The organism is Plantactinospora sp. DSM 117369 (assembly GCF_053764795.1).
The window spans coordinates 5,378,419-5,491,744 of the sequence record NZ_CM132446.1; the positions used below are offsets into that span (position 1 = coordinate 5,378,419).

Consider the following 113,326-nt stretch of genomic DNA (forward strand, 5'->3'; position numbering starts at 1 on the left):
CGACGGCCAGATAGCCGCGGCGCGCGGCCGTGGGCGGCACGGCGGGCGGGCCGGCGGCCGGAATCACGTCGGCGGTCACCCCGGAAGGGTGCCCTGCCGAGGTGAACGGCGGGCAACCGGCTACACCGGCGACCGCCACTGTCCGATGACGGCACGGGCCCGGCGCCGCCGCCACTCGTCGACCCGGCCGAGCGACACCCGCGAACGCCTTGCCAGCCCCCGGAAGCGCCCGAGCACCATCCGTGAGCGCCTTGCCAGCATCCGTGGACGTCCGGGCGCCAGACGTGAACGCCCCGCCAACTCCCCCGACCGCCCGACCGGCATCCGGGAACGCCCGGCCGGATCGGTCGGCCTCCGCCACGCCCATCGGCTCAGCAGCCAGCCGACCAGGGCCAGGTCGAGCAGCGCGCCGGGGACCTTGGTCTTGGTGACCAGTCCGAGGCTGTCCGGCAGGGTGAGGAAGACCAATCCGGCGGAGCCCGCGTCGAGCAGCGCACTCAGCCGCCCCCGGGGTGCGGCGGCCAGCACGGCGACCCCGGCGAGGGCGTACCAGGCGTAGAAGACCGGGCCGAGCAGCGCGGTGGCGAGCAGTGCCACCCCCGCCGCCGGTACGGCGACCGCGACGCCGCCGCGCAGCGCCCGGCGCCAGGCGAGCAGCAGGACGGCGCCGAGCGCCGCCAGCCCCAGCAACCGGGCGACCTCGACGGCGCCGCCGAACGCCTCGGGCCGGCCCGCCGCGCGTAGCCCGTAGCCGACCGCCATCCCGACCCCGGTCGGGATCGACGACCACTGCACGCTGCCGGCGGTCGCCGGCCAGCTCCGGACGAAGCCGAGGCCGTGCCCGGTCACGCCGGCCAGCAGCAGGACGGTGCCGAGGGTCGCGCCGGTCAGGACGGCACCGGCCGCGAGGCGACGCCGGCCGGTGCGCGCCCAGGGTACGACCGCGAGCGCGAACGGTACCGCCACCAGCGCGGTGGCCTTGACCGAGGCGGCGGCCCCGAACGCGGCGCCGGCAAGGGCCAGCCGGCCGACCGCGGTACGCAGCTCGACCGCGGCCAGCAGTCCGAGTACGACCAGGCCGGCGAGCAGGGCGTCGTTGTGCGCCCCGGAGACGACGTGTACCAGCGGCAGCGGGCCGATCGCGCCGAGCCAGACCACCCGGGCCGGGTGCCCGCCGCAGTGCCGGGCCAGCCGGGCACCGGCGGCGGTGGCCAGCAGGAGGCCGACGATCGCCACCAGCCGCAACACCGTGACGGCCAGCGGCAGGCTGCCGGCCGACACGCTCGCGGCGAACCTCTCGACGAGCAGCCAGAGGGAGCCGTACGGCGCGGGCGTGTCCCGCCAGCTCGGCGCGACCCAGTTCAGCCACTGGCACGGCAGCGCGTCCGGCCCCACGGCGTACGGGTCGAGCCCGGCCCGGACGATCTCGCCCTGGCAGGCGTACGCGTAGACATCGGAGCTGCCCAGTGGCGGTGCCAGCAGCAGTGGCACCGCCCAGAGCGCACCGGTACCCAGCAGCCAGCCCGGCGCGGCGACGGTGCGCAGTCGCCACCAGACGGCGGCCAGTCCACCGGCGCCGACCAGCCACAGCCCGACGCCGGCCGCCCAGCCCGGCCCCCGGTCGGTGGCCGAGCCGGCCAGGTGGGCGCTGGCGGCCATCAGCGCGCTGCCGAGCAGCCCCAGCCAGCGCAGTCGGGCCGGTGAGAGGCTCTCCCGCATCCGCGCAGGGTTACCGGGGCAGGTGAACCTCCGGCCCGCTCCCGGCTACCTGCCGGCGAACATCCGCCGACCGTCCGCCGACCGCGGACAGTCCCGAACACCCGCCGACCGTCCGGCGCGCACCGGCGACGGGAACGGCCGGCGAGTCAGCGGAGTCAGGCGGAGCCGGGCGCGCCGGCGTACTCGGGCTCGCGGTCGAGTGCCGGGTCGGCGGAGCGGGCGCAGATCGAGCCGAGGATCTCGGCGGCCCGGATGGCGGTGTTGGAGAGCAGCGAGGAGGAGATGCCGTGGCTGTGCTCGGTGCCGCCCTGGAGGTAGATGCCGGCCCGGACCTCCGGGCGGGTCCGCAGCCGGTAGTCGCGGTCGACCAGTGCCCGCCCGGCGTCGTCCCGCAGGCACACCTGCGCCGCCTCACCGAGCAGGTCGAACGGGTCGACCGGCCGGTATCCGGTGGCGAAGACCGCCACGTCGGTGTCGAGCACCGTCTTCTCGTTGGTGACCAGGGACTCCACCACCATCCGCACCCCGTCGGGGGTACGGACCGTCTCGACCAGCCGGGACAGGTTGAGGATCCGGAGCCGCTCGACGCCGCGTACCTTCTCCTGGTAGACGCGCCGGTACAGCTCGTCGATGAGTTCCTGGTCGACCACGGAGTAGTTGGTGTTGCCGTGGTAGGCGAGCATCATCTCCTTCACCTCCGTCGGGGCGGTGAAGTATTCCTGCACGGCCGCCGGGTCGAAGATCCGGTTGGCGAAGGAACTGTCGTCGGCCGGGCTGTAGCCGTACCGGGAGAAGACCGCGCAGACCTCGGCGGCGGGGAACTCCCGGTGCAGGTGGTCGACGGCCTCGGCCGCGCTCTGCCCCGCGCCGACCACGACGAACCGGGACGGCTCCGACGGGACCAGGCCGCGCAGGTTGGGCAGCAGGTCGCGGCTGTGCCAGACCCGGGTGTCCAGGGTGATCCCGTCCGGCAGGTACGGCCGCAGTCCCACCCCCAGCACCAGGTTGCGGGCCCGGTAGCTGACCGGGGCGGCGGAGCAGGGGCCGGCCTGGGCCAGTACCTCGTAGTGGTCGAGTTCGCCGTCCCGCCAGACCGGGCGCACGTCGACCACGTCGTGCCCGTACCGGACCATGTCATCGACCTGGGCCGCCGCCCACTCCAGGTAGTCGTGGAACTCGACCCGGGACGGGAAGAGGTTCTTGTGGTTGATGAAGTCGATCAGCCGACCCCGGCTCTGTAGGTAGCAGAGAAAGCTGAACCCGCTGGCCGGGTTGCGCAGCGTCACCAGGTCCTTGAGGAACGACACCTGCATGGTGGCGTCGTCGAGCAGCATCCCGCGGTGCCAGCCGAAGCTGGGCTGGCGCTCCAGGAAGACCGCGCTGTCGATCCGGCCAGGGCCGGCGGCGGCCTCGCGGATGGCGATGGCCAGGGCGAGGTTCGACGGACCGAAGCCGATGCCGAGGAGGTCGTGGACCTGGGGATCGTCGCTGCGATTGGTTCGTGACATACCTGTCCCATCAGTCTGCCGGCCGGTCGGCGGCGTGGTGGAGGACTGGATCCCGTACGGACCCGGTGCGGCTGGCGCGGACGGTCGACCATCCGTGGCATTTAGGTTAGGCTAACCTACACCATGGTCAAGAACAATATGGACCACCTGACCAGTGCGAACCTGCGGAAACAAAACGCCCGACGCGAGCCAGCCGGGCGTGCTACCGGGGCGAGCCGAACCGACCGAAGAGGAGACCGTCGATGCGGGTTGTGATGTTCGGCTACCAGACCTGGGGGCATCGCACCCTACAGGCGCTACTGGACTCCGAGCACGAGGTGACCCTGGTCGTCACGCATCCGCGCAGCGAGCACGCGTACGAGAAGATCTGGGACGACTCGGTGGCCGAACTGGCCGAGAAGCACGAGGTACCGGTGCTGCTGCGCAAGCGACCCGGTGATCCCGAGCTGATGGAGCGGCTCCGGCAGGCGGCACCCGACGTGATCGTGGCGACCAACTGGCGTACCTGGATCCCGCCGGAGATCTTCAACCTGCCGCCGTACGGGACGCTGAACGTGCACGACTCGCTGCTGCCGGCGTACGCCGGGTTCAGCCCGCTGATCTGGGCACTGCTCAACGGCGAGCGCGAGGTCGGGGTCACCGCGCACCTGATGGACGAGACCCTCGACGCCGGCGACATCGTGCTGCAACGCGCGATACCGGTCGGCCCGACCGACACCACCACCGACCTGTTCCACCGCACGCTGGAGCTGTTCGGCCCGATCACCGTGGACGGACTGGCGCTGATCACCTCCGGCCGCACCGACTGGACCCCGCAGGACCGCTCGAAGGCGAGCTTCTTCCACAAGCGCTCGATCGAGGAGAGCCGGATCGACTGGACCTGGCCGGCCGAGGAGATCGAGCGGCTGGTACGGGCGCAGTCCGACCCGTACCCGAACGCCTTCACCCACCACGACGGCGCGCGACTGCGGATCCTGGCGGCCCGGGTCTCCGAGGGCCGCTACGGCGGCACGCCCGGCCGAATCTTCTACCGCGAGGGCGACGGCGTGGTGATCGTGGCCGGCGCCGACGCGCGTCGCGGGCACCGGCCGGGCCTGGCCATCACCCGGGTACGCACCGACGACGGCCAGGAGCACGCCGCCACCGACTACTTCCGGACCATGGGCGGCTACCTGACCCGCTACCCGGACGGCCGACTCTAGGGCGTGCGTCGGAGTCGACGCCAAGGCTTGAGCGCATACATTGACAGTCTTCATTGGACGGCGGAGCATGTTGGAATGCGCCACAGGCATCTACTCAGCGTCGCGCTCGCCTTCGTGCTGGTGACCTCCGGACCGGCGCCGGCACAGGCGAGCGTACCGGTGACCCCGCCCGGCGCCCCGCAGGCCGCCGGCACGCAGTTCCTCTCCGCCACCACCGTCGACCTGGCCTGGATGCCGGCCGCCGCGGGCACCAACCCGATCGCGGTGTACGAGCTCTACGCCCGCCGACTGGGCTGGATCTACCCGGACCAGCTGGTCGCCACCACGACCAGCGCGTGGGTCTTCGTGTCGATCGGCGGGTTGCGCCCGGCCACGACCTACGAGCTGTACGTGCGGGCACGGGACACCAGCGGCCTCCGCGGGCCGGCCTCGGCCCCCGTGACCATCACGACCCTGCCAAGCGAGATTGTGCCCGGCCCGCCGGTGGCGACCGACGTCACCGCCACCACCGCGACGGTCTCCTGGCGACCGCCGGCGGTCGCCATTGAACGGATCGCCGGCTACGACCTGATCGTCCCGCCCGCAACCCCGACCCAGCCGATCCAGATCCGGGCGAGCACGGGCCCGTCGACGACCAGCGTCCAGCTCACCGGGCTCAGGCCAGGCGCGAGCTACACGTTCATTGTCGTCGTCCGCTACACCGACGGCACGCCGCGCTCGGCCCCGTCCGCACGCGGCACCGTCACCACCGTCCCGTCGGTGCCGCCGTCCCCGCCGTCCGACCTGACCGTCACCACGCGCACCCCGACCTCCGCGACGTTGTCGTGGACGGCCTCGACACCGGGCGACTTCCCGATCTCCCGGTACTTCACGTACGTCAACGGCAGCGCCCTCGGCGTCTCGAACCCCGCCGCGGACGTACGGACCGTCACGTTCGCCGTCTCCCCCGGCAACACGTACGAGGTCTACGTACGCGCGGTCGACCAGGCGGGCAGCTACTCCACCCCCTCCGAAACGGTGACCTTCACCACCCCCAGCCAGTAGGTCAGCAGCCCGGCCAGGAATTTGATCCAGGCCCTGGCGGCCGGACTCCCGGACCCGCCGTCGGTGGCGGTCGCCCTCGGACGCTCCCGCACTCCCCGAGGACGACCCCCACCCGGCCGGCGCGGGCCGGCTACCGGACGCCCGCCTCCACGGTCAGCGTCCCGGCCTCGGCGTCGAGGGTGGCCCGGGCCCCGAGCGGGATGGTGAGCTGCCCGTTGCCGTGCCCGAGGCGGAGCCCGCCCAGCACCGGTACGCCGAGGTCGTAGAGGCGGTCCTTGAGCACCGCCGCCGCGTCCCACTCCCCCGGTTCGCCGACGCTGTTGGTGATCTGCCCGATCACCACCCCGGCGACCCGACCCAGCACGCCCACCCGGCGCAGCTCGGTCAACATCATGTCGTAGCTGTACGGCGCCTCGTCCACGTCCTCGAAGAACAGGATCGCCCCGTCGAGGTCCGGGGAGTCCTTCGCGCCCAGCGAGGTGGAGAGCAGGGTCAGGCAACCGCCGAGCAGCCGGCCCGTGGCCCGGCCCGGCACCACGACCGAGGCAGCGGTCTCGGCCGGATCGCGGGTAATGGTGACCGGGTCGGTGCTCATCACCGCCCGGCGCAACGCCTCGGCGGACTCCGGGCCGGTGCGACCGTCCGACCAGTTGACCATCGGACCGTAGAAGCTGACCAGACCGGCCTCCCGCCACAGCCGGCCGTGGATGCTGGTGATGTCGCTGAACCCGACCACCACCTTCGGGTCGCTACGCAGGCCGGAGAGGTCCATCCGGTCCACGATCCGCTGAGTACCGTAGCCGCCCCGGGCGGCGAAGACGGCCCGCACCCCGGGGTCGGTCAGCGCGTCGTTCAGGTCGGCGAGCCGCTGCGCGTCGGTGCCGGCGAGATAGCCGTACCGGGTGTAGACGTGCTGGCCGAGCTCCACCTCCAGGCCCCAGCCGCGCAGGATCTCGATCCCCCGGGCCATCAGGGTGGGGTCCGGGGTGCTGCCCGGCGACACCACCCGGACCCGGTCACCGGCGACCAGCGCCCGGGCCCGGACCGGCGTCCGGCTTCCGCGTGGTGCCGCCTGGGCCGGCTGGGCAGCGGTACCGGCCAGCACCGCGCCACCGGCCGCGACCGCTCCGGCGCGAAGCATGTTCCGGCGGGACAGCGCCGCACCGCCGGGCCTTGGAATCCTCGTGTCGACGAACTCGGAATCTCGCATCGGTGTCCTCTCCGTCGTGACGGGACCGGCGTTTCGCCGCCGGTACCCGTCGGATGGCACCGATGCTATTGATCGTCCACAAGCGATTCCTCCGGTCGCGGCGGCGGCCGGAGCGGTACGCCGGTCAGCCGTGCGCCGTGCCGGTCAACATCGCCACCCCAATCTCCGGGTCGACCCGCTTGGCCAGCCCCGCCGCGACCTCGGTGACCACCACCTCCAGGGTGGGCCACACCTCGCCGCGCAGCAGGTGGCCGCCGACCGTACCGCCGTCCCGGCGGCCGAGCACCGCGTGCACGTGCAACGCCGGCTCGCCGTGCAGTTCGGCGATGTCGCCGACCAGGGAGAGCACCTCGACCTGCTCCGGTACCGGTATCCGCAGGTAGTCCCGGGCCGGCCGGTCGAAGTAGCCGACCTCGGCGCTGGCGAACCCGCCCACCGCGGTCACCTGCGCCGCGCGGATGCCCCGGCGCCGGGCCACCTCGTTGACGGTGGCCACCGCCTCCTCGCCGGGCTCGACCGCGATCACCACCACCCGACGGCCGTCCCCGGCCAGTTCGACGTCGCGCATTCTCCGCCTCCTTGTCTCCGCTCCCCCTTCGTGCCCGCCGGAAGGGGCCGACATACCTGCCGGTCACCTCGACCGGACCTCCCGCCACCTCGACCAGACCTCCCGCCACCTCGACCAGACCTCCCGCCACCTCGGCCGGGCATGGACGGTGCCGCCGCGAACGAGCTGGCGGTGACCTGGTTCTCCGGGCTGCCGCCGTGGACCGGCGCCCGCGATCACCGGTGCGGCGGGGGGACAGCCGCGCCGAATTCCCCCGTCCGGTACGGGACCAGACAGGCCGAGGGGCTGGTTCCCGCGTTCGGCACCGGTCCCGCCCCGGCGCTGCCTAGGCTGGCGTCGACAGGATGGCCACGCTTCTCGTGCGGGTGAAGGGGGCTGCCGTGACGAATGTTGTCCGGCGTCCCACCCCGGCCGATCCGACCCCGGGGGTGGTGACGAGCCCCAACGCCCCGAGTTCGGTGGCGCGTACCCAGCCGCCGGAGTTGGGCCCGGACGCGGTCGCGGTGGTGGAGGGCCGGTCGTTCATGGTGAGCAACGCCACCGGGGACGTACCGGTCGGCACCATCGGCGGTCTGGTGCACGACGACACCCGGCTGCTCAGTCAGTGGGAGTTGACGCTGGGTGGGGCGCCGCTGCTGATCCTCAGCTCGGGGCTGGTCGATGACGACTCGGCGGCCTTCTTCCTGACCAACTCGGACCTGCCGCACGTGCCGACCAACAGCGTCGGGGTACGCCGCCAGCGGTTCATCAGCGACGCGATGCAGGAGCGGATCGAGCTGGAGTGCTTCGCCAACGAGGTGCAGTCGGTGCAGCTCCGGCTGCGGGTCGGCACCGACTTCGCCGACCTGTTCGAGATCAAGCAGCGGGTCCGGGACCGCTCCGCCAGCATCACCCGGGACCACTCGACCGACGGCTCCCGGCTCTGCTTCACCTACCGCAACGCGGACTTCACCGCGGTCACCGACATCCAGGTGTCGCCGCCGGCGGACCGGGTGGAGGAGAACGACCTGATCTGGGACCTGCATCTGGAACCGGGGCGCAAGTGGGAGGCCGAGCTGGCGGTGGCGCTGCCCCGGCGGCCGACCGAGCTGCCCACGCTGCACCGCCAGTTCGGCGAGGGTTTCGACCTGGTCGGCGAGGACCCCACGCACGACTGGCGGGAGGACTGCCCCAGCCAGGATCTGGACTCCGACCTGCTGAACCGGGTGCTGCACAAGTCCAAGATGGACCTGGTGGCGCTGCGGATCGAGCAGAACATCGGTGACGAGACCATCGTGCTGCCGGCCGCCGGCCTGCCCTGGTTCCTCACCGTCTTCGGCCGCGACTCGCTGGTTACGGCGTACCAGTCGCTGTCGTTCGGGCCGCGGCTGGCCCGGGGCGCCATTCGGTCGCTGGCCAACTACCAGGGCACCAGGCTGGACGACTTCCGGGACGAGGAGCCGGGGAAGATCCTGCACGAGGTACGCAGCGGCGAGCTGACCCGGACCGGCGAGAAGCCGCACAACCCCTACTACGGGACCTCCGACGCCACCCAGCTCTGGCTGATCCTGCTCTCCGAGTACTGGCGCTGGACGCTGGACGACGACTTCGTGCGGCGGTTCCGGGACAACGTGCACGCCGCGCTGCGCTGGATCGACCGCTACGGCGACCTCGACCAGGACGGGTACGTCGAGTACGCCACCCGCTCGCCGCAGGGGCTGGGCAACCACTGCTGGCGGGACTCCCCCGACGGCATCGCCTACGCCGACGGCACCATCCCGGTACTGCCGATCGCGACATGTGAGATCCAGGGCTACACCTACGACGCGAAACTCCGGGTCGCCGAACTCGCCGACGGCCCGCTGGGGGATCCCGAGCTGGCCGAGCGGCTGCGCGCCGACGCGCACCAGCTCCGGGAACAGTTCAACCGGGACTTCTGGATCGACGAGCGGGGCGGTTACTACGCGATCGGCCTGGACGGGGACAAACGTCCGATCGACTCGATGACCTCCAACATGGGGCAACTGCTCTGGAGCGGCATCGTGCCGCCGGAGCGGGCGAAGGTGCTCGCCGGCCAACTCCTCTCCGGGCACATGTTCTCCGGCTGGGGCATCCGGACCACCTCCACCGAGAACCGGTGCTACAACCCGATCGGCTACCACAGCGGCACGGTCTGGCCGCACGACAACTCGCTGATCGCGCACGGCCTGGCCCGGTACGGGTTCCGCGACGAGGCGACCCGGGTCATCGTGGCGATGCTGGAGGCGGCCGACTTCTCCGCGCACCGGCTGCCGGAGGCGTTCGCCGGCTACGACCGCTCGTACGGGCGCAAGCCGGTGCCGTACCCGACCGCCTGTACCCCGCAGGCCTGGGCCAGCGCGGCGCCGCTGTTGTTCATCCGTACCCTGCTCGGGCTGGAGGCCCGGAACGGCCAGTTGCTGGTCGACCCGCACCTGCCGGCGGACTTCGGCCGGATCAGGCTGAGCCGGATCCAGGCCTTCGGCAAGCGTTGGGACCTGGAGGCGACCGGCGACCAGGGTCACATACAGCTGACCCGGTGAGAGTGGCGCCGCCAAAAAGGGCAGATACAGAGCGTACCTGCGGATCACCGTTCGGTGATGAGAGAGTGACCTCATGACCGGAACGAACGCCTCGGGCAGCGGAGCCGGCCTGCTCGGCGACAAGGTCGCGCTCCTGATGGGCGCGAGTCGCGGTATCGGCGCGGCCGCCGCCCGGCTGTTCGCCCGCGAGGGTGCCGCCGTGGTGCTGACCGCCCGGACCGAGTCCGAACTCGCCGACGTGGTCGGGGAGATCCGCGACGCCGGCGGGACCGCCGACTACGTGCTCGCCGACCTGACCGACGGGGCCAGCATCCAGGCGGCGGTGGACAGCGTGATCCGGCTGCACGCCCGGCTGGACATCGCCTTCAACAACGGCGGCATCTCGATCCCGCAGACCCCGATGGTGAACGCGACGGAGCAGAACTTCGACCTGGTCACCTCGGTCAACTATCGGGGACTGTTCCTCTCGATGACCGCGGAGATCCGGGCGATCCGGGCCACCGCCGGGTCGGGGGCGATCGTGAACGTCAGCAGCGTCGGCAGCCTGCGCGGCGCACCGGGCCTGGGCCCGTACGCGGCGACGAAGCGGGCCGTGAACAGCCTCACCGAGACCGCCGCCGCCGAGTACGGCCCGGAGGGTATCCGGGTGAACGCCATCGCCCCGGGCACCACCATGACCGGGGTGATCCGGCAGTGGGCCGATGACGAGCCGGCCGCCGTCGAGCGGCTCAACGCGCTCACCCCGTTGCGCCGGGCCGCCGAGCCGGACGAGATCGCCGCGGCGGCCGCCTGGCTGCTCAGCGACCGCGCCTCCTTCGTCACCGGCGTCTGCCTGCCGGTCGACGGCGGCCTCCGGGCCTGAGCCCGCACCGGTTGCGACGCCTGGCCCGGGCGGCCGCCCGGAACAGCTCAGCCCAGCGGCAGCACCACAGCTCAGCGCAGCGGCAGCACCGAGTCGGTGAGCCGGCCGCGCGGGCGGTAGACCACGCACATCACGGTGCGATCGCCGTCCGCCCAGGTCTGCTCGGTCGGCAGGATCGGATAGAAGTCGAGGGTGCCGCCGTTGCGGTCCGGCCAGCGCCGGTCGAAGTAGCCCCGGCAGCCCTGCCAGGCGAAGTCCGCCAGCCGGGCACGGTCCCACGGCCCGTCATCGGCACGCAGGAAGCCGTACGACTGGTTGTCGGCGCCGGACTCGCAGGGCTCGTACCGGACGACCACCTCGGCGGCCTCCCGCGAGTACGCCGGGTCGGAGAAGCACTCCCCGCCCTCGATGTTCAGCACGCCACCGGTCTGCGCGGTGACGAAGGTGTCCCCCTTGACGATCGGCGGCGAGGGCGTCGGCTCGACCGCGGCGAGCGCCGCCAGGGTGCCGACGGTGGCGACCACCGCCCAGCGGCGGGACGGCAGTTTCATCGTGCTCCGTAGGGTCGGCGGTCGGGATGGTCGGCGGGTCGGGATGGTCGGCGGGGATGCCGGCCGCCGCGCGGTCGAGGGACTCGGGCTGGTGCCGCCGGCATGGTAGGTGGGCCGGGGTGAACGGTCGGTTCCCGGACGATGGACGGGCGGTCTCCGCACGGTGAAGCCCGGCACCGGGCACGACGTGTTGATCATGAATTAACCCGCTGGCCAGGCCCGTTCACCCGGCGGCCAGTCAACGGCCGACCGCCGGTCGTCCACCTCTGGATGAATGCGCTTGGCCACCGGCTGCGGGCCGGCGGCCGTACCCACTTTCACCCGAAAGGTGATCCCTGTAGTGAGTGACGTCAAGAGACCCTGGATTGCCGGCTCCCGGCGGGCCAGACTTGCCGCTATCGGTGCCGCCGCCATGCTCGTCGGCGGTTTCGCCATCAGCCCGGTGGCGTTCGGTGACGCCGCACCGGGCAAGTACCCGGCGGCCGAGATCCACCGGCCGTCCCCGATGCCCGACCGCATCATCCTCACCCCCACCACCACTCCGGCGACCTCGCAGCGGGTGACCTGGCGGGCCGAGGCCACCCCCGAGTGGGCCCAGGCCGAGATCCTGGAGGCGCCCGCCGCGCTCGGCCAGGTGGTGCCCGCCGCCGGCACCGTCTCGGTCGTCAAGGCACTGTCGACCAAGTCGGTCAACACCTCCCTCGGGTACGCCTCGACCTACCACACCGTGGAGTTCGTCGGCCTGAAGCCGGGCACCCGGTACACCTACCGGGTCGGCGACGGCACCAACTGGAGCGCCTGGACCGACTTCACCACCGCCACCCCTGACGCCACGCCGTTCTCGTTCATCTACTACGGCGACGCGCAGAACTACCTCGACTCGGCGCTGCCCCGGGTGTTCCGGCAGGCGTTCGCGGACCGTCCGCAGGCCAAGCTGATCGTCAACGCCGGTGACCTCATCGACTCCGCGAACAGCGAGGAGCAGTGGGGGCAGTGGTACCAGGCCGGCGGCTTCATCGACGGCCAGATCAACAACATCTCGATCCCCGGTAACCACGAGTACAGCGGCAGCACACTGTCGCAGTTCTGGACGCCGCAGTTCCCGTACCCGGACAACGGGCCGGCGGGCTGGCCGGCGGAGCTGGCCAAGACCGCGTACACCGTCGACTACCAGGGTGTCCGGTTCATCGGCCTGAACAGCAACGTGCAGGGCATCCCGGACGTGATGGCCGCGCAGACCGCGTGGCTGGAGGGGCTGCTCAAGAACAACCCGAACAAGTGGACCGTGGTGACCTTCCACCACCCGGTCTACTCGACGGCCGAGGGCCGGAACAACCCGGTGGTCCGGGCACAGTGGGGCCCGCTGTTCGAGAAGTACGGGGTCGACCTGGTGCTCCAGGGCCACGACCACACGTACGGCCGGGGCAGCGTGGCCTCGTCCCGCCAGTCGGTGACCGTGCACGACAGCACCGTCTACGCGGTGTCGGTCTCCGGCGGCAAGATGTACGACGTCGACGGCTCGGTCTGGACCGACAACAACGCCGACATCATGAGCCAGGCCGAGGACAAGCAGCTCTACCAGCTCATCGACGTCACCGGCGACAGCATCCGCTACGAGGCCCGGTACGCCAACGGCCAGCACCACGACGGTGTCGTGATCCGGAAGAACGCGGCCGGTGAGCGCACCGTCAACGAGCTGCGTACCCCGGAGAACACCGTCGGCGAGCAGGTCAAGGTCAACAAGACCATCGTCGAGGCCAGGGGCAAGGTCCGGGTCAACGCCTACGGCTACGACCCGGGCGAGGAGGTCACCGTCTACCTGCGCAGCACGAAGGACGGCGCGGGCCGCAAGGGCGTCTTCATCGCCTACAAGAAGGCCGACGAACTGGGCCGGCTCGTGTACAGCTTCGCGCTGCCGCCGTCGGCGAAGAAGAACACCACCCACGTGGTCTACCTGGACAGCGAGAACCAGCAGATCACCAGTCCGGTCATCACCGTGACGAAGTAGTTCCCGCCGCCCCGGACCACCGCCACCGTGCGGTGGTCCGGGGCTGGTTCGTACGTCAGGAGACCTCTTGATCGCCCGCATCCCATCGCCGGCCGTCGCGCTCGGCTTGGCCGGCCTGGCCGTGCTGTCCGCGCTCGCCCTCCCGGCGACCCCGGCCGCCGCGCACCCGTTCGGCCCGCCCTCCACCGCGCGGATCAGCGTGCACGGCTCCCGGGTCGACCTCGCCTGGCTCGCCGCCGAGGACGACTGGGTGGCGCTCGGCCAGTCGCTCGGCGCCTTCGAGGACCCGCGCCTCGGCGCGGTCGCGACGAATCTGACCGGGGAGCAGAAACTCCAGCGCTCGCCCCGGGTGCACGACTACCTGCTGGAGCGGATCTCGGTGCGGCAGGACGGGAGCCCGTGCCCGGGCCGGCTCGACACTCTGGACCGGCTGCTCGACGAGGGCGCCCGGCTCACCTTCGACTGCCCGGCCGAGGTGGTCGACCTCGACGTCACCGTCGGCGCGCTGACCGACCTCAACGAGGCGTACCGGACGATGCTGACCAGCCAGACCCCGGCCGCGCCGGACCGGGCGCTCTTCACCGCCGCCGAGCAGACCCACCGGGTACGTTTCACGCCCGGCGCGGGCGGCCTGCCGGCCAGCAGCGTACGCACCCTGGCCGGCGTCGGCGCCGCCCTGCTCGTCGGGGTCGTCGCACTGGTCACGGTACGGCTGCGCCGGCGCGCCCGGAGCCAATCGTGACCGGTGTCGAGGGCCGGTTGGTCGCCCTCTTCGACGGCCGGGGCGTCTTCTGGCTCGCCCTGGTGGTGGCGCTCGGGGTCGGCGCCGCGCACGCGGTCGCCCCGGGCCACGGCAAGAGCGTGACGGCGGCGTACCTGGTCGGCACCCGGGGCCGCTACCGGGACGCGGTCCGGCTCGGCGTGATCGTGGCGGCGATGCACACCTTCTCCGTCCTGGTGCTGGCGCTCGCCTGGGTCGGACTCAGCGGCGCCGCGAGCCTCGGCACCAAGACGCTGACAGCCTGGATGCAGGTGGCGGCCGGGCTGCTGGTGATCGGTGTCGGCGCACACCTGAGCTGGCGGCACCTGCGGGGCCGGGCGTCCCACCAGCACGGCCACGGGCACAGCCACGGCCACGGGCACAGCCACGGGCACAGCCACAACCACGAGCACGGCCACAGCCACGTCCTCGTCGGGCGCGGACACGGGGCCGCTCCGGTTGCCGACCATGCCCACGGGCACGAACACGGGTCCCGGCATGAGCACGGAGACACGCACCCGCACCACCACGGCCACGGGGACGCGCACCTCAGCGACCACGACCACGGGGACGCGCACGGGCACGGCGGCACGCACGGGCACCGGCACGACGTACCGGCACCGACCGATCCGTGGTCGCGGCGCGGGCTGACCGTGCTGGCCCTCTCCGGCGGCCTGCTCCCCTCGCCGTCCGCGTTCCTGGTGCTGGTCAGCGGCCTGCTGACCGGTCGAGCCCTGGACGCGCTGGTCCTGGTGCTCGCCTTCGGGATCGGGATGGCCGGCACGCTGACCGGGGTCGGCGTGATCACGATCCGTGGCTTCGCGCTGCTGACCGGGACGGCCCGGCGCTGGCCGGTGGCGGCGACCGCGGCGGCTTGGCTGCCGGCGGTCGCCGGAATCGCGGTGAGTCTCGGCGGCTGCCTCTACCTGGTCGCCGCGATCTCGGTGCTGACCGGCTGAGCTGAGTAGTATTCGGGCCTGGTCCGGTCAGGGCCGCCGCCGGGTCGGGCGGGCCGGGACGACGAGGGTGGGGAGGCCCGGTGGCCGGACTGGCAACCCCGCCGCTGTTCGCCGCACTGGCCGGCGCGCGCAGCGTCCTGGTCGCGGGGGCCGGAGGCGGGTTCGACGTGTACGCCGGACTTCCGCTGGCGATCGCGCTCTGGGACGCCGGTGTCCGGGTGCACCTGGCCAACTACTCCTTCGCCCAACTGGAACTGCTCGACCTAGACTGCTGGCTGGCCGAGAACGTCGCGGCGGTCACCCCGGAGACCAAGGGGCCCGCCGACTACTTCCCAGAGCGGGTACTCGCGGAGTGGCTGGCCGGGCACGGCTTCCCGTCGACGGTGTACGCCTTCCCCCGCACCGGTGTGAAGCCACTGCGCAAGGCGTACCGGCACCTGGTGAAGCGGTTCGAGGTGGACGCGATCGTGCTGGTCGACGGGGGCACCGACATCCTGCTGCGCGGCGACGAGGCCGGGCTCGGCACCCCGGTCGAGGACATGACCAGCCTCGGGGCGGTCGCCGGGCTGCCGGTGCCGGTACGGCTGGTCTGCTGCCTCGGGTTCGGCATCGACGCGTACCACGGGGTCAACCACGTCCAGGTGCTGGAGAACCTCGCCGCGCTGGACCGCGAGGGCGCCTACCTGGGCGCGCTGTCGATCCCCGGGCGGAGCCGGGAGGCGACGCTGTACCGGGAGGCGGTCGCCCGGGCCCAGACCGCCACCCCGCTGCGGCCCAGCATCGTCAACGGGCAGATCGCGGCGGCCACCCGGGGCGAGGTCGGCGACGTCCAGTTCACCCGGAGGACCAGCGGCAGCACCCTCTTCGTCAACCCGTTGATGGCGATCTACTTCACCGTCGAGCTGGCCGCCCTGGCCCGACGGTCGCTCTATCTCGACCGTCTGGAGCACACCGTCGGAGCCCGCCAGGTGGCGTCGCGCATCGAGGAGTTCCGGTACGACGTGTCGAGCCGGAAGCCCTGCGCCTTTCCGCACTAGGTCACCGGGAACCATGTCACCTTCACCAGGAAGCCTGTCACCGGCCAGGCGACCCAGCCCGATTTCGGGCCGGCGGCACCGCCCGCTCACCTACGCTGCCGGGTGGAGGCAGGGCCTACGGGGGGACGTTTCGATGGCGCAGACGCAGCGGGTGGCCGTACTCGGGCTGGGTGGCATGGGTCAGCCGATGGCGGCCAACCTCGTCCGGGCCGGCCTGCCGACCGTCGTCTGGAACCGCCGGCCGGGGCCGGCCCGGCAACTCGGTGAGCAGGGGGCCGAGGTCGCCGACAGCCCGGCCGAGGCGGTACGCCGGGCCGACGTGGTGATCACGATGGTGACGAACGGGGACGCGGTCCGGGCCATCGCGATCGACCAGGGCATGCTGGCCGAGATGGCCGAGGGCGCGATCTGGGCGCAGATGAGCACCATCGGGGTCTCCGACACCGAGCGGATCGCCGGGCTGGTCCGCGAGCAGCGTCCGGACGTGGTCCTGCTGGACGCGCCGGTGGCGGGCAGCCGTGGCCCGGCGGAACGGCGTCAACTGGTGGTGCTCGCCTCCGGCCCGGAGCAGGCCCGGGGGCGGATCGCCCCGGTCTTCGACGCGCTCGGGCAGCGGACCGTCTGGGCCGGTCCGGTCGGTGCCGGTTCCCGGCTCAAGCTGGTCAACAACATGCTGCTCGCCTTCCTGGCCGAGGGGATCGCCGAAGCGATGGCGCTCGGGCACTCCCTCGGCCTGGACCGGGCGGCGGTGCTCGGCGCGTTGCAGGGCAGCCCGCTGGTCTCCCAGTGGGCGGCCGAGAAGCTGGAGCGGATCGGCCGGGACGAGTACTCGGCGCAGTATCCGCTCTCCCTCGGGCTCAAGGACGTCAACCTGGCGCTGTACGAGGTCGACATCGACCGGTTCCCGGTGGCCAACAGTCTGGCCGCGCAGTGGCAGCGGGCCGTCGACCACGGGCTCGGCGACGAGGACGTCACCGTGCTGGCCAGGGCACTCCAGCACTGAGCTGCTGGCCGCGCTGCTCGGCGGGGAATTCCGGCGGCATAGATCCACGTCTTGACGCTCATCAGGGTCGACTCTAGGTTTACCCGGATGTAACAGCCGACTTCCGGAACTGTCGCGATCCATCGTGTTCACGCGTCGCATCCGGCGGGATTGAATGGGGTGGGCCGGCTTGTCGTGGTGGGACCGGGTACGGCGGGACCGCATCCTGCTGCTCGCGGCACTTCCCGGCGTCGCACTCCTGCTGACGTTCCACTATCTACCGTGGCTCGGCAACGTCATCGCGTTCAAGGACTATCAGCCGTACGTCGGAATTCTCGACAGCCCGTGGAGCGGGCTGGCGAACTTCCGGATCATCGTCAGCGGCGACCCGGCTTTCCTGAACGCGCTGACCAACACCCTGATCATCACCCTGCTCCAGGTGCTGGTCGTCTTTCCGGCCCCGATCGCCCTCGCGCTGCTGCTGGACAGCCTGATGTCGCAGCGGCTCAAGCGGACCGTGCAGAGCATCCTCTATCTGCCGCACTTCCTCTCCTGGGTCATCGTGGTCGCCATCTTCATGCAGTTGCTCGGCGACGGCGGGCTGCTCAACAACTTCCTCCGAGACCACGACCTCGGCACGGTCAGCATCGTCAACAATCCTGACGCATTCTTTGCCCTGGTCACCGGCCAGGTGCTCTGGAAGGACGCCGGCTGGGCAACGATCCTCTTCCTGGCCGCGCTCTCCCGGATCGACGGCACGCTCTACGAGGCGTCCGCAGTGGACGGTGCCAGCCGCTGGCGGCAACTGTGGCACATCACGCTGCCCGGGCTGCGCGGTCTGATCGTGCTGCTGCTGATCCTGCGGCTCGGTGACGCGCTGACCGTCGGCTTCGAGCAGATCGTGCTCCAGCAGCCGGCGGTCGGGGCGGACGCCAGCGAAGTGCTCGACACGTACGTCTACAACAACGGCATCCTCGCCGGTGACTGGGGGGTCAGCGCCGCCGTCGGGCTGGTCAAGGGCCTGGTCGGGCTGCTCCTGGTGCTCGGCGCCAACCGGCTCGCGCACCGCTTCGGAGAGCAGGGGGTCTACCAGCGATGAGCAACCGGCCGACCATCGCGGGTGTCACGGCCGCGTCGAGGCCGGTACGCGCGCTGAAGGGCGTGGTCCTGGCAGTCTGCTGCGCGGCGGTGGTCGTACCCTTCCTCGGGATCGTCTCCACCAGCCTCGCCACGCATGAGCAGATCACCCGGGACGGCGGCTTCGTACTCGTCCCCGACGAGGTCAGCTTCGCCGCGTACGCCGCGATCCTCTCCGGCGGCGTGGTGACCCGGGCGACCCTGGTCAGCCTCTTCGTCACCGTCGCCGGTACGGCGTTGAGCATGGCCACCACCATCCTGCTGGCGTACGGGCTGAGCCGCCCGCGGTCGGTGGCGCACCGGCCGCTGCTGATGGTCGTGCTCTTCGCCCTGCTCTTCGCCCCCGGCATCATCCCGAGTTACCTGGTGGTGAAGAGCCTCGGGCTGCTGGACAGCTACTGGGCGTTGATCCTGCCGGTCGCGGTCAACGCGTTCAACGTGATCATCCTGCGGGCGTTCTTCATGGACCTGCCCCGGGAGGTGATCGACAGTGCCCGGATCGACGGTGCCGGTGACCCCGCCATCCTGTTCCGGATCGTCCTGCCGCTGAGCAAGGCCGTACTCGCGGTCATCGGGTTGTTCTACGCGGTGGCGTACTGGAACGCGTTCTTCAGCGCCCTGCTTTATCTGAACGACACCGCGAAGTGGCCGTTGCAGCTCGTGCTGCGGACATACGTGGTCAACCAGACCCAGCTCGGCGTCGACCAGCTCGGCTCGGCCGGCGCGGCACTGCCGCCCCAGGAGGCGATCCAGATGGCCATCCTGGTGCTCTCCATCGTCCCTGTCCTCGTCGTCTATCCCTTCGTGCAGCGGCACTTCACCAAGGGTGTGCTGATCGGCGCGGTCAAGGGCTGAAATACCGCTCCTCCTCCCCCGATTCCCGCAGGCGTTACGCCAAGGAGCAAACGATGACAAGTGAACCGGCGATCGGCCGCCGACAATTCCTGACCGGTGCGCTCGGCACCGCCGCCATGATCGCCAGCCCGGGACTGCTCGCCGGCTGCGGCGACGGCGGCACCACCACCGGCGGCGATCACAACCGGGCCAGCGGCTCGGCCAGGCTGCCGAACTACACGCCGTACACCGGGGTCACCCCGGACCTGAAGGGCAACCGGCAGGGCCTGCTGGACGCCTTCCTGAAATATCCGGAGCCGCCGGTGCAGGCCACCGACGGCCCGCCCGGCGACGGCGGCGAACTCTCCGCCTTCGTCCTGACCAACTCGCCGGTGCCGCCCGCGGTCGGGCAGAACCCGTTCTGGCAGGAGATGAACCGGCGGCTCGGCGTCGACCTGCGGTTGACCATCGTGCCCAACGCCGACATGCCGACCAAGTTCGCCACCCTGGTCGCCGGGGACGACCTGCCGGACGTCATCGTGCCGGCGCTGTACACCCCGAACGGCCTGCCCGCCGGTACGGCGAACCTGCCGGCCTGGCTCGCCGCCAAGTGCCAGGACCTGACCCCGTATCTGAGCGGCGACGCGGTGCGGGAGTACCCGTTCCTGGCGAACCTGCCCACCGACGCCTGGCGGGACTGCCGCTACAACGGCGGCATCTACGGCCTGCCGGTGCCCCGGGGCATCGGCGGCACCCTGATGATGCGCCGGGACGACCTGTTCAAGCAGCTCGGCGCCGACCTCCAGCCGGGCAGCTTCGCCGAGTTCCGGGACGTCTGCCGCAAGATCACCGATGCCCGGGCGAACCGCTGGGCGGTGGCCCAGGCTCCGCTCGACTTCGTCCGGCAGATGCTCGGCAACCCCTGGCGCTGGAAGCTGGAGGGCGGCAAGCTGGTCAGCGCGTACGAGAGCGAGGAGTTCACCCAGGCGCTCGCCGACACCGCCCGGCTGGTCAAGGACGGTGTGGTGCATCCGGACAGCTTCACCAACAACGCGCCGACGAAGAAGTGGTTCAACGCGGGCAGCGCGTTGATGATCGCAGACCGGTACACCGCCTGGCCGCAGTTCTTCGCGGAGAACATCGCCGGGCCCGACTTCGACATCGGCGGCATGCGCCCGCCCCTGCACGGCGGCGGCGGGTTCGCGGCCACCTGGCAGGCCCAGGCGACCAACAACTTCACCGCGTTCAAGAAGGCCGACGAGGGTCGGATCCGGGCACTGTTGAAGGTCTGCAACTGGCTGGCCGCGCCGTTCGGCACCGAGGAGTGGCTGCTGCGCCGGTACGGCGTCGCCGGGGTGCACTACCGGATGGAGGGCGGCGGGCCGGAGCTGACCCAGGCCGGGGTGAGCCAGACGGTACTCGGGATCCGCTACATCGTGGACGCCCCCGACGTGATCTTCGTGCCCGGCGAGGCCGAGGCGACTCGCAAGTCGTACGAGTACCAGAAGTCGATCATCCCGACCGCGATCAAGGATCCGACGCTCGGGCTCTTCTCCGACACCTGGTCGCGGCGGTCCGGGCAGCTCGGCACGATCGTCAACGACGCCCAGATGGACATCCTCAGCGGGCGCAAGCCGGTCTCGGCCTGGGGCGACATCCTCAAGCAGTGGCGTAGCACCGGCGGCGACAAGGTGCGGGGCGAGTTCGAGGAGGCGATCGCGAACAGCAGCGACTAGGAGCCGCGTCGGCGCGGGGTCAGGGGTTGGCCGGGCGGTCGGGCAGGGCCCGCCGGACGAGTACCGGAAGCAGCGACGCGGCGAGCAGGAAGATCGCGGCGACGAACAGCCAGCCGACCGTGCCGTACCTGCCGACGGCGACGGTGAACAGGGCGGGTCCGAAGATCTGCACCGTCGCCGTCGCCGCCTCGGCCAACCCCTGGTACGCGCCCAGCGCCCGCTCCCGGGCCAGTCCCAGCGAATCCGGCCTGGTGGTGCCGAGAAGGCCCGCTGAGCGGCCGGCACCGGTCTGGTGGCGGTCGCCGCGCATCCCCGGGGGAAGCCAGACCAACATCACCCGGGAGGTGCCGCGAGTCCTGGCCGCCGTCAACCAGCTACTCCGACCCTGTGGGAGCTTTCCGAGCGGCTGACCGGCGTCGACTACGCCTTCCCCAGCACCCGACCGGCGGCGTGACCGCCGGGCCTCAGAGACGTCCCGACCGAGGCGTCCCCGGCCGCCCGGATCGGGCCGATCTCGGGCCGCCGAGCCGAGCTGTCTTCGGACATCTGCCGGAACCCTCCGCCTCCGCCCCGGTACGTCCGTAGGGAGTTCCGGGGACGCCCTTGCGACACCACCGCCCGGCGGCAAAAGTGAGGTCCAGTAGGCGAACCGCCGGCCGTACGGCCGCATCGGCGAAAGGGCCAGGAATGTCCGAGCGCGTTCCCGCCACCAGTAGTCACGACCTGCCGGTGCCCCCGGCGCTCGCGGAGTTCATGCTCGGCGGCTGGGCGCCGACGGAGGCGCCGGTCCGGGCGGCTCCCGGGGTGGCTGGCTGGGCGGCGAAACGGCGGGCCCGGCTGACCGGGATGTTCCCCGGCGAGCACCTGGTGATCCCGGCGGGCGGACCGCCGGTACGCAGCAACGACCAGTACTTCCGGTTCCGGCCCGGCTCCGACTACATCTGGCTGACCGGGGACGGGGACCGGGGCGGCGTGCTGGTGCTGGATCCGGCGGGCGAGGCGACGCTCTACACCGACGAGCCGCCCCGGCCCGGCACGGCCGCGTACTGGACCGACCGCAACGCCGGCATCGTCTGGAACGGTCCCCGGGCCGATATGACCACCCTGGCCGAGGCGCTGCAGATCCGCTGCCGCCCGATCGGCGAGCTGGCCACGGCGCTCGGCTCGGCTGGCCGGACCCGGCTGCTGCGTACGGTCGATCCGGCCGTGGACGCCCTGGTGCCGGTGACGGATCCGGTCGGCGACGCCGATCTCGTGGTGGCCCTGGCCGACCTGCGGCTGGTCAAGGACGAGTGGGAGGTCGGGCAGCTCCAGCACGCCGTCGACGTCACCGTGCGCGGCTTCGAAGACGTGGTCCGGGCGATGCCGGAGGCGCTGGCCGGCGGTGGTGAACGGTGGTTGGAGGGCACCTTCGCCCGCCGAGCCCGGTCCGACGGCGAGGAGGTCGGCTACCAGCCGATCGTGGCGGCCGGCTCGCACGCGGCGGTGCTGCACTGGAACCGCAACACCGGCCCGGTACGCCCCGGCCAGTTGCTGCTGATGGACGCCGGGGTCGAGGTCGGCACCCGGTACACCGCGGACATCACCCGGGTGCTTCCGGTCGACGGCCGGTTCAGCCCGCTACAGCGGGACGTCTACGAGCTGGTCCGCCGGGCGAACGACGCGGCGATCGGGCAGCTCCGGCCCGGGGCGATGTTCCGGGACTACCACTGGGCGGCGATGGCGGTCTTCGCCGCCGGTCTGGTCGATCTGGGTCTGCTGCGCTGCTCCGTGGACGAGGCACTGGATCCGCAGCGGCAGCTCTACCGCCGCTGGACGCTCTGCGGATCCGGGCACATGCTCGGGCTGGACGTGCACGATTGCTCCCGGGCCACCACCGCCCGGTACGTCGAGGGCGAGTTGCAGGCCGGCATGGTGCTGACCGTCGAGCCGGGACTGTACTTCCAGCCGAACGACGAGCTGGTGCCGGCCGAGTTGCGCGGGCTGGGCATGCGGATCGAGGAGGATCTGCTGGTCACCGAGGACGGCAGCCAGAACCTGTCGGCCGCGCTGCCGCGTACCGCCGACGACGTCGAGAGCTGGATGTCCCGGCTGGCCCGCTGACCCGATGGCCAGAAATTGCCCGGACGAATCGCAGCCCCGGCCGACCGGACAGCACTGAAACATATCACCGAAATCTTTCGGTACGCCCTCTCGGGGTAACCCACCGCCTATCGGCGACCTCGCTCGGTACGCGCATTCCCCCCGCGTCGGGCGCTCTTGACCGTACATCGATACGTGTTTAGATTTCCTTTCCGGAACACTTCCGAAAAGTTTCGCAGGTACTTGTCCGGTCACGCCCACCCCGTTACGGTCCGGAGCCCGGAATGAGCAGGTCCACCACCCCCGCCGGTCCGCCGGCACCCGTCCCCCGTCGACACACCGGCCCGACGGCCTGGCGAATGCTCTTGTCGCTGACCCTCGCCGTCACGGCCACCCCCGCCCTCGCCTCCTCCGCCACCGCCTCCGGCGGGCACGGCGCCGATGTGCGGCACGATGCCGCCGGCTTCATCTCCACCCGCTCCAAGCCGGGCAGCCTGCCCCTGGTCGAGCGTGGCCGGGCCGCGACGCTGGTGGTCAGCGCCGGCGACCATCCCGGCGTGGTCCGGGCGGTCGGTGACCTGCGGAACGACGTCGAGCGGGTCACCGGGGTACGCCCGGCGGTCGTCACCGACCAGGTGCCGAGGCAGGGCGAGGTCGTGCTCGTCGGCACCATCGGGAAGAGCCCGCTGATCGACCGGCTGATCGCCGCCCGCAAGCTCGACGTGCGCGGCATCGCCGGCAGGTGGGAGACCTCGCTCCAGCAGGTCGTGGCCAACCCGCTGCCCGGGGTCCGCCGGGCCTTCGTGATCGCCGGCAGCGACCAGCGCGGCACCATCTTCGGGACATACGAGGTGTCGAAGCAGATCGGCGTCTCGCCCTGGTACTGGTGGGACGACGTGCCGGCTCGGCGCAGCGACGATTTGCACGTGCTGCCCGGCCGGCACAGCCAGGGCACCCCGGCGGTGCAGTACCGGGGCTTCTTCATCAACGACGAGAACCCGGCGCTGGGCACCTGGGCGCCGAACTTCTTCGGCCCCGGCCTGGCCCCCGGCTACCCCGGCGGCTTCAACCGGCACTTCTACGCCAAGGTCTTCGAGACCATGCTCCGGCTCAAGGCGAACTACCTCTGGCCGGCGGTCTGGGGCCGCGCCTTCGCCGAGGACGACCCGGCCAACCACGCCACCGCCAAGGAGTACGGCGTGGTGATGGGTACTTCGCACGAGGCGCCGATGATGCGCGGCATCGAGGAGTGGAACCGGCACGACGACGGCGGCACCGACCCGTACGGCGGGAACGGCGAGTGGAGTTTCCGGCGCAACTCCGCCGCGCTGAAGGAGTACTGGCGGGACGGCATCGAGCGGATGGCGGAGCAGGACTTCGAGGGTGTGGTCACCCTCGGCATGCGCGGCAACGGCGACGTCAGCCTGCCCGACGGCGACGGCATCGAGCTGATGGAGAGCATCATCGCGGCCCAGCGGCAGATCCTCGCCGAGGAAAGCGACCGCGAACTGCCCGACATCCCGCAGGTCTTCACGCTCTACAAGGAGGTCCAGCGCTACTGGGACCGGGGCATGCGCCCGCCGGACGACGTCACCGTGGTCTTCTGCGACGACAACTGGGGCAACATGCGGAAGCTGCCGGACCAGAGCCTGCCGGCCCGCCCCGGCGGCTACGGCATGTACTACCACTTCGACTACGTCGGCGGCGGCCGCAACTACAAGTGGGTCGACACCATCAATCTGGCCAGCACCTGGGAGCAGCTCCACCTGAGCTACCGCTACGGGGTGGACCGGCTCTGGGTGGTCAACGTCGGCGACATGAAGAACGAGGAGCTGCCGCTGCAACTCTTCCTCGACTACGCCTGGGACCCGGACAGCCTCCCGATCGAGAAGCTCGACGACTGGCAGCGGGAGTACGCGGCGCAGAACTTCCCCGACCGGTACGCCGGGGAGATCGGCGAGATCCTGCACGAGTACGGCCAGCTCCAGGCGCGGCGCAAGCCGGAACTGCTGAACCGCCGGATCACCCTGGACCCGGCGAAGGACCCGGCCACCGACTCCTCGGCGGTGGTCTACACCGACACCAACCCGTACAGCCTGACCGCCTACCAGGAGATGCGCCGGGTGGTGCGGGAGTGGACGGAGCTGGCCGAGCGGGCCGAACGGATCCGGGCGAGGCTGCCGGACGGCTACGACGACGCCTACTACCAGCTCGTCTACTACCAGGTGGCGGCGTCGGCGAACCTCTACGCGCTGCGCGAGGCGCAGTTCACCAACCTGCTCTACGCCGCGCAGGGCCGGGCCGCCACCAACGCGATGGCCGACCTCGCGCAGCGACACTTCGACACCGACCAGGCGATGTCCGACTACTACCACAACACCCTGGCCGGCGGGAAGTGGCGGGGCTTCCAGTCCCAACCCAAGATCGGGTACGGCGACGTCGCGCGCTACGGCCCGAACGCACCGTGGCAGCAGCCGGAACTGAACAACCAGGCCCTGCCGGACGCGTTCTATCCGCACCTGCGCCGGATCGAGGTCCCGGCGACCGCCGAGCTGGGTGTGGCGATCGACGGCTCCGAGAAGTACTGGCCGGCCGAGCCCGGGCCGGCGGTACTGCCGACGTTCAGCCCGTACCAGAGCCAGCCGGGACAGTACATCGAGGTCTTCAACCGGGGTTCGGTGCCGTTCGACTACACGATCCGGGCCGGCGCACCCTGGCTGAAGCTCAGCCGGTCGGGCGGCCGGGTCACCGACCAGGTCCGGATCGAGGTCCGGGTCGACTGGCGGCACGCGCCGCGCGGCGACACCACGGTCCCGATCACGGTCACCGGGCCGGACGGCGCCAGCGTGGTGGTGCAGGCCAGGGTGGACAACCCGCAGGGGCTGCGCCCGCGCGGCCACGTCGAGGCGAACGGCTACGTCTCGATCCCGGCCGGGCAGCACACCCGGGCGGTGAACACCGGCGGGGTGTACTGGAAGCGGATCCCGGACCTCGGCCGGACCGGTGACGGGCTGACCCCGTTCCCGGTCAGCGCGGCCAGCAGGACGCCGGGCGGGGACAGCCCGCGCCTGGAGTACGAGCTGACGTTGACCTCGGCCGGCCCGGTGAAGGTGTCGGCGTACCTGTCGCCGCGCAACAACGTGCTGCCGACCGAGGGGCTGCGCTACGCCGTCTCGATCGACGGTGCCGCTCCGCAGGTCGTCAACGTCACCACCAGTACCGGAGCGAACGACACCTCGATGAACCGGCAGTGGGAGCGGAACACCTCGCAGAACGTCAACGTCACCACCACCACGCACACCGTGGACGCGCCGGGCGTACACACCCTGAAGTTCTGGATGGTCGACCCGACCGTGGTGGTGCAGCATCTCGTGGTGCAGACCGCCGAGCTGCCGTACAGCTATCTCGGCCCGCCGGAGAGCCGGCGGATCGGCCACTGAGGATCCACCCTCGTCGCACCTGCGCCATCGGCGGTCCGCCCCGGCCCGGACGGGTCGGGGCGGACCGCCCACACACATTGAAACTTTTCAACGCAGCCACTACGACGCACACACCCCGACCTCCCGCTGCGGCCACGACGGACGCGGCGGGAGGTTGAAAAGGTTCATCAGGCAGCACAGGCAGAACGCGCGACATCGATAGGATCGCCGAACCGAGAGAGAGGAATGCCCATGCGTCGAAGCCAACGCCGGCTGTTCGCCGCCACGGCCCTGACCGCGTTGAGCCTGGTCGCCGCCGCCTGCGGTGCGCCGGAGGCCGCCGCGCCCGGTCCGACCGGGGGCGCGGTGCCGGACAAGCCCGGCTCGCCGGTCGTCCTGAACATCCTCGACGTCGCCGGCAACCTGCAACTCACCCAGTCGATGATCGACGACTTCGTCGCGAAGAACTCCGACACGGTGTCGAAGGTGACGTACTCGAAGTCGCCCTCGCCGGAGCTGGTCGGCAAGGTCAAAGCTCAACAGGACGCGAACCGCGTCGAGATCGACCTGGTGCTGACCGGGGTCGACGGGCTCGCCGCCGGCATCGACCAGAACCTCTGGACCCCGCTGCTGCCCACCCACGCCGGCCGGCTGCCGGGGATGGCGAACTACCTGCCGGGCGCGGCCGCGATGCAGAAGCTGGCCGGCGACCACGGGGTGACCATCACCTACTACCCGTCCGGGCCGCTGATCGAATACCTGCCGTCGAAGGTGCCCAACCCGCCGACGACCGCGCAGGGGCTACTCGAGTACGCCAAGGCCAACCCCAACGCGGTGCAGTACGCCCGCCCGTCGAACTCCGGCCCCGGCCGTACCTTCCTGATGGGCCTGCCGTACCTGCTCGGCGACTCGAACCCGAAGGACCCGGTCAACGGCTGGGCGAAGACCTGGGCGTACCTGGCCGAGCTGAACAAGTACGTCCGGCTCTATCCGTCCGGCACCGGGGAGACGATGAAGAACCTGGCCAACGGTTCGGCGAAGATCATCCTCTCGACCACCGGCTGGGACATCAACCCGCGGGTGCTCGGCACCGTGCCCGCGGAGGCGAAGATCGGCACGCTGGAGGGCTTCCACTGGGTCACCGACGCGCACTACGCGGTAGTGCCGAAGGGCGTCTCGACGGACAAGCAGGCCGCCATCCTGGCCCTGCTGAACCACATGCTGACCCCGGAGCAGCAGGCCAAGGCGTACGACCAGGGTTACTTCTATCCCGGTCCGGCGATCAAGGACGTGCCGCTGTCGATGGCGCCGCAGGCCAGCCGCGAGGCGATCGAGAAGTACGGCCGCCCCGAGTACGAGCAACTGATCGCGAGCAACCCGCTGGAGGTACCGCTGGACGCCAAGGCGCTGGTCGAGGCGTTCAGCCGGTGGGACCGCGAGATCGGCGGCGCAAAGGTGAGCAAGTGAGTGCGAGGAGTGAGCCGGGTTTGCGAGCCCCGCAGTCACGAACAAAAGACGGACAAGTGAGTGCGAGGAGTGAGCCGGGTTTGCGAGCCCCGCAGTCACGAACAAAAGACGGACAAGTGAGTGCGAGGAGTGAGCCGGGTTTGCGAGCCCCGCAGTCACGAGCAGAAGGCGGAGACAGGTGAGTTTCGCCGAGCTGCGGTTGGAGGGCGTGACGCGGAGTTTCGCCGGCCACGACGCGTTGACCGGCCTGGACCTGACGGTCCGGCGCGGGGAGTTCATCGCCCTGCTCGGACCGTCCGGCTGCGGCAAGTCCACCGCGCTGAACTGCCTCGCCGGCCTGCTCCCGCTGACCAGGGGCAGCATCTGGTCCGACGACACCCGGCTCGACACCGTACCGGCCGAGAAGCGCGGCTTCGGCATGGTGTTCCAGAACTACGCCCTCTTCCCGCACATGTCGGTACGCCGCAACATCGCGTTCGGCCTCCAGATGCGCCGGCTGCCCCGGGCCGAGATCCGGCGGCGCACCGAGGAGGCCATCCGGCTGGTCCGGCTGGAGGAACACGCCAGCAAGCTGCCCGGGCAGCTCTCCGGCGGCCAGCAGCAGCGGGTCGCCATCGCCCGGGCGGTGGTGCTGGAGCCGGCGCTGGTGCTGATGGACGAGCCGCTGTCCAATCTGGACGCAAAGCTGCGGCTGGAGATGCGTACCGAGATCCGCCGGCTGCACCAGTCGCTCGGGCTGACCACGGTCTACGTCACGCACGACCAGGAGGAGGCGCTCTCCCTGGCCGACCGGCTGGTGGTGCTCCGGGAGGGGCGGGTGCAGCAGGTCGGCACCCCGGAGGAGCTGCACACCCGGCCGGCGAACTGGCACGTCGCCGACTTCATGGGCTACCGCAACCTGCTGCGGTTGCGGGCCGAGCAGGGCGGCGGGTCCGAGGTGGTGGTGACCGGCCAGGGCATGCGGCTGGTCGGCACCCCGGTCGGGCCGGTGGCCGCCGGTGCCGAGGTGATCGCCGGGGTGCGTCCCGAGGACCTGCGGATCACCGGCCCGGACGAGGGCATACCGGCCATTGTGGAGGTGGTCGAATACCAGGGCCGGGAGGTGGCGGTCGAGGCGCGTACCGCCGAGGGGGTGCAGTTCAACCTCCGTACCGACCAGCGTCCGGCGCTGGGCGAGCGGATCGGGATCGGGGTGGATCCGGCCCGGCTGCTGGTCTTCCCGCTGGCCGAGCCGGCCGGCGACGGACCCGCACCGGCCGGGGACGCCGGGGCGCCGACGGACGAGCCGGCCGGCGCACCGGTCGCGGACTCCGGCGCCCCGCCGGTGGACGAACCGGCCGCCGGAGGCCCCCGGTGAGCGCCACCGAGAGCCCGCCCCGGGCCGGTGAGCCGACCGGCGGGCGACCGGCAGAGCGGCAGCCGGCGGGCCGGACCCGGGTGGCGTTGCGGCACCGGCTGGCCGAGCGCGGCATCGACCGGCAACTCCTGCTGCTCGCCCCGGCCGCGCTGTTCGTCCTGGTGCTCTTCATCTACCCCTTCGGGTACGGCGTCGGGTTGTCGTTCCAGCCGACCGAGGGCGGGCCGTTCGCCGCGTACCAGGAGTTCTTCTCGGACCCGTACCAGCGGGACACCATCTGGACGACGCTGCGACTGTCGGTGCCGGCGGCGCTGCTCAACGTCGCCGCGTCGGTGCCGATCGCCTACCGGATGCGGGGGCGGTTCCGGGGGAAGCGGCTGCTCACCACCGTACTGGTGGTGCCGATCACCCTCGGCACGGTGCTCACCGCGCAGGGGCTGCTGAACTTCCTCGGCCCGACCGGATGGTTCAACCGGATCCTGCTCGGCATCGGGCTGGCCGACGAACCGGTCCGGCTGACCAACAACTACTGGGGGGTGTTCTTCTCCATCGTCATCACCGGCTTCCCGTTCGCCTTCCTGCTGGTGCTGTCGTACCTGTCGGGCATCGACCCATCGCTGGAGCGGGCCGCCGCCACCCTCGGCGCCGGCTGGTGGCAGCGGTTCCGCCGGATCACCCTGCCGCTGCTGGCGCCCGGGCTGGCCACCACGTTCTGCCTCACCTTCGTGCTGGCGTTCAGCGTCTTCCCGTCGGCGGTGCTGGTCGGCGACCCGGCCGGCACCACCAGGGTGATCTCGATCGCCGCCTACGAGGCGGCCTACGTCCAGTACGACTATTCGATGGCCGCCACCATCGCGGTGCTGATGGGGCTGGTCGAACTGCTGGTGATCGCGGCCGTGCTCGGCTGGCGGGCCCTGCTCTACACCGGGTCGACGGCGGGAGGGAAGGGCTGATGAGTTCGGTGACCGCCCCGGCGCCCCGCCGACGTCGCCTGGTCGCCCGGCCGGCGGCCTGGCTGATCTGGGGCGTGGTGGCGTTCTTCTTCGTCAACCTGGCCGGCGTGATCGGCTCGGTGCTGGTCAGCTCCTTCGGCGACCGCTGGTACGACACCTGGCTGCCGCAGGGCTACACCACCCGCTGGTACGGCCAGGCCTGGCAGGAGTTCGGCCTGTTCCAGGTGCTGCTGGTGACCCTGGAGGTGTCGCTGCTGGTGGTCGGCATCTCGGTGCTGGTCGGGGTGCCCGCCGCGTACGTGCTGGCCCGGCGGTCCTTCCCCGGCCGGCGGCTGCTCTACCTGCTGTTCCTGCTGCCGATCCTGATGCCGCCGATCACCTACGGCATCCCGCTGGCCACGGTGCTCTACAAGTACGGCTTCGCCGGGCACCTCTCCGGGGTGGTACTGGCCAACCTGGTGCCCTCGGTGCCGTTCGTGATCCTGACCATGACGCCGTTCATCGAGCAGATCGACCCGGCGGTGGAGCGGGCCGCCCGGATGTGCGGGGCGGGCACCCGGCAGATCTTCGTCCGGATCCTCGCCCCGCTGCTCACCCCGGGCATCCTGGCCGCCTCGATCCTGGTACTGGTACGGACGGTCGGCATGTTCGAGTTGACCTTCCTCACCGCCGGGCCGGACTCCCAGACCCTGGTGGTGGCGCTGTATTACACGATGTCGGCGGCCGGCATCCGGGCGCAGCAGTCCATCGACGCGATGGCGGTCATGTACACCACGATGATGCTGGTGCTGCTGGTGATCGCACTGCGGTTCGTCAATCCGACCCAACTGGTCGCCCGGGTCCGGGAGGACGTCGACTGAGGTGTCGTCGCGGCCCGGGCCGGGACCTCGGACCCGGGTCGCGGTACCGCCGGCCAATTTCGCGATAACCCGTAAAGCGGGGCGAATCACCAAGTAGACAGGAGTCCTAGCCGCTTCGCCTGCCAGGAGTATCCGTGTCGCATCACCTCGACTCCCCGCTCGCCCTTCAGGACACCCGGCTCGACCTGACCGACCAGTACGTCTTCCCGGGCGAGAGCGGGACCGTCCTGGTGATGAACCTGAACAGCTCGGCGGCCGGCAAGGACGCCAAGCCGGGCTTCCACCCCGAGGCCCGGTACGAGTTCAAGGTCCACCTCGACGGCGCGACGGTGGAGAACCTCAGCTACCGGATCACCTTCGACGAGCCCGACCGGCGTGCCGAGCAGGCGGTCCGGCTGCACGTGCTCACCGGTGCGGAGGCGCCGGACGACGCGGCGACCGGGGAACTGGTCGCCGAGGGACGTACCCACACCATGATCTCCGGGCCGAACGGGCTGCGGCTCTGGGCGGGCCGGGCGGCGGACCCGTTCTACATCGACCTGACCCTGCTCGCCGCCGTCGGTGCGGCGGTCAAGGACGGCGCCCGGCTGGACCTGACCGGCTGGCGGTCGGACGCCGCCACGAACAGCTTCGCCGACACCACGATCCACTCGATCGTGCTGGAGATCGCCGACGACGATCCCCGGATCGGCACCGGGCGCGACATCTGCACCTGGATCACCAGCAAGCTCGCCACCGACGCGGGCGGCTGGCGCCAGGTCAACCGCTTCGGCCACCCGATGGTCTGGCCGATCCTGCGGCAGCCGGTCGACACCGAGTGGGCCGGTAGCGCCAACCTGGGCCACCCGGATACCGACGCCCGGGCCGACGGAGACCGCATCGCCCAACTCGTCGCCGGGGTGGTGGCCGCGAACGGCACCTCGCTCGACCCGTCCGGGTACGGCGAGCAGGTCGCCCGACGGCTATTGCCCGACCTGCTGCCGTACCGGACCGGGACTCCGGCGAGCTACGGCTTCAACGGTTTCAACGGCCGTACCCTCGCCTGCAACGCACCGGAGACGATGTTCTCGCTGATCCTGAACCGGGCCACCACCGCCGGGCTGACCGCCCAGCAGAACGCCAGCGCCCGCAGCGACCGTTTCCCGTACGTCGTCGCGGCACGCTGAACGCGATCCACCCGCTCGGAGTCGGCCGTGGGGTGTCAGTCGCCGCCCGCCCCGTCTGTGCACCCAGCTCTACAGTGCGCCGACCGGACATCCCCCGGCCGCCCGGCCGCCGACGCCGAAGCGCCGTCAGTCCCGGAACATCCCGGCAAGCACCTCGGCGGTCCGGGCCGGGTTGGTGGCGACGAAGTAGTGGTCGCCGGGGACCATGTGCAGGCTGGCGATCCGGTCGACGGGAATCCGGGCGGTGACCGCGTCCCGGGTGCAGAGCCCGTCGTCGGTGCCGAGCAGCAGGTGCACGGCCCGGGACCGTACCCCCTGGAAGCCGTCCGGGGCGAGCGCGATGTCCCGGCGGAACCGGGGCAGCAGCAGTCGGGTGATCTCCTCCGAGGTGAGCGCGCTGGTCGGCAGCAGCCCGGTGCTGCGCAGCCCGGCCAGCAGGGTCTCGTCGTCGTCGGAGACCAGCGCCGGGCGCTGCGTGCCGGGCAGCAGCGGCGGGGCGGAGAGGACCACCTGGGCCCCGCCCAGCCCGTCCCCGGCGGCGTCGGCCACCGCGGCGGCCAGCACCGCACCGAGGCTGTGCCCGAACAGCACCGCCCCGTCCGTCAGGTACGGCGTGCCCGCCCGCCACCAGGCGTCGGCCGCGTCGCCGATGGTGGCCCCGTCCCGGTAGGTCGCCTCGCCGGCCACCACCCGCCACGAGCCGGGCAGGTGCCGGGCCAGCCGGGTGAACGCCCCGGAGGAGCCGCCCGCGTACGGGATGCAGACCAGGGTCCGGCCGGGGCCGTCGCGGAGTACCCGCATCCGGACCGTCGCGGGCTCGCCGGCCCGGCTACGGAGCTGGAACCGGGCGAGCTTGCCGGTCGAGGTGGTCGGCAACGCCTCCACCACCTCGACCACCGCGGGCCGCTTGTGCGGCGGCAGCCCGGCCCGGAACGCTGCCCGGGCAGCCCGGCGCAGCGCGCCCGGGTCGATGCCGGGAGCCGGCACCAGGTAGGCCACCGCCTGCTCCAGCCCGGCCTGGTCCCGCGCGCCGACCACCGCGCACTGGGCGAGCCCGTCGAGGTCCCGGACCGCCGCCTCGACGTCGAGCGGCGAGACCTTGTAGCCGCCGATGTTGATCAGGTCGTCGTGCCGGCACAGGTAGCGCAGTTCCCCGTCCGGGTCCTGCCGGACGATGTCGCCGGTGTAGGCCCCGCCGTCGGCGAAGGTGCGCGCCGCCGACTCGGGACGGTCCAGATATCCGGCGGCCACCGAGGGGCCCGCCACGTGCAGCCGCCCCTCCGTCCCGTCCGGCACGACCCGGCCGGCGTCGTCCCGGACGGTCACCGTCGTGCCCGGCACCGGCGTGCCGGTCGAGCCGGGCTGGCTGCCCCGGGTGGCCAGCACGATGTGCAGTACCTCGGTCGCGCCCAGCCCGTTGACCAACGGCACCCCGAAGGTGCCGGTGAAGTCGGCGCAGAGCGATGCCGGCAGGTGCTCCCCCGCCGACACGGCGAGGCGCAGGCAGCCGAGGTCGGGTACGCCGGTCGGGTCCGTCGGGTCGCCCTGCCCGGCCCGGTCGAGCAGCGCGGCGTAGACCCGGGGCACCGCGCAGAGCACGGTCGGGCGGTACCGGGCGATCGTCGCGGCCAGCCGGTAGACGTCCGGCGGTCCCTGGTTGAGCAGTACCCCGGCACCGGCGGCGAGCGGAAAGAGCAGCGAATTGCCGAAGCCGTACCCGAAGGAGAGCTTGGCGGTGGAGAGCACCAGGTCGTCGGGGCGCAGGTCGAGGATGCGGCCGAAGCCGTCCAGCACCCCGGTCACCCCGACCCCGTTGTGCAGTACCCCTTTCGGCTTGCCGGTGCTGCCCGAGGTGTACTGGATCAGCAGCAGCTCGGACGGCGACTGGCTGACCGGCGGCGGTGACGGTGGTGCGCCGGGGTCCAGCCACTCCGGGCCGCCCCGGGGCAGCCCGAGGCCGGCCTGGTCCGCCCGCGCGCCGCCTGCCTCGTCGGCGTGCAGGAACCCGGCCCGGCAGTCCCCGGCGATGAAGCCGAGTTCCGCCCCGGTCAGCATCGGGCTCACCGGCACCGCGACGGCACCCCGCCACCACAGTGCCAGGATCGCCACCGCGGTCGGCAGGTCGTCGTCGGCCACCACCAGGCCCCGGGTGCCGGGGCCGATCCCGGCCTCGGCCAGCCGCGCCGCGTAGCCGCGCACCGCGCGGTACAGCTCCGCGTAGCCGAGCCGCTCGCCCGCGCCGGTCAGGTACGCGAGCCGCTCGCCCCGACCGGACGCGAGCGCTCGCCCCACCAGCCGCTCGACGAGGTTGGCGCTCCCCATGATGAGACCTCCAGGATGGCTGCGTTGCCGGACGGTTCGATCGCCAGCGCGAGCAGGCTCGTCGGCGCCGGGGCGCTGGCGCAGTACGCGACGGCACAGGCCGCCGCCAGCAGGCCACCGGCCGCCCCGAAGTCGCCGAGCGACGCTTCCAGGTGCCAGACCGGCCGGGCGGCACCGTCGGCGAGTGCCTCGACCAGCTCGGTGTCGACGGTGGAAACGATCGTGCCGACCGGCCCGGCCGGTGGACCGCCGCCCGGCGCGTCACGCTCGGGCCCGCGGCGGCCGGGCAGTGCACCGGCGGGCGCTCCGGCCGCACTGCCCGATCCCGCGGGGCGGGCGGCGCGGACCAGGGCGCGGCACTGGGCCGCCAGGTCGGACCGGTCGAGGCTGGTCCGGCGGAACCGTCCGAGCCGGATGCCCGGCTCACCGTCCCGGCCCGGCGACACCGCGAGGCAGGCCGCGCCCTCGGCCGCGTCGAACCCGTCGGCGAGTCCACCCAGGCTCCACCGGCTCACCGTCGCCGAGCCGCCGACCAGGGCACGGGCCGCCTCGCCGGCGGCGAGCAGCCGGGCCGCCTCGACCAGCGCGCTCAGCCCGGCCGCCGTACCGCCGGTGATCGTCTCGTTCGGGCCGTCGAGCCCGAGCCGGATGGAGACGGTCGCGGCCGGGCCGTTGAACGCCGAGGCGGGACCGATGATCGGGCTGGTCAGCCCCGGGTCCAGGGTGGCGGCCTCGACGCAGATGGTGGCGTACTCGGCCAGCCCCGCACTCGAACTGGCCCAGAGCACCGCGGCCGGACCGGCCTGGACGGGGTCGACCAGTGACGTCGCGAGCCACGGGTCGGGCGGCTCGTCGGGCGGGGCCGTACCGGCGTCGGCCGCCGCGGCCAACGCGAGCAAGGACTCGGGGGGCAGGGCCCGCAGTCCCCGGCCGGCGACGGCGGCCGGGATCCGGGGCGCGACCGGGGCGTGCGTACGCCGGTCGAGCGGGCCGAGGTCGGTGTCCGGGGCCGCGAAGCGGCGTACCGGCGCGGGCGGCACGGGTGCCCCGTCGACCAGTCGGGCCAGCTCCGCCACGTCGGCCACGCCGGGCAGCCGCAGCCCCAGGCCGCGTACGGCCAGACGTTCCTCAACCGGCGGCACGATCGTCCTTTCCGAGCAGTACGGTCGAGACCCCGCCGCCGAAACCGAACGCCTGGCTCAGCACCGTCCCGACCGGGGCACGCCGGCCGGCCGGCTCGACCAGGTCGATGCCGCCGCAGGCCGGGTCGGGTTCGACCAGCGTGACGTTGCCCGGCACCAGGTCGGCGGCGAGCGCCTGCACCGCGATGATCGCCTCCAGGGCGGCGGCGGCACCCTCGGCGTGCCCGAACTGCCCCTTCACCGAGGAGACCACCGGCCGGCGGCGCCCGGCCAGCGCCTTGGCCACCGCCCGCGCCTCGATGCCGTCACTGGCCTGGGTGCCCGTGCCGTGCGCGCAGACCCAGTCGACGTCGTCGCTGGTCAGCCGGGCGCGGTCGAGGCAGCCGTGGATGGTCGACACCAGGCCGTTGCCGTCCGGGTGCGGTTGGGTCGGGTTGTGCGCGTCGGCCGCGGCGGCGCAGCCGAGTAGCCGGGCCAGCGGCCGCCCGCCCCGGGCCGCGACCCGGTCGGCGCGTTCCAGGATCAGCACCCCGGCACCCTCGCCCGGGATGGTGCCCCGCCGGTTGACGTCGAACGGCCGCACGGTGTCGACCGCGAGAGCGCGCAGCGAGGTGAACATGGCGAGGATCTCGAGCGACAGTTCGGAGACGCCGCCGCAGACCGCGACGTCGACCTCGCCGGTCGCGACCGCCCGGGCGCCGGCGGCGATCGCACTGTTCCCGGCCGCGCAGCCGGGCGCGAACAGCACCGTCGGGCCGTTGACGGTGACCACCTGGCGAAGCGTGTCCAGCAACGCGTCCGGCCGGGCCCAGGCCCGACCCGGCACGTCCAGCCGGCCCGTCCCGATCCCCCGGTCCAGGATCGGCCGGGTGGCCATCACGGTACCGGCGAAGACGCCCAACCGGTGCGCCCGGCTCCGTTCCGGCACTCCGCCGTGCCGGAGCGCCTCCAGCGCGGCGACGGCGAGGAACCGGGCGGCCAGGGACTCGTGGCCGGGCACCATCGCGTCGAGGTCCGCGACTGCGCCGGCCGGCACCTCCGCACCGCAGCGGGCCGGATAGCGGGACATGTCGAACCGGGTCACCGGGCCGGTCAGCACCCGCCGTCCGGTCACCGCCGTCCAGAGCGCGTCCGCGCCGAGGCCGGCGGCCGAGACCGCGCCGACTCCGGAGACCACCACGGCCGGGCGGCCGTCCCGGGTCCGGTCACGGCCCAACGGAGATGCCCCGATCCCGGAGTACGGCGAGGGTGTCGCCGAAGTCCTGGAGTCCGGCCGCCTCCTCGTCGGTCAGCCGTACGCCGAGCTGCCGCTCGATCCGGACGACGAATTCGACCTTCTGCACGGAGTCGATCCCGAGGTCTTCGTAGAAGGCCGCTCCCTCGGTGACCTCGTCCGGGCTGACCTCGAAGATCTCCGCCGCCAGGTCCCGCAGGACGGCGGCCGACACGCTGTCTCGCTGTGCCAAGTCCGGCTCCCTTCCCGATCACCGCTCGCCACGTTTCGTGGAACTTGCGGGTGGGCTCACAGTGAAGTTTTCCAGGAAGGAAACGACGCGGGAATCGCTTGAGATGCGACCAAAGAGCTTGTTCGCGCCGACCGAATAGCTCGTTACCATAGCCCGATCAGGTTGCTCCGGAACGAAAGACCCCGTATCCCCACCGGACGATCTTTCCTTGTCGGACGATGGTCGGTTCCGGTGCCGACATTGTCGTTGATCACTGGTAGGTGATCGAATACCCTGCCGATCAGGGCAGCAGCGCCACCGGGCCGGCGTCGATACCGACCCGGAACAGGGCGTACGGGCGGCGTCGGCGGTCCACCCCGCCGGAGTAGTCGGCCTGCCGGTGGAGTTGGTTGGCGGTGACGTAGAGATATCCGTCGGCGCCGACGGACATGGTGTCCGGCCAGAGCAGGCGCGGATCGCGTAGCAAGGTCTCGAACCGGCCGTCCGGGTGCCGGCGCAGGACGGCGTTCTGCTCGTACGCGGTGAGGTAGACCCGGCCCGCGTCGTCGCTCTCCAGCCCGTCGGAGCCGGACCCCTTGTCGCCCTCGTCCCGGACCGTCGCCGCCACCTCGGCGTCGTCCAGGGACCGGTCGACCAGCGCGTCGGTCGAGACGCTGTAGAGCCGGCGGGAGGCGAGCGGGCAGTAGTAGAGGCGGCTGCCGTCGGCCGAGATCGCGATCCCGTCGGAGCCCATCGAGACCGGGCTCGGCGGTCCGTCGGGCGGGCAGACCAGGAACGGCCGCCCCTCGACCAGCGGCCGGAACGTGGCCAGCGGTTCGGCCTTGGTGGAGGGATGGTCGTTCAGCCGCCGCCAGGCCGTCCCGCTGGCCAGGTCCACCACGACGATCCCGTTCGGACCGGAGTTGGACGAGTCGGTGAGGAAGGCGACCCCGGCCGAGCGGCGGCGCAGGTCGAACCGGACGTCGTTGAGGTACGAGGTGGGCAGCGCCACGTCGGCGGGGAACACGATGGTCTGGGTGACCAGATCGGTGTCGAGGTCGACGCAGACCAGTTTGGGACCGCCGGTGCGGGTCGGCTGGAACTGGGGGCTGCCGGTGTCGAGCACCCAGAGCCGGTCGGTCGGATCGACGACGACGCTCTGCACCGAGACGAAGGCGCCGGCGTCGTCGTCGCCGTGCGGGTTGTTCCAGTCCTGGTCCGGATAGGGCACGCAGGCCCCGTCCCGCAGCTCGGCGACGGTGGCGTCGACCTGGTCTCCCCAGCGCGGGAAGTTGACGAAGATCCTTCCCTGCCGGGAGACGGTGACCCCGGTGGGCATGGCGCCGGAGAAGGTGTGCACGGTCTCCAGCCGGCCGAGCGGCTCTTCGCTGGTCAGTTCGTCGCTCATCCGGCCCCCCGTGGCCCGCCCACATAAGAGCGGCCGAGTCCGCGACCGGCTCGGCCACCACGTCACTGTAAGCCGAGCAACGGCGCAGAATACCTGAATAGCCGGATTTGCCGCTGATATCCAGCCTCACCCTGACCCGCACGTGAAGGCACAGTCGCACATCGATGTAGAACTCTTTCCAACAGCGCTCGCGATTGGTTAAATACCTTCAACTTTCCGCCTCGCCTGCGCCGAAGGGCCCTTCGATGAAGACCGGATACGCACGTAGCCTGGCCATCCTCACCGCGGCCGCACTCGCCGCCCCGATCCTGCTGACGGCCACTCCCGCCAGCGCCGCGACGGTGACGGTCGACAACGCCACCGCCGACCGCTTCACCGCCAGCGCCAACTGGGGTACGTCCACCTGGTCCGCCGACCGGCAGGGCCCCGACTACCGGTACGCCACCCCGGACACCACCGCCAGCGACGTGGCCTGGTTCAAGGTCAACGTACCCAGCGCCGGCAGTTACCTGGTGGAGGTCTTCTACCCGGCCGACCCCGGCTACAACAACGCCACCCCGTTCGTCGTCGCCACCACCAGCGGCAACCAGAGCGTCCCGGTCAACCAGCGGACCAACGGTGGCCAGTGGGTCAGCCTCGGCACCTTCTCGCTCGCCGCCGGCGACTACAACGCGGTCGGGGTCAGCCGGTGGACCAGCGGCACCGGTTACGTGGTCGCCGACGCGGTCCGGATCACCACCGCCACCGGTGGCGGCACCAGCTTCTCCCTGCCGCTGCCCCGCACCGCGCTGCCCCGCAGCGAGTACGACGACCCGCACCACGACTATCCGGCGATCGACCTGCCGGTGCCGACCGGCACGGCCGCGTACGCCGTCCGGGCCGGCACCGTGGTCCGGATCAACGACAGCAGTTGCGGCCAGGGCATCAACCTGACCGGCACCGACGGGGCGATCTACACGTACTGCCACTTCTCCGCCTGGTCGGTGGCGTCCGGTGCCACCGTCACGGCCGGGCAGCGGATCGGCTCGACCGGCAACACCGGCAACTCGACCGGCCCGCACCTGCACTTCGGCATCCGGACCGGCAGCACCCGCCGCTGCCCGCAGAACTTCCTGCTCGCCCTCTACGACGGCGTCACCCCGCCCGCCGCCAGCAGCCTGCCCACCAGCGGTTGCAGCTACTGAGCTGTCCGGAAGGGCCCCCGCTCGTCGTCTTCGTGGCGGGGGCCCTTCCTGACCAGCACACCCTCAGCGCTTGCGGGCGACCAGGATGTCGCGGACGATCGCCTGGTCGACCCGGTGGGCGAACTCCAGGTACGGGCCGTCCGCCAGCACCTCCAGGCCGGCGTCGGCGAGGACCCGGGCCGCCTCGTCCCGGCGGGCCACCTGGGTGTTCCAGGCGATGCCGAGCGCCCCACCGGGCCGGAGCAGGTCGACCCAGACCGGCACCGCCTCGGCGAGCAGGGCGAGCGGGCTGCGCGCCAGCCCGTGCCCGGCGCTGCGGCTGCCGTGCTGTACGCCGTACGGGGCGTCCGCCACCAGTAGGTCCTGGGTGCCGGGCCGGAAGAACTCCGCACTCCGGACGGTGTCCACCTGCACCACGTCCAGCCGCTGGGTCTGGCCCGCCCGGTAGGACTCCTTGTCGGCGGCAAGGTCGACCTGCAACCGTCGGGCCACCACCTGCCGGTTCCGGCGCACCGGCCCGGACTCGGCCCGATGCTTCACCCGCTTGCGCTTCAGCCAGGTCTGGATGTACGTCGAGTACGCCTCGAAGTCCTTCTGGTCGCGATCCACCCCGGCGGCGTCGTACCCGTACATCAGCGCCTGGTTGAGGGTGGTGCCCCGGCCGCAGAGCGGGTCGAGCACCCGGAACTTCCGGTCCAGCATCTGCGGGGCGAAGTCCGAGGCGAGCAGCGTCACGTTGAGCAGCAGCTTGGTGAACTGCTCGTTGGTCTTGCCCGGATACTTCGGGATCGTCAGCAGGTCGTCGTCGAACCGGTCCAGCGGGCGCAGCTCGACCGGCCGGAGCAGTCCGCCGGTGACCTCGAACAACACGTAGATCGACGACAGGTTGGCCAGGTACGCGACGTCGCGTCCGTCGAGCTGGTCGGCGGTGAAGGTGACGTAGCGGACGCCACCGAGCACGGTCTCGGCGATGTCGTGCAGCCGGCCGCCGAGCACGGCCCGGTCGAACACCGCCAGCTCGGCCCGGGTCAGCGTCACCGAGGCGTCCGCGTAGACGCGGTTCGACGACGGAGAAATCAACAACGCGTACTGGCTCATCTGTCCTTCCGGCAATTCGCGCGCTTGCGACCGGTAGATGCTAGTCGGCGCTCCGCAGCCGCCTCCGTCGAGGTCAGCCGGGGTGTCGGTACGGCGGCGGATACTTGCGGCAGTTGATGGATGACCGGCCCCGGCGCAGCGGGTTAGCCTTCCCCGATGATCTATGCCGACTGTTCTGTTCCGGGCCCGTACCCGGAGCCGACCACCCCCGAGTCCGGCAGGTGACGTCGATGAGATTGACCGCGTCGAGAAGACGGAAACTCGCCACCCTCGCCTCGCTCTGCCTGGTGGCCGGGCTGGTGGGGCTGGCCCAGCCCAGCCGGGCCGCCGCCGAGCCCGAGGTGGGCAGCGCCCGGCTCGTCCCGCTCCAGGTCACCGGCCCGGCCAGCGAGCGGCTCAACCTGATCCTGCTCGGCGACGGCTACACCGCGGCCGAGCTGCCGAAGTTCCACGCCGACGTGGACCGGCACATGAACGTGCAGTGGAGCATCGAGCCGTACCGCAGCTACCGGAACTACTTCAACGTCTACGTGATCGAGATCGTCTCCGGTGAGTCCGGCATCCGCTGCGACCCGGACGACGATCCGCCGGACCCGGACCGGATCACCCCGCTCGGCCTGCACTACGCGGACGGCTGCACCAACCCGCTCGCCCGGGGCATCACCTTCCAGCCGTACGGCACCCAGGCGCTCAACCGCTATCTCCAGCAGCTCGTCGCGCCGCTCGGGGTGACCGCCAGCAACCGGCAGATCCTGGCGATCGCCAACACCGACACGTACGGCGGGATCGGCGGCACCAACGCGACCACCTCCGGCGGCGCCCCGCAGGGGCCACTGATCAGCCCGCACGAGCTGGGCCACTCGCTGGGACAGCTCCAGGACGAGTACCCGTACTCCAACCGCCCCGACCCGGGCGGGCCGTACTGCACCGACGACTGCGCCGAGCCGAACTCGCGGCACCACACCCGGCTGACCGAGCAGCAGATGATCGAGCAGCAGGCGAAGTGGTGGCGCTGGCTCGGCGAGGAGAGCGAGTCCGGCGGCACGATCGGCCGCTACGAGAGCGGCATGTACGCCACCTCGGGCGTCTGGCGGCCCAGCGAGCACTCCATCATGCGCTGGATCGGCTTCTACTACGACCAGGTCAGCCGCGAGATCATGACGCAGCGGATCTCCGGCCGCCGCAACACCAACGCGATGGCGCTCTCCGCCACCCCCACCGACCAACCGGTCGGGCGCACCGACGTGCTCTGGGTGGAGACCCAGCATCCGGTCTACCACGAACTGGACGTGCGCTGGGCGGTCAACGGGGTCGCGGTGCCGGACACCCACAACAGCCGCAACCTGGACCTCGCCGACCTGGACGTCCGGCCCGGCGACGTCGTACGGGTGACGGTGTCGGATCCCACCGAGTTCGTCCGGGACCCGGCGATCCGCAACGGGCCGGCGCTGACCCAGAGCCGGCAGTGGACGGTCGGCGCCGAGCCGAGCCCGCCGTCGGAGGTGGAGGTGGCGTTCACCGCCTCGACCCAGACCGACGAGCGCGCGGTCGGCGGCCAGGACGTGGTGTACGTCGAGACGACCCACCCGGTCGACCGGGTACTGGACGTGACCTGGCGACTGGACGGCACGGTGTTGCCGAACCCGCACAACAGCCGCAACCTCGACCTGGGTGCGCTGCGACTGGCTCCGGGCAGCTACCGGCTCACCGCGACGGTGACCGATCCGGCCGCTCCCGACGGGGACTCGGAGACCCGCACCTGGACGGTCGACAACCTCGAGGCGGGTACCACGGCGACCCTCTCGACGCCGGTCACCACGCTGCCGGGCGGCGGCACCCCACACCACGTCTACTTCGAGCGGTTCACCATGGGGCTGGAGCCGACCGACGACCGGCCGGGGTTCACCGTCGGGGAGTTCCGGCTCGACCGGGACGGCTGGTTCAACTACTTCGGCTGGCCGGACGCCCCGGCCGGTACGCCGTTCCTGTTCACCCCCACCGGCACGGTGGTGAAGTCGCTGGTCTACGGCAACCTCGGCTCGGGCGGGCTCTCCAAGGCGGTCTTCGAGGAGACCGAACCGGGCTACGGCACGCACACCGTCGAGCACCGGGCGATCGACGCGGCCGGCAACATCGGCTCGGCGGACGAGTTCCGGACCACCGTGCTGCCGGGTTCCTCGCCGGCCTGCACCCGGACGATCTCCGGTGCCCGGGCCGGCGACCTGACCGTCGCCTCCGGGGTGACCTGCCTCAAGGACGCTCGGGTGGCCGGCCGGATCACCGTACGCCCCGGTGCCTCGCTGATCGTCTCGGGCGGTGAGATCTCCGGCGGGATCAGCACCGACCGGGCGGTCGCGGTGCAGATCTTCGGCGCGACGGTCAGCGGCGCGGTCCAGATCAGCGGCAGCACCGGCACCGTGGCGAGCGTGGGCAGCACGTTCAGCGGCGCGGTCCGGCTCGCCGGCAACGCCGGTGGTGAGCACGGGCTGGCCATGGCCGGCAACCGGATCAGCGGCCTGCTCTCCTGCACCGGCAACGGGCGGGTGGCCGACTTCGGGGTACGCAACGAGGTCCGTGGCCACGCCTCGGGCGAGTGCACCGGGTGGTGACGGTGACCGGCTGATCGGCCCCGGGCCGGTGGTGGGTGCCTCGGGGTACCACCATCGGCCCGGCCGTCCGGCGGGCACGCCGTCCGGCCGTCCGGCGGGGAGACGCCGTCAGGCGTGGTCGCGCCAGATTTCCCGCAGCGGCTCGATCCCGGCCGCCGGGTCCAGGTTGAGCACCGCGGCGCCGAGCCGGTAGGTGTAGCGGTCGGTGGGCTCCCAGTAGATGCCGGGCCGGTCGCCGGCGGCCCTGAACTCCACGTACGCCTGCAGCGGCCCGCTTCTGGCCTGGTGGCTCACCTCGCCGGAGAGTTCGATCACTCCGCTGTACCGGTCGATGACGCCGTCGGAGATCTGGGTCCGGTGGTCGTCCGGCGAGTGGTTCGGCAGCTCACGGGGGGCGCCGGAGTTGTAGAAGTATCCGATCCAGTCGTTGCCCTGACACCGTACGACGGCTCTGAAGTTGTCGTCCGGCATCTCCAGCCCGGTCTCGTCCCGGTGCCGCGTCGCGTCGCCCGACCGCTCGCACCTGTCGGCCGCGGCGATGAATCTCCCCGCGAACTCGCGCAGGTCGCTGTCGTCGCCGAAGGCCCGGGCGGGGGAATCGGTCCGCCACCAGATCACACCGCCGACGGCGGCCAGCGCCAGCACGGCCACCGCCCCGGCCACCACGGCACGACGGCGCCGCCGGGGTCCGGTACGGCCGGCGGCACCCCACGGCGGCGCGGACGCGCCGGAGAGCGGGCCCGGCACTGGCGCGGACGCCCAGGGCGGAGTCGGGGGCACGCCGGAAAGCGGGGCGGGCGCGCCGGGCGGAGCCGCGGAGCCGGCGTGCGGATTCGGCGCCTCGGCGTGGCCGGCGACGCCGACCGGCTCCCTGATCGCCATCGCCGGCAGGTGCAGCCCGCCCTCGGCCACCACGAACTCGGGCTGCTCGATCGCGACCGGCGCCATCTCCGAGTGCTGGTGCAGCAGCGTCGCCACCAGTGGGATCCGGGTCGATCCACCGACCAGGAAGACGGCGCAGACCCGCTCCCGGTGATCCCGGTGGTAGTTGTCCAGGGTCTGCACGGCCAACCGGACCGCCCGGGTCAGCACCGGTCGGGCCGCCTGCTCGAACTCCTCCCGGGTAACGTGCACGTCCCGGTTGAGGATGGGGAGGTGCACCGAGGCCGTCGGCTGGCGGGAGAGCATCTCCTTGGCCGCCTTGGCGTCGTCCCAGAAGAGCCGGAAGTCGCGGAGGTCCTCCGGTCCGGCCGGAACGGTCAGCCGGCGCCATCGTTCCGGATCGCTCGCCGCCACGGCCGCGCCGATCCGCTCCACCACGATCGCGTCGAGGTCCACTCCGCCGAACGCGTCCATGCCGTCGGTCGCCACCGTCTCGAAGGAGCCGGGCGTCCGGCGTACGACGCTCACGTCGAAGGTGCCGGCGCCCAGGTCGAAGACCATGATGGCCTGGCCCGGCGCGAGTTGCCGCCCGAGCACCCGGACGAAGTACGCGGCGGCGGCGGACGGCTCGTCCACCAGCCCGACCCGGGGCAGCCCGGCGAGGGCGGCGGCCGAGTGCAGCACCTGTCGTCGGGCCGGTCCCCAGGTCGCGGGGTGGGTGATCGTCACCGTTGCCGGCGCCTGCCCGGCCGCGCGGACCGCCTCGGCGTAGACCCGCCGCAACCCGGCCGCGACCAGCTCGGCGATCGGGTACGCCCGCTCGCCGAGCAGCAGTTCACCCGCGTCGACCATCCGCTTCGGATTCGGTTCGTAGCGGGCCGGGTCGACCCGCGCACTGCGCTCGGCGTCCCGCCCGACGAGTATCCGGCCGTCGGATGTGGCGAAGACGGCGGAGGAGAGCAGCGGGGAGCCGTCGAACACCAACGGCCGGACCCGGCCGTCCGGCCACCGCAGCATCCCGACCGTGTGTGAGGTCCCGTAGTCGACAGAAAGCGCGAAGCTGAGGCCCGTCACGGCACCGGAGTCTACGAGACCCGGCAGGCTCAGGGCCGGCGCAGCACGCCACCGTACTCGTAGAACCGGGTCTCCTCCGCTCCCCTGCCCAGGTACGGCCGGAGCGCCTCGTCGACCGGTGCGAGCGGCGGCTGGGTCGGGTCGGGGCGCCAGGTCTTGACGTCGACCAGCCCCGGCTCGACCGGCTCGAAGTCGCGGACGAACTCCGCCACCTCGTCGACCATGCGGTTCTTCCAGGGGATGCCCATCTTCTTCACCATCGCGTTGCCGGCGTCCACTCCGGCCCGGTCGGTGCCGGCGAGCTGCGAGTAGCCCAGGTAGCTCTCCGGTGCCATCGCCTCGCGCATCACCGCGAGCAGGTGGCGGACCTTGTCGTCGTCGACGATGGAGTGGGTGACCGAGAGCAGCAGCACCGCGACCGGCCGGGAGAAGTCGATCATCTTGCGGACGTCGGAGTCGGCGAGAATCCGCTCCGGCTCGGTGACGTCGGCGGCGATCACCCGGGTCGTCTCGTCGTCGGCCAGCAGCGCGCGCCCGTGCGCCAGCACGATCGGGTCGACGTCGACGTAGACCACCCGGGCCCCGGGCTGGAACTGCTGCGCCACCTGGTGCACGTTCGCCTGGGTCGGCAACCCGCTGCCCAGGTCGAGGAACTGCCTGATACCCAGGTCGCGGGCGAGGAACCGGACCGCCCGGTAGAGGAAGAGCCGGTTCTCCCGGGTCACGTCCAGGCTGGCCGGGTACTGCGAGTTGACGAACTGCACGGCCGCCCGGTCCACCGGGAAGTTGTCCTTGCCGCCGAGGGAATAGTCGTACATCCGGGCCGAGGTCGGGACGTCGATCGGAAAGGCGGGGTAGCCTCCGTCGTTTGGCGCGGTCACGAGATCAGCTCCGTACGGATCGAGGGGGACGGATTACCAGCGTAGCGGGTCCGTCGACCCTCCCTTTGCGAGCGTTGACCCGAACGCGGGTCGCTCAGCGGCCACAGCCCACCCGGTGCGGGGCGAGGGCGATGTCGTCGATCCAGAGGTCGAAGTGGTCCGGGGTGGGGCCGCCCTGGTAGAGCTGCCAGCCGATCTTCACCGTGTCGGCGCGGGGCAGGACGAAGTCGACGGGGTTGCCGCCGTGTTCGGTGGTGCTGACCGTCATCTCGGGCTGGGCGACGCCGTCGATCCAGACCGCGACCCGGTTGTCGGTGGCATCCCACTGCCACTCGAAGCACTGCCACCGGTCCTCGACGGTGGGCGCGGACTCCCGCCAGTTGGTCCAGTCGCCGGTCGGGCCGCCGTCGGCGCCGACGCCCCAGAACGACCCGCCCAGCGGTGGCGCCCACTGGCCGCCGATCGGCCGGACCACCTCGGCGCTGCCCGGGCCGGTCGCCTCGACCAGGGTGAAGTGGGCCCAGTCGGGCGCGGTCGGGAAGGCGTCCACCTTCAACCGGATCCGGCCGTAGAAGCTGTTGCCCGGCGCGGCGAAGTCGTCCACCTTGAGGAAGGCCCGGCCGTTGCCCTCGGTGTGCACCCGCAGCACCTTGTCGTGCCGCTGCCGCTCGACCGTCAGGATCCCGTCCTTGGTGTCGATGCCCCAGGCCAGCGAGGCGGCACCGCCGGTGGGCAGCCGTTCGAAGTCCTCGCAGAACAGCAGCGTGCGGGGACCGCAGCCGCCGGGCCGGCCACCGGGCCCGGCCTGGCCGGCGCCGGCCTGCGCGGCGCCGCCGCTGGCGAGTACCGCAGCGGCGGTGAGGAGGATGAGAGGGAACCGTTTCGTCAGCCCGACCATGGCGCAAGAGCATGACAGATATCGATGGGTGGCGCCACCCGGGGGCACCCGACACCCCACCGGGTCCATCGACATTGACGATCATCTTTGGTTTACTGGAGGGCCCCGGCCGTGGTCCGGTGCCCCACCGCACCCCGCGTACGCGTACGCGCCCCCGCACCGGCCGGTGGCACGTCCGGAGGTGTGTGATGAACAGTGGGTCCGGATCGGACTCGCCCCCCGTCGACGTCCTACCCTCAGGGGTGTCCCGGCGCGATGTGCTGCACCGGACGGCGGTCACGTCGGCCGGGCTGGCCGTCGGCGCGGCGGCCGGGCCGGCGGTCGACAGCGGGCTGGCGGAGCCGGCCGGGGCGGCACCGGCACCGGAGGCGGCCGGCGCGGCGACCGTCGAGGTCACGCTGGCGGTCAACGGCCGTACCGAGCGGCTGCGGATCGACTCCCGGGTCACCCTGCTGGACGCGCTGCGCGAGCGGCTCGGGCTGACCGGTTCGAAGAAGGGCTGCGACCGGGGCCAGTGCGGCGCCTGCACGGTGCACGTCGACGGCCGGCGGGTGCTCTCCTGCCTGACCCTGGCGGCGGCCACCGCCGGGCACCGGATCACCACCGTGGAAGGACTGGCCGACGGCGACCGGCTGCACCCGGTGCAGCAGGCGTTCATCGACTGCGACGCCTTCCAGTGCGGGTTCTGCACCTCCGGGCAGATCATGTCGGCGGTGGCCCTGCTCGACGAGGGGCACACCGGCTCGGACGACGAGATCCGCGAGCACATGTCCGGCAACATCTGCCGCTGCGGGGCGTACGAGAACATCGTGGCCGCCGTCCGGACGGCCCGGCGGAGCGGGGCGGACCGATGAGGCCCTTCGACTACCGCACCGCGCAGAGCGTGTCGCAGGCCGTCGCGGGCGGCGGGGCCGGCACGGCCTACCTGGCCGGCGGGACCACGCTGGTGGACCTGATGAAGCTGGAGGTGATGACCCCGCGCCAGGTGGTGGACATCAACCGGCTGCCGCTGCGCGGCGTCTCGGCCGACCGGGACGGGCTGCACGTCGGTGCGCTGGAACGGATGAGCGACGTCGCCGGGCACCCGCTGGTGGCCGGCGGATATCCGGTGATCGCCCAGGCCCTGCTGCGCAGCGCCTCGCCGCAGTTGCGCAACATGGCGAGCATCGGCGGCAACCTGCTGCAACGGGTCCGCTGCGGCTACTTCCGGGACACCAGCACCGGCTGCAACAAGCGCCGGCCCGGCTCCGGCTGCCCGGCGGTCGACGGCGAGAACCGCGGCCACGCCATCCTCGGCACCAGCGACTCCTGCGTCGCCACCCACCCCAGCGACCTGGCCGTCGCCCTGGTCGCGCTGGACGCGCGGGTCCGGCTGGTCGGCCAAGGCGGTACCCGGGACGTCCGGCTCGCCGACTTCTACCTGCTGCCCGGGGACACCCCGGACCGGGAGCACGACCTGCGCCCGGGCGAACTGGTCACCCGGGTCACCGTGCCGCCGCTGCCCTGGGCCACCCGGTCGGCGTACCTGAAGATCCGGGACCGGCAGTCGTACGAGTTCGCCCTCGCCTCGGCGGCGGTGGCGCTGGAGCTGCGCGGTGGCCTGGTCCGGGACGTACGGGTGGCGGTCGGCGGGGTCGGCACCCGGCCCTGGCGGCTGCCGGCGGTGGAGGACGCGCTGCGTGGCAAGGCTCCCCGGCCGGAGGTGTTCGACGCGGCCGCCGCGCTGGCGGTCGAGGCGGCCCGCCCACTGGCGCACAACCGGTTCAAGACGACGCTGGTCCGGCGCACCATCGTGCGCGCCCTGACGAATCTGGTGGGATGACGATGAGCGGCGCTGCACGGACGGTCTCGGTCAACCGGGTCGACGGCCGACTCAAGGTCACCGGTGCGGCCCGGTACGCCGCCGACCAGCCCGTCGAGCGGGTCGCGCACGGCTACCTGCTGCTCAGTACGGTCGCCCGGGGCACCATCCGGGCGATGGACGTCGCTGCCGCCGAAGCCTCCCCCGGCGTACTGGCGGTCTACACGCCGTTCCGCTCGCTGGCGCTGCTCGGCAGCGGCACGCCGTTCAGCGTCGGACACAGTTGGCTGCCGTTGCAGGACACCGAGGTGCGCTATCACGGCCAGGCGATCGGGCTGGTGGTGGCGGAGACGTTCGAGCAGGCCCGGGACGCCGCCGCGCTGGTCCGGGCCGACTACGAGCTCCGGCCGGCGGCGGTCTCCTTCACCGACGGCATCCCGGGGGCCACCGATCCCGGCCCGATGATGGGCGAGCCCGCCCGGTTGGAGTTCCTGGCCGACGGGGTCGGCTCGATCGACGACGCGCTGGCGGCCAGCGAGGTGACCGTCTCCGGCACCTACCAGCAGCCGGGCAAGCACCACAGCGCGATGGAACCGCACGCCTGCGTCGCCGCCTGGCAGGACGGGACGCTCACCCTCTACACCGGCACGCAGAGCGCGTCGCTGACCGTCGGCGCGATGGCGGCGGCGCTCGGCGTCGAGGCGGCGAAGGTGCGGGTGGTCAGCCCGCACGTCGGGGGCGGCTTCGGCAACAAGATCGCCACCTGGGCGCATCCGCTACTCGCCGCCGCTGCCGCGCGTACGCTGGGCCGGCCGGTCAAGGTGGTGCTGACCCGGGAGCAGACCTTCACGATCAGCGGAAACCGTTCCGCCGTACGCCAGACGGTGCGCCTGGGCGCCCGCCGGGACGGCACCCTGGTCGCGGTCAAGCACCAGGTCTGGGCCAGCCAGTCCGCCTCGGGCGGCATCTTCGAGAGTTCGGCGCACACCACCTCGCGCTATCTCTACCAGACCGAGAACCTGCACCTGGAGCAGAAGATCGTCACGCTGGACGTGCCGCCGCCGACCTGGATGCGGGCGCCCGGCCAGGAGTCCGGCTCGTTCGCCCTGGAGAGCGCGCTCGACGAACTCGCCGCCGAACTGCGGTTGGACCCGGTCGAGCTGCGGCTGCGCAACTACGCCACGGTCTATCCGGGGCGGAACGTGCCGTGGTCCAGCAAGCACCTGGACGAGTGCTACCGGGTCGGCGCCCAGCGGTTCGGCTGGGCCCGCCGCAACCCGACCCCCGGTGCCGTCGTGCAGGGCGAGTGGCTGGTCGGGATGGGGATGGCCACCGCCAACTATCCCGGCGAGCGGTTTCCGGCCTCGGTGAAGGTACGGTTCCTGCCCGACGGCGACGTCTCGGTCTCCAGCGCCACCGCCGACCTCGGCACCGGGATGTGGACCGTGCTCGCCGTGCTCGGCGCGGAGGCGCTCGGCCTGCCGGTCGCCCGGATCCGCAGCGACCTCGGCGACTCCACGCTGGCCGCCAACATCGGCGCGTTCGGCTCGGGCGCCACCGCGAGTACCGGCCCGGCGGTGGCCGCCGCCGCCGAGGCCGCGAAGACCGCGCTGATCACACTCGCGGTGACCGACGAGCGGTCGCCGCTTGCCGGGGTGCCGGCCGCCGACGTCCGGTACGACCGGGGCGAACTCGTGACCCCGGACCGGCGGATCGGCTTTCCGGAGCTGCTGCGCGCGGTCTCCTCGGCCGGCGTCGAGGCGACCGGCACCGCGGCACCCGGCCCGGAGCACCGGCAGCACGCCTTCACCTCGTTCGGCGCGCACTTCTGTGAGGTCCGGGTCAACCGGTGGACCGGCGAGCCCCGGCTGAGCCGGATGACCACGGTGATCGACGGCGGGGCGATCATCAACGCCAAGACCGCCCGCAGCCAGATCATCGGTGGCGTCATCTTCGGCATCGGCCAGGCGCTGCTGGAGGGCGCCGCCGTCGAGCCGGAGACCGGCCGGATCGCCAACGGCAACTTCGCCGACTACCTGCTGCCGGTGAACGCCGACATCCCCCCGATCGACGTGCACTTTCTCGACCACCCGGATCTGCTGTTCAACCCGCTGGGCGCGCGCGGCATCGGCGAACTCGGCACGGTCGGGGTCGCCGCCGCGATCGGCAACGCCGTCCACAACGCCACCGGGCGGCGGATCCGCGAGCTACCGATCACCCTGGACAAGCTGCTCGACTGAGGACGGCGCCTCGACCGAGGGCGGCCGCGCGTGCCCGCCGACCGGGGACGGTGCCGGTCGGCGCCGCCGGACGAGCAGCACCGGCAGCCAGGGGGCGGTGCCGAGCAGCACCAGCAGGGTGAGCAGCGGCAGCCGCCACCAACCGGAGGTCTGCGCCGGCAGCCCGGCGGGCGACTCCGCCACCCACGGCCGGGCCGTCTTCGACCAGGCCAGAAAGGCGTCGCCGATCGGCACCGCGCCGAAGGCGTACCGCTTGGACCACGGGGTCTCCAGGGGTACCCCGGCCAGCTCGCCGTAGTTCGCCAGCGCGCCGGCCAGCGCGGCGTCGCCCTGGACCTGTGCCGCGCCCAGCGTCACCACGGTCGCCGAGAGGCTGACCCCGAGCAGCAGCGGGCCGGAGTCGACGTCACCCGGGCCGGAGGTGCCGGCCGGATACTCCCGGACGGCCGGGCCGAGCCCGAGCGGCGTGGCCACGAACCGGTCCCGGAAGCCGAGGTACTGCTCGCGGGCGAAGCCCGGGTCCACGTCGACCAGGAACCGCAGGATCATGCTCTGCGAGGTGGCCCGGGCACCCTCGGCGGGTGCCCCGGTCGCCGGGTCGACCCGGTGCGGCAGCAGCCCGGTGGCCGGGTCGAGCCGTTGGCGTACCCCGGCCAGCCACCGGTCGACGGTGCCGCCGAACCGGGCGGGCAGCAGGGTGTCGTGCAGCCGCAGCGAGGCGACCGCCACGGTGGAGTCGACCGGCCAGGCCTGGTCCGGGTACGCCGGCAGGTAGGGCGACGCCGACGCGTCGAAGGCCGCCCCGAGCGCGACGGAGTCGTCGGTGAACCTGGCCAGCTCGGCCGGATCCCGTGCCGCCCCCGGTTGCAGGCTCAGCACGCCGCCGCGCAGCCAGTTGGTCCAGCCCCGGTAGAAGACGCCGTACGACGGGGTGAGGTCGGGGCTGAACGGCGCGCGGCCGGCCGGTGAGTCGAGGCGGTCCAGTGCCCAGCGGGCCTCCCGCAGGGCGGTGCCCCGCTCCGCCTCGGGCTGGCGCAGGCCGAGTTCGACCCAGCTCAGCCCGTAGAGGGTGTGCAGGAAGAAGTAGCCCTCGGGGAAGAGCTGCTGTGCCGCCTCCCCCGCGCCGCCGGTCAGCTCGGCGCGGAGGAAGGCGAGCTGGCGGCGTACTCCGGGCGGGTCGGCGGCGGGACCGGCGGTGGCCGGCACGACCAGCCGGACCGCCCCGCTCACCGCGCCGGCCGTGACCACGACGGCGAGCAACAGGTACGACCAGCGCAGCACCCGGCGCGCCGTCGTCGATCTTCCGAACACCCCGCCGAGGCTAGGTCGTCTGTCAAGATAGGACGACCGATCCGCAGGGAGGACGCTGGTGACCTGGGCCGAGATGCTCGCCTACTGCCTGGCCAAGCCGGGCGCCTGGCAGGACGAACCGTGGGAGGGCGACGTGGTGATCAAGGTGGGGCCGAAGATCTTCGCCTTCCTCGGCCAGGAGTCGCGGTCCAGCGTCGGCGTGAAGTGCGGACCGAACCGGGACGTGGCCGACGAGTGGCTGCACCGGTTTCCGGAGGACGCCTCGGTGATGGCCTACATCGGCCGGTCCGGCTGGAACACCCTGCGGCTCGGCGCCGGAATCCCCGACGACGAGTTGCGGGAGGCGGTCGACGCCTCCTATTCCGCGGTCGTCGCCAAGCTGCCGAAACGCGACCGCCCGACGACCTGACGACCGCCCGACGACCTCACGACCTGACGACCGCCCGACGACCTCACGACCTGACGACCGCCCGACGACCTCACGACCTGACGACCGTCCCACGACCTGACGACCGCCCGACGGCCCGACCGCCGCAGCGGGAGGCCGTCGGGCGGGCCGATCCGGGTCAGCCGTTGGTTGGCGCGGGCAGTGCCGGCCCGGCGGGCACCGGGTCAGCCGTTCGCGGGCGCCGGCAGCGCCGGCCCGACTACCCCAGCGGGGACCGGGCTGTCGGCCCGGACCGGCTGGTCGGGTTCGGACCGGCGGAGTTCGCGCACGGCCCGGCGACCGGAGGGCACCAGCAGCGCCGCCACCATCGCGGCCAGGGAGAGCACGGTCAGCATCGCGAAGCCGTGCGTGAAGCCGGCCTCCCGGGGCAGCCCGCTCGGCTGCGGGTTGGCGGTGACGACGCTGCTCATCACCGCCGCACCGATCGCGCCGCCGATGGTGCGGATGTTGGCGTTCATCCCGGTCGCGGCCCCGGTCTGGCTGGCCGGGACGTTCCGGACCACCAGGTTGGTCATCGAGGAGAAGGCCAGGCCGATGCCGAGGCCGAAGAGCCCGGCGGCGAACCCGATCTGCCAGCGCGCGTCGTGGGCGAACACCAGGCAGGCGCCGGAGAGCGTACTGAGCGCGGTACCGGTGGCGAGCTGGGCCCTGGCGCTGAACCTCGGCTCCAGCCGCCCGCTGACCAGCCCGGCCACGAACATGGTGACCAGCATCGGCAGCATCAGCAGGCCGGCGGTGGTGATGCTGGCGCCGAAGCCGTAGCCGGCGCTCGTCGGCGCCTGCACGAACTGCGGCAGGAAGGCGTAGATGGCGAACATGGCCGCGCCGTAGAGCAGCGCCACCAGGTTGGTCGTCCAGACGCCGGGGTGGCGCATCATCCGCATGTCGATCAGCGGGTTGGCCGAGCGGCTCTCCACCACGATCCAGCCGACCAGGCCGGCGACGCCCAGGGCCAGCAGGCCGAGTACCCGGCCGGAGCCCCAGCCCCAGGCGGGCGCCTTGCTGACCCCGAGCAGGAGCGCGACCAGCCAGCCCGCCAGGAGTACGGTGCCGGGCCAGTTGATCCGGCCGGCGGTCCGGACCGGCGACCGGGGCACGAACAGGTACGCCGCCAGCGCGGTCGCCGAGACGACGATCAGCGGAATCCAGAACAGCCAGCGGTAGTCGAGCGCGCTGACGATCGGTCCGGCCGCCACCACGCCGAGTCCGCCGCCGACGGCGATGATCGCCGACATCGCGCCGATCGCCGAGGACATCCGGCTGGCCGGGAACTCGTCCCGGATGATCCCGAACGAGAGCGGGAAGACGGCGCCGCCGACACCCTGCACCACCCGGGCCAGCAGCAGTACGCCGATGTTCGGGGCGAGCGCGGCCACCAGCGAGCCGGCGGCGATGGCGACCAGCGAGGCGACCAGCATGCGTTCCTTGCCGACCATGTCGCCGATCCGGCCCAGGATCGGCGTGAAGATCGACGCCGACAGCAGGTACGCGGTCAGCACCCAGGTGACGGTGTTGGGCGAGGTGTGCAGGTCGTGCTGGATCGTCGGCAGTACCGGACTGATCAGCGACTGCAACATCGCGAAGAAGCCGGCACCGGCGGCGAGGACGGCGAAGGTCGCCCGCCGGGAGGCGGGACGGATGAACCGGGTCACGGATGGATCTCCAAAGTGTTGGTGCTGCGGGGTCCGGTCGGGCCTCGCTGGCCGGACTTGGCCGATCGGGCGCACTCCGGCCGGTACTCGACGATTCCGGTCGCCTGGGCGGTCCGGTCCCGGCCGTCCGCGTCGGGCGGACGGTCCGGTTCGCCCCGGCTACGCGCGTCGTTCCGGTCGATCGCGCTGCCGGGCCCAGCCGAGGTACGGTATGCGGAGGCACGGCTCCGGTATTCAGAGTTCCGGAGGGGTGCCTCCGCATAAACGTAGCGGAGGGATGCCTCCGCTTGCAACCGGAACGGGGTGACGCCTGCCATGACCAGCTCCGGTTCGGCGTCCGCCAACCTCGCCCGCCGTCCCAAGCGGGCGGATGCGCGGCGGAACTACGAGGCTCTGGTCTCGGCCGCCCAGGAGGTGTTCGCCGAGCACGGCGCGGCCGGCTCGCTGGAGGAGGTGGCCCGGCGGGCGGGAGTCGGCATCGGCACCCTCTACCGGCACTTCCCCACCCGGCGCGACCTCTTCGAGAGCCTCTACCTGGACGAGGTCGAAGCACTCGGCCGCACCGCCGCCGAACTGGCCGACCAGCCGCCCTGGGAGGCGCTCGCCGGCTGGCTGCGCCGGTTCGTCGGATACACGGTGACAAAACGGGCGCTCGCCGAGGAACTGTCCCACGATTCGGAGTTCTTCCAGAGCTGCCGGGTCGAGATCTACACGGCCGGCGAGCCGCTGCTGGCCCGGGCCCAGGCCGCCGGGGTCGCCCGGGCGGACGTGAGCTTCGACGACACGGTGCGGCTACTCAGCGGCATCACCAAGGTCCAGTACGCCGACCCGGGGCAGTTGGACCGGGTACTCGGGATCGCCCTCGACGGCCTGCGCGCCCCCGGATCCAGTACCCCGGGCCAATAGCGGACTGCCGGACCCGTCCCGGACTGCGTGCGCGGGCCACCCAAGATCCTCGGCAAGTTGAGGTGCGCAGCGAACCACAGTTCGCCGAGAATCTTGACACGCCGGGGCACGGGGGCGGGGCGGGGGACGGCGTCCGCACAGCCGGGCGGGTGTGAACCGATCGGAGAGGCAGCCGAGGACCGCCGGGCGAAGGCGGTCCGGCCGACGGCCGGCCGACCGGCTCTGGACAACAGGTCAGGATCGAGGGGTGGCGAGGCAGCGGATCGCGGCGGTCAGTGCCGGACTGTCGAGGTCGGTGTCGGTGACCAGAGCCTGGAGCATCGCTCCGTCCAGCAGCGCGACCACGGCCCGGGTCACATCCCGGCCGAGCCTCGGTTCCAACAGGTCGCGGAAGCCGTGCAGCCAGGCCTCGGCGAGCGGGCGCAGCGCGGGATCACGGGCCGCCGCAAGGTAGAGGTCGTACTCCAGCCGGACCCGCTGCCGGTCGGTCAGGTACTCCTCGACCAGCCCGAGCAGGGCGTCCGGAAGGTCCTCGGCGGCGTCGAGCCGGCCGGCCCAGGAGCGCAGGTCCGCGCGGAGCGCCTCGGTGGCCAGGGCCAGACCGGCCGCGACCAGGTCGTCCAGGGTCGGGAAATAGTAGGTGGTGGCGCCCAGCGGCAGGCCCGCCCGGGCCGCGACGGCCCGATGGGTGGTCCGGGCGATGCCCAGCTCGGCGATCACCTCGATCGCGGCGGCGGCCAGCGCCGCCCGGCGCGCCTCCGGGTCGCGGCCGCGCTGAGGGCGCCGTCCGGTCGATGTGCCACTCCCACCCATGCCGGACCCGGAAGTGGCCTTCGGGTCCGGCGACCTCGACCGCCGGCCGGTCAATGTGCCACTCCCCCACCCACGTTGAGCACCACGACCCCGGCGACGATGAGGCCGATCCCGGCGATCTTGGTCAGGGTGACCGGCTCGCCGAGGAAGGTGGCGCCGATCGCGACGATCGCCGCCGTACCGAGGCCGGACCAGATGGCGTAGGCGACGCCGACCGGCACCTGCCGGACCGCCTGGGAGAGCGCCGCGAAGGAGACCAGATAGCCGGCGAGGCAGGCCACCGTCGGCCAGAGCCGGGTAAACCCGTGGGTCGCCTTGAGGGTACTGGTGGCGAAGACCTCGGCACCGATCGCCGCGAACAGGAACAGGTACGCCACCACGACACCCTCCGACCGGTCTTGTACAGAAGTACTAGTACGACTGTACAAGACCGGTCCCGACGATGCGAGATCAGCCCGGCTCCTCCTCGGCGTAGAGCCGGGTGACAGTCTCGGCGACGCAGCACGGCTTGCCGCCCCGCTCCGGCTCGACGGTGACCCGGGTGACCACCTGCACCCCGCCGCCGGGCACCGGATCGACCTGGAGCAGCTCGGCGCTGACCCGGACCGCCTCACCGGTACGCAGCGGTGCGGGGAACCGCACCCGGTTCAGCCCGTAGTTGATCCCCATCCGGATCCCCTCGACCCGGTAGAGGTCGCCTACCAGCACCGGCAGCAGGGAGAGGGTGAGGAAGCCGTGCGCAACCGTCGTCCCGTACGGGCCGGCGGCCGCGCGCTCCGGGTCGACGTGGATCCACTGGTGGTCGCCGGTCGCGTCGGCGAACGCGTTCACCCGGTCCTGCTCGATCCGGTGCCACGGGCCGGGGCCGAGCTGCTCGCCGACCGCTCCGGCGAGTTCCGTCAGCGAGGCGAAAGTCCTCATTCCAGGTGCCCTCCGAGCTTGGTGTAACCGCGGAGCAGGTCCCGCGAGATGATCAGTCGTTGCATCTCGTCCGTGCCCTCGAAGATGCGCAGCAGCCGGACCTGCCGATACCAGCGCTCGATCGGCAGCTCCCGGGTGTAGCCCATGCCGCCGTGGATCTGCATCACCCGGTCGACCACCCGGTTGACCATGCCCGCGCCGTAGAGCTTCGCCATCGAGCTGGCGTGCCGGGGATCGCGGCCGGTGTCGACCGTCCAGGCAGCCCGGAGCACCAGCCAGCGGGCCGCCTCCAGCTCGGTCTCCGAGTCCGCGATCATCCACTGGATCGCCTGGTTGGCGCCGATCGGCTTGCCGAAGGTCTGCCGGGTGTTGGCGTACTCGATCGCCATCCCCAGGGCGCGTTCGGCGATGCCCAGCGCGTGCGACGGGATGATGTAGCGCCCCTTGCCGATCCAGCGCATGCCGAGGGCGAAGCCCTGGCCCAGCTCGCCGAGGATGTTGCGGTGCGGCACGCGTACGTCGTCGAAGACCAGCGACGCCGGCCCGCCCTCCCCCATCGTCTGGATGGGTTCGGACTTCCAGCCCATCGCCCGGTCCACCAGGAACGCGGTCGCGCCGCCGTCGTGCACCCTGCGGTCCGGGTCGGTCACCGCGACGACGATGGCGAAGTCGGCGTCGTTGCCGTTGGTGATGAAGGTCTTCTCCCCGTTCAGCACCCAGTCGTCGCCGTCGCGCCGGGCCCGTAGCCGGATGTTGGCCACGTCCGAGCCGGCGCCCGGTTCGGTGATGGCGAAGCAGGAGATCCGCTCACCCTCGATGGTCGGGATCAGGAACTCCTCGCGCTGCGCCGCGTCGGCCTCGAAGAGGATGTTGTCCGCCTCGCCGCCGAACCGGAACGGTACGAAGCTGCGCCCTATCTCGGTCCAGATCAGCGACTGGGTGACGGCGGGCAGGGCCATCCCGCCGTAGTCCTCCGGGGTGTCCAGCCCCCAGAAACCGAACGCCTTCGCCTTGCGCTGGAGTTCCCGCAGCTCGTCGCGGCGCAGTCCGGGCTGGTGAGCCCGCTCCCGGCGCAGCACCTCCGGCTCCAGCGGCATCACCTCGTTGCGGATGAAGGCCCGGGCGGTGTCCCGGATCGCCCGCTCCTCGTCACCGAGCGAGAAGTCCATGGTGTCGTCCTCCCCTCGGGTTAGCGCGCACCACCGTTGACATAGAGCGTCTGGCCGCTGACGTAGGAGGCGTCGTCGCTGGCCAGGAACGCGATCACCGCCGCGACCTCCGCCGGCTGGCCGACCCGGCGCAGCGGGGTCTGCTCGGCCGCGTACTTCTGGTGCTCGGCGGGGGTGGCACCGACCCGCTCGGCGGTGGCTGCGGTCATCGCGGTGGCGATGTAGCCGGGCGCGACGGCGTTGACGGTGATGTCGAAGGGACCAAGTTCGATCGCGAGGGTGGCGGTCAGCCCCTGCACCCCGGCCTTGGCCGCCGCGTAGTTGACCTGGCCCCGGTTGCCGAGGGCGGAGCGGCTGCTCAGGTTGACGATCCTGCCGTACTTGGCCGGCACCATGTGCCGCTGCGCCGCCTGACAGCAGTGGAACATGCTGGTCAGGTTGGTGGTGATCACCGCATCCCACTCGGCGGCCGGCATCTTGAACAGCAGGTTGTCCCGGGTGATCCCGGCGTTGTTCACCAGCACGTCGAGCCGGCCGTACGCCGCGACGATCTCGTCGAAGGTGGCCGACACCGCCGCGCCGTCGGTGACGTCGCAGCCGTACCCGGTGGCCTTTCCGCCGGCCTGGACGATCTCGTCGGCGGTCTGCCGCGCCCGCTCGGCGGCCAGGTCGACGACGGCCACGGTGGCCCCCTCGGCGGCCAACCGCCGCGCGGTGGCCGCCCCGATCCCCTGGGCCGCACCGGTAACGACGGCGATCCGATCGGCGAATCTACCCACGTTGCACTCCTCGCTGGTGGATTCGGGTGACCTGGAGGGGCGTCTCCGCGCGAAGCGCCGCCTTCCGGCACCCGGGCCGGCGGTGTCCCGGCCGTTGCCCGTTAAACTAGCGCTGGAAGTTTTTCCGCGCCAGTCCCCGACCGTCCGCGCCAGTCCCCGACCGTCCGCGCCAGTCCCTAACCGGCCCGGACGCCGGACGGGTCCGGACCGCCGGCAGACCAGAGACAACCGGACGCGTCCGGCCCGCGAGCGGATCCGGGCCATCGAGAAGGAGGGCGAACCGAGGATGCCGCGACCCCGCCAGGCCCTGTTGAGCCGGCAGCGGATCGTCGACGCCGCCGCCGCACTCATCGACGCCGAAGGGCTGGAGGCGCTCTCCACCCGCCGCCTGGCCACCGAACTCGGCGTACGCGGCCCGTCCCTCTACAACCACTTCGCCACCAAGGACGAGATCCTCGACGCGGTGGCCGACGCCATCACGGCGAAGGTGGACGTCTCCTACTTCGCCACTCACGACTGGCGGGACGCACTGCGGCTGTGGGGGCACTCCTACCGGCAGGCGCTGGCCGCGCACAGCAACATCGTCCCGTACCTGGCCCAGGGGCCGGGGCGGCGGCCGGCGGCGCTGGCCATGGCGGACGCCGTCTACGGCGGGCTGGTCAGGGCGGGCTGGCCGCCGGCCCGGGCCACCCACATCGGCGCGCTGATGCGCTACTTCGTCGCCGGTTCGGCGCTCGGGTCGTTCGCCCGGGGCTTCGTCGAGGACCCGCAGCTCTACGCCGCGCACTATCCGCATCTCGGCCAGGCGCACCGGCTCGCGGAGCACCAGCAGAGCGTGGACGAGGGCGCCTTCGCGCTCGGTCTGGACGCGCTGATCGACGGGCTGGCCCGGACCTACGAGCGGATCGTCGGCCCGCTGCCACCGTTGCCGGCAAGCTGACCGGTGTCACCGTAGCGGCCGGGGGTTTGCCGCGCCGGTGACACCGCGCCAGGTGTCTCTCAGGTGTTGTTGGCCAGGGCCAGCAGCCGGTCCCGGGCGCCGTTGAACCAGTCCCGGTCCACCGCGCCGGAGATGCCCGGCACGCTGCCGGTCGAGGTGTACTGCCACATGGTGTAGAAACCCCAGCCGGCGGGCAGGGCGCCCGGCGCGCTCGCCCAGCGGGCGATCCACAACGGACTGGTGCTGGCGAAGCCGGAGTAGTTGCCGGTGCAACTGCTCCACCAGCTCGTCGTGGTGTAGATGACGGCGTGCCGGCCGGTACGCGCCCGGTAGGTGTTCAGGAAGTCCCGGATCCAGGCGACCATGCCGCTCTGGGACAGGCCGTGGCAGCCCGCCTCCAGGTCGAGTGCCCCGGGCAGGGTGAGGTTGTCCCGCGACCAGGCGCCGCCGTTGCTGGCGAAGTAGTTCGCCTGGGCAGCGCCGCTGGACGCGGCCGGGCGAGCGAAGTGGTAGGCGCCCCGGATCACTCCAGCACCGTGCGCGGCCGGATAGTTGGTGTTGAACCGCGAGTCCTTGAAGGTCGTGCCCTCGGTGGCCTTGATGTAGGCCCACTGGATGCCGGCGTTGCGCACGCTGGTCCAGTTGATCGCACCCTGGTAGTGCGACACGTCGATGCCGGGGGTCGTCGCCGCCTGTGCGGGGGTGGCGGTGACCGCGAGCGTGGCGGCGACCAGCGCGGCCACGGTGAGCACGGAGCTGAGCAGGTGTCTCGGGCGGGTGGCCCGGCTTCCGGAGGTGCTCATCGATCCTCCCGATGGGGGTGTGGAGGGTATCGACGCCCATGTTTGGAGATATCTGTCTATGATCACAAGTGGTTACGAAGTTAATTTTCGCCATCAGTCCGGCGACTCTTCGGCACAGCGTCCGTCGTGGCCGGCCCGCAGCGCGCAGCGCCGGCCACCGGGCAGGTCGCAGCAGACCCGATGGCGTACGTGCGGCGCGTCCTCCGCACGGACCGTGGCCTCCCCCTCCCCCGCCTCGATCTGCGGCAGGAAGCCGAGCGACCGGGCGAGCGCGTACGCCAGGTCGACCGCCCCGGCCAGGTCGGCGCTGGTCGCGGGAAGGTGGATGACGTACCGGGGTGCCGGGGCGCAACGCCAACGCCCGCCACCCCGACGTCCTGGCCGCCCAACGACGCGAACGCGCCCGGATCCGCTCCGAACGCCAACACCGATGGGGTCAGACCCCGGCACGGGCGGCGGCCTGACCAACACCGTCAACGTTCCTGGTCAGAGCGCTAGACGTCAGGTGTCCGCTGCGTGCTGATGTCAACTGCTGGAGGGCTGCGCCTACTTTCGCACGCGGAAGCGGAGCATTGTGACGGCGCCCGACTGGGTGTTGCTGAAAGGTTCCAGGTCGATCCTGTCGAGGCTTGGGGGCGAGAAGCGGACACCGTCGCCGAGCAGCACCGGTAGGACATACACCAGGATCTCGTCGACGAGCCCGCGCTGCAGGCACTGGGCGGCCACGTCAGCACCGAGGATCTCCAGGTTCTTGCCGCCCGCGGCGCTGCGTGCCGTGGCAACGGCTTCCTCGATGTCACAGGTGAGGAACGTGACGGTAGGGTCCGGCTCGGCGGGAGGCTCGTGGGTGAGGACGAACTGTGCTCCCCCGTCGTAGGGGGTGTCCTGGTCGGCCATACGCTTGGCGACCTCGTACGTGCCCCGGCCGATGAGCATGGCACCCGTGGCCGCCATAACCTCCGGGACCGTATCCGCAGTCAGGTACTCGAAGATCCAGTCCATCGCGTGGCCAGGACCGGCGATGAACCCGTCCAGCGACATCGCCCTGTTCACGACCACTCTGCCGGTGCCGATGCTCACATCGCTCATGCGTCTTCTCCAAGGATTTTGGGGCCCGGGGCCGAATCATAGGCCGGTGGGGAGGGCGACGGCGGGAGTTGCACGCGTATCTGCGGTGGCCCAACGCGAACAACTGGCATCCGGATGTGCTGGTCGCGCAGCGTCGGGAACGTGCCCGGGTACGGAGTGAACGACACGTGGGGGCGTCCCAGTCCCGGGCTGCGTGACCAACCCGGTGATCGTCTGTGGTCACCGCACTAGGGTGCCTGGCTGTCACCGGTCAAAGAAGTACGGCGAAGGTCCGGATCAGTTCGGCCGCCGTGCCTGCCGCGTCGAGCACCCGCGCGACGACTGTTGCCGGCGGCACGCCGGAAAGCCACACCGCAGCGGCGACCAGCAGCCCCAACTTCCCGACGAAGAGCAGCCGCCGCATACGCCGCCCCGGCAGGTATCGCCAACTGTCGCCCAGCCCGCGCCGGGCCAGCCACACACCGAGGACGAGTACGGTCAAGCCGATCATGGCGGTGCGCGGCGGGAACGAGACTTCGACGAGCGCCGCGAGAGCCAGGTTCCCTTCGCGCAGAAGCCACGTCGGCATGTCGATCGCCACCGGAAGGTCTTCGATCACAGCCGGAAGATCCAGGTGCCATCCGCTCCAGACGGCACCTGCGATCAGTAGGCCCGCGTGCCAGGAGAGCGTTCGGCCCCGGCGGAGACTCCGACCGTGGTCTCCGGGCAGGATCGCGAGCCAGGCGACCACGGCCACGACCGGCGCGGCGAGCTGAGTTTGCAGGTCGACCAGCCGAGCCACCTGGTCCGACGGGTCCTGTCCGGCGAAGCGCGCTCCGATGAGCCCGCCGATCGCGATGGCGAGGTACGCGCGGATCAGCAACGAGCCCGCGTCCGTTGCGCTTCCCACGGCCAGGACCATCGGCTGTGCGGCCCGGCGTAGCCGTCTCAACCACTGACTCCGGCGGATCTGGCGGCTCTGGGCAGCCGCCTCGGGCAGTAGCGCCTGGGCCAGCGCGACTGCGGCGAGGCGTTCCGGCGGCGTACCCTCCTGTGCCTCGGTCACCAGCCGATGCCACCAGCGGCAGGCAGCCGGAATCCGCTTCCGCAGCAGCCGCCGCAGGGCTCGATCAGGATCGGATGTGCCGGTCAGTGCCGCCTGGACGCGGCTCGCTGCGTCAGCGCCGATCAGACCGGCGAGCCCTGTGGAGTCGTGGAGGTCACCAGCCTGGCTGTCCGGCGGAGGAAGGAAGAGACGGATCCGTCGGGCGTGGCGCCTGACCAGATCCTGGGCATCAACCGGCGTCGACTGGCCAGTCGGCTTCGCGGACGTGGCATCGGGCCCTTGCCGGGACACTGGTCGATCGACCGGCGGCAGCGACGGCGGAATCCGGATGCCGCGGCCATCGAGGTCGAGCGCGAGCGCGCTGACGCTCGCGATGATCCGGTGCCGGAGAGTACGGTCCCGGTTGCGGGCCTCCCTACGGAGTACTGCGTGAGCCTCACGTCGGCGACCGAACTCGCGAGCCAGCGTCCGGGCGATCCGGATGCGGGTCGAGCCGTCAACCCCCTCCTCGTGCAGCCAGGCCCGCGCGATCTCCAGGCCGGCATCGGCGTTGCCGATCCGGGGCAGTAGCGCGAGCGCGGCCAACCGCAGTTCAAGCGGGCCGGTCCGCGCCCACCTGCGAGCCATGTCGGCGGCCCAGGGCACGGCCTGCCGGTGCAGGAGGTTGAGGGTGGCCACGCGGTTGACCGGTATCACCGTCGGATCATCGGCCAAGCTACGCAGCAGGTGCGCCGCCAAGGCGTCGACGCCCGACCGCGCCAGAAGACGGGCGAAGGACAGCCGGCGGGCCCAACCTGCCTCGGGGTCGATGAGGTCGGGATCGAGCAGTTCCTCGGCTCGTGCCGGGTTCCGCCGCCACAGCAGTATCGCGCCGGCGAGAAGACGCTCCGGAACGGGGTTTCCGGGAGCGCCGAGGATCGACCGGACAACCTGGTCACCGGACCAGGCAGGATCGAATTCGGGCTCGACTACGTAGCTGGGGTGCCGATCGACCAACGCCCGCTCGGCGTCGGTGCTGTTGATTCGCTCGGTCAGCACGTCGAGCGCCAACCGACGCACCCCCACCGGGCCGATCGGACTGAGGGCCCGCTCCAGGAGCGCGAAGTCGGGCTCTTCGGGGGCGGCGAGCAGGTCGAGCAGATGAGCGGCCCGGTACATCTCGTGCGCCATCACAGTGGTGCGAATGGACAGCGAGAGGGTGCGTATCCCCGCCGGAAGCGCCTCCTCGTCGTCGATCGTGCCCAGTATGTAACCGGCCCACTGCCGAAGCTCGATGCTGGTGGACCGGTCGAGGCCGAGGTCCGCCAGAAGGTTCACCGCCTCCCGCACAGCGCTGACGCTCCCGATACCTGCGAGAACCTCGGCGGCCGCGATCCGCACCAACGGGTTCGCTCGACGATCCCGGGCCAGTCCGGAGATCTGCTCGGGGTCTCCAGATACGAACAACAGCGTGGAAAGGACGTACCGCAACGCCGCGCCGGCCCCCTCGTGCCAGACATGCATGGTGCGTAACGTCCGATGGAGCCGCGCGGTCACCTTCCTGGTGCCGTCTGGCGTCAGGCGCAGCCCGTCGTTCAGCAACGCGCAGAAGGCCAGCAGTCGCGGGCTCACCAGCCGAGGTCGTAGTGGATCCATCGGGTGAATCCGCCAACGCAGCGCAAGAAGTGGCGTCAACAGGTCCGACACGTCGTGTCCCTGCTCTGCCCAGCGGGCGAGCGAGAAGCTGGTGCGGTTGTCTGCACCGGTTCGACCGACCCGACGGAGCCACCAACGACGACGCAGGCCACGACGGACGATCTGGCCGGCCGCCAGGTATTCGGCGAAGCCCCGGTGGGTGAACATCAGTCGAGTCCCGGCCGGCATGATCAGGCCGGTGCTGAGCATCGCCGTGCGTACGGCCTCGGTCACCCCGTCCGTCTCGTCGGCCGCCGCACGCACCGCCAGCCACGCCAGCGCGTAGCCCAACACCTCGTCGTGGTCGCCGTCGACCACCGCGGCGGCAACGTCCTCCAGGCAGCGTTCTGTCTCCTCGAAGAAGCGGGCGATGGGTTCACGTGCCGCCGCGCCGATCAGCGTCGCCTCGTCGAGCAAGGCGTCCCGCACCGTCGCGCGGCGTTCCCGGGCGAACATCAGATTGTGTACGAAGCGTCCATAGAGCGCGGCGCGGCTGGCGGGGAGTTCCACATCCGGCTGACGCTCGAAGACCGCTGCCGCGATCGTCGCCAACAGCGGCACCCGGACCAGTCCACGCAGACGGCGACGGTGCACCTCCGCGAGGAAGGCGGCGGAGTTGGCGGCGGCGGCCTCGGGCGTACGGATTCCGAACCAGCGTCGGGCGAACAGCCGGACGTCGTCCGCGTCGAACGGCCGTAGTTGATATTCACCGAGCCGGGCCTGATCCCCGATCCGGTCGACGTCGTGGCGCAGCCCGTCGAAGTCGCTTCGCATCAGCGGACGGGTCGTGATCAGGAAGCGCCAGCGGTCGCCGTACTCGGCGACCCGGCGTGACAGTAACGCGATCAGCCGCTGCCGCTTCTCGACGTCGACGACCTCGTCCAACCCATCGACGAGCAGCAGCCACTGCACACCGGGCACGGATTCCGGATCGAACACGGCGTCCGGAAGATCCCGGTCGAGGTAGGGCCCCAGGTCCTGGCGCGCTGCCTCGGCGATGGTATGCAGCCAGGGGCGGGCGGTACCCAACGCCGCCGCCGGTAGCCGGATGGTCAGGACGGCGCCGAACGGCGCGTCCGTGGAACGGTCGGCATTCAACCACCAGGCGCTCGTCTGGTGCACCAGGTGCTGGAGCAGCGCCGACTTCCCGGTGCCAGGACCGCCCACGAGGAGCAGGTGCCGGTGCCGGCGCACGACGTCTTCGATCCGCTCGGCCCCATGCTCGGTCCACTCGGCCTGCGGGGTCAGTCCACCATGGTGCAACCGGGGTTGCGTCCATTGCCGGACGTAGACGTCAGAGAGCCGAGGCACCGGTCCGGTGACGACCCGGTACGGCGGCGACTCGCTGGCTGCCACCTGGGCCGTGAGCAGGGCGTACAGCCCGGTTCCCGGTGCGGGTCGGAACGTCGGGACGGTTGGCCGGGCCGGCCGGCCCAGGAGTGCGGCATGCCGCTGCCGAGCCAACGCCAGATCGGTGGCCTGGACGATCCAGCCTCCTCGGCTGTCCCGCTTGTCGCGGGACGCCTTCACCACCCCGTAGACCTGCCCGGTGGTCTCGTCGAGCGCCGGAGCGCCGCTGAGCCCGTCGACGATCTCGTCGTTCTTCACCCGGAGGAACTGACCGGATCGCCCGGCGAGTTCCAGTTTGAGAGTGTCCTCGGCGACCTGTTCGTGCGGGGTTGCCCGGCTGAAGCCGTACGCTGTCAGGTGGTTTGGCGTCGAGATCGAGTCGCCCAGTCGGACCACCGGGTGGTCCGGAGCCCGGGAAAGCACGATGAAGGCGAGATCCGGATGGGCGTAGAACCGCCCCCTCCCCCGCTCCGGCGGATCGAGCACCACGACGACAGCCGACAGGTGATGCTCCCGCCACCGCACGGTCAACTGTCCCTGAACCCCCGACACCACATGGGCACAGGTGACAACGATCCGGTCTTCGAGGAAGAATCCACTGCCCAGAAAGTCGTCCGCCGACCAGATCGAGACCACCGCCCAGCGCGCCAGTTCCGCCGGTGACGAGGCCAGTGCAGCCATGGCGCTCCCTCGGAATCTCCGCTGGCGACAGTGCGGGAACTCTATGGTCGCCGGCCAGGCCCCGGAGGCGAACCATGCCCAAGGACATCGATCGCGTGACGATCGTACCCATCGGCCAGCTCGATGGAGGACAGATCTTCGCCGAGGTAGCAGTCAACTCCGACGGCGACGTCGGGGCGGAACGCTTTGGCAGGCTGACCGAGATCGGAGCGGAGATCTCCCGCATCAGCCGGTTCGTGGCCAGCGCCGTCCGGGACAATCTGCCGGAGCCTCCACGCCGCTACGGCGTCCAGTTCGGCATCAAGCTCTCAGCCGAGACCGGCCCGTTGGTCGCGGTCCTCACCAAGGCGACCGCCGAAGCGAACCTCGTGGTCCACCTGGAGTGGGAGGACAACGCTCCCGAGCCCGCGCCCTGACGGTCGCGTCGGTGACCCGGGACCCCGGCACCAACCGCCATGCCGGGCTCGGGAAGCGGTCGACGACGCCGGGTCGCCTGCGCTCAACGGCGTCGCATGGCGTACCAGGCCGCGCCGGCCACCACGACGGCCAGCGGCACGAGGCAGCAGACGAGGGTCAGGAGATGCCACGGCTTGATAGCGCCCATGCCGGGTGACCCTAGTCGACTCCCCGCGCCGGGTCCGGCCGACACCGCCGGCCGGACCCGATATGCACAGTGGACGCTCGGATCAGCGGGCGCCGGTCGCCGAGTCCTGGTAGGCGGTGCGCAGCGCGGAGAGGAACGCCTCGGTCGGCTGCGCGCCGGAGATGCCGTACTTCCGGTCCAGCACGAAGAACGGCACGCCGTTCGCGCCGAACGCCCGGGCCTGTGCGATGTCGGCCTCGACGTCCGCCGCGTACTCGTCGCCGGCCAGTACCCGGCGGGCCGCCTCGGCCGGTACGCCGACCTCGGTGGCGAGCCGGACCAGGGTTTCGGCGTCGTCGACGTTCTCCGCCTCGATCAGGTTGGCCCGCATCAGCCGCTCGTGCAGTTCGGTGCCGAGCCCGTACTCCCGGGCCAGGTGGGTCAGCCGGTGCGCGTCGAAGGTGTTGGCCATGATCGACTGGTCGAGGTGGTAGTCCAACCCCTCCTCGGCGGCGAGCGAGGTCACGTGCCCCTGCATCGCGGCGACCTGGGCGGCCGAGGCGCCGAGCTTGGACCGCAGGGCCTCCGGCACCGGCCGGGGCTGCCCCTTCGGGTACGACGGGTCGAGCTGGAAGCTGCGCCAGACGACCTCGACCTCGTCGGCGTGCGCGAACTGCCCGAGTGCCGTATCCAGCCGCCGCTTCCCGAGGTAGCACCACGGGCAGACGATGTCGGACCACACTTCGAGTTGCACTGATCTTCTCCTCGTTCTACCGGCAGGTTCCGTCCGAGCACACCGGGGCGTCCTCGCCAGCGGCGAGCATCACCAGGCCCGGGACCGCCGGAAGCGGTGCCGGCTTTGTCGGCTCGTCACCTGGTACGTCCGGTTCGACGGCCGGCCGGGCAGCCGGCCCGGCTGCCGCCAATTCCGCCTCCGACCTGGTCAGACTCATCAGGGCTCCCTAGTTACTCCTTGTTAGTAACCTAATTGTGCGTCAGTATCATGCCAGCGGTAAGGAGGCACTTCCATGTCGGCTACGCACACCCGTGTGCCCTTCACCCCGGACGCCGACGGCGACTGCCCGGTCCGCGAGGTGCTGGACCGGGTGGGCGACAAGTGGAGCGTGCTGGTCGTGGTGCTGCTCGGCCGGGGTACCCACCGCTTCACCGAGCTGCACCGGGCCGTCGACGGCATCAGCCAGCGGATGCTGACACTGACGCTGCGCGCGCTGGTCCGGGACGGCCTGGTCAGCCGTACGGTGCACGCCAGCGTCCCGCCCCGGGTCGACTACGCGCTGACCGAACTCGGCCGTACCCTGCTGGTGCCGCTGGTCGCGCTCGACGAGTGGGCCAGCGCACACCGCGACGACATCCGCGCCGCGCGGCGCCGGCACGACGAGGCTGCCGCCGGACCGTCCTGAGCGGCCGGACGGGTCACTCCGACGCGGCCGGCGGTTCGGGCTGAGCCGCCCGGCTGCCGCCGGCACCTGGTCCGGTCGACCGCTTCACCGTACGGACGCTCCGGTGGTCCCGGTGGGAAACTCCTCGATGCCGACCACCCGTAGCAGTTCCAGCCGTTCGCGGGCCTCGGCGTCGGCCGGGGTGAGCACCAGCAACTGCTGGCCCTGGTCGGGAGTGACCAGGGTCTCGCAGTCCATCAGCAGCCGACCCACCCGGGGATGCACGATGGTCTTGCGGTCGACGCGCCGGACCGCCACCTCGTGCTCGGCCCAGAGCCGGCGGAAGTCGGCGCTCGCGGCCTGGAGCCGCTCGACCAGCCCGGTGACGGTGGGGTCGCCGGAGCGGCGGCCGGCCGCCGCACGCAGGTCGGCCACGATCTGACGGCCGTGGTACTCGCGCTCCTCCGGCGGGTGGACGGCCCGGGTGGCCGGGTCGGTGAACCAGCGGTACACGGCGTAGCGACGGTCACCGGAGAAGGCGGTGTGGTCTCCGGTCAGCAGCACGGCGGCCCGGTTCTGGGCCAGCACCTCCCCCAGGTCGGAGAGGACCAGGGCCGGGGTGTCGCCGAGCAGGTCGAGCATGCGCAGCAGGCCGGCGCGGGCCAGCCGGGCCACCCCGTCGGCGGGCGGGGGCCGGTGACCGGCCAGGTGGAACAGGTGGTCGCGCTCGTCGTCGGAGAAGCGCAGGGCCCGGGCCAGCGCGCCGAGCAGTTGGGTCGAGGGCTGGCTGCTGCGGCCCTGCTCCAGGCGTACGACGTAGTCGACCGACATGCCGGCGAGCATCGCCACCTCTTCCCGGCGCAGCCCGGCGGTGCGGCGGCGGGGGCCGTCGGCGAGGCCGACCTCGGCCGGGCGGATCGCCTCGCGGCGGCGGCGCAGGAAGTCGGCGAGTTGGTCACGCTGCATGACCCCATGCTCCTCGCGGCCGGCGATCCGATCCAGGGAGCCGCGCTCCCACGATGAACGCTCCGCTCCCGCGCGGCCGGCTCCGGGCGCAGGGTGGGTGAGGACATCGACGACGAAGGAGAACGCGATGCAGACACGAACCCTGGGCAGTACCGGACCCGCCGTTTCCGCGCTGGGCCTGGGTGCGATGGGCATGTCGGGCGGGGCGTACGGTCCGGCAGACCGCGCGGAGAGCATCGCCACGGTGCACGCCGCGCTGGAGGCGGGCGTCACGTTGATCGACACCGGCGACTTCTACGCCATGGGCCACAACGAGTTGCTGCTCGCCGAGGCGCTGCGCGGCCGGGACCGGGACAGCTACCGGCTGAGCGTCAAGTTCGGCCAGTTGCGGGGCCCGGGCCATGCGTTCGGCGGGCCGGACAACCGGCCCGAGGCGGTGAAGAACTTCCTGGCCTACTCGCTGACCCGGCTGGGCACGGACCACGTCGACATCTACCGCCCGGCCCGGCTGGACCCGGCGGTGCCGATCGAGGAGACGGTCGGCGCGATCAAGGAGATGATCGACGCCGGTTACGTGCGGTACGTCGGACTCTCCGAGGTGGACGCCGCGACGATCCGCCGGGCGCACGCCGTGCACCCGATCGCCGACCTCCAGATCGAGTACTCGCTGCTGTCCCGCGCGGTGGAGGCGGAGATCCTGCCGACGCTGCGGGAGCTGGGCATCGGCCTGACCGCGTACGGCGTCCTCGGCCGCGGCCTCATCTCCGGGCACTGGAGTCCCGGCCACGTCGCCGGTCCCGGCGACCTGCGCGGCTTCAGCCCGCGGTTCTCCAGCGGAAACGTGGAACACAACCTCGCCCTGGTCGAGGCGCTGCGGCGGATCGCCGGGCCGATGGGCTGCACCGTCGCCCAGTTGGCCATTGCCTGGGTGGCCGCACAGGGCGGAGACATCGTGCCGCTGGCCGGCGCCCGTACCCGCGAGCGGCTGGCCGAGGCGCTGCCCGCGATGGAGCTGAGCCTCAGCGCGGACGACCTCGCCGAGATCGACAAGGCGGTGCCGCTGGGCGCGGCGCGCGGCGACCGGTACCCGCCCGCGTTCATGTCCAGCCTCGGCGTGGGGAACTGAGTCCGGCTGGCGTGGGGAACTGAGTCCGGCTCCGGCGGGCCCGCTCCGGTGCGGTCCCGCCGGGCCGCCAGCCGGCGCCCTCCGCCACGCTCGCAGAGCAACCGGTGCTGAACCGGCGTGAGTTACCGGTCAGATCCGCCGAACTCGACGCCGGTCGTCGTGATGTCCAGTGCGCGCAACTGCTCCGAGTCGGCGACCACGTCGATGCCGATGATCCGGCCGTCGCGGACGATGAAGCTGAGGGCGAACCGGATCTTGCCCCGCAGCACCACCACGGCGCCCGGAGCGCCGTCGACGACGGCCGTCCGCGCGGCATCGGCCCGGCCGGCGAAGAAGCCGGCGACGTTCTGCGCGCCGCGCAGTTCCGCGGGACCGCCCAGCCGGGCGGCGGCGCTGTCGGCCCGCATGACCACGTCCGGGTCGAGCAGGGTGAGCAGGGTGCTGACCTCGCCGCCGCGCGCGGCGGTGAGGAAGGCGTCGACGATCTCCCGCTGGCGCGGCAGGTCCGCCTCCGGGGTGGCGGCATCCGCCTGGACCCGCCGGCGGGCCCGGCTGGCGAGCTGCCGGGACGCGGCGGGGCTGCGCCCGACGATCGGGGCGATCTCGTCGTAGGAGACCGCGAACAGGTCGTGCAGGACGAAGGCGAGCCGTTCGGCGGGGGTGAGGGTTTCCAGCACGACCAGCAGCGCCAGGCCGACCGAGTCGGCCAGCATCGCCTCCCGCTCCGGGTCGGCCTGCTCGGAGGTGGCGACCGGTTCGACGGTACGGGCGTCCAGCGGGTCCTCGCGGCGGGAGCCACGGGACCGGAGCATGTCCAGGCAGATCCGACCGACCACGGTGGTCAGCCAGGCGCCGAGGTTGTCGACTCCGGTGGTGTCGGTCCGGCTCAGCCGCAGCCACGCCTCCTGGACCGCGTCGTCCGCCTCGGCCGACGACCCGAGCATCCGGTACGCCACGGCGCGCAACTGCGGCCGGTTCGCCTCGAACCGTTCGGCCAGCAGGTCCTTGTCAGTCACGTAGAGCCCTCACTTCGCCGTTCCTTGCCCGCATTGTGAGCCATGCCACGTTTGTCACGGCTCGCTCCCCGGGTTCGTCAACACAGCGACGGACCAGAACGGGCCGGTGTGACAGCGGCACCGGCCAGCATCAAGATCGTAAGGGAGACAGTCATGCAGGCACGGATCAACAACCCCGCCGCGCTCCTGCCGGAGGCGGTCAAGGCGGTCAACCTGCTCTACAAGGAGAGCCACTCGGTCGGCCTGCCGGCGTCGACGCTGGAGCTCGTACACCTGCGGGCCAGCCAGATCAACGGGTGCGGCCCGTGCGTGGACAGCGGCGCCCGGGCCGCGAAGAAGAACGGCGAGACCGACGAACGGCTCTTCGCGGTGGCGGTCTGGCGGGAGACGCCGTACTTCACCGACGCCGAGCGTGCGGCGCTGGCCCTCGCCGAGGCGGCCACCCGGATGGCCGACCGGGCCGACGCCGTGCCGGACGAGATCTGGGACGAGGCAGCCAAGCACTTCAACGAGCGGGAGCTGGCGGCTCTCGTGCTCTGGATCGCCACCACCAACTTCTTCAACCGGATCAACGTCACCACCCGGCAGCAGGCCCCGCAGAACTGGGGCTGACCGCGCACGTCGTCCAGAGCTGACCAGCACTCGCGGGTGGCGGCCGGGCCGCCACCCGCGAGTTCCTCCCCGAGCCCGCTCCCGCCCCCGTCCGACCTCGACATGGTCCGGAAGTTCTCCGTAACTTTCGGTCACGCCCCTCCGGATCTCGGGTACCCGATTGTCATTCCGGCCGACGAGCCGCTGTCCCGACCGGTCAGCCGACACACTGACCTGCTGAAACAACCTCGGAGCGAATCGCTACCAGCCGAGGGTTTCCGCAATATTTCCGGGAAGCGTTGACATGTGACCGGAACCCGACCAATACTGTCGCCATCGGCAGACCTTCACCACTGTCGATGGCTTACCACCACGTTCCGCTCCTCCGGTTGTCGACCGCGCGACGACCGGCCCACCACCACCGCGCCGTACGACGCTGGCACCCGGTGCCCGTTGCCGGGGGCTGACAACCCTGCCGGGTCGTACCGCGCCGCTGGCCCCCGCCAGCCACCACGAGGAGGAAGCAGCTAGATGAACGACACGCACCACGCCCCCACCAGACCGAGAAAGCGCCGCATCCGGCTGCTCTTCGGTGCCGCCTGCGCCGTGGCGCTGGCGGTCAGCGGCACGGCGCTGGCCCCCAGCGCGCACGCCGAGGCCGACCGGCAGGTCTGCTCGAACAGCACCGGCACGCACAACGGGTTCTACTTCTCGTTCTGGAAGGACAGTGGCGACGCCTGCATGGTGCTGCGCGAGAACGGCCGGTACTCCAGCTCGTGGAGCAGGAGCACCAACAACTGGGTCGGCGGCAAGGGCTGGTCCAGCGGTAGCCGGCGGACGGTCAGCTACTCGGGCACCTACAACCCGGGCAACAACAACACCTACCTCGCCCTGTACGGATGGACGCGGAACCCGCTCATCGAGTACTACGTCGTGGAGAACTTCGGCAGCTACAACCCGAGCAGCGGCGCCACCCGGATGGGCACGGTAACCACCGATGGTGGCACCTACGACATCCTCCGCAGCCAGCGGGTCAACCAGCCGTCGATCGACGGCACCGCCACGTTCTACCAGTTCTGGAGCGTCCGGCAGCAGAAGCGCAGCAGTGGCACGATCACCTTCGGCAACCACATGGACGCCTGGGCCCGCGCCGGCCTGAACCTCGGCACCAGCTGGGCCTACCAGGTCATGGCCACCGAGGGCTACCAGAGCCAGGGAAGCTCCGACATCACCGTCCGGGAAGGCGGCGGGGGCAACCCGAACCCCAACCCGACCACTCCGCCGCCCGGTAGCGGCGGCTGCACGGTCAGCGTGAGCCGGGCCGAGGACTGGAGCGACCGGTTCAACACGACCTTCTCGGTCAGCGGTGCCAGCAACTGGGTCGTCACCATTAACACGAGTAGCGGCCAGAGCCTGCAGAACAGCTGGAACGCCTCGATCAGCGGCACCAGCGGCACCCTCACGGCGCGCCCGAACGGCAACGGCAACAACTTCGGTATCACGCTCTACAAGAACGGCAACAACACCACACCAACCGCGAGCTGCTCGACCGGCTGACCCTGGGTGTGGGGTGGGGTACGGTGCCGCCGGTGTCCGGAGGCGCGGACTGACCCGAACACCGGAGCACCGTCCCTGTGGCGCGGCGGCCATCGGCCGCCGCGCCACACTGCTGTTCCGGTTAGGCTCCCCGGCATGACGAGGATCAGCCAGATCTCGCTGGGGGTGATCGACGACAAGCGCGCCGGGGAGTTCTGGCGGCAGGCCCTCGGCTACGTACGCCGCCCGCCGCGATACGAGGGTGACGACTGGATCGTCCTCGCGCCTCCGCCCGGCGTCTCCGGCAGCGCCATCGCGATGGACGTCAGCGAGAGCCCCGCCGAACGGTTTCCCCGAATCCACCTCGACCTCCAGGTCGACGATCGCGACCTGGACGAGGAGGTCGACCGACTCGTCACGCTCGGCGCACGGCCGGTCGACTGGCCGTACTACCCCACCGACGATGGCCCGGAGCCACCGGGGACCCGCCTCCGGTACGTCGTACTTGCCGACACCGAGGGCAACGTCTTCTGCGTCGAAGAGCGCGCCGGCTGAGCCCCGCAGCACCGCCTCAGCTCGTCGGCCTGCCGGTCCCGGCGGACATCCGTACGGCGGCGACCACCAGCAACACCAGGCTGGGCAGGTAGAAGAGCCCGAGCGAGGCGAGGCTCACCAGGACACCCAGCCCGAGCAGCACCACGGCGGCGACCGTCACCGGTAGCCGGGCGGCCCCGGTGCCGAGCAGCGGCATCGCGCAGAGCAGCACCGGGACCAGCAACAGCAGCGCCACGCCCCACCCCTGCGCCTGCACGAGGGGCTGCCGCACCTCGCGAACCACCATCATCGGGGCGGCCACGCCGGCACTGGTCGGACCCTCGTCGCGGGTGGCCTCCAGGACGGTTGTGACCGGCAGGAACAGCAGCAGGGCGCCGGCCGCCACCGCGAGCAGGAGCGCGGCCAGCAACCATCGGATGCCGGGCCGGGCCGCCGAGGGCAGCGACGTTGCCTGGTCCATCGTCATCCTCCGGGCTAGGTCGGTCGGATGCGTCGGGCGGCGATCCCGCCACTGTCCGTCAGACTACCGCCGGCCATCGATCCCTTGTGCCGCGAGTGGCGGCTCGGCGAGCTTGTCCGGGCAGGGCGTGGTCACCCCGGGGGCCGGGTCAGTCGGGTGGGCAGAGCAGCACGCAGCCGCCGCTGGGCAGCAGCGGCAGCCCGGACGGCAGCAGCGACGGCAGCAGGGGTACCGGCAGCGGCAGTACCTCCCGGCGCGACGGGCTCGCCGGTGGCGGCTGCGCCGGACCGGACCGCACCGTCGGCGGTGCCGCATCGCCAGGGGTACGCGCCGGAGCCGGGGTACGCCCCGCACCCGGTGTCGGTGGCACCGGTCGGACCGGAGTCGAACCCTCGCCGCTGGGCGCCTCGGACCGGTCCGCCGATCCGGGCAGTCCGAGCCGGACCCGCTCGATCTCGGTACGCAGCCGCCCGGCCTCCGCCGAGTCGCGGATCTCGGTCACCTGCACGGCCGCGCGGTCCAGTTCCGCGCGCGCCTCGGCGTAGCGGCGCTCCGCCACCGCCTCCCGGGCGAGTTGGATGGTGTGCTCGGCGGCGCGGACCGCGGACCGGTCCGGATAGACCGCCGACGCGACCGGCCAGAGCGGGCTGGTCGGCCCCGCGTGGTTGACGCCGAGCCCGAGCAGGGCGGTCACGACGACACCGACCACGCTGGACAGCACGAGTCGGCGGACGAGCGGGCCGGGGCGCACCGGTGGGCGGGACGGCCCCGGTCGCACGGCGGCTTCCCGCGCGGAGCCGGCCGGACCGGCACCGGGGCGACGTCCGGCCGGCGGCCGGCTCGCCGAAGCACCGGGACCGGGTCGGCGGACCGGGACTGCGGTACGGGGCGGGCGGATGCCGTCCGGACCCTGTCCGGCCGGCTGAGGCGTGGTCAGGGCGAACGCGGTGTCGAGGTCGAACGCCGGCAGATCGGCGTCGAGTTCCGCGCGCCAGGCGGTGAGCAGCCCGGCCAGCGGGTCGTCGCCGACCGCCGACGCTCCCCGTCCCCACGTGTCGAGCAGCAGGTCGTCCGCCGCGACCACCGCCGGATCGGGATCGGCCGTCAGATCGGGATCGGCCGACGAATCGGGATCGGCCATCGGATCGGGACCGGCCGACGGATGGAGGTGAAGGTCGAGGTCCGGGTCGGTGGGCTGGTGCGGCTGGGCCGAGGACCGGCGCGCCGCTGCCCGCTCGGCACTCCATCCAGACTCGCCGTCCCGGCCGGTCAACGTCCCATCCCGCCCCGGCACGGCGCCGCCGCGCTCGTCCGTACCGTCGTCTCGCTCTGCACCGCTTCGTAGCGTACTCATGCGGCGACCTCGTCCAGGGCGGTGCCGGCCAGCGCGCGGAGCCGGGCCAGGGCGCGGGACTGGGTCACCCGGACGGCGGCGGCCGACATTCCCACGATCAGACCGACCTCATCGGCGGTGAGGCCGACCGCCACCCGGAGCAGGACGATCTCCCGGTGCACCTCGGGCAGCCGGGCCAGCAGCGCGGAGAGCCGGCGGGCGAGGTCGGTGGCGACGGCCCGCTGTTCCGGGCCGGGTTCGGCGTCCGGCTCGTCCGGCAGCGGACCGCCGGTGGTGATGGCCGAGTCGCGGATGGCGGCCCGCTGCGCGTCGGCGACCTTGTGCGCGGCGATGGTGTAGAGGAACGCGGAGAACGGCCTGCCCTGGTCCCGGTAGCGGGGCAGCGCCCGGAGCACCGCCAGGCAGACCTCCTGGGCCACGTCGTCGGCGGTGGCGTACGCGCCGCCGATCCGGCCGAGCCGGGCCCGGCAGTACCGGACCAGGCCGGGACGGACCTCGGTGAGCAGTGCCGCCGTCGCCTCGGGGTCGCGTCGAGCCGCGCGCGCGACAAGTTCTGTCTCGGGTGCTGCGGTCATGTATGCGGTCGCACCTTCGTCGGGCCCACACCTTCGTCCGGCACCACGCCTGGAGTTACCGGCGGGTTAACCGCACCGTAGCGGGAGCCGCCGGATAGCACCACCGGCGGGGTGCGGTTCTCGGACGTCGCGCCGGCGGCTCACCGGCGTACCCACGGAAAGTGGTCGAAGAATTACCGGCCATCGCTGTTACGCGCGGCGCGGCCCGGACGATGTCCACCAGAGACGGCGGTGGACGGACGGTCCACCGGAAGCTGCGGCGGGCGGGTGTGCGGATGGGCGTCGAGGTACGGGTCGAGGGGCTGACGAAGTCCTTCGGCGGGCAACCGGTCTGGTCCGACGTCAGTCTGACCCTGCCGGCGGGCGAGATCTCGGTGCTGCTCGGCCCCTCCGGCACCGGCAAGTCGGTCTTCCTCAAGACGCTGGTCGGGCTGCTGAAGCCGGACCGTGGGGCGATCTGGATCGAGGGTCAGGACCTCCCCCGGCTCTCCGAACGCGCCCTCTGCGAGGTCCGCAAGCTCTTCGGCGTGCTGTTCCAGGACGGCGCGCTGTTCGGCTCGATGAACATCTACGACAACGTCGCCTTTCCGCTGCGCGAGCACACCCGCAAGTCGGAGTCGCAGATCCGGGCGGTGGTGCACGAGAAGCTGGAGATGGTCGGGCTGCTCGGCGCGGAGCGGAAGCTGCCGGGCGAGATCTCCGGCGGCATGCGCAAGCGGGCCGGGCTGGCCCGGGCGCTGGTGCTGGACCCGCAGATCATCCTCTTCGACGAGCCGGACTCCGGGCTCGACCCGGTCCGCACCGCGTACCTGAACCAGCTCATCATCGACCTCAACCAGCAGACCGGTGCGACGTTCCTGATCGTCACGCACGACATCAACACCGCCCGCACGGTGCCGGACAACATCGGGCTGATCTACCACGGTCACCTGGCCATGTTCGGGCCGCGCGAGATGTTGCTCAGCAGCACCGAGCCGGTGGTCCGGCAGTTCCTCAACGCGCAGCGGATCGGCCCGATCGGGATGGCCGAGGAGAAGGACTCCGACGAGCTGCGGGCCGAGGCCGAGGCCGGGGCGGAGCTGCCGCCGCTGCCGCCGATCCCGCTGCAACTCGCCCCCTCCGACGGGCGGTCCCGCGCCGCCGAGCAGCCGCCGGGTCGGTGGTGCGAGGAGCACGGTGTCACACCCCCGGCCGGCTCGTTCCGGGGCGTGCAGGGCAGCGTGTGGCAGCCGACCGAGGCGCTGCGATGAGCGCGCCGACCGGCACCGGCCAGGCCGGCGGCCCGACCCGGGTGGCGGCCGGGCTGCGCGGCCCCGGCTACTTCTTCGCCTTCTGCCTCGACGCGCTGCGCGGGCTGTTCCGGCGGCCGTTCCAGGTCCGCGAGTTCGTGCAGCAGGCCTGGTTCATCAGCTCGGTGTCGATCCTGCCGGCCGCGCTGGTGGCGATCCCGTTCGGTGCGGTGATCGCACTACAGCTCGGTTCCCTGGTACGCCAGCTCGGCGCCCAGTCGTTCACCGGCGCCACCTCGGTACTGGCCGTGGTACGCGAGGCGAGCCCCATCGTGACCGCGCTGATCATCGCCGGGGCGGGCGGCTCGGCGATCTGCGCCGACCTCGGTGCCCGGAAGATCCGCGAGGAGCTGGACGCGATGGAGGTGCTCGGCATCGACCCGGTGCACCGGCTCGTCGCGCCCCGGATCGTCGCCGCCGCACTCGTCGCGGCGCTGCTCAACGGGCTGGTCAGCGTCGTCGGGGTGGCCGGCGGCTACTTCTTCAACGTGGTGATGCAGGGCGGCACCCCGGGAGCGTATTTGGCCAGTTTCCAGGCGCTGGGGCAACTCTCCGACCTGGCCGTCGGCGAGGTGAAGGCGGTGCTGTTCGGTGCGGTGGCCGCGCTGGTGGCGTCGTACCACGGGATGACGGCGCGGGGCGGGCCGAAGGGGGTCGGCGACGCGGTCAACCAGAGCGTCGTACTCACCTTCATGCTGCTCTTCGCGCTGAACTTCGTGATCACCGCGGTCTACTTCCAGCTCGTGCCGCAGCGGGGGATGTGAGGGCCGATGCTGCGTACCCTGGACAACCTCGGCGGCCAGCTCGCGTTCTACCTGCGGGCGTTCGCCTGGACCCCCCGGGCCCTGCACCGCTACCGCCGGGAGGTGGTGCGGCTGCTCGCCGAGATCAGCTTCGGTCGCGGCGCGCTCGCGGTCGCCGGTGGCACCGTCGGGGTGATCTGCTTCCTGACCTTCTTCACCGGCACCGAGGTGGGGCTCCAGGGCTACCAGGCGCTGGACCAGCTCGGCAGCAGCGCGTTCACCGGCTTCATTTCGGCCTACTTCAACACCCGGGAGATCGCCCCGCTGGTCGCCGGGCTGGCGCTGTCGGCGACGGTCGGCTCCGGCTTCACCGCCCAGCTCGGCGCGATGCGGATCTCCGAGGAGGTCGACGCCCTGGAGGTGATGGGCGTCTCCTCGCTGCCGTTCCTGGTCACCACCCGGATGATCGCCGGCTTCGTCGCGGTCATCCCGCTGTACGTGATCGGCCTGCTCTCCAGCTATCTGGCCACCAGAGGCATCGCGGTCTTCTACTTCGGACAGTCGGCAGGCACCTACGACTACTACTTCCACCTCTTCCTGCCCCCGGTGGACGTGCTCTGGTCGTTCGGCAAGGTGCTGGTGTTCAGCGTGATCGTCGTGCTGGTGCACTGCCACTACGGCTACCACGCCAGCGGCGGGCCGGCCGGGGTCGGGATGGCGGTCGGCCGCGCCGTGCGTACCGCCATCGTGGCGATCAACATCGTCGACTTCTTCCTGTCGCTGGCCATCTGGGGCGCGACCACCACCGTCCGGATCGCGGGGTGAACAGGTGAGCATGGAGCATCGCGGGTCGCCGCTGGGCCGGCGCGTCCTCGGTCTCGTCTTCGTCGTGCTGCTCGGCGCGGCGCTGTCGCTGGCCGTGTTGCAGTACCGCAAGGTCTTCACCCCGGTCGCCTGGGTGACCCTGCACACCGCCCAGACCGGGATGCAGCTCAACCCCGGCGCCGAGGTGAAGCTGCGCGGTGTGCCGATCGGCGAGGTACGCGAGGTCGACAGCGACGGGGCACAGGCCCGGTTGCGGCTCGCGCTCGACCCGGACCGGATCGGGCAGATACCAGCCGACGTCACCGCCCGGCTGCTGCCGAAGACCCTCTTCGGCGAGCGGTACGTGGCGCTGGTCCCCCCGGCCGGCTCCACCGCCGGTCCGCTGCGGGCGGGTGCGGTGATCAGCCAGGACCGCAGCCGCAACGGCGTCGAGCTGGAACGGGTACTCGACGAGGCGCTGCCGCTGCTCCAGTCGATCCACCCCGACAAGCTGGCCAGCACGCTCGCCGCGCTGGCCACCGCGCTGGACGGTCGCGGCGAGCAGCTCGGCCGGACCCTGGAGACCCTCGACACCTACCTCAGCGAACTCAACCAAGAGCTGCCGGCGCTCACCGAGGACGTCCGGCGGCTCGCGGCGGTGCTGGACTCCTACGACGCGGCCCTGCCGGACCTGCTGGCCATCCTCCGGGACGTCACTCCGACAGCGCGGACCGTCGCCGACCAGCGGACCCAGCTCGCGGCCTTCCTCGCCGAGTCCACCGGCGCCGCCGACGTGGGCCGGCTGTTCCTGGACCGGCACGGTGACCAGGTGATCCGGCTCGGCGAGCTGGGCCGGCCGGTGCTGGAGCTGCTGGCCGCGTACGCCCCGGAATATCCGTGCCTGATGCAGGGGCTGGTGGGGGCGCAGCCGCGCGCCGAGGAGGTGTTCCGGAACGGCCGGATGCACGTGACCCTGGAGGTCACCCGGGACAACGGCGCATACCAGCCCGGCCGGGACGACCCGGCGTACGGCGCCTCGACCGGGCCGCAGTGCCGGGAACTGCCGAACCCGACGCCACCGGCGCCCGAGGTGCGGATCGAAGACGGCTACGACCACGGTGGTTCCCGCCCCGGCCCGGTCAAGCTGCCGGTCGGCAAACCGCCGGCCGGCACCGCCACCAGCACCGGTGACGCCCCGGCCGCCGGCACCCCACCGGCGATGGGATCCGCCGGCACCGAGGAGGAACAGAACCTGCTCAAGCCGATCATCGGGGCCGCCACCGACACCCTGCCGGTGCAGGTACCCGACATCGCGGTCCTGCTCTGGGGTCCGCTGCTGCGCGGAGCGGTGGTGAACGCGCGATGAGGCGGGTACCGGTCGGACCGCTGGTCAAGCTGGTCGCGTTCGCCGCGGTGACGCTGCTGCTCACCGGGGTGCTCGGGCAGGCGCTCGGTTCGTTCTCCTTCGGCGGCACCAGCTACCGGGCCCGGTTCACCGACGTCACCGGACTGCTGCCCGGGGACGACGTCCGGATCGCCGGGGTCCGGGTGGGGCAGGTCGACAGGATCCGGGTGGTGCAGGACAGCGTCGCCGAGGTCACCCTGACGCTCACCGAGGAGGTGCCGCTGAGCACCACCGTGCGGGCGAAGATCCGGTACCGCAACCTGATCGGCCAGCGCTACGTCGCGCTCGCCGAGGGACCGGGCGGCGGACCGCCGCTGCGCCCGGACGGGCTGATCCCGCTCGGCCAGACCACCCCGGCCCTCGACCTGACCACGCTCTTCAACGGGTTCCGGCCGCTGTTCACCGCGCTGACGCCCGAGGACGTCAACAAGCTGGCGTACGAGATCATCCAGGTGCTACAGGGCGAGGGCGGCACCGTCTCCAGCCTGCTGGCGCACACCGCCTCGCTGACCAACACCCTGGCCGACCGGGACGCGGTGATCGGACGGGTGGTGACCAACCTCAACTCGGTGCTCGCCACCCTCGACTCCCGGGACGCCGAGCTCGACCAGACGATCCGGTCGTTGCAGCAGTTCGTCTCGGGACTGGCCGGCGACCGGGAGGCGATCGGTGCGGCGCTGGTCAACCTCGGCAAGCTCACCGGCAGCACCGCCGCGCTGCTCGCCGATGCCCGGCCGGCGCTCGCCGCCGACGTGACCGAACTCGGCGAACTGGCCGGCACCCTCAACCGGAACGCGGCGGTGATCGACGGCACCCTCGGCCGGCTGCCCGACCGGTACGAGGCGCTGACCCGGGTCGCCTCGCACGGCTCCTGGCTCAACCTCTTCGTCTGCGACTTCGACGGCCGGCTGGCGCTCGGCGGGCAGGGCGTCAACCCGGCGACGTTCAGTTCCCAGGCCGCCCGCTGCGCCGGATCAGGAGGTGCCCGGTGAAACCGTTCCGGGAGCGCAATCTCGTCGCCGTCGGCGCGGTCGGGCTGGTGGTGCTGACCGGCCTGCTGCTGACGGCGTTCCGGCTGGACGACCTCTCAGCACTCGGCAACCCGGCGTACGCGGCGGCGTTCCGGGACGCCAGCGGGCTGGCCGAGGGGAACGAGGTGCGGGTCGCCGGGGTACGCGTCGGCGAGGTGACCGAGGTGGACCTGGCCCGCAACGGCACCACCCCGTACGTCCGGGTGCGGTTCCGGATCGACGACGGCGAACTGCGGCTCGGCCGGGACACCGGCGCGACCATCCGGATCAAGACGGTGCTCGGCCAGAAGTATCTGGCACTGGCTCCGGCCGGGCCGGGCCGGCTGGCCGAGGACGCGGAGATCCCGCTTTCCCGGACGGCGTCGCCGTTCGACGTGATGCAGGCGGTCACCGGGCTGGCCGGCACGCTCGACGAGATCGACACCGCCCAGTTGGCGACCGCGTTCACCACCCTCGCGGAGACCTTCGCCGACACGCCGGGCAGCGTGCGTTCCTCGCTGGACGGGCTCTCCCGGCTCTCCCGCACGGTCGCCAGCCGGGACGCCGAGCTGCGCGAGCTGCTGGAGCGGGCCCGGAGCGTCACCGACGTGCTGGCGAACCGGGACGAGGAGTTCCGCCGGCTGGTCGCCGACGGGACGCTGCTGCTCGACGAGGTGCACCGGCGGCGGGACGCGATCCACGAGCTGCTGGTCGGCACCCGGGACCTGTCGACCCAGCTCTCCGGGCTGGTCGCCGACAACCGCGCCACGCTGGAGCCGACGCTGCGCCAGTTGCGCGGGGTGGTGGCCACCCTGCAACGCAACCGCGACGACCTGGAGCGGACGTTGCAGACGATGGGGCCGTTCCTCGACGCGTTCACCAATGTGCTGGGCAACGGCCGGTGGTTCGACTCCTATCTTCGCGGACTGCTCCAGCCGTACGTGCCGACGGGAGGTCGCTGATGCGCCGGCCGGTGTTCCTCGCTCCGCCGAACCGTCGGCGGGCGCTGCTCGCCGCCGGGGTGACCGTGGTGGTAGCCGCCGCAGTCGCGTTCGTGGTGCTGCACCAGGGCACCCCGCAGCGTCGCCTCGTCGCGCACTTCGCCCGGGCGGTCGGCATCCACCCCGGCTCCGACGTACGGGTGCTCGGGGTGCGGATCGGTGAGGTCGTCTCGATCTCCCCGGCCGGGCGTACCGTCCGGATGGAGCTGCGCTACGACGCCCGGCACGACATCCCGGCCGACGCGTCGGCGGTGATCGTGCCGCCGAGCCTGGTCAGCGACAGGTACGTCCAGCTCACCCCGGCCTTCTCCGGCGGTGCCCGGCTGCCCGACGGCGCCGAGCTGCCGGTGGACCGGACGATGGCGCCGATGGAGATCGACGACATCTACCGGGCACTCGACGAGTTCAACCGGGCGCTCGGGCCGGACGGCGCCAACGCCGACGGGGCGCTGGACGATCTGCTCGGCACCGCCCGGGCCAACCTGGCCGGCAACGGCGACAACCTGCACGACACCCTGGACGGGCTCTCCCAGGCCCTGGACACCCTCGCCGACGGGCGGCAGGACCTGTTCGGCACGGTGGCGAACCTGCAACGGTTCACCACCGCACTGGCCCGCAGCGACCAGCAGGTGCGGGCGTTCAACTCCCGGCTCGCCGACGTGGCCACCCAGCTCGCCGCCGAGCGGGGCGACCTGGCCGCCGCGCTGCGCAACCTGGCGACCGCGCTCGGCGAGGTCACCCGGTTCGTCCGGGACAACCGGGCCATCCTGAAATCCAACGTGGACGCGCTGGCGGACGTGACGAACATACTGGTCCGGCAGCAGAAGGCGCTCATCAAGATCCTGGACGTGGCACCGCTGACCCTCTCCAACCTGAACCTGGCCTACAACGCCCGGTCCGGCACCCTGGACACCCGGGACAACCTGCTCGGCCCGTACGACCCGGCGGCGTACGTCTGCGCCACGCTGGCCGACGCGCTGCCGGCGCCGAAGGTACCCAAGCGCTGCTTCGAGCTGGCCGAGACGCTGAACCTGAAGCGACTCCCGCTGCCGGAGGAGCTGCGCAAGCTGCTCAACCTGCCGCCGTCCGGCAAGCCCGCACCGGCGGCGCCGCAGCCGCCGGCCACCGGCGACGGTACGGCCACACCCGCACCGGGAGCGCCGGGGCCGGAGGTGTCGCTCGACCGCACGCTGGGCGGCATCCTGCGAGGTCTCCGATGAGCCGGCCGGTTTCCCCCGAGACCCGTCCGGCGACCCGGTCCGGGGGCGGGCGGACGGTGACGCGGGCGGTCGCGGCGCTGCTGGCGGCGACCGTCGGGGCGACCGGCTGCGGCACCCCGGACCTGGCCGACCTGCCGCTGCCCGGCGGGGCACCGGACGGGCCGGCGTACCAGGTCACGGCCGAGTTCACCGACGTGCTCGACCTGGTACCGCAGGCGTCCGTCAAGGTCAACGACGTGACCGTGGGCAGTGTGCGGGAGATATCGCTGCGCGGCTGGACCGCCCTGGTCCGGCTCGACATCGACCGCACCGTGACGCTGCCCGGCAACGCCACCGCCGCGGTCCGGCAGACCAGTCTGCTCGGCGAGAAGTACGTCGCGTTGGCCGCCCCGGTCACCGAGCCACCCGCCGGGCAGCTCGCCGACGACGCGGTGATCCCGCTGGCCCGGACAAAGCGGTCGGCCGAGGTCGAGGAGGTGCTTGCCGCGCTCGGGCTGCTGCTCAACGGCGGCGGGCTCGCCCAGCTCAAGACGATCAACCAGGAACTCGCCGCCGCGTTGCAGGGTCGGGAGCCGGCCGTCCGGGACGCGCTGCGCCAGTTGGACACCTTCGTGACCGGGCTCGACCGGCAGAAGGCGGATCTGGTCCGCGCGGTGGACGCGCTGGACCGGTTGACGGATCGGCTGGCCCGGCAGCGGGCCGTGATCGGTGACGCGCTCTCCGCGCTCGACCCCGGCCTGACGGTGCTGGCCGAGCAGCGGGAGCAGCTCAGCGAGGCGGTGACCGCCCTCGGCGAACTGGGTCGGGTGGGCGCCCGGGTGGTCACCGAGAGCCGGGAGGACCTGGTGGCGAGCGTACGGGCCCTGCAACCGACGCTCGAACAACTCGTCCGGGCCGGCGACGCGCTGCCGAAGTCGCTCGACTTCATGCTGTCGTACCCGTTCCCACCGAACGTCACCGGGGCGATCGTCGGCGACTACATCAACCTGTCGCTCACCGCCGACCTGGACGCCGCGACCATCCTGTCGAACCTCTTCTCGGCCAAGCCGGTGGCGAAGCCGCCGTCGAAGGGCGGGACCCGGCCCGGTGGCACCGCCAGCGGCAACCGCCCGGGTGCGACCGGCGGCGGGCAGCGCCCCGGCGGTAGCGGCGACGACCGGCCGGGCGGGGTCGGTCCGCTGCTGCCCGGCGTACTGCCGCCGATCTGCCTGCCGATCGGCGGGCTGCTGCCGATCGACTGGCTGCCGCCGCTGCTGCCCGAGTGCGAGCTGCCGCCCGGCTGTGAACTGCTCCGTCCCGGGTCGCTGCTGCCGCCGGGCGGGCTGCTGCCACCCCGTGGTGTGGTGCCGCCGGGCACCATCTTTCCGCCCGGCACCAAACTGCCGCTGGGCACCATCCTCTCCCCCGGCTGCCTGCTGCCGCCGCCCGACGGGGCGACGAACGGGCGGACCGGCGGGCTGCTCGACGTACTCGGCGGGGGGTTGCTGCGATGATCGGACGTACCGCCCGACTCCAGGTGCTCGCGTTCCTGCTGGTCAGCGTGCTCGGGATCAGCTACGTCGCGGTCCGCTACGTCGGGCTCGGCGACCGGCTGCTCGGCCACGGTTATCTGGTGCACGCCGACTTCGCCGACTCCGGGGGCATCTTCCCGAACGCGTCGGTCAGCTACCGGGGTTTCCCGGTCGGCCGGGTCGAGGCGGTCGACCTGCACGACGGGGCGGTCCGGGTCACCCTCCGGCTGGACGAGGGAGTGCGGGTACCCGACGCGCTGCGGGCGGTGGTCTCGCACCGTTCCGCCGTCGGTGAGCAGTACGTCGACCTGCGCCCCGAGCGCGACACCGGCCCCTACCTGCGGGACGGTTCGGTGATCCCCCGGGACCGCACCGGCACCCCGCTGGCCCCGGAGACCCTGCTGGCCAATCTGGACGCGCTGGTCCGCTCCATCGACCCGGACGACCTGGCGGTGGTGATCGACGAACTGGGCGTCGCCTTCGAGGGCAACAAGGCGGCACTGCGCCGGATCCTCGACGCGAGCGGGGCGCTGCTGGCCGAGGCGACCGTACGGCTGCCGGAGACCGTGACGCTGATCCGGGACGCGCGCACGGTGCTGCGTACCCAGCAGGAGTCCGCCGCCGCGCTGCGTCGCTGGGCGGACGGGCTGGCCCGGCTCGCCGAGACGGTCCGGGCGGCCGATCCAGATCTGCGGCGGATCCTCGCCGACGGACCGGGCGCCGCCACCGAACTGGTCGGCCTGCTGCGCGACCTGGACCCGTCGATCGGCACCCTGCTCGGCAACCTGGTCGCGGTGAACGGGGTGGCGGCCCGGCGGCTGCCCGGCATCGAGCAACTGCTGGTGGTCTACCCGCTGGTGGTCGACGGCGCGTTCACCGTCACCCCCGGCGACGGCACCGTGCACTTCGGGCTCGTGGTGAACGTCGCCGACCCGCCCGCCTGCGTCTACGACGGGTCCACCCGCTGCACGTCGGCGGAGGCGGCCCGCGGTTCCAGCGTCCGGGGCAGCGCGGCGGCGCCCCGCCCGGGCGGCACGGACCCGGCGCCGCCCCGGCCCGGCGGGCCGGCGCTGCCGGAGTCGGGCGAGCCGGCCGGGGACGCCCCGCCGGTCTCCCCCGCCACGGTCGCCGGCTACGACCCCGCGACCGGGTTGGCGCTGGGCCCGGCCGGCGGCCCGCTCTCCTTCGGCTCGACCGGCGGGCAGTACCAGCTCGCCGGCGACCAGTCCTGGAAACAACTCCTACTCGCCGGCCTCGCGCCGTGACCGACCCGAGGAGCCGACCGATGCGCAGCGGTGAGGAACGCAGGTTGAAACTGGTAAAGGGCACAGCACCGGCCGATCCGGCCACTCCGGCCGCCCCTGGGCAGGCACCCGCCGAGGGACGGGGCCCGGCCGGCGGGGCACGCCGGTCGGGCGACGGGACGCGGCAGCCGGCCAGGGGCGGGCGGGCGGCGACCCGGCGTACGGTGACCCGGCGGGTGCCGGCCGCCAAGGACCCCGTGCGGGAGATCCTGGAACGGCTCGACCAGGAGCCGGTCGACAGGCCGGGCAGCGGGGAGCCGACCGCGGCGGGCGGGACAGCCACGACCGACGAGCCGACCTCCACGGACGAGCCGGACCTGACCGACGAGCCGACCGCGACGAACGGGGCGACCGCGACCGACGAGCCGGACACGACCGGCACGGCGACGAGCACCAGCAGGGCGACCCGCATCGGCAGGGCGATCCGCATCGGCAAGGCGACCAGGACCGGCGAGGCGGGCTCGACCGGCGAGGCGGGCTCGACCGGCGAGACGGCGGCGGGACGGGACGGGCCCGGGCGGCGGCTCGGGACGACGATCACGCTCGTCGCCGCGCTCTGTGCGGCACTCGCCCTGGCCGGTGTCTTCGGCTACCAGTGGTGGGAGGACCGGGCAATCGAGCGGTCCCACGCGCAGGCCCTGGCCGCCGCGCGGCAGACCACCGTCAACTTCGTCTCGGTCAGCGCGTCCAGTGTGGACAGCGACCTCCAGCGGATCACGGCCGGCGCCACCGGCGAGTTCAAGGAGGAGTTCGTCCGGGGCCAGGCCAAGGTGCGGGAGGCGGTGCTGGAGAACAAGGTCGAGTCGAGGGGTACGGTGCTGCGCGCCGGCCTGCTCTCCGGCGACCGCCGCCACGCGGTGGTGCTGGTGGCGATGGACGCGACCGTCAAGAACGTGAACGCCCCGGACGGGCGGCCCGCGCACTACCGGATCCAGGTCGACCTGACCAGGGAAGACGACTCCGACACCTGGCTGGTCGCCCGGCTCCAGTTCGTCGGCTGAGAGGAGTTCTCCGATGCGATCGTCCATCGCCACGCTCGCCCGACGGCTGCGCCCCGGGCGTCGTACCCGCGAAGAGCCGGCGGCCGACGGCGCGGAACGCGGCCCCGAGCCTGCCCCGGCACGGCGTCGCCGGTACGCCGGCAGCCGCCTGCACCTCGCCCTCGCGGTCGCCACCGTGCTCGCCGCCGCCGTGGCCGGCACCGCCTGGTACGCCCACCACCGGGCCGAACAACGCGACTCCGCGGTACGCCAGGCGCTGGCCACCGCCGGTCCCGCCGCGAAGGCGATCTTCTCCTACGACTACCGCAGCTTCGACGCCAGCGTGGCGAACGGGCGCGCCTTCGTGACCGGCCCGTTCGCCGACGAGTACGCCGAGACGACCTCGGTGCTGAAGTCGACGGCCGTCTCCGAGCAGGCGGTGGTGCTCGCGGAGGTCTCCGCCAGCGGGGTGATCCGGGCCGAGTCGGCCGAGGTGGAGCTGCTGGTCTATCTGAACCAGTACCGGCGCAACGCCAACACCGACGGCGAGAAGGTCGACCAGAACCGGGTGGTCCTCGAACTGCACCGGGTCGGCGGGGAGTGGAAGGTGGCCCGGGCCACCGCCATCTGATCCACGCCGGCCGGCCACCCGGGGAGGTGCCCGACGCCGGGAACATTCGTGCCGCCGGGAAATGTCGGTCCGGTGTTGCAACATCGCGGGCGTGTATTTCGTGTACCGCTCCCACTACGAGGGGCCGCTGAGCAAGCATGTCCGCCATCTGCCGGGGGTGCGGGTGCTGGAGTGGTTCCGGCAGGGCTGGACCGTCGAGGACCCGGAGCGGTGGATCGAGGACCAGCTCGGCGTCGACGTCTACGGACTGGGCTCGATCTTCGAGGAGGCGGCGCAACGGCAACTCGCCCCACCCCGCGACTGGCAGGAACTCCGCGACCTGCTGCGCGAGCACCTCTATCTCGAGGGTGACCCGGAGACCCACCTCCGGGTCACCGAGCACTCCGTGCGGGCGTACACCGACGACGACGAGGTCGAGTTGGCGTACTTCTTCCTCGACGACGAGGTGCCGGCGGCCGCGCCGGACCGGCTGGCCTACCTGTTCCAGTCGTGGCCGCTGCCCGCCGAGGTCACGGTGCCGGACGCCGCGTTCGTGCCGGCGGTGCCGGTCCGGCCGGCGATGCCGCCCGCCGCAGGTGCCGGCGCCAGCTACGCGGTGCTGCTGACCTTCTACGACGGCGCGTCGATCGCCACCACCCCACCCCAGGTGTTTCCCGGGGTACGCCTGCCGGGGCTCGCCGCCCGGCTCCGGGACGGGTTGGTCGCACCGGGAGAGCCCGATCCGGACTGGCCGCCGGAGTTGCAGGTGCTGGCGGCCCTGCTGGAGCCGGCGGACGGGTCGATCGAGCCCGCGTTGCGCCGGGCCAACGAGTGGCCGGGCTTCTACCGGACGATCTGGAAGCCCTGGCCCGACCTGTCCGACGGCGCCGACGGCCCGGATCCGGTGGCCGCCCGCCGGGCGGCGCTGCCGCCGATCGCCGCCGACCGGCACCCGGACCGGTCGCTGCTGCTCGTCTCCGCGCACCTCGCCCAACTCGCCATACACACCGACGAGGTGTTCGGCTTCCAGCAGTGGTTCTTCTTCGACGACCTGTGGGCCGGCAGTCATCCCCACCTCGCCCAATCCATGCTGCGCTACGCGAGCCACTGGGACCCGTTCGGCTGACTCCACCGGTCCCGGCCACGGTCGCGGGTGTCGGGACGACGCCGACCCGACCGGGCGGACGGCGGGGCTGTGCCGGTACTCGCCCGCCGGGCAGCGGATGGTTGACTGTCCGCGATGACGGAAGATCACGTGCGATGACGGAGTACTCCGCGCCACTGCTCTGCGAGCCGTACCTGCTCGATCCGGGCCCGGACGACGTCTGGGTCGCCTGGCACACCGAGGAGCCCGGCACCGGCGGGTTCGTGCTGGTCGGCCCGGGAGTGGCCGGGATGTCGCCCCGGCAGGCCCGGGACGCCGCGTCCGGCGGCCAGCCGTCCGGCCCGGGGTGGCGGCGGTTCGTGGCGGAGACCCGCCCGCTCTCCCGTACCCGGGAGGACGCCGAGTCCCGGGTGCCAAGCCGGAGCTATCCGACAGTGACCCGTCGACCGGTGTACCGGCACCTGGCCCGGGTCACCGGGCTACCACCCGGCCGTACGCCGTACCGGGTGGTGGCGCTGCAGGATCCCGGTCGGGCCACGGTCACGGCGGCGTACTCGCTGGCTCCGGCGGCGCCGGCCGGAGCGGGGGTACGGCTGCTGCTGACCAGTGACCACCAGCTCAAGCCGATGACGGCGGCCAACCTGGAGAAGGTGGCCGAGACCGTCGGCGTACGGCTGGACGGGGTGCTGATGGCCGGCGACATGGTCAACGTCGGTGACCGGGCCAGCGACTGGTTCGACTCGGCCAGCGGTCCGGCCTTCTTCGCCAGCATGACCGGGCGGGCGGAGACGCCGATCGCCGGCCGGACCTACCGGGGTGCGCCGCTCCTGCCGCACACACCGATCTTCCCGGCGATCGGCAACCACGAGGTGATGGGCCGGTGGTCCGAGACCGCCACCCTGGACAGCCAGTTCAACGACCCGCAGCCCCGCGAGGTGGCCCGCGAGCGGCACCGGGCGGGCAACTCGATCGGGTTGGGCGGCCCGGACGGCTCCGCCGATTCGACCGGCTCGGCCGGCTCCGGCGTAAACGAGCGCGGAGGCGTAAACGAGCACGCGGACGTGGACGTGGACGAGGCGGACCTGGGCCGACGGTCCTGGGACGTCACGACCTACGAGGAACTGTTCCCCTACCCGCGCAGTGCGGCGGGTGGCCCGCGCTGGTGGTCGCGGACGATCGGCGACGTGCACCTGGTGACGCTCTTCGTCACGTCGATCTGGCGACCGCACGTGCCGGTCGGGCGGGGCAAGTTCCAGGAGGACGTGGCCGACCTGGCCCACCCCGAGCGGTGGGGGCACGGCCAGTTCATCTTCGAGCCGGTGCACCGGGGCTCCGCGCAGTACCGCTGGCTGGAGCAGGAGCTGACCTCGGCCGAGGCCCGCGCAGCACGGTTCCGGGTGGTGATGTTCCACCATCCCAGCCACGGGCTCGGCGGCAACTCGGCACCGCCGTACACCGACCCGGTGCGGACCGTCGAGCGCGACCCGGTCACCGGAGCGGTCACTGCGGTCCGGTACGCGTATCCGCTGGCCGAGGACCACATCCTGCGCGACCTCGAACCGCTCTTCTCCGCCACCGGGGTGCACCTGGTGCACAACGGTCACGCGCACCTGTGGAACCGGTTCCGGAATCCGGCCGGGGTCAACTGGCTGGAGACCTCGAACGTCGGCAACAACTACGGCGCGTACGACGTGTCGTCCGGTGCCGCCCGGCACCTGCCGGCGGGGCCGGACTACGTCCGGCAGGGTGATCCGGGCGGGCTGGCACCGGTCGTCCCGACGATCGCGCCGCTGACCGGGCCGACCGGTACCCCGCTGCCGTACGTGGCGAGCGACGACATCACGGTCTTCTCGATTCTCGACTCGGGCGCCGGAGTGGTCCGGTCCTACCGGTTCGACACCCGGGACCCGGACGCCCCGGTACTGCTGTTCGACGAGTTTCCGTTGGTCTGATCCGGGCCGCCGTCAGTCCGGCGGCTCCGGGGTCGCCGTCTGCCCGGAACCGGCCGTCTGCTCCGGGGCCACCGTCTGCTCCGAGGTGCGCCGTTCCAGGAACGAGTCCGGCGCGGCAGCCGCCTCGGCGATCCGGCGCTCCGACTCCGTCGTCCGCGGGTCGGACTCGGCCAGCACCGCCGCGCCCGCCTCGCGCCGATCGGACTCGGCCAGCACCGCCGCGGCCTGCGCCTCCGGGTCGTCGCTGCCCACTGACTCCTCCTCGGGGAGCAGGTGGGCGGCCCGGTTCTCGACCCGGTCACTCGGCTCTTCACTCATGTCGGGATCCATACCCGAAACGTTCCGCCGCTACTCGTCGGACCCGCGCGGGCCGTCGAACGGATCCCACCCCGAGCCCGGCCCCCGGTCACAACCCTTGCCCAGCGGATCGTCGCGACGAGTATCGGCCGGAATATGAGATCTGTGCCGCAAACAGGTGTTTGAGGAGGCCCTATTACGGCAGCCGGGCTTGGATCGCCACCGCATCCCCGTGCCACCAGCTGCTGAGCCGACGCGTCCCGGTGTTCCACCTGCCAATTCGCTTGCAGGCGCAAGTGGTCAATGATCGAATGCCGTTGATGATGACGGCCTGTCGAGAGTCCTCGATGCTCTTCCAAGCCGCCGACGGCAGGGAGCTGCCCTTGCTGCTCTTCGAGCCGGGCGACGGCACACAGCCGCGTGCTGGCATCGTCCTGTTCCATGGCGGCGCCTTGCGCGGGGGGTCGGCCGACGGGCTCGCCCCGCACTGCCGGAAATTGGCGTCGCGTGGAATCTTCGCCGTGTCCGCCGGGTATCGGCTGCTGGGTCGTGGCGCTGTCAGCATCGACGACTGCATCGCTGATGTTCGGCGCGCGGTCGAGCAGTTCGGCCGGCTGGCAGCGTTGCGCGGGCTCGAAGCGCCGCACCTGGCCTCGGGTGGCAGCTCAGCCGGTGCTCATCTCGCGATTGTTGCGGCGATGACCCCGGAGGCGTCCACCACGGCACCGGAGCCCGGCATCGCGGCCGTGGTGGCCCTCAATCCTGCGGGGCTGAATCTGCGCTCCTTCGCGCCGGAAGTGCAGCGCCGCCTCGAACAGCAGGTCGGTATCGCTGCGGGCCGACTGATCGAGTACTCGCTGATCGAGTTCGTGCGGCCGGGGAATCCACCGATGCAGATCCACCACGGCACCCGCGACGAGGTCGAGCCGATCGACTCTGTGCGGCAGTTCCGGGATGCGATGGTGCGCTCCGGCAACGAGTGCACGCTACTTGAGTACGAACACGCCGAACACGGATTCCACTACCCCGGCAACAGCAGGCACTTCGACGACGTCATCGACGCCACGGCGCTGTTCCTCCTCGACCGCATCGCAACGAAGTGAACAGCAGAGTTCTACTTCCGTGAGCGAAATCCGACTGCCGTACTATGACGGCCGGCCGCAGGCTCAGGCCGCGTTGCGGCCGGTCATCGGCGCCGAGAAGGTCGTCCGCATGTTCGTCGGCGGCCTCCCCAGGGTCGACGCCTTGATCACCGGCGAACCCACCGTGGTCAACGGCAACCCGGCACTCGTCCTCCGCCTTGACGGCGAGATCGACGGCGTCCTGACGGTCCGCGTCGACAAGGCCGCATCAGTGGCATCTACTACGTGCGCAACCGGGAAAAGCTGACCCGCGTCGAGTCCGAGACCCCGCTCACCCGGCGATGAACTCTGCCCTCTGCAGGAGAGGACATGTCCACTCAGGCCGCCCGCACCCAATGCGTCGCCCTCACCCTGGTCGACCGTGGCCGGGGCCGTCGCCTTGCTCACGGCGAGCATCAGCCTCCTGCCCACCGTATTCGCCTGGCCGTCGGTTCGCCCATCGGTGCACGATGTGCCGATCACCGTCGCCGGCGCCGGGATTTCCATCTGCGGCCGACGGACCGCAAGGAGAGGGTGAGGAGGTTCGAGTGGAGACCTCGGCGGAGGATCGGCTCGGCGCCGAATGGCGGGCCGAGAACGACGCCTGGATCGCGGACCGGCTCGCCGGGCAGGGCATCGCCGCGACCGGTCCGGTGCACACCGTCCGGGTCCGCGCCTGGTCGATCGTGCGGCGGCTGGAGACCAGCGTCGGCCGGATCTGGTGCAAGGCGAACGTGCCGAGCAACGGCTTCGAGGCGGCCGTGGTCGAGGCGCTGGCAGCCTGGGTGCCGGAGCTGGTCGTACCGCCGCTGGCGGTGGATCGGGACCGGGGCTGGCTGCTCGGACCGGACGGCGGGACGATCCTGCGGGAGACGGCCCAGCGGCCCGATCCGGTCCGCTGGGCGGAGCTGCTGCGGACGTACGCCGGTCTGCAACGCGCGGTGGCCCCGCACGCCGACCGGCTGGTCGGGCTCGGCGTGCCGGACCTGCGGCCGGCGCGGATGCCGGCCGCACTGGCCGGGCTGCTGGCCGATCCGACGGTGCGGCTCGCCGAGCCGCACCGGGCCGCCCTGGTCAGGCTCCGGCCGGAGTACGACCGCTGGTGCGCCGACCTCGCCGCCGACGGGCTGCCGGCGTCGATCCAGCACGACGACCTGCATGACGGCAACGTCTTCGTCGGCACCGCCGGCATGCGGTTCTTCGACTGGGGCGACGCCTGCCTGGCCCACCCGTTCGGCAGCCTGCTCGTCGCGCTGAACGTCGCCGCCGACCAGCTCGACGCCGACCCGGCCGGTCCGGAGCTGTCCCGGCTCCGGGACGCCTACCTGGAACCCTGGACCGACCTGCGGGACCGCGCCGACCTGCGCCACTCGGTCCGGTTGGCGCTGCGGGTGGCGAAGGTCGGTCGGGCGGTGTCCTGGCAGCGGGCGCTGCGCGGCGCGACCGCGCCCGACTGGCAGCGCGCCCTCGGCGGGCCCGCGCGGATCGCCCCCGAGCACACGACCGCGCCGGCCGCCTGGCTGGAGGCGCTCACCGAACCCGATCCGGATCAGCCGGCGGGCTGACCGATCCGGGTCACTGCCGGAAGAGGCGGGCCGGGACGGCGTCGGCGAGCATCTGGTAGCCGGCCGGGTTGAGGTGCAGGTGGTCGCCGGTGTCGGCGGCCGGCAGCAGTCGACGGGGGTCGGCCGGATCCCGTACGGCGCGGTCGAAGTCGATCACCGAGTCGAACCGGCCGCTGCTGCGGATCCACCGGTTGACCGCCTGGCGGGTGGCTTCCCGGAGCCGGGCCGGGTCGTCGTAGTCGGGGTTGCCACCGAACGGGGTCAGCGTCGCGCCGTACACCCGGATGCCCTGCGCGTGCGCCCGGGTGACGATCTGGTCGTACGCGGTGATCAGGTCGTCGGTGACCGCCCGCTGGGCCGCCTCGGTGGCCTCGGCGGTGCCGATGTCGTTGATCCCCTCGAACACCACCAGCCAGGTGACGCCGCTCTGCGCCAGTACGTCCCGGTCCAGCCGGGCCAGCGCGTTCGGCCCGAGCCCGTCGTTGAGTACCCGGTTGCCCCCGGCCGCCTGGTTCGCCACCGCGACGTCCCGGGTCGGCCGGTACGCGTGCAGCCGCGCCACGAGTTGGTCGGGCCAGCGGTCGTTTCCGTTGGTGGTGGAGCCGCGCCCGTCGGTCAGCGAGTCACCGAGCAGCACCGCGACCCTGGTGCCGGGCCCGGCCGGCACCTCCAGCCCGCTGAGGAAGTACCAGTGGTCGACCGGGGTGGCGCCGGGCAGCGTCGGTGCCGCGACATGGTTACCGCGCAGCAGGTAGGAGGTGGTCCGGGAGCCGGGGTGCGAGGTTATCCGTTCCGACGCCTGCCCCTCGGCGAGATAGAGCGTCACGGTGAGGTTGGCGCGGGCCGGCACGGAGATGTCGACCGGGTCGGAGACGATCTGCGCACCGACCGGGACGGTCACCGACGCGCGCCCGCTGAACGTGACCGGCCGCGCGCTGCCGGGCCGGATCGCGCTGGCCCCGGCCCGGCCGCTCTCCGGGAGCGCCACGGTGGCAGCGGTGACCGGCAGCGGCGTCCCGCCGAAGGCGTTGGAGAGGCGCAACCGGATCCGTGACCCGGCCACCGACACCCGGATGGTCTGCCGGAGCGTGCTGTCGGCCAGCACCCGGTCGTGCTCGGTGAACGGTGCCGGCGGCATGTTGTCCGGCTCGGCGAGCTGCGGCATCGACGCCCAGCTCGTCGCCCAGCGCTGCCCGGCCGGGCCGGAGTGGGCGTGGCCGGTCGGTTGCGGCTCGACGTCCTCGCCGGGACCGGCCGGCTCCGGCTGGTCGGCACCGCCCGAGGGGTCGGTCGCCGGCCGGGGTTTGGCCACGGCCGCGCTCCGGGACGAGCCGGCGACGGCCAGGGCGGTGCGGATTCCCACCGTCACCAGGCTGAGCAAGGCCACCTCCGGCTCGTGTCGGATCCTCCGGGCGCCCGCTCCGGGAGGCCGGTAGCGGGCGGGTTCGGCTGCGGACCAATATAGGGTCCGGCCGGGCCGGGCTGGTCCAGGTGCGCGGCGACGGTCTGGTGGTGCGCCCCGTGCCCTCGGGTGCCGGGGTCACTGCGCCGGCCAGTTCCGCAGCACGACGTCCACGGCGTCCACCGTTCTGGCCCAGGAATCGTCGACCGCGCGGGGATGGTGCCGGAATCCGCCGGCCCGCTCCAGGCAGACGTAACCGTGGAAGGTGCTGTGCAGCATGCGTACCGCATCGGTCTGGTCGGGCTCGGCCAGCCGGTAGCCGCGCAGGATCGCCCGGGTCAGCGCCGCGTGCCGGCGGGCGGCGTCGGCGGCCGCCGTGTCCGTCTCCGGGTCGAGTTCCAGCTGTGCCGCCGCGTACCTGCCGGGGTGTTGTTTCGCGTAGTCGCGGTAGGCGTCGGCGAAGGCCGCCAGCGCGTCCCGGCCGGCCCGGCCGGCGAGCGCGGCGGCGGCCCGGTCGGCGAGTTCCGCCAGGGCCAGGGTCGCCACCCTGACCTTCAGGTCGCGGGCGTTGCGGATGTGGGAGTAGAGGCTGGCGTCCTTGACGCCGAAGCGGCGGGCGAGCGCCGAGATGGTCAGGTTCTCGAAGCCGACCTCGTCGGCCAGCTCCGCGGCGGCCAGCGTCAGCCGCTCGGCGGTGAGCCCCGCTCGGGTCATGTGCCACACCTCACGCCTAGGGTTGTTGTCCGTTTGCCTAGAGATATTAGGCTGGTTCCTATGCTACCCCTGACCGAGCCCGACATCCGCGCGTCCTTCGTCAACTGCACCAAGGGCGAGGCGAAGCGTCTCGCCGTGCCGAGGGACCTCGACGAGGCGCCCTGGGCCGACCTCGACTTCTTCGGCTGGCGGGATCCTGCCGCGGACGAGCGGGCCTACCTGGTCGCCGAGTCCGGCGGTGGGCTCGTCGGCGTGGCGCTGCGGGCGGCGCCGCAGACCGGGCGGGTCCGGCGCAGCATGTGCTCGCTCTGCCTGACCACACACACCGGGGACGGCGTCTCGTTGATGACAGCGCGCAAGGCCGGGCGGGAGGGCCGGCAGGGCAACTCCGTCGGCGCGTACCTCTGCACCGACCTGGCCTGCTCGCTCTATCTGCGCGGAAAGAAGGACGCCGGGCGGCGCCTCGACGAGACCATCACGCTGCCGGAGAAGATCGAACGGACCACGGCCAGCCTCGCCGCCTTCCTGGACCGGGTCCGCGGCTGACCCCGGCCGGCGCCGATCGGCCGACCCGGCGGGCCGCCTCGCCGTGGTGCTTCGGGAACCGGGCTCAGGAGCCGCGGGCCGCCCGGGACCGCTGGGAGATGCCCTTGAGGTGCCGCCCCAGCTCCCGGGCGATCTCCCGGTTGGCGTCCCGTTCGGCCAGGGCCTGGCGCTTGTCGTATGACCGCTTGCCGCGGGCGACGCCGAGCTCGACCTTGGCCCAGCCGTTCGAGAAGTACAGCGACAGCGGCACCAGGGTCAGGCCGGGATCGTGGATCCGGTCCAGGATCTTGTTGATCTCCACCCGGCGCAGCAGCAGTTTCCGCATCCGCTTCGGCTGGTGGTTCGTCCAGGTCCCGTAGGCGTACTCCGCGATGTGCAGCCCGTAGAGCCACAGCTCGCCGTCGCGCTCCTGGGCGAACGCGTCGACCAGCGACGCCTGCCCGGCCCGCAGCGACTTGACCTCGGTGCCGCGCAGCACGATCCCCGCCTCGTACGTCTTCAGGACCGCGTACTCGTGCCGGGCCTTCTTGTTCGAGGCGATGAGCCTGCGCTCGCCTTCCCTGGACGCGACGACCTCCCCAGCGTCTCGACCCGGTATCCCGGGCCGCCCGGCCCCACCGAGCAGCCAGACTATACGCAGCGGTCGGTACCGGATCGACGGATTTTTCCCGGCCGCCGCCGAGGGCGCCGGCGCCGAAACCGGATGGGACAATGTCGCGATGCCAGCCGCCGGCCGTACCCACATCCTCTTCGACTTCTTCGGCACCCTGGTCGACTACTCGGCCAGCCGCACCGAGCAGGGCTACCCGGGCTCACACGCACTGCTCCGGCACCTCGGCGCCGACCTGGGCTATCCCGAATTCCTGACCGCCTGGTCGCGGGCCTGCGAAGAGTTCGACCGGCGCAGCGACGCGGACGACTCCGAGTTCTCGATGACCGAGGTCGGCACGGCATTCCTGACCGACCTCCTCGGCCGCCGGCCGGCACCGGACGACGTCGACGCGTTCGTCCGGGAGTACGTCCGGGAGTGGAACACCGGGGTGCACTACTCCGCCGACATCGCTGATCTGATCCGCGACCTGCACCGCGACCACCGGCTCGCGGTCGTCTCCAACACGCACCAGCCGGGCCTGGTCCCCGGCCACCTCGCGGCGATGGGGCTGGCCGAGTACTTCGACGCCGTCGTCACCTCGGTCGAGCTGGGCTGGCGCAAACCCCACCCCATGATCTACGCCACCGCCCTCGACACCCTCGGCATCGACGCCGGCTCGGCCGTCTTCGTCGGCGACAGCTACGGGCCCGATTTCGTCGGACCCGAGCGGGCCGGCATCCCGGCGTACCTGATCGACCCGGACCGCCGGGCACCGGTGCCGGAGGCGCGCCGGCTCGGCTCGATCCTCGACCTGCCCGGCCGGCTGCGGACCCGGCAGGCCGCCGACGACCGGCTCGCCGGCTCCGCGCGGTGACCGGCGGGCACCGGCCCCGGGTCAGGACCCGTCCCCGGGTACGCAGACCGTCAGCGCGCCGGGGGCGATCCGCGCCTTCAGCCGGCTGACGCGGGCGCGGGCGCCGCCGTCCAGCTCGTAGGTCATCGGCTCGGCGAACCGGACGTTGATCTTCCGGCCCCGGGTGATCCGGACGAACGGCGAGGAGTCGGACCGCCCGACCGCCATCCGGCCGAGCGTGCGGGCCCAGTCCAGCACCCCGCTGGCGGTCGCCACGCCCACCTCCAGGCAGCCGTCGTCGGGACGGGCGTCGTCGAAGGCCGGGATGCCGCCGGTGATCGTGCCGACGTTGCCGAAGAGTACGCAGCTCGCCTCCCCCTCGAACCAGTCCGCGCCGTCCACCCGGATCCGCATCCGGGTCGCCTCGCTGCGGACGTGCCGCAGCCCGGTCCAGACGTACGCCAGCCGGCCCAGCCGGTCCTTCAGGTCGCGGTCGGCGTCCCGGATCAGCTCCCCGTCGAAACCCGCGCCGGCCATCACCGCGAAGTGCTCCCCGCCGAGCCGCCCGAGGTCGATGCGGCGGCGCGGCCCGGTCAGCCCGATCCGGACCGCCTCGGCCAGGTCCTCCGGGATGCCGAGGTTGGTGGCGAGCAGGTTCGCCGTGCCGGCGGGCAGGATCGCCAGGGCGGCGTCCGAACCGGCCAGCGCGGCAGAACAGCGCTGCACCATGCCGTCCCCGCCCCAAACGAAGATCAGCTCGGCACCCTTGCCGAGCGCCTTGCGTACCTTCTTCGGCGCCTTGCGGCTTTTCGGCACCTCGTACCAGAGCAGGTCCTCGACTCCGGCGCCGCGCAGCCGGGAGCGGAGTTCGTCGAGGCCGCCGCCGAGGGACTTCTTCCGGTGCGCGACGACCGCGACCCGGGCCACCTGGGCCGGGGTCACGGCCGGTCCGGGCGTCGGGGCGGCGGCCGGCTCGGCGGTCGACGTCGTGCTCATGGCGCTGGTCTTACCCAGCGGCCCGGGCCGCCAAGCGGTGCCTGGCGTCCCGGGCCGTCCGTGCCCGCGGTCGGGATCAGAGGGTACGGGCGAGCCGCTCGGCAAGCAGCCGGGTGAACCGGGCCGGGTCGCCGAGTTCGCCGCCCTCGGCGAGCAGCGCCATCCCGTACAGCAGCTCGGCGGTCTCGGCGACGGTCGGGTCGTCCTTGCGCTGCCCGTACGCCTCCCGCAGCCCGGTCACCAGCGGGTGCGTCGGGTTGAGTTCCAGGATCCGCTTCACCGCCGGCATGTCCTGCCCCATCGCCCGGTACATCTTCTCCAGGGTCGGGGTCATGTCCTGGGCGTCGCCGACGATGCAGGCCGGTGAGGTGGTCAGCCGGGACGACAGCCGCACCTCCTTGACGTTCTCGCCGAGTTGGGTGGTCAGCCAGCCGAGCAGGTCGGCGAAGTCCTTCTGCTGCTGCTCCCGCTCCGCCTCGGTGCCTTCCTTCTCCTCGTCGGTGTCGAGGTCGACCTGCCCCTTGGCGATCGACTGGAACTTCTTGCCGTCGAACTCCGGCACCGAGGAGACCCACATCTCGTCGATCGGGTCGGTCAGCAGCAGCACCTCGTAGCCCTTGGCCCGGAACGCCTCCATGTGCGGCGAGTTCTCGATCATGGTGCGGGACTCGCCGGTGGAGTAGTAGATGTCGGTCTGCCCCTCCTTCATCCGCTCGACGTACTGGGCGAGGGTGGTCAGCTTCTCCGGGTCGTGGGTGGAGGCGAACGAGGAGATCTCCAGGATCGTGTTCTGGTTGTCGAAGTCGTCGAGCAGGCCCTCCTTGACCGCCTTGCCGAACTCCGACCAGAAGGTCTGGTAGCGCTCGGCGTCGCCTGCCTGCATCTCCTTGACCGTGGAGAGCACCTTCTTGACCAGGCGGCGGCGCATCAACTGGATGTGCCGGTCCTTCTGGAGGATCTCCCGGGAGATGTTCAGCGACAGGTCCTGCGCGTCCACCACACCCTTGACGAAGCGCAGGTATTCGGGCATGAGTTCCTGGCAGTCGTCCATGATGAAGACCCGCTTGACGTACAACTGCACGCCGCGCTTGGCGCCGCGCGTGTACAGGTCGAACGGTGCGCGGGACGGGATGAAGAGCAGCGCCTCGTACTCGAAGGTCCCCTCGGCCCGCATGTGAATGGTCTCCAGCGGGTCGGTCCAGTCGTGGCTGAGGTGCCGGTAGAACTCCTTGTACTCGTCGTCCTTGACGTCGTCCTTCGAGCGCGCCCAGAGCGCCTTCATCGAGTTGAGCGTCTCGGTCTCGGTGGTCGTCTTGCCGTCGCTGTCGGTCCGCTCGACCGCCATCCGGATCGGCCAGGCGATGAAGTCCGAGTAGCGCTTGACGATCTCCCGGATCTTCCACTCGGCGGTGTAGTCGAAGAGCTGGTCCTCGGCGTCCTCCGGCCGGAGGTGGAGGGTCACCGAGGTGCCCTGCGGGGCGTCGTCGACCGTCTCGACCGCGTAGGTGGCCCCGCCGTCGGATTCCCAGCGGGTCGCGGTGGACTCGCCTGCGCGCCGGGTCAGCAGGGTGACCTTGTCGGCGACCATGAAGCTGGAGTAGAAACCGACCCCGAACTGTCCGATGAGATCCTGCGAGCCGGCCGCGTCCTTGGACTCCTTGATCTTTTCCAGGAGTTCCGCCGTGCCGGACTTGGCGATGGTGCCGATGAGGATGATGACCTCGTCCCGGGACATCCCGACGCCGTTGTCCCGGACGGTGAGCGTACGCGCCTTCCGGTCGACCTCGATCCAGATGTGCAGGTCGGACGTGTCGACCGCCAGCTCCTTGTCGGCGAAGGCCGCCAACCGCAGTTTGTCGAGCGCGTCCGAGGCGTTGGAGATGAGTTCCCGAAGGAAGATGTCCTTGTTCGAATAGATCGAATGGACCATCAGCTGAAGTAGCTGACGCGCCTCGGCCTGGAACTCGAAGGTCTCGGTTCCGGTGCTCATGTGACCCTCCACGAAAATGCCCAGTGCGCCGACAGGGAGCGACGCCGGTGATCCTGGCCCACACCGGGGATACGTTCCGGATAGCCGGCGCCATCCTAAATGACCCCGGCACGGTGACCACGCGGACCCGGTACCACCGACCGGTCGGTTTCGCCTCGTCCGGCCGGCGTCGCCGTCGGCTCCCCTGCGATGTGGGACAGCCCGGGCGTCGAATTCGCCACGGACGGCCGCTGTGTGATCCTTGAACCGGTCGTCCAACCCGACCACCGGGCAGGGTTGCCCCGACCAGGCGGAGGTTCGCGGACGGTGCTGGAGTTTCGGCTGCTCGGCGACATCGACGTCCGCGTCGACGGGCACCGGATCGAGGTGGGCCCGGCACGACAGCGCTGCGTCCTGGTCGCGCTCCTGGTCGAGGCGAACGGAGTGGTCTCCGTCGACCAACTGCTGGACCGGGTCTGGGGCGACCGCCGCCCGCAACGGGCCCGGGAAACGCTCTACAGCTATCTCTCCCGGCTGCGCGGCTGCCTCTCCCCCGCCGGAGACGTCACGGTGCTGCGCCGATCGGCCGGCTACCAGTTGACCGTCGAGCCGGACGCCGTCGACCTGCACCGGTTCCGGGGGCTGGTCCGGCAGGCCCGGAGCACCCCGGACGACGCCCGGGCGCTCGGGCTGTTCGACGAGGCGCTCGGGCTGTGGCGGGGCGAGGCGTTCGCGCATCTGGAGACGCCATGGCTCAGCGCCCTGCGTACGGCGCTGGGGCAGGAGCGGTTCGCGGCCGAACTCGACCGCTGCGACATCGCCCTGCGCCAGGGCCGGCACGCGGAGCTGCTGCCGGAGCTGACCCGGCGGGCCGGTGAGCATCCGCTGGACGAGCGCCTCGCCGGGCAGCTCATGCTCGCGCTGTACCGCAGCGGACGGCAGGCAGACGCCCTGGAGCACTACAGCCGGCTCCGGCACCGGCTGGCCGACACCCTGGGCGTCGACCCCGGCCCGGAGCTGCGCCGGCTGCATCTGCGGATGCTGCACACCGACCCGGAGCTGGCCAGCCCGTCCGGCGACGGCATCGAGGCCGCCCCGCCGGTGTCGAGCCCGCCCCGCCCGCACCAACTGCCGCCGACGGTCGCCGACTTCACCGGTCGCGACGACGCCGTCGGCTGGGTGGAGCGCGGCCTCACCGGTCCGGCCGACCGGCTGCGGGTCGTCGCGCTCTCCGGTCCGGCCGGCGTCGGCAAGTCCAGCCTGGCCTGGTACGTGGCGCACCGCCTGCGTCGGGAGTACCCGGACGGGCAGCTCTACGCGGACCTGCGGGGTAGCTGGCCGGACGCGGCCGACGCGTTCGCGGTACTCGGGCGCTTCCTGCGGGTACTCGGCATCCCCGACAGCCTGCACAGCGACAGCCTGGAGGAACGCGCCGGCCAGTTCCGGGACGCGGTGCACGAGCGGCGGCTGCTGGTCGTACTCGACGACGCCCGGTCCGCCGCGCAGGTCCGGTCGCTGCTGCCCGGTGGCGCCCCGGGCGCGGTCATCGTCACCAGCCGGGCCCGGCTGACCGGGCTGGAGGGCGCCGCCCACCTGGGGCTGGCGACCTTCGCGCCGGACGAGGCGATCCGGTTGCTGGAGCGGATCGTCGGGTCGGACCGGGCCGGGACCGAACCCGCGGCGGTCGCGGAGATCGTCCGGCTCTGCGGGTACCTGCCGCTGGCGGTGCGCATCGCCGCCGCCCGGCTCGCGGCCCGGCCGCACTGGCGGCTCGGGCAGCTCGCCGAGCGGCTCCGTGACGAACTCGGCCGGCTCGACGAACTCGCCACGGACGATCTGGAGGTACGGGCGAGTCTCGGGCTCAGCTACCGGGCGCTGGCCGAACCGGCCCGCCGGATGCTCCGGCTGCTGAGCCTGCTCGACGCGCCCGACGTGCCGGCCTGGACCGGTGCCGCGATGCTCGACGTGCCGCTGGCCCAGGCGGAGAGCCTGCTGGAGTCGCTGGTCGACGCCTGCCTGCTGGAGCTGCTCGACCCGGCCGGCGGCGAGCCCCGGTACGGGATGCACGACCTCGTCCGGCTCTTCGCCCGGGAGCGGGCCGCCGCCGAGGAGTCCGACGAGGTCCGGCGAGCCGCGCTGGAGCGGGCGTTCGGCGCCTGGCTGAGCCGGGCGGAGGCGGCGGACGAGTGGCTGCCGGCCCGGACACTGGCCCGGATCTCCGGCCCGGCCCGCCGCTGGCCGCCGGCCGGCCCGGCGGCACCGGTGGAGGACCCGGTCGGCTGGTTCGACCGTGAGCGTCCGGCGCTGGTCGCCTCGATCCGGCAGGCGGCCGGGCTCGACCTGGCCGAGCTGGCCTGGAACCTCGCCGCGACGACACAGCCCTGCTACGAGTTGCGCGGCATGCACGACGAGGCGCGGCAGCTACACCAGGCGGCGCTGCGGGCCTGCCGACGGGCGGGAGAACGGCTCGGCGAGGCGGTGCTGCTGCGCAACCTCGCCGACCTGTGGACCTCGCGGCCCGGCGCCGAACTGCGGGACAAGCTCGACGCGGCCGAGGCGGCGTTGCGGATCTTCCGGCTGGTCGACGAGCCGCGCGGGGTGGCGGACGCGCTCTGGCTCTGCGCCGACGTATACCGGGTCACCGGCCGGCACGGCGAGGCGGCGCCGCTGCTCGCCGAGGCGCTGTCGATCTCGACCGCCGCCGGTTACCAGCTCGGCGAGTGCCACGCGCTGGCACAGCGCGCCATCATCAGCCGGGAGCAGGGGCGCGACGACGTCGCCCGGGACCTCGGTCACCGCTACCTGGACCTCGCCCGCCGGATGGGGGCCAGCCGCGACGAGAGCACCGCGCTGACCCTGCTCGGCCTGACCTACGGGGACCTGGACCGGCCCGAGCCGGGGCAGGCGTACCTGCGGCAGGCGGTGGCGGTCGCCCGGGAGACCGGCGACGAGGTGCAGGAGACGTACGCGCTGGCCCGGCTGGGTCAGCTCTACGCCGTCATCGGTCACCGGTCCGCCCGGCACACCCTGGCGGTGGCGCTGGCCCGCAGTCAGGCCGACGGGCTGGCGTTCGGCGAGGCGATCTCGTTGATCGGGCTCGGCGAACTGGAGCTGATCGACGGCCGGCCGCGCCGGGCGGTGGCGTTGCTGCGCCGGGTGCTCCAACTGCTCGGGGAGGCGCGGTTCCACTTCATCCGGGCACGGACGCTGACCGTACTCGGGCACGCGTACGCCAGTGTCGACGACAACCCTGCCGCCGCGTCGGCCTGGTCCGCCGCGTACGCGCTGTTCCGGCAGATCGACAACGAGCCGGCGGCGAGTCGGGTGGCCGAGCTGTTCCCCGGGATACCGGTCCAGCGGACCCTGCGCTGACCCGCGCCCGGCTACCGGCTACCGGCGCGGCCCTGCTCCGGCCGGCGGCTGTGGGGGCCGGCGGGCGCGGGCGCGGCATCAGCTCGGGCGGGCGGCCGTGGTGGCAGCGTGCGCGGCGAGGCCCGCAGCGACCCGGCCGATGAACCGGCCCAGTGCCCGCCGGTAGAGCCAGCCGGTGCCGGGCACCTTGGCGGTGAAGGTGGAGTGCCAGCGGATCGAGGTGCCACCGCGCTCCGGCGTGAGGTCGACGTCGGCCCGGTAGTCGCGCAGCGGCAACCCGGAGAGGAGTTCGTAACTGAACCGACGGTCCGGCACCCGCTCGACCACCCGTTCCCGGCTGGTCACCCGGCCGGTCCGGAAGACCCGGATCGCGCCGACGCCCTCCGGCTCGTCCGCGCCGGGGCGCTCCAGCTCGAAGGAGCCCAGTGGTGACCAGCCGGGCCAACCGGCTCCGTCGATGAGCAACGCGTAGACCACCGCCGGGCTGGCCGTGGTGTGCACCCGTACGTCGATCTCTTTCCGCGCCACGTCGCATCCTCCTCCGCTGCATGTACCAGGTGGTACATGTACCGTACGGTACATGTCTGGTGAAGTCCGAGGGGAACTGCTGTCCCGCGTCGTGGACCGGATGGCCGAGCAGGGCGTCAGCGCGTTGAGCCTGCGCCGGTTGGCGGCGGACCTCGGCACCAGCCACCGGATGCTGATCTACCACTTCGGTTCCAAGGAGGGACTGCTCGTCGAGGTGGTCCGAGAAGTCGAGAGCCGGCAGCGGGCCAAGCTGGCCAGTTTGGAGTTCGACCCGGCCGACTCACCGGCCGACGCCATCCGGAGCATGTGGCGGCGGCTGGCCGACCCGGCGCTGTGGCCGTACGAGCGGCTCTTCTTCGAGCTGTACGGCCAGGCGGTGCAGGGCTATCCGGGCACCACGGCCCTGCTGGAGGGGGTCGTGGACAGTTGGCTGGACCTCAACGTCGAGCTGGCCGCCCGGCGGGGCGTACCGGCTGAGGTGGCCCGCACGCACGCCCGGCTCGGCCTGGCGGTGGTCCGGGGACTGCTGCTCGACCTGCTCGCCACCGGCGACCGGGCCGGCACCGACGCCGCGCTGGAAGCCTTCGCCGCCGGCTACGAGGCGGGCCTGCCGGTGCCGACGCCAGCCACCGCGGATGCCCGCCGGACGTGACGGGCACCCGCGCGGTAGATCAGGGACGCACGAAGGTGACGTCGGGGTGCTCCGGCGACGGGTCGCGGAGCAACGGTTGCGGCCGACCCCGCAGATGCCGGTCGAGGAACGCGCTCAGGTACGCCTTCAGCGACCCGACGATCCGGCCCGGGTCGACAGAGCCGATCGAGCCCTCGACCAGACCCGGCGGCAGCGGAAACGCCTCGGCGAGCTGCGGCAGCAACGCCTGGTGGTCGGTGAAGGTGAAGTGCTCGCCCTCGGCCACATGGAGGTCCAGCTTCCAGCCGGTGGAGTGCGCCCAGAAGCCCGCCCAGTCCCGGGCGTGCTGGTGGGTGTGCGGCGCCCCAGAACTCTGCCCCGCACCCATCAGCAGGAACGGCCGGTCCAACCCCTGGTGTACGACGTCGCCGAAGTCCCCGGCCGAGAAGCTGTACGCCAGGCTGCCGTCCATGTCCACCCCGGCGTCCAACCGGCGGTCCACCAGCATCGTCTCGGCGGCGGTGAAGCCTCCGGCCGAATGGCCGAACATGCCGACCCGGGACAGGTCCAGCGCGGCGCCGAGACCGGGCGGCAGCCGCCGACGCCCGGCGTCCGGGTTGCCGCCTCGGGCGAGGAGAGCGAGCCGATCGAGGACGAACCGGGTGTCCCGGACCCGGGTCTCGAGCATCCGGTGGTTGAGTTCGGTCGGGTCAATGTCGGGAAGCTGCTGCACCTCGACCCGACCGCCGGGAAACTCGACCTCCGGCGTCTCGTAGGTGTGGTCCACCGTCACCACCACGTATCCCCGGCTGGCCAGTTCGGTCACCAGCATCGTGCCGTGTGCCCTCGGTACACCTCCACCGGGTGAGAAGACGACGACGGGGTGGCCGCCGTGCCGGGGACGTACCGGCACACCGGTCCGGGCGTGCGTGGCGATCCCGGCCCAGTCGACCTGGCCGGCGGCCAGCCCGAGCTGCGCGTCGGTGCGTTCGGCGAACCGTTGCGCGGCCAGCGGCGACAGGTAGAGCGTCGGCTGCCCGCCGTGGGCGGTCAGCGCTGGATACCAGAGGCTCACCATCAGTTCTCTGGGCCGGCCGTCCACCCACGGGTCGGGGCGGTCAGCGTCGACCAGGTGCAGTTCGGTGCTGCCGACCGGGTGCGGTCCGGTCGGTGCGGGCAGGCTCAGCCGCAGCGGTGTGGACGCGGCCCGCCCGGTCGGGTCGGGTGCCGGTGACCGGGCGAACGCGGCCGGCGCGGCGGCCGGCACCGCCAGCAGCGCCACCAGCCCGCCGAGCAACCAGCGTCGAGAAGGATTTCGCATACCCACAGGCTGTCCGGCGAGAGCACCCGGGCACATCTGTCGAAGGTGGCCACCGGCACCCGGAGAAATCTCAGGGATGTCCCGCCCGGAACCAGGGTCGGGGCCTGCGGCCGGACACGGCAACGCCCTCGCTCCGCGCGGCGCACGGGCACGAGGGCGTCCGGGCTGTGGGGAGTCAGCGGGTCGAGATGTCCCGGACGAAGGAGCGCCAAGCCGATGGGCCGAAGACCAGTGCCGGACCCGCCGGATCCTTGCTGTCCCGGACCCCGACGACACCGGGCAGGTTACGGGCAACCTCCACACAGTTGCCGCCGTTGCCGCTGCTCCGGGTGCTCTTGATCCACTTAGTGCCGGTCAGATCCACTTCTCTGCCACTTCCTGTATCAACTCGGTGGACTGCTGCTGCGGAAGCGCCTCGCTCCGAACGGCCTCCCATGCCCGCTGCAACGCCGCCAAGTCGTCCGCCCCGTCGACCACCTGCCCGGCCAACTGGTTGTCGAGGTAGCCGGTCTCGCTCCGGTCCGGCGCCGTGGCGATCACGAAAGGTCCGTTCAGCCCAGCGTACGCGCCGGCCGACAAGGGAACGACGTGCAGCCGCACGTGCGGCAGGGCACACGCGGCGACCAGTGCGTCCATCTGCTCGCGCATCACCGCCGGCCCGCCGACGGGGCGGTGCAACAGGCCCTCATCAAGCACCACCGTAAGATCCACCGGGTCGTCCCGGGTCAGCACCGCCTGACGGGCGAGGCGGGTGGCAAGGCGGCGTTCCGCCTCCTCCAGGTTGGTCAAGCCCGCCTCGGTCAGCACCGCCCGGGCGTACGCCTCGGTTTGCAGCAGGCCCGGCACCACCAGCGACTCGTACGACCGCAGCGACACGGCGCCCGCCTCGGCGCTCGACCACTCGATGAACCACTGGGGCGAGCCGAGGCGGGTGGCGAGGCGGTTGAGTGCACCGCCGGTCTGTAGGGCACCGTCGACGGCAACCCAGAAGCCGGGCGGTGGTTTGCGACGGCCGCTTTCGATCATGCCGATGGTGGAGGCGGCCCACGGGATATGGCGGGCCAGATCCTCCTGCGTCATTCCGCGCGCGTCCCGGGTCAGTCGCAGCTCGTCGAGCAGATAACGAATTCGATCATCCATAATCACACCGTCCTCACAGGTCTGACCGGCGCGCCACACACCGCACACGATGTGCCGTGACCAGACACAATGCGCCGCGATGCCTTCCGAGGATAGGGCCGGTCGGGCCACTGTGGAAGGGAAGCGCCCCCGCTCGAAACCAATTCCGGGAAGGTGACTGAAGGCCGGGCGGGGGCTGCCGCGGGGGTGGTGCCGGAAGGGAACAGGGGATCCTGGCACCGCCTCCGCTTCCATTTCCGAGAAGAGAGGCAACAATGATTCCGGTGGGTCGAACAAAACCGCGCCATCGCCGGGACTGGCGGCGGCTCTGGCGGTACTGCCGATGCGGGTTTCGCTGGCGCTGCCCGGACTCCGTCGCACTCGTCCCGAGGCCGTATCCGCCGCCACCGCCGCCGCGCCTCCGTGCCGCGAACAGCCGGTTCCCGTTCCGGACCTCGCCGACCGGCTCGCCCGAGATCGGCCGCGCGAGCGCGTCGACCCCGACCCGGACCCGCCGGGCGGACCGGGGCGGCCGGGCGGGACGCCGGCTGCGATGAGCCGGTACGAGTCCGGCGGCACACCGTGACCCGGCCGGTCTTCGCCCGCCGCCGCCCGCACACCCACACCCGCCCGCTCTTTCTCTGCCGCGCCTGTGGGGCGAAATGGCCCTGCCAGCCGGCCCGACTCGTCCTGCTGCGGCTGTACCGGGACGACCGGCAAGGACTGCGGCTGCACCTCGCCCGCACGATGCTGACCGCCCTGGCCGACCAGCCGGACAGCGACGCCCTCACGCTGGCCGTGCATTTCCTCGGCTGGCTGCCCCGGAAGAACTGACGCCTCATCACCCGACCGGCCCGCCCCGGGTCGCCGCCCTCCCCCACGGCGATCCGGGGCGGGCCCGTCTCCACTCCTCGGCGGGCGCCCGCCGAGGGCGAACCGACCTTCGGCTCCTTTTCGGTCCTGCCTGATGTCATGGCTTCCATCGGGCGCCCGGTTCTCCACTCTCCCCTGATCCGGGCGCCCGCCCTGAGCACCATCTTCGACGGAAGGAACAGGGACCATGCGGATCAAGCGGATCGCCGGGCTTACCCTCGCCGGTGCCGCGGCCGTCACGGCCGTCGGCATCGCCACGGCGGCGTACGCGAACGAGCCGTCCGACTCGGAGAAGACCGTACGGATCGTCACCGAGAACAACGGCAACGTCTTCGGCACCTCGACCGACGTGGCCGAGGACTGCCCCGAGAAGAACGGCGGCGCGGCCACGCCCGCCGAAGCCGGCCTGTGAGGTACCGCCGATGAGCATCACCGCAGCCGGGCCGGAGGCGGCACGCGTCCTGCCGGAGGCGCCGCACATCGCGCTCGAACAGGCGATGTTCGAGGTCAAACGGGTGATCGTCGGGCAGGACAAGATGGTGGAGCGGCTCTTCACCGCGTTGCTGGCCGACGGGCACTGCCTGCTGGAGGGCGTACCGGGGGTGGCGAAGACACTTGCCGCGCAGACCCTGGCCGTCGCGGTAGGCGGGAACTTCTCCCGGATCCAGTTCACTCCGGACCTGGTGCCGTCGGACATCGTCGGTACCCGGATCTACCGCGCCTCCTCGGAGAGCTTCGACGTGGAGCTGGGTCCGGTGATGGCGAACCTGGTACTGGCCGACGAGATCAACCGGGCGCCGGCCAAGGTGCAGTCGGCGTTGCTGGAGGCGATGGCCGAACGGCAGGTGTCGATCGGCGGGCGGAGCTATCCCGTGCCCGAGCCGTTCCTGGTCCTCGCCACCCAGAACCCGATCGAATCGGAGGGGGTCTACCAGCTACCGGAGGCACAACGCGACCGGTTCCTGCTGAAGATCCTCGTCGACTACCCCACCGACGACGAGGAGCTGGGCATCCTCTACCGGATGGGCACCGCCCGGCCGGAGCCGCGCACCGTGCTGGACCCGGCCCGGCTGCGCGGGCTCCAGGAGCGGGCTCGTGGGGTGTTCGTGCACCACGCCATCGCGGAGTACGTGGTGCGGCTGGTGGTGGCCACCCGGCACCCGGACCGGTTCGGCGCGGGCGACCTCTCGGCGCGGCTCGCGTACGGGGCGAGTCCCCGGGCCACCCTCGGGCTGGTCGCCGCCGCCCGGGCACTGGCCCTGCTGCGGGGCCGGGAGTACGTGCTGCCGGCCGACGTGACCGAACTGGCGGTCGACGTACTGGCGCACCGGCTGGTGCTGTCCTTCGACGCCGTCGCCGACGGGATCTCGGCGGAGTCCGTGGTGCGTCGGCTGGTCGCCGCGGTACCGCCGCCGCAGATCGCCCCGCAGCAGGCGGAGCAGACGCAGCAGGCGGCGTGAGTCGCCGCCGACCGGGCGGGCGGGGCGGGCGACGGTGGTCCCGCCGCCCGCCGCGCCGGACTGACCGGAGGAACAGGAGACGCGCGCGATGAACGAGGGATATGCCACGGTGCACCAGCTCGCGCCGCACCGCCGGTTGCGCCGGCTGGAACTGGCGATCACCCGGCGACTCGACGGGCTGCTGCACGGGCAGCACCTGGGGCTGCTGCCGGGGGCCGGCAGCGAGCTGACCGGCAGTCGGGAGTACCGGCCCGGCGAGGACGAGGTGCGCCGGATGGACTGGGCGGTGACCGCGCGTACCGGGGTGCCGCACGTCCGGGAGGTGGACGCCGACCGGGAACTGACCACCTGGCTGCTGGTCGACTCCACCCCGAGCATGGACTTCGGCACCGCCGAGTTGGAGAAGCGGGAGCTGGCGGTGGCCGCCACGGCGGCGATCGGCTACCTGACGGCCAACTTCGGCAACCGGCTCGGCGGGCACCTGCTCGGCGCGGACGGGATCCGGCGCTTTCCGGCGCGTACCGGTCGGGAGCACCTGCTCGGCCTGCTGCACACGCTGCTGGCCGCGCCGCGTGGCCCGGCCGGGTCCCGACCACCGTCGCTGGCGGAGGCGCTGGCCGGGCTGCACAGGGCGGCGCCGCGCCGAGGTCTGGTGGTGGTCGTCTCCGACTGGCTCGACGGGCTGCCGGATGGCGCGCCGGGTCGAGACCCGGCCGAGGAGCGGCCCGGGTGGGAGACGCAGCGGCCGGAGTGGGAGACCGAGCTGCGCCGGCTCGCCGTCCGGCACCAGGTGCTGGCGGTCGAGGTGACCGACCCGCGCGAGCTGGAACTGCCGGACGTCGGGCTGATCACGTTGGTCGATCCGGAGAGCGGGCGGCGCCGCGAGGTCTCCACCGGCAGCCGGCGGCTGCGGGAGCGGTACGCCGACGCGGCGCGTCAGCAGCGCGCACTGGTCCGGGCGGCACTGCGCCGGGCCGGTGCGGCACACCTGGCGCTGCGGACCGACCGGGACTGGGTGACCGACATCGTCCGGCACGTGTACGCCCAGCGCCGCCTCGCGGCGGCGGCCCGTACCCCCGGCCCGGCCGGCGGTCCGAGCGGCGGCGCGGCGTGAAGGAGGAGGAACGATGACGCTGGAGAGTCCGGGCCGGCTGTGGCTGCTGGCCGGGGTGGTGGTGCTGGCCGTGGCGTACCTGGTGATGCAGCGCCGCCGCAGCCGGTACGCCGTCCGCTTCACCAACCTGCGCCTGCTGGACCGGGTGGCGCCGAGCCGGCCCGGCTGGCGGCGGCACGTGCCGGCGAGCCTCTTCCTGGCCATGCTGGGGCTGCTGGTGGTCGGCTTCGCCCGCCCCACCGACGAGGTACGCGTGCCGCGCGAGCGGGCCACCGTGGTGATCGCGGTGGACGTGTCGCTGTCGATGCTCGCCGACGACGTACCGCCGGACCGGCTCAGCTCGGCCAAGGCGGCGGCCCGGGAGTTCGTCGACGGGCTGCCCGAGGAGTTCAACGTCGGGCTGGTCGCCTTCGCCGGCAACGCGTCGGTCTTCGTCGCACCCGGGACGGACCGGCAGATGCTGGCGGCCGGCATCGACCGGCTGGCCGAGGGCGGCACCGGGCAGCAGGGCACCGCGATCGGGGACGCGATCGCCACCGCGCTGGAGACGATCGCCACCCTGGACGGGCAGGCCGCCGAGGATCCGCCGCCGGCCCGGGTGGTGGTGCTCTCCGACGGCGCCAACACCTCCGGCAGCGACCCGGAGGATGCGGCGGCCGAGGCGTCGAGTGCCGGGGTACCGGTGGACGCCATCGCGTTCGGCACCTCGGACGGGGTGATCGAGCAGGGCAGCCGGCCGATGACCGTACCGGTGGACGGCGAGACGCTGCGGATGGTCGCCGAACGGACCGGTGGCGGCTACCACGAGGCGGGCAGCAGCGACGAGTTGCGGGCCGCGTACGCCGACATCGGCAGCTCGGTCGGCTACACCGTGGAGCGGCAGGACGTCTCCGCCCGGTTCATCGGGATCGGCCTGATCCTGGCGCTGCTCGCCGCTGCCGCGTCGATGTTCTGGTTCGCCCGGATCCCCTGACCGGGCAGGTATTTCCACAGTGGAGGGAGTGGCGGAGAGATGGAGCACGCAGAGCTGACGGCGGCGCCACCGGGACTGGGCCGCCCCCGGGGACCGGGCTTCGTCTCCCCGGCGCTGGACGCCTGGCCGGCGCCGGCCGCCCCGGTCGGCGTACCCGAGCGGGAGCCGGTGGCCGGCGCGGCGCGGTGGCGGCGGACGTTGCTGGCCGGGCTCGCCGTGGTGGCGCTCTCGGCCGCCTCCGGCGCGCTGGCCGGCGGA

General features: G+C 72.1%; 102 protein-coding genes and 2 pseudogenes (2 of these 104 running past the window's edge). 61 read left to right on the forward strand and 43 right to left on the reverse strand.

From position 1 onward, the window contains the following. The 3 genes from ACSMXO_RS23380 to ACSMXO_RS23390 all read right to left on the reverse strand — a co-directional run. Positions 1–79, reverse strand: the start of a protein-coding gene (locus tag ACSMXO_RS23380) for a CPBP family intramembrane glutamic endopeptidase (RefSeq protein WP_455413762.1). 605 nt of this gene lie to the left of the window's left edge; the window shows 79 of its 684 coding nt (coding positions 1–79); it begins with the start codon at positions 77–79; its stop codon lies beyond the left edge, outside the window. Positions 80–120: 41 nt separating this feature from the next. Continuing rightward, complete coding sequence (gene mptB, locus ACSMXO_RS23385) at positions 121–1,719, reverse strand: polyprenol phosphomannose-dependent alpha 1,6 mannosyltransferase MptB (protein ID WP_455413763.1); 1,599 nt, start codon at positions 1,717–1,719, stop codon at positions 121–123. Positions 1,720–1,874: 155 nt separating this feature from the next. Beyond that, positions 1,875–3,227, reverse strand: a complete 1,353-nt coding sequence (locus tag ACSMXO_RS23390; protein ID WP_455413764.1) for a lysine N(6)-hydroxylase/L-ornithine N(5)-oxygenase family protein — start codon at positions 3,225–3,227, stop codon at positions 1,875–1,877. A 242-nt stretch (positions 3,228–3,469) separates the two neighbouring features. Between ACSMXO_RS23390 and ACSMXO_RS23395 the strand changes: the two genes are divergently transcribed. Together ACSMXO_RS23395 and ACSMXO_RS23400 are read left to right on the forward strand one after the other, a co-directional pair. Then, positions 3,470–4,429: a methionyl-tRNA formyltransferase gene (locus tag ACSMXO_RS23395; RefSeq protein ID WP_455413765.1), complete on the forward strand. Its 960-nt coding sequence runs from the start codon at positions 3,470–3,472 to the stop codon at positions 4,427–4,429. A 75-nt stretch (positions 4,430–4,504) separates the two neighbouring features. Next, positions 4,505–5,473, forward strand: coding sequence for a fibronectin type III domain-containing protein (locus ACSMXO_RS23400; RefSeq protein ID WP_455413766.1), 969 nt, complete (start codon positions 4,505–4,507; stop codon positions 5,471–5,473). Positions 5,474–5,603: 130 nt separating this feature from the next. Here the strand turns inward: ACSMXO_RS23400 and ACSMXO_RS23405 are convergent, their stop codons facing one another. Both ACSMXO_RS23405 and ACSMXO_RS23410 read right to left on the reverse strand, forming a co-directional pair. Then, on the reverse strand, positions 5,604–6,683 hold the full coding sequence (locus ACSMXO_RS23405) for a S66 peptidase family protein (protein WP_455413767.1): 1,080 nt from the start codon (positions 6,681–6,683) through the stop codon (positions 5,604–5,606). A 124-nt stretch (positions 6,684–6,807) separates the two neighbouring features. After that, positions 6,808–7,251 (reverse strand): PPC domain-containing DNA-binding protein, encoded by a 444-nt coding sequence (locus ACSMXO_RS23410; RefSeq protein WP_455413768.1) that lies wholly within the window; start codon positions 7,249–7,251, stop codon positions 6,808–6,810. A 380-nt stretch (positions 7,252–7,631) separates the two neighbouring features. Here ACSMXO_RS23410 and ACSMXO_RS23415 point away from each other — a divergent pair, with 380 nt between their 5' ends. Both ACSMXO_RS23415 and ACSMXO_RS23420 read left to right on the forward strand, forming a co-directional pair. Further along, on the forward strand, positions 7,632–9,791 hold the full coding sequence (locus tag ACSMXO_RS23415; RefSeq protein WP_455413769.1) for an amylo-alpha-1,6-glucosidase: 2,160 nt from the start codon (positions 7,632–7,634) through the stop codon (positions 9,789–9,791). Between the two features lie 73 nt (positions 9,792–9,864). After that, a complete protein-coding gene (locus ACSMXO_RS23420) occupies positions 9,865–10,653 on the forward strand; it encodes an SDR family NAD(P)-dependent oxidoreductase (RefSeq protein ID WP_346256475.1) in 789 nt (262 codons plus the stop codon). Positions 10,654–10,724: 71 nt separating this feature from the next. Here the strand turns inward: ACSMXO_RS23420 and ACSMXO_RS23425 are convergent, their stop codons facing one another. Continuing rightward, positions 10,725–11,204 carry a hypothetical protein gene (locus ACSMXO_RS23425; RefSeq protein WP_455413770.1) on the reverse strand — a complete coding sequence of 160 codons (480 nt, stop codon included), beginning with the start codon at positions 11,202–11,204 and terminating at the stop codon, positions 10,725–10,727. A gap of 340 nt (positions 11,205–11,544) precedes the next feature. On the opposite strand from ACSMXO_RS23425, the gene ACSMXO_RS23430 reads away from it, so the two are divergent. From ACSMXO_RS23430 to ACSMXO_RS23465, 8 genes are all read left to right on the forward strand, one after another. Next, positions 11,545–13,212, forward strand: coding sequence for a fibronectin type III domain-containing protein (locus ACSMXO_RS23430; RefSeq protein ID WP_455413771.1), 1,668 nt, complete (start codon positions 11,545–11,547; stop codon positions 13,210–13,212). A gap of 67 nt (positions 13,213–13,279) precedes the next feature. Further along, positions 13,280–13,954: a hypothetical protein gene (locus ACSMXO_RS23435; RefSeq protein WP_346256472.1), complete on the forward strand. Its 675-nt coding sequence runs from the start codon at positions 13,280–13,282 to the stop codon at positions 13,952–13,954. Then, the gene (locus tag ACSMXO_RS23440; RefSeq protein ID WP_455413772.1) at positions 13,951–14,931 is read left to right on the forward strand and encodes a nickel/cobalt transporter; all 981 of its coding nucleotides are present in this window, start codon (positions 13,951–13,953) and stop codon (positions 14,929–14,931) included. The genes ACSMXO_RS23435 and ACSMXO_RS23440 overlap by 4 nt, the downstream gene beginning before the upstream one ends. An 80-nt stretch (positions 14,932–15,011) precedes the next feature. After that, positions 15,012–15,968 carry a DUF1152 domain-containing protein gene (locus ACSMXO_RS23445; RefSeq protein ID WP_346256470.1) on the forward strand — a complete coding sequence of 319 codons (957 nt, stop codon included), beginning with the start codon at positions 15,012–15,014 and terminating at the stop codon, positions 15,966–15,968. Between the two features lie 13 nt (positions 15,969–15,981). Further along, positions 15,982–16,971: an NAD(P)-dependent oxidoreductase gene (locus ACSMXO_RS23450; RefSeq protein ID WP_455413773.1), complete on the forward strand. Its 990-nt coding sequence runs from the start codon at positions 15,982–15,984 to the stop codon at positions 16,969–16,971. 169 nt (positions 16,972–17,140) lie between these two features. Then, entirely contained in the window at positions 17,141–18,049 is a 909-nt protein-coding gene (locus ACSMXO_RS23455; protein ID WP_455413774.1) for an ABC transporter permease, read from the forward strand. Beyond that, positions 18,046–18,942, forward strand: a complete 897-nt coding sequence (locus ACSMXO_RS23460) for a carbohydrate ABC transporter permease (protein ID WP_455413775.1) — start codon at positions 18,046–18,048, stop codon at positions 18,940–18,942. Before ACSMXO_RS23455 ends, ACSMXO_RS23460 begins: the two co-directional genes overlap by 4 nt. 53 nt (positions 18,943–18,995) lie before the next feature. Next, complete coding sequence (locus tag ACSMXO_RS23465; protein WP_455413776.1) at positions 18,996–20,657, forward strand: extracellular solute-binding protein; 1,662 nt, start codon at positions 18,996–18,998, stop codon at positions 20,655–20,657. Between the two features lie 19 nt (positions 20,658–20,676). On the opposite strand, the gene ACSMXO_RS23470 is transcribed toward ACSMXO_RS23465, so the two are convergent. After that, positions 20,677–21,027, reverse strand: a complete 351-nt coding sequence (locus ACSMXO_RS23470) for a hypothetical protein (protein WP_455413777.1) — start codon at positions 21,025–21,027, stop codon at positions 20,677–20,679. A gap of 317 nt (positions 21,028–21,344) precedes the next feature. Between ACSMXO_RS23470 and ACSMXO_RS23475 the strand changes: the two genes are divergently transcribed. The 7 genes from ACSMXO_RS23475 to ACSMXO_RS23505 all read left to right on the forward strand — a co-directional run bounded on the left by ACSMXO_RS23475 (position 21,345) and on the right by ACSMXO_RS23505 (position 31,961). Further along, the gene (locus ACSMXO_RS23475) at positions 21,345–22,760 is read left to right on the forward strand and encodes an aminopeptidase P family protein (protein WP_455413778.1); all 1,416 of its coding nucleotides are present in this window, start codon (positions 21,345–21,347) and stop codon (positions 22,758–22,760) included. Positions 22,761–23,098: 338 nt separating this feature from the next. After that, the gene (locus ACSMXO_RS23480) at positions 23,099–26,179 is read left to right on the forward strand and encodes a glycosyl hydrolase 115 family protein (protein WP_455413779.1); all 3,081 of its coding nucleotides are present in this window, start codon (positions 23,099–23,101) and stop codon (positions 26,177–26,179) included. 231 nt (positions 26,180–26,410) lie between these two features. Continuing rightward, on the forward strand, positions 26,411–27,625 hold the full coding sequence (locus ACSMXO_RS23485) for an extracellular solute-binding protein (protein WP_455413780.1): 1,215 nt from the start codon (positions 26,411–26,413) through the stop codon (positions 27,623–27,625). A 178-nt stretch (positions 27,626–27,803) separates the two neighbouring features. Further along, the gene (locus ACSMXO_RS23490) at positions 27,804–28,982 is read left to right on the forward strand and encodes an ABC transporter ATP-binding protein (RefSeq protein WP_455413781.1); all 1,179 of its coding nucleotides are present in this window, start codon (positions 27,804–27,806) and stop codon (positions 28,980–28,982) included. Further along, complete coding sequence (locus ACSMXO_RS23495) at positions 28,979–29,935, forward strand: ABC transporter permease (protein WP_455413782.1); 957 nt, start codon at positions 28,979–28,981, stop codon at positions 29,933–29,935. Before ACSMXO_RS23490 ends, ACSMXO_RS23495 begins: the two co-directional genes overlap by 4 nt. Next, a complete protein-coding gene (locus ACSMXO_RS23500) occupies positions 29,935–30,795 on the forward strand; it encodes an ABC transporter permease (protein ID WP_455413783.1) in 861 nt (286 codons plus the stop codon). The genes ACSMXO_RS23495 and ACSMXO_RS23500 overlap by 1 nt, the downstream gene beginning before the upstream one ends. A gap of 134 nt (positions 30,796–30,929) precedes the next feature. Beyond that, complete coding sequence (locus tag ACSMXO_RS23505; RefSeq protein WP_455413784.1) at positions 30,930–31,961, forward strand: DUF4331 family protein; 1,032 nt, start codon at positions 30,930–30,932, stop codon at positions 31,959–31,961. A 126-nt stretch (positions 31,962–32,087) separates the two neighbouring features. Here the strand turns inward: ACSMXO_RS23505 and ACSMXO_RS23510 are convergent, their stop codons facing one another. The 5 genes from ACSMXO_RS23510 to ACSMXO_RS23530 all read right to left on the reverse strand — a co-directional run bounded on the left by ACSMXO_RS23510 (position 32,088) and on the right by ACSMXO_RS23530 (position 38,278). Then, positions 32,088–34,283 carry an AMP-binding protein gene (locus ACSMXO_RS23510; RefSeq protein WP_455413785.1) on the reverse strand — a complete coding sequence of 732 codons (2,196 nt, stop codon included), beginning with the start codon at positions 34,281–34,283 and terminating at the stop codon, positions 32,088–32,090. Beyond that, complete coding sequence (locus tag ACSMXO_RS23515) at positions 34,205–35,425, reverse strand: beta-ketoacyl synthase N-terminal-like domain-containing protein (protein ID WP_455413786.1); 1,221 nt, start codon at positions 35,423–35,425, stop codon at positions 34,205–34,207. The genes ACSMXO_RS23510 and ACSMXO_RS23515 overlap by 79 nt, the downstream gene beginning before the upstream one ends. Continuing rightward, positions 35,412–36,641 (reverse strand): beta-ketoacyl synthase N-terminal-like domain-containing protein, encoded by a 1,230-nt coding sequence (locus tag ACSMXO_RS23520; RefSeq protein ID WP_455413787.1) that lies wholly within the window; start codon positions 36,639–36,641, stop codon positions 35,412–35,414. Before ACSMXO_RS23520 ends, ACSMXO_RS23515 begins: the two co-directional genes overlap by 14 nt. Continuing rightward, positions 36,631–36,891 carry an acyl carrier protein gene (locus tag ACSMXO_RS23525; RefSeq protein WP_346256454.1) on the reverse strand — a complete coding sequence of 87 codons (261 nt, stop codon included), beginning with the start codon at positions 36,889–36,891 and terminating at the stop codon, positions 36,631–36,633. The genes ACSMXO_RS23520 and ACSMXO_RS23525 overlap by 11 nt, the downstream gene beginning before the upstream one ends. A gap of 280 nt (positions 36,892–37,171) precedes the next feature. Beyond that, positions 37,172–38,278 (reverse strand): L-dopachrome tautomerase-related protein, encoded by a 1,107-nt coding sequence (locus ACSMXO_RS23530; RefSeq protein WP_455413788.1) that lies wholly within the window; start codon positions 38,276–38,278, stop codon positions 37,172–37,174. 245 nt (positions 38,279–38,523) lie between these two features. Between ACSMXO_RS23530 and ACSMXO_RS23535 the strand changes: the two genes are divergently transcribed. Further along, positions 38,524–39,462: a golvesin C-terminal-like domain-containing protein gene (locus tag ACSMXO_RS23535; protein ID WP_455413789.1), complete on the forward strand. Its 939-nt coding sequence runs from the start codon at positions 38,524–38,526 to the stop codon at positions 39,460–39,462. 63 nt (positions 39,463–39,525) lie between these two features. On the opposite strand, the gene ACSMXO_RS23540 is transcribed toward ACSMXO_RS23535, so the two are convergent. Further along, entirely contained in the window at positions 39,526–40,560 is a 1,035-nt protein-coding gene (locus tag ACSMXO_RS23540; RefSeq protein ID WP_346256451.1) for a TRM11 family SAM-dependent methyltransferase, read from the reverse strand. 230 nt (positions 40,561–40,790) lie between these two features. Here ACSMXO_RS23540 and ACSMXO_RS23545 point away from each other — a divergent pair, with 230 nt between their 5' ends. After that, entirely contained in the window at positions 40,791–43,169 is a 2,379-nt protein-coding gene (locus ACSMXO_RS23545) for a M64 family metallopeptidase (protein ID WP_455413790.1), read from the forward strand. A 108-nt stretch (positions 43,170–43,277) separates the two neighbouring features. Here the strand turns inward: ACSMXO_RS23545 and ACSMXO_RS23550 are convergent, their stop codons facing one another. The 3 genes from ACSMXO_RS23550 to ACSMXO_RS23560 all read right to left on the reverse strand — a co-directional run bounded on the left by ACSMXO_RS23550 (position 43,278) and on the right by ACSMXO_RS23560 (position 46,904). Beyond that, entirely contained in the window at positions 43,278–45,125 is a 1,848-nt protein-coding gene (locus ACSMXO_RS23550; protein ID WP_455413791.1) for an Hsp70 family protein, read from the reverse strand. 29 nt (positions 45,126–45,154) lie between these two features. Further along, a complete protein-coding gene (locus ACSMXO_RS23555; protein WP_346256448.1) occupies positions 45,155–46,006 on the reverse strand; it encodes an SAM-dependent methyltransferase in 852 nt (283 codons plus the stop codon). 94 nt (positions 46,007–46,100) lie between these two features. Next, positions 46,101–46,904: a hypothetical protein gene (locus ACSMXO_RS23560; protein ID WP_455413792.1), complete on the reverse strand. Its 804-nt coding sequence runs from the start codon at positions 46,902–46,904 to the stop codon at positions 46,101–46,103. A 398-nt stretch (positions 46,905–47,302) separates the two neighbouring features. On the opposite strand from ACSMXO_RS23560, the gene ACSMXO_RS23565 reads away from it, so the two are divergent. Genes ACSMXO_RS23565 through ACSMXO_RS23575 form a run of 3 tightly spaced genes read left to right on the forward strand, consistent with a single transcriptional unit; the run spans position 47,303 to position 50,945 of the window. Further along, positions 47,303–47,758, forward strand: coding sequence for a (2Fe-2S)-binding protein (locus ACSMXO_RS23565; RefSeq protein WP_455419294.1), 456 nt, complete (start codon positions 47,303–47,305; stop codon positions 47,756–47,758). Then, the gene (locus ACSMXO_RS23570; protein WP_455413793.1) at positions 47,755–48,726 is read left to right on the forward strand and encodes an FAD binding domain-containing protein; all 972 of its coding nucleotides are present in this window, start codon (positions 47,755–47,757) and stop codon (positions 48,724–48,726) included. Before ACSMXO_RS23565 ends, ACSMXO_RS23570 begins: the two co-directional genes overlap by 4 nt. 2 nt (positions 48,727–48,728) lie before the next feature. Continuing rightward, a complete protein-coding gene (locus tag ACSMXO_RS23575; RefSeq protein ID WP_455413794.1) occupies positions 48,729–50,945 on the forward strand; it encodes a xanthine dehydrogenase family protein molybdopterin-binding subunit in 2,217 nt (738 codons plus the stop codon). Here the strand turns inward: ACSMXO_RS23575 and ACSMXO_RS23580 are convergent. Beyond that, positions 50,913–52,256: a hypothetical protein gene (locus tag ACSMXO_RS23580; RefSeq protein ID WP_455413795.1), complete on the reverse strand. Its 1,344-nt coding sequence runs from the start codon at positions 52,254–52,256 to the stop codon at positions 50,913–50,915. The two genes, ACSMXO_RS23575 and ACSMXO_RS23580, sit on opposite strands and share 33 nt — an antisense overlap. 58 nt (positions 52,257–52,314) lie before the next feature. Here ACSMXO_RS23580 and ACSMXO_RS23585 point away from each other — a divergent pair, with 58 nt between their 5' ends. Then, positions 52,315–52,665, forward strand: coding sequence for an MmcQ/YjbR family DNA-binding protein (locus tag ACSMXO_RS23585; protein WP_455413796.1), 351 nt, complete (start codon positions 52,315–52,317; stop codon positions 52,663–52,665). Positions 52,666–52,868: 203 nt separating this feature from the next. On the opposite strand, the gene ACSMXO_RS23590 is transcribed toward ACSMXO_RS23585, so the two are convergent. Then, positions 52,869–54,356: an MFS transporter gene (locus tag ACSMXO_RS23590; RefSeq protein ID WP_455413797.1), complete on the reverse strand. Its 1,488-nt coding sequence runs from the start codon at positions 54,354–54,356 to the stop codon at positions 52,869–52,871. Between the two features lie 315 nt (positions 54,357–54,671). Here ACSMXO_RS23590 and ACSMXO_RS23595 point away from each other — a divergent pair, with 315 nt between their 5' ends. Beyond that, complete coding sequence (locus tag ACSMXO_RS23595) at positions 54,672–55,262, forward strand: TetR/AcrR family transcriptional regulator (protein WP_455413798.1); 591 nt, start codon at positions 54,672–54,674, stop codon at positions 55,260–55,262. Positions 55,263–55,496: 234 nt separating this feature from the next. On the opposite strand, the gene ACSMXO_RS23600 is transcribed toward ACSMXO_RS23595, so the two are convergent. The 5 genes from ACSMXO_RS23600 to fabG all read right to left on the reverse strand — a co-directional run bounded on the left by ACSMXO_RS23600 (position 55,497) and on the right by fabG (position 58,944). Further along, positions 55,497–56,075, reverse strand: coding sequence for a TetR/AcrR family transcriptional regulator (locus tag ACSMXO_RS23600; RefSeq protein WP_455413799.1), 579 nt, complete (start codon positions 56,073–56,075; stop codon positions 55,497–55,499). 50 nt (positions 56,076–56,125) lie between these two features. Then, positions 56,126–56,452, reverse strand: a complete 327-nt coding sequence (locus tag ACSMXO_RS23605; protein ID WP_455413800.1) for a DMT family transporter — start codon at positions 56,450–56,452, stop codon at positions 56,126–56,128. 73 nt (positions 56,453–56,525) lie between these two features. Next, a complete protein-coding gene (locus ACSMXO_RS23610; RefSeq protein ID WP_455413801.1) occupies positions 56,526–56,996 on the reverse strand; it encodes a MaoC family dehydratase in 471 nt (156 codons plus the stop codon). Continuing rightward, positions 56,993–58,165, reverse strand: coding sequence for an acyl-CoA dehydrogenase family protein (locus ACSMXO_RS23615; RefSeq protein ID WP_455413802.1), 1,173 nt, complete (start codon positions 58,163–58,165; stop codon positions 56,993–56,995). Before ACSMXO_RS23615 ends, ACSMXO_RS23610 begins: the two co-directional genes overlap by 4 nt. 20 nt (positions 58,166–58,185) lie before the next feature. After that, positions 58,186–58,944, reverse strand: coding sequence for a 3-oxoacyl-ACP reductase FabG (gene fabG, locus ACSMXO_RS23620; RefSeq protein ID WP_455413803.1), 759 nt, complete (start codon positions 58,942–58,944; stop codon positions 58,186–58,188). Between the two features lie 286 nt (positions 58,945–59,230). Between fabG and ACSMXO_RS23625 the strand changes: the two genes are divergently transcribed. Further along, positions 59,231–59,884 carry a TetR/AcrR family transcriptional regulator C-terminal domain-containing protein gene (locus ACSMXO_RS23625; protein WP_346256435.1) on the forward strand — a complete coding sequence of 218 codons (654 nt, stop codon included), beginning with the start codon at positions 59,231–59,233 and terminating at the stop codon, positions 59,882–59,884. 59 nt (positions 59,885–59,943) lie between these two features. Here ACSMXO_RS23625 and ACSMXO_RS23630 read toward each other — a convergent pair whose 3' ends face one another. After that, positions 59,944–60,687, reverse strand: coding sequence for a GH25 family lysozyme (locus tag ACSMXO_RS23630; RefSeq protein ID WP_346256434.1), 744 nt, complete (start codon positions 60,685–60,687; stop codon positions 59,944–59,946). Between the two features lie 347 nt (positions 60,688–61,034). Between ACSMXO_RS23630 and ACSMXO_RS23635 the strand changes: the two are divergent. Further along, positions 61,035–61,151: pseudogene (locus ACSMXO_RS23635) on the forward strand (integrase); the annotation flags it as partial. Between the two features lie 82 nt (positions 61,152–61,233). Here ACSMXO_RS23635 and ACSMXO_RS23640 read toward each other — a convergent pair. Continuing rightward, positions 61,234–61,776, reverse strand: coding sequence for a dihydrofolate reductase family protein (locus ACSMXO_RS23640; protein ID WP_346256433.1), 543 nt, complete (start codon positions 61,774–61,776; stop codon positions 61,234–61,236). 62 nt (positions 61,777–61,838) lie between these two features. On the opposite strand from ACSMXO_RS23640, the pseudogene ACSMXO_RS23645 reads away from it, so the two are divergent. Next, positions 61,839–61,973 (forward strand): annotated as a pseudogene (locus tag ACSMXO_RS23645) (IS630 family transposase); the annotation flags it as partial. 53 nt (positions 61,974–62,026) lie between these two features. On the opposite strand, the gene ACSMXO_RS23650 reads toward ACSMXO_RS23645, so the two are convergent. Then, entirely contained in the window at positions 62,027–66,526 is a 4,500-nt protein-coding gene (locus ACSMXO_RS23650) for a trypsin-like peptidase domain-containing protein (protein WP_455413804.1), read from the reverse strand. Positions 66,527–66,600: 74 nt separating this feature from the next. On the opposite strand from ACSMXO_RS23650, the gene ACSMXO_RS23655 reads away from it, so the two are divergent. Beyond that, positions 66,601–66,942, forward strand: coding sequence for a CU044_2847 family protein (locus ACSMXO_RS23655; protein ID WP_455413805.1), 342 nt, complete (start codon positions 66,601–66,603; stop codon positions 66,940–66,942). Positions 66,943–67,212: 270 nt separating this feature from the next. On the opposite strand, the gene ACSMXO_RS23660 is transcribed toward ACSMXO_RS23655, so the two are convergent. Continuing rightward, a complete protein-coding gene (locus tag ACSMXO_RS23660) occupies positions 67,213–67,863 on the reverse strand; it encodes a DsbA family oxidoreductase (protein WP_455413806.1) in 651 nt (216 codons plus the stop codon). A gap of 16 nt (positions 67,864–67,879) precedes the next feature. Next, positions 67,880–68,062, reverse strand: coding sequence for a hypothetical protein (locus tag ACSMXO_RS23665; protein ID WP_346256429.1), 183 nt, complete (start codon positions 68,060–68,062; stop codon positions 67,880–67,882). 75 nt (positions 68,063–68,137) lie between these two features. Between ACSMXO_RS23665 and ACSMXO_RS23670 the strand changes: the two genes are divergently transcribed. Next, positions 68,138–68,530 carry a winged helix-turn-helix transcriptional regulator gene (locus tag ACSMXO_RS23670; RefSeq protein ID WP_346256428.1) on the forward strand — a complete coding sequence of 131 codons (393 nt, stop codon included), beginning with the start codon at positions 68,138–68,140 and terminating at the stop codon, positions 68,528–68,530. Positions 68,531–68,614: 84 nt separating this feature from the next. On the opposite strand, the gene ACSMXO_RS23675 is transcribed toward ACSMXO_RS23670, so the two are convergent. Then, positions 68,615–69,475 carry a helix-turn-helix transcriptional regulator gene (locus tag ACSMXO_RS23675; RefSeq protein ID WP_455413807.1) on the reverse strand — a complete coding sequence of 287 codons (861 nt, stop codon included), beginning with the start codon at positions 69,473–69,475 and terminating at the stop codon, positions 68,615–68,617. Between the two features lie 127 nt (positions 69,476–69,602). On the opposite strand from ACSMXO_RS23675, the gene ACSMXO_RS23680 reads away from it, so the two are divergent. Then, positions 69,603–70,601 (forward strand): aldo/keto reductase, encoded by a 999-nt coding sequence (locus ACSMXO_RS23680; protein WP_455413808.1) that lies wholly within the window; start codon positions 69,603–69,605, stop codon positions 70,599–70,601. A 122-nt stretch (positions 70,602–70,723) separates the two neighbouring features. On the opposite strand, the gene ACSMXO_RS23685 is transcribed toward ACSMXO_RS23680, so the two are convergent. After that, positions 70,724–71,617: a sigma-70 family RNA polymerase sigma factor gene (locus ACSMXO_RS23685; RefSeq protein ID WP_455413809.1), complete on the reverse strand. Its 894-nt coding sequence runs from the start codon at positions 71,615–71,617 to the stop codon at positions 70,724–70,726. Positions 71,618–71,770: 153 nt separating this feature from the next. On the opposite strand from ACSMXO_RS23685, the gene ACSMXO_RS23690 reads away from it, so the two are divergent. The 3 genes from ACSMXO_RS23690 (at position 71,771) to ACSMXO_RS23700 (ending at position 74,299) form a co-directional block, all read left to right on the forward strand. Beyond that, complete coding sequence (locus ACSMXO_RS23690) at positions 71,771–72,229, forward strand: carboxymuconolactone decarboxylase family protein (protein ID WP_346256424.1); 459 nt, start codon at positions 71,771–71,773, stop codon at positions 72,227–72,229. A 510-nt stretch (positions 72,230–72,739) separates the two neighbouring features. Further along, positions 72,740–73,765: a glycoside hydrolase family 11 protein gene (locus ACSMXO_RS23695; protein WP_346256423.1), complete on the forward strand. Its 1,026-nt coding sequence runs from the start codon at positions 72,740–72,742 to the stop codon at positions 73,763–73,765. A 135-nt stretch (positions 73,766–73,900) separates the two neighbouring features. Further along, positions 73,901–74,299, forward strand: coding sequence for a VOC family protein (locus ACSMXO_RS23700; protein WP_455413810.1), 399 nt, complete (start codon positions 73,901–73,903; stop codon positions 74,297–74,299). A gap of 16 nt (positions 74,300–74,315) precedes the next feature. Here ACSMXO_RS23700 and ACSMXO_RS23705 read toward each other — a convergent pair whose 3' ends face one another. The 3 genes from ACSMXO_RS23705 to shbA all read right to left on the reverse strand — a co-directional run bounded on the left by ACSMXO_RS23705 (position 74,316) and on the right by shbA (position 76,688). Further along, positions 74,316–74,759 (reverse strand): hypothetical protein, encoded by a 444-nt coding sequence (locus tag ACSMXO_RS23705; protein WP_455413811.1) that lies wholly within the window; start codon positions 74,757–74,759, stop codon positions 74,316–74,318. Positions 74,760–74,907: 148 nt separating this feature from the next. Further along, the gene (locus ACSMXO_RS23710) at positions 74,908–76,113 is read right to left on the reverse strand and encodes a hypothetical protein (RefSeq protein WP_455413812.1); all 1,206 of its coding nucleotides are present in this window, start codon (positions 76,111–76,113) and stop codon (positions 74,908–74,910) included. Then, positions 76,110–76,688 carry an RNA polymerase sigma factor ShbA gene (shbA, locus tag ACSMXO_RS23715; RefSeq protein WP_455413813.1) on the reverse strand — a complete coding sequence of 193 codons (579 nt, stop codon included), beginning with the start codon at positions 76,686–76,688 and terminating at the stop codon, positions 76,110–76,112. The genes ACSMXO_RS23710 and shbA overlap by 4 nt, the downstream gene beginning before the upstream one ends. A 212-nt stretch (positions 76,689–76,900) precedes the next feature. On the opposite strand from shbA, the gene ACSMXO_RS23720 reads away from it, so the two are divergent. The 13 genes from ACSMXO_RS23720 (at position 76,901) to ACSMXO_RS23780 (ending at position 91,622) form a co-directional block, all read left to right on the forward strand. Beyond that, complete coding sequence (locus ACSMXO_RS23720) at positions 76,901–77,938, forward strand: ABC transporter ATP-binding protein (protein ID WP_455413814.1); 1,038 nt, start codon at positions 76,901–76,903, stop codon at positions 77,936–77,938. Beyond that, on the forward strand, positions 77,935–78,741 hold the full coding sequence (locus tag ACSMXO_RS23725) for an MlaE family ABC transporter permease (protein ID WP_455413815.1): 807 nt from the start codon (positions 77,935–77,937) through the stop codon (positions 78,739–78,741). Before ACSMXO_RS23720 ends, ACSMXO_RS23725 begins: the two co-directional genes overlap by 4 nt. Before the next feature lie 6 nt (positions 78,742–78,747). After that, a complete protein-coding gene (locus ACSMXO_RS23730) occupies positions 78,748–79,545 on the forward strand; it encodes an MlaE family ABC transporter permease (RefSeq protein WP_346256416.1) in 798 nt (265 codons plus the stop codon). Positions 79,546–79,555: 10 nt separating this feature from the next. Then, positions 79,556–80,890 carry an MCE family protein gene (locus ACSMXO_RS23735; RefSeq protein ID WP_455419295.1) on the forward strand — a complete coding sequence of 445 codons (1,335 nt, stop codon included), beginning with the start codon at positions 79,556–79,558 and terminating at the stop codon, positions 80,888–80,890. Then, a complete protein-coding gene (locus ACSMXO_RS23740) occupies positions 80,887–81,921 on the forward strand; it encodes an MCE family protein (RefSeq protein WP_455413816.1) in 1,035 nt (344 codons plus the stop codon). The genes ACSMXO_RS23735 and ACSMXO_RS23740 overlap by 4 nt, the downstream gene beginning before the upstream one ends. Beyond that, positions 81,918–82,901 carry an MCE family protein gene (locus ACSMXO_RS23745; protein ID WP_346256414.1) on the forward strand — a complete coding sequence of 328 codons (984 nt, stop codon included), beginning with the start codon at positions 81,918–81,920 and terminating at the stop codon, positions 82,899–82,901. The genes ACSMXO_RS23740 and ACSMXO_RS23745 overlap by 4 nt, the downstream gene beginning before the upstream one ends. Next, the gene (locus ACSMXO_RS23750; RefSeq protein ID WP_455413817.1) at positions 82,901–84,160 is read left to right on the forward strand and encodes an MCE family protein; all 1,260 of its coding nucleotides are present in this window, start codon (positions 82,901–82,903) and stop codon (positions 84,158–84,160) included. The genes ACSMXO_RS23745 and ACSMXO_RS23750 overlap by 1 nt, the downstream gene beginning before the upstream one ends. After that, on the forward strand, positions 84,157–85,653 hold the full coding sequence (locus ACSMXO_RS23755; RefSeq protein WP_455413818.1) for an MCE family protein: 1,497 nt from the start codon (positions 84,157–84,159) through the stop codon (positions 85,651–85,653). Before ACSMXO_RS23750 ends, ACSMXO_RS23755 begins: the two co-directional genes overlap by 4 nt. Next, positions 85,650–86,936, forward strand: a complete 1,287-nt coding sequence (locus tag ACSMXO_RS23760) for an MCE family protein (protein WP_455413819.1) — start codon at positions 85,650–85,652, stop codon at positions 86,934–86,936. Before ACSMXO_RS23755 ends, ACSMXO_RS23760 begins: the two co-directional genes overlap by 4 nt. A 20-nt stretch (positions 86,937–86,956) precedes the next feature. After that, positions 86,957–87,976, forward strand: coding sequence for a hypothetical protein (locus ACSMXO_RS23765; RefSeq protein WP_455413820.1), 1,020 nt, complete (start codon positions 86,957–86,959; stop codon positions 87,974–87,976). Positions 87,977–87,989: 13 nt separating this feature from the next. Continuing rightward, positions 87,990–88,586, forward strand: a complete 597-nt coding sequence (locus tag ACSMXO_RS23770) for a hypothetical protein (protein WP_455413821.1) — start codon at positions 87,990–87,992, stop codon at positions 88,584–88,586. 91 nt (positions 88,587–88,677) lie between these two features. Beyond that, the gene (locus ACSMXO_RS23775) at positions 88,678–89,691 is read left to right on the forward strand and encodes a hypothetical protein (RefSeq protein ID WP_455413822.1); all 1,014 of its coding nucleotides are present in this window, start codon (positions 88,678–88,680) and stop codon (positions 89,689–89,691) included. Between the two features lie 134 nt (positions 89,692–89,825). After that, positions 89,826–91,622, forward strand: a complete 1,797-nt coding sequence (locus ACSMXO_RS23780) for a metallophosphoesterase family protein (protein WP_455413823.1) — start codon at positions 89,826–89,828, stop codon at positions 91,620–91,622. Positions 91,623–91,634: 12 nt separating this feature from the next. On the opposite strand, the gene ACSMXO_RS23785 is transcribed toward ACSMXO_RS23780, so the two are convergent. Then, positions 91,635–91,940 (reverse strand): hypothetical protein, encoded by a 306-nt coding sequence (locus ACSMXO_RS23785; protein WP_346256406.1) that lies wholly within the window; start codon positions 91,938–91,940, stop codon positions 91,635–91,637. Between the two features lie 242 nt (positions 91,941–92,182). Here ACSMXO_RS23785 and ACSMXO_RS23790 point away from each other — a divergent pair, with 242 nt between their 5' ends. The 3 genes from ACSMXO_RS23790 (at position 92,183) to ACSMXO_RS23800 (ending at position 94,605) form a co-directional block, all read left to right on the forward strand. After that, positions 92,183–93,022 (forward strand): alpha/beta hydrolase, encoded by an 840-nt coding sequence (locus ACSMXO_RS23790; protein ID WP_455413824.1) that lies wholly within the window; start codon positions 92,183–92,185, stop codon positions 93,020–93,022. 19 nt (positions 93,023–93,041) lie between these two features. Next, the gene (locus ACSMXO_RS23795) at positions 93,042–93,308 is read left to right on the forward strand and encodes a hypothetical protein (protein WP_455413825.1); all 267 of its coding nucleotides are present in this window, start codon (positions 93,042–93,044) and stop codon (positions 93,306–93,308) included. Positions 93,309–93,588: 280 nt separating this feature from the next. Continuing rightward, on the forward strand, positions 93,589–94,605 hold the full coding sequence (locus tag ACSMXO_RS23800; protein ID WP_455413826.1) for a phosphotransferase: 1,017 nt from the start codon (positions 93,589–93,591) through the stop codon (positions 94,603–94,605). A 10-nt stretch (positions 94,606–94,615) separates the two neighbouring features. Here ACSMXO_RS23800 and ACSMXO_RS23805 read toward each other — a convergent pair whose 3' ends face one another. Next, positions 94,616–95,992, reverse strand: a complete 1,377-nt coding sequence (locus tag ACSMXO_RS23805; protein WP_455413827.1) for an SGNH/GDSL hydrolase family protein — start codon at positions 95,990–95,992, stop codon at positions 94,616–94,618. A gap of 153 nt (positions 95,993–96,145) precedes the next feature. Then, complete coding sequence (locus tag ACSMXO_RS23810) at positions 96,146–96,721, reverse strand: TetR/AcrR family transcriptional regulator (RefSeq protein WP_455413828.1); 576 nt, start codon at positions 96,719–96,721, stop codon at positions 96,146–96,148. A 60-nt stretch (positions 96,722–96,781) separates the two neighbouring features. Here ACSMXO_RS23810 and ACSMXO_RS23815 point away from each other — a divergent pair, with 60 nt between their 5' ends. Continuing rightward, a complete protein-coding gene (locus ACSMXO_RS23815; protein WP_455413829.1) occupies positions 96,782–97,267 on the forward strand; it encodes an FBP domain-containing protein in 486 nt (161 codons plus the stop codon). A gap of 64 nt (positions 97,268–97,331) precedes the next feature. Here the strand turns inward: ACSMXO_RS23815 and smpB are convergent, their stop codons facing one another. Then, positions 97,332–97,865, reverse strand: coding sequence for an SsrA-binding protein SmpB (gene smpB / locus ACSMXO_RS23820; protein WP_318396552.1), 534 nt, complete (start codon positions 97,863–97,865; stop codon positions 97,332–97,334). Positions 97,866–97,986: 121 nt separating this feature from the next. Here smpB and ACSMXO_RS23825 point away from each other — a divergent pair, with 121 nt between their 5' ends. Next, on the forward strand, positions 97,987–98,733 hold the full coding sequence (locus ACSMXO_RS23825; RefSeq protein ID WP_455413830.1) for an HAD family hydrolase: 747 nt from the start codon (positions 97,987–97,989) through the stop codon (positions 98,731–98,733). A gap of 21 nt (positions 98,734–98,754) precedes the next feature. Here ACSMXO_RS23825 and ACSMXO_RS23830 read toward each other — a convergent pair whose 3' ends face one another. Both ACSMXO_RS23830 and htpG read right to left on the reverse strand, forming a co-directional pair. Further along, complete coding sequence (locus ACSMXO_RS23830; RefSeq protein ID WP_455413831.1) at positions 98,755–99,708, reverse strand: diacylglycerol/lipid kinase family protein; 954 nt, start codon at positions 99,706–99,708, stop codon at positions 98,755–98,757. Between the two features lie 76 nt (positions 99,709–99,784). Continuing rightward, entirely contained in the window at positions 99,785–101,698 is a 1,914-nt protein-coding gene (gene htpG / locus ACSMXO_RS23835) for a molecular chaperone HtpG (protein ID WP_455413832.1), read from the reverse strand. Positions 101,699–102,004: 306 nt separating this feature from the next. On the opposite strand from htpG, the gene ACSMXO_RS23840 reads away from it, so the two are divergent. Further along, on the forward strand, positions 102,005–105,049 hold the full coding sequence (locus tag ACSMXO_RS23840) for a BTAD domain-containing putative transcriptional regulator (protein ID WP_455413833.1): 3,045 nt from the start codon (positions 102,005–102,007) through the stop codon (positions 105,047–105,049). Between the two features lie 78 nt (positions 105,050–105,127). On the opposite strand, the gene ACSMXO_RS23845 is transcribed toward ACSMXO_RS23840, so the two are convergent. Continuing rightward, the gene (locus tag ACSMXO_RS23845) at positions 105,128–105,577 is read right to left on the reverse strand and encodes an SRPBCC family protein (RefSeq protein WP_346256396.1); all 450 of its coding nucleotides are present in this window, start codon (positions 105,575–105,577) and stop codon (positions 105,128–105,130) included. 52 nt (positions 105,578–105,629) lie between these two features. Between ACSMXO_RS23845 and ACSMXO_RS23850 the strand changes: the two genes are divergently transcribed. Further along, positions 105,630–106,229, forward strand: a complete 600-nt coding sequence (locus ACSMXO_RS23850; protein WP_455413834.1) for a TetR/AcrR family transcriptional regulator — start codon at positions 105,630–105,632, stop codon at positions 106,227–106,229. A 19-nt stretch (positions 106,230–106,248) separates the two neighbouring features. Here ACSMXO_RS23850 and ACSMXO_RS23855 read toward each other — a convergent pair whose 3' ends face one another. The 3 genes from ACSMXO_RS23855 to ACSMXO_RS23865 all read right to left on the reverse strand — a co-directional run bounded on the left by ACSMXO_RS23855 (position 106,249) and on the right by ACSMXO_RS23865 (position 108,708). Next, positions 106,249–107,529: an alpha/beta hydrolase family protein gene (locus ACSMXO_RS23855; protein WP_455413835.1), complete on the reverse strand. Its 1,281-nt coding sequence runs from the start codon at positions 107,527–107,529 to the stop codon at positions 106,249–106,251. A gap of 175 nt (positions 107,530–107,704) precedes the next feature. Next, complete coding sequence (locus ACSMXO_RS23860; protein WP_455413836.1) at positions 107,705–107,893, reverse strand: DUF397 domain-containing protein; 189 nt, start codon at positions 107,891–107,893, stop codon at positions 107,705–107,707. After that, on the reverse strand, positions 107,884–108,708 hold the full coding sequence (locus ACSMXO_RS23865; RefSeq protein ID WP_455413837.1) for a helix-turn-helix domain-containing protein: 825 nt from the start codon (positions 108,706–108,708) through the stop codon (positions 107,884–107,886). The genes ACSMXO_RS23860 and ACSMXO_RS23865 overlap by 10 nt, the downstream gene beginning before the upstream one ends. 522 nt (positions 108,709–109,230) lie before the next feature. Here ACSMXO_RS23865 and ACSMXO_RS23870 point away from each other — a divergent pair. The 6 genes from ACSMXO_RS23870 to ACSMXO_RS23895 form a co-directional block, all read left to right on the forward strand. Next, positions 109,231–109,482 carry a flavin reductase gene (locus ACSMXO_RS23870; protein WP_455413838.1) on the forward strand — a complete coding sequence of 84 codons (252 nt, stop codon included), beginning with the start codon at positions 109,231–109,233 and terminating at the stop codon, positions 109,480–109,482. A 226-nt stretch (positions 109,483–109,708) separates the two neighbouring features. Next, on the forward strand, positions 109,709–109,933 hold the full coding sequence (locus ACSMXO_RS23875) for a hypothetical protein (RefSeq protein ID WP_455413839.1): 225 nt from the start codon (positions 109,709–109,711) through the stop codon (positions 109,931–109,933). Between the two features lie 10 nt (positions 109,934–109,943). After that, entirely contained in the window at positions 109,944–110,981 is a 1,038-nt protein-coding gene (locus ACSMXO_RS23880) for an AAA family ATPase (protein WP_455413840.1), read from the forward strand. An 88-nt stretch (positions 110,982–111,069) separates the two neighbouring features. Next, positions 111,070–112,095 (forward strand): DUF58 domain-containing protein, encoded by a 1,026-nt coding sequence (locus tag ACSMXO_RS23885; protein ID WP_455413841.1) that lies wholly within the window; start codon positions 111,070–111,072, stop codon positions 112,093–112,095. A 13-nt stretch (positions 112,096–112,108) separates the two neighbouring features. Beyond that, positions 112,109–113,068 (forward strand): VWA domain-containing protein, encoded by a 960-nt coding sequence (locus ACSMXO_RS23890; protein ID WP_455413842.1) that lies wholly within the window; start codon positions 112,109–112,111, stop codon positions 113,066–113,068. Between the two features lie 39 nt (positions 113,069–113,107). Further along, a protein-coding gene (locus ACSMXO_RS23895) for a S1C family serine protease (RefSeq protein ID WP_455413843.1) crosses the window boundary here: on the forward strand, positions 113,108–113,326 show its 5' end (the start). Its footprint extends 690 nt past the window's final position; the window shows 219 of its 909 coding nt (coding positions 1–219); the start codon lies at positions 113,108–113,110; the stop codon falls past the right edge of the window.

What these genes read in the sequence shown, in the direction of transcription:
- ACSMXO_RS23880 (WP_455413840.1), top strand. Translation starts at nt 109,944, where the DNA reads ATGAGCATCACCGCAGCCGGGCCGGAGGCGGCACGCGTCCTGCCGGAG.
- ACSMXO_RS23890 (WP_455413842.1), top strand. Translation starts at nt 112,109, where the DNA reads ATGACGCTGGAGAGTCCGGGCCGGCTGTGGCTGCTGGCCGGGGTGGTG.
- ACSMXO_RS23810 (WP_455413828.1), bottom strand. Translation starts at nt 96,721, where the DNA reads ATGACCCGAGCGGGGCTCACCGCCGAGCGGCTGACGCTGGCCGCCGCG.
- ACSMXO_RS23815 (WP_455413829.1), top strand. Translation starts at nt 96,782, where the DNA reads ATGCTACCCCTGACCGAGCCCGACATCCGCGCGTCCTTCGTCAACTGC.
- ACSMXO_RS23785 (WP_346256406.1), bottom strand. Translation starts at nt 91,940, where the DNA reads ATGAGTGAAGAGCCGAGTGACCGGGTCGAGAACCGGGCCGCCCACCTG.
- ACSMXO_RS23410 (WP_455413768.1), bottom strand. Translation starts at nt 7,251, where the DNA reads ATGCGCGACGTCGAACTGGCCGGGGACGGCCGTCGGGTGGTGGTGATC.
- ACSMXO_RS23655 (WP_455413805.1), top strand. Translation starts at nt 66,601, where the DNA reads ATGCCCAAGGACATCGATCGCGTGACGATCGTACCCATCGGCCAGCTC.
- ACSMXO_RS23405 (WP_455413767.1), bottom strand. Translation starts at nt 6,683, where the DNA reads ATGCGAGATTCCGAGTTCGTCGACACGAGGATTCCAAGGCCCGGCGGT.
- ACSMXO_RS23400 (WP_455413766.1), top strand. Translation starts at nt 4,505, where the DNA reads ATGCGCCACAGGCATCTACTCAGCGTCGCGCTCGCCTTCGTGCTGGTG.
- shbA (WP_455413813.1), bottom strand. Translation starts at nt 76,688, where the DNA reads ATGACCGCAGCACCCGAGACAGAACTTGTCGCGCGCGCGGCTCGACGC.
- ACSMXO_RS23760 (WP_455413819.1), top strand. Translation starts at nt 85,650, where the DNA reads ATGATCGGACGTACCGCCCGACTCCAGGTGCTCGCGTTCCTGCTGGTC.
- ACSMXO_RS23670 (WP_346256428.1), top strand. Translation starts at nt 68,138, where the DNA reads ATGTCGGCTACGCACACCCGTGTGCCCTTCACCCCGGACGCCGACGGC.
- ACSMXO_RS23425 (WP_455413770.1), bottom strand. Translation starts at nt 11,204, where the DNA reads ATGAAACTGCCGTCCCGCCGCTGGGCGGTGGTCGCCACCGTCGGCACC.
- ACSMXO_RS23875 (WP_455413839.1), top strand. Translation starts at nt 109,709, where the DNA reads ATGCGGATCAAGCGGATCGCCGGGCTTACCCTCGCCGGTGCCGCGGCC.
- ACSMXO_RS23755 (WP_455413818.1), top strand. Translation starts at nt 84,157, where the DNA reads ATGAGCCGGCCGGTTTCCCCCGAGACCCGTCCGGCGACCCGGTCCGGG.
- ACSMXO_RS23595 (WP_455413798.1), top strand. Translation starts at nt 54,672, where the DNA reads ATGACCAGCTCCGGTTCGGCGTCCGCCAACCTCGCCCGCCGTCCCAAG.
- ACSMXO_RS23700 (WP_455413810.1), top strand. Translation starts at nt 73,901, where the DNA reads ATGACGAGGATCAGCCAGATCTCGCTGGGGGTGATCGACGACAAGCGC.
- ACSMXO_RS23735 (WP_455419295.1), top strand. Translation starts at nt 79,556, where the DNA reads ATGGAGCATCGCGGGTCGCCGCTGGGCCGGCGCGTCCTCGGTCTCGTC.
- ACSMXO_RS23720 (WP_455413814.1), top strand. Translation starts at nt 76,901, where the DNA reads ATGTCCACCAGAGACGGCGGTGGACGGACGGTCCACCGGAAGCTGCGG.
- ACSMXO_RS23530 (WP_455413788.1), bottom strand. Translation starts at nt 38,278, where the DNA reads ATGAGCGACGAACTGACCAGCGAAGAGCCGCTCGGCCGGCTGGAGACC.
- ACSMXO_RS23765 (WP_455413820.1), top strand. Translation starts at nt 86,957, where the DNA reads ATGCGCAGCGGTGAGGAACGCAGGTTGAAACTGGTAAAGGGCACAGCA.
- ACSMXO_RS23750 (WP_455413817.1), top strand. Translation starts at nt 82,901, where the DNA reads ATGCGCCGGCCGGTGTTCCTCGCTCCGCCGAACCGTCGGCGGGCGCTG.
- ACSMXO_RS23540 (WP_346256451.1), bottom strand. Translation starts at nt 40,560, where the DNA reads ATGAGCCAGTACGCGTTGTTGATTTCTCCGTCGTCGAACCGCGTCTAC.
- ACSMXO_RS23560 (WP_455413792.1), bottom strand. Translation starts at nt 46,904, where the DNA reads ATGGTCGGGCTGACGAAACGGTTCCCTCTCATCCTCCTCACCGCCGCT.
- ACSMXO_RS23545 (WP_455413790.1), top strand. Translation starts at nt 40,791, where the DNA reads ATGAGATTGACCGCGTCGAGAAGACGGAAACTCGCCACCCTCGCCTCG.
- ACSMXO_RS23730 (WP_346256416.1), top strand. Translation starts at nt 78,748, where the DNA reads ATGCTGCGTACCCTGGACAACCTCGGCGGCCAGCTCGCGTTCTACCTG.
- ACSMXO_RS23615 (WP_455413802.1), bottom strand. Translation starts at nt 58,165, where the DNA reads ATGGACTTCTCGCTCGGTGACGAGGAGCGGGCGATCCGGGACACCGCC.
- ACSMXO_RS23740 (WP_455413816.1), top strand. Translation starts at nt 80,887, where the DNA reads ATGAGGCGGGTACCGGTCGGACCGCTGGTCAAGCTGGTCGCGTTCGCC.
- ACSMXO_RS23695 (WP_346256423.1), top strand. Translation starts at nt 72,740, where the DNA reads ATGAACGACACGCACCACGCCCCCACCAGACCGAGAAAGCGCCGCATC.
- ACSMXO_RS23625 (WP_346256435.1), top strand. Translation starts at nt 59,231, where the DNA reads ATGCCGCGACCCCGCCAGGCCCTGTTGAGCCGGCAGCGGATCGTCGAC.
- ACSMXO_RS23480 (WP_455413779.1), top strand. Translation starts at nt 23,099, where the DNA reads ATGCTCTTGTCGCTGACCCTCGCCGTCACGGCCACCCCCGCCCTCGCC.
- ACSMXO_RS23575 (WP_455413794.1), top strand. Translation starts at nt 48,729, where the DNA reads ATGAGCGGCGCTGCACGGACGGTCTCGGTCAACCGGGTCGACGGCCGA.
- ACSMXO_RS23630 (WP_346256434.1), bottom strand. Translation starts at nt 60,687, where the DNA reads ATGAGCACCTCCGGAAGCCGGGCCACCCGCCCGAGACACCTGCTCAGC.
- ACSMXO_RS23650 (WP_455413804.1), bottom strand. Translation starts at nt 66,526, where the DNA reads ATGGCTGCACTGGCCTCGTCACCGGCGGAACTGGCGCGCTGGGCGGTG.
- ACSMXO_RS23390 (WP_455413764.1), bottom strand. Translation starts at nt 3,227, where the DNA reads ATGTCACGAACCAATCGCAGCGACGATCCCCAGGTCCACGACCTCCTC.
- ACSMXO_RS23420 (WP_346256475.1), top strand. Translation starts at nt 9,865, where the DNA reads ATGACCGGAACGAACGCCTCGGGCAGCGGAGCCGGCCTGCTCGGCGAC.
- ACSMXO_RS23710 (WP_455413812.1), bottom strand. Translation starts at nt 76,113, where the DNA reads ATGAGTACGCTACGAAGCGGTGCAGAGCGAGACGACGGTACGGACGAG.
- ACSMXO_RS23825 (WP_455413830.1), top strand. Translation starts at nt 97,987, where the DNA reads ATGCCAGCCGCCGGCCGTACCCACATCCTCTTCGACTTCTTCGGCACC.
- ACSMXO_RS23680 (WP_455413808.1), top strand. Translation starts at nt 69,603, where the DNA reads ATGCAGACACGAACCCTGGGCAGTACCGGACCCGCCGTTTCCGCGCTG.
- ACSMXO_RS23885 (WP_455413841.1), top strand. Translation starts at nt 111,070, where the DNA reads ATGAACGAGGGATATGCCACGGTGCACCAGCTCGCGCCGCACCGCCGG.
- ACSMXO_RS23725 (WP_455413815.1), top strand. Translation starts at nt 77,935, where the DNA reads ATGAGCGCGCCGACCGGCACCGGCCAGGCCGGCGGCCCGACCCGGGTG.
- ACSMXO_RS23690 (WP_346256424.1), top strand. Translation starts at nt 71,771, where the DNA reads ATGCAGGCACGGATCAACAACCCCGCCGCGCTCCTGCCGGAGGCGGTC.
- ACSMXO_RS23485 (WP_455413780.1), top strand. Translation starts at nt 26,411, where the DNA reads ATGCGTCGAAGCCAACGCCGGCTGTTCGCCGCCACGGCCCTGACCGCG.
- ACSMXO_RS23855 (WP_455413835.1), bottom strand. Translation starts at nt 107,529, where the DNA reads ATGCGAAATCCTTCTCGACGCTGGTTGCTCGGCGGGCTGGTGGCGCTG.
- ACSMXO_RS23570 (WP_455413793.1), top strand. Translation starts at nt 47,755, where the DNA reads ATGAGGCCCTTCGACTACCGCACCGCGCAGAGCGTGTCGCAGGCCGTC.
- ACSMXO_RS23465 (WP_455413776.1), top strand. Translation starts at nt 18,996, where the DNA reads ATGACAAGTGAACCGGCGATCGGCCGCCGACAATTCCTGACCGGTGCG.
- ACSMXO_RS23450 (WP_455413773.1), top strand. Translation starts at nt 15,982, where the DNA reads ATGTCACCTTCACCAGGAAGCCTGTCACCGGCCAGGCGACCCAGCCCG.
- ACSMXO_RS23770 (WP_455413821.1), top strand. Translation starts at nt 87,990, where the DNA reads ATGCGATCGTCCATCGCCACGCTCGCCCGACGGCTGCGCCCCGGGCGT.
- ACSMXO_RS23510 (WP_455413785.1), bottom strand. Translation starts at nt 34,283, where the DNA reads ATGGGGAGCGCCAACCTCGTCGAGCGGCTGGTGGGGCGAGCGCTCGCG.
- ACSMXO_RS23500 (WP_455413783.1), top strand. Translation starts at nt 29,935, where the DNA reads ATGAGTTCGGTGACCGCCCCGGCGCCCCGCCGACGTCGCCTGGTCGCC.
- ACSMXO_RS23780 (WP_455413823.1), top strand. Translation starts at nt 89,826, where the DNA reads ATGACGGAGTACTCCGCGCCACTGCTCTGCGAGCCGTACCTGCTCGAT.
- ACSMXO_RS23665 (WP_346256429.1), bottom strand. Translation starts at nt 68,062, where the DNA reads ATGAGTCTGACCAGGTCGGAGGCGGAATTGGCGGCAGCCGGGCCGGCT.
- ACSMXO_RS23830 (WP_455413831.1), bottom strand. Translation starts at nt 99,708, where the DNA reads ATGAGCACGACGTCGACCGCCGAGCCGGCCGCCGCCCCGACGCCCGGA.
- ACSMXO_RS23460 (WP_455413775.1), top strand. Translation starts at nt 18,046, where the DNA reads ATGAGCAACCGGCCGACCATCGCGGGTGTCACGGCCGCGTCGAGGCCG.
- ACSMXO_RS23610 (WP_455413801.1), bottom strand. Translation starts at nt 56,996, where the DNA reads ATGAGGACTTTCGCCTCGCTGACGGAACTCGCCGGAGCGGTCGGCGAG.
- ACSMXO_RS23475 (WP_455413778.1), top strand. Translation starts at nt 21,345, where the DNA reads ATGTCCGAGCGCGTTCCCGCCACCAGTAGTCACGACCTGCCGGTGCCC.
- htpG (WP_455413832.1), bottom strand. Translation starts at nt 101,698, where the DNA reads ATGAGCACCGGAACCGAGACCTTCGAGTTCCAGGCCGAGGCGCGTCAG.
- ACSMXO_RS23640 (WP_346256433.1), bottom strand. Translation starts at nt 61,776, where the DNA reads ATGAGCGATGTGAGCATCGGCACCGGCAGAGTGGTCGTGAACAGGGCG.
- ACSMXO_RS23395 (WP_455413765.1), top strand. Translation starts at nt 3,470, where the DNA reads ATGCGGGTTGTGATGTTCGGCTACCAGACCTGGGGGCATCGCACCCTA.
- mptB (WP_455413763.1), bottom strand. Translation starts at nt 1,719, where the DNA reads ATGCGGGAGAGCCTCTCACCGGCCCGACTGCGCTGGCTGGGGCTGCTC.
- ACSMXO_RS23705 (WP_455413811.1), bottom strand. Translation starts at nt 74,759, where the DNA reads ATGGACCAGGCAACGTCGCTGCCCTCGGCGGCCCGGCCCGGCATCCGA.
- ACSMXO_RS23600 (WP_455413799.1), bottom strand. Translation starts at nt 56,075, where the DNA reads ATGGGTGGGAGTGGCACATCGACCGGACGGCGCCCTCAGCGCGGCCGC.
- ACSMXO_RS23675 (WP_455413807.1), bottom strand. Translation starts at nt 69,475, where the DNA reads ATGCAGCGTGACCAACTCGCCGACTTCCTGCGCCGCCGCCGCGAGGCG.
- ACSMXO_RS23535 (WP_455413789.1), top strand. Translation starts at nt 38,524, where the DNA reads ATGAAGACCGGATACGCACGTAGCCTGGCCATCCTCACCGCGGCCGCA.
- ACSMXO_RS23850 (WP_455413834.1), top strand. Translation starts at nt 105,630, where the DNA reads ATGTCTGGTGAAGTCCGAGGGGAACTGCTGTCCCGCGTCGTGGACCGG.